This window comes from Streptomyces sp. LMG1-1-1.1, assembly GCF_040815545.1.
In the GTDB taxonomy this organism is placed as follows: domain Bacteria; phylum Actinomycetota; class Actinomycetes; order Streptomycetales; family Streptomycetaceae; genus Streptomyces.
This window is the reverse complement of the sequence record NZ_JBFPNH010000020.1, coordinates 1-115,343: the sequence shown is the minus strand read 5'-3', so window position 1 is coordinate 115,343 and position 115,343 is coordinate 1. Positions and strand designations below refer to the sequence as shown.

Here is a 115,343-nt window from a genome sequence, read left to right as displayed (position 1 = left end):
GCGGGCATGCGGAAGGTCATGAGGTGTCCTAAGGAGGGTCAGAGGAAGTAGAGGCGGTTGAGGGAGACGGAGTCGGCCGCGTCGGAGCGGATCGGGGAGCCGTCGAGCGAGACCAGGCCCGTGCGGCCGTCCACCTGGACGTCGCCGACCCGCGAGTTGAGCAGGAGGTCGGCGGGCCCGATGCCGCGGGTGCCGCGGACGGCGACGCGGCGGCGGCGGGTCGGCATGGCGTCGGAGCCGAGGTCGACGGCGGCCTGGGCGACAAACGCGACCGAGATGTCGGCGGGCGTGGCGCCGTGCGCGCCGAACAGCGGTCCGAGGACGAGCGGTTCGCAGGTGTCGGTGGCCGCGTTCGGATCGCCCGTGACCCCCCACGCGGGGAATCCGGACTTCAGCACCATCTGCGGCTTGGCGCCGAAGTACTGCGGCCGCCACAGCACGAGGTCGGCCATCTTCCCGATCTCGATCGACCCGATCTCGTGGGCGAGGCCGTGGGCGATGGCGGGGTTGATCGTGAGCTTGGCGATGTAGCGCAGCACGCGCGCGTTGTCGTCGTGCTCTCCGTCGCCCTCCATCGGGCCGAGTTCGGCCTTCATCTTCCCGGCCATGGCGAAGGTCCGGCGTACGGTCTCGCCGGCCCTTCCCATGCCCTGGGCGTCGGACGAGGTGATCCCGATCGCGCCCAGATCGTGCAGGACGTCCTCCGCGCCCATCGTCCCGGCCCTGATCCGGTCGCGCGCCATCGCGGCGTCGCCCGGCAGGTCGGTCTTCAGGTCGTGGACGGAGACGATCATCCCGTAGTGCTCGGCGACCGCGTCGCGGCCGAAGGGGAGCGTGGGGTTGGTGGAGGAGCCGATGACGTTCGGCACGCCCGCCATCTTCAGGACGTTGGGGACGTGCCCGCCGCCGCAGCCCTCGATGTGGAAGGCGTGGATCGTACGGCCTTCCAGGACGCGCAGGGTGTCCTCGACCGACAGGCACTCGTTCAGGCCGTCGCTGTGCAGGGCGACCTGCACGTCGTGCTCCTCGGCGACCCGCAGGGCGGTGTCGAGGGCCCGGGTGTGGGCGCCCATGTCCTCGTGGACCTTGAAGCCCGAGGCCCCGCCCTCGGCGAGGGCCTCGACGAGCGGCGCCGGGTCCGAGGAGGAACCCCGCGCGAGGAAGCCGATGTTCACCGGCCAGGCGTCGAAGGCGCCGAAGGCGTGCTTGAGCGCCCAGGGCGAGTTGACGCCGACGCCCCAGACGGGGCCGAACTCCTGGCCGATGATCGTGGTGACGCCGCTGGCGAGCGAGGCCTCCATGATCCGCGGCGACAGGAGGTGGACGTGGGTGTCGACGGCTCCGGCGGTGGCGATGAGGCCCTCGCCGGAGACGATCGAGGTGCCGGTGCCGACGACGACGTCGACGCCGTCGAGGGTGTCGGGGTTGCCGGCCCGTCCGATCGCGTGGATACGGCCCTCGCGGATGCCGACGGACACCTTGCGGATGCCGAGCACGGCGTCGATGACCAGGACGTTGCTGATCACGACGTCGCAGGTCTCGCGGACGGCCGCGGCCTTGAGGTGGAGCCCGTCGCGGGCGGTCTTGCCGAAGCCGGCGAGGAACTCGTCGCCCGGCTTCTGGGAGTCGGACTCGACCCGGACCACGAGCCCGGAGTCGCCCAGGACGACGCGGTCGCCGGCGCGGGGGCCGTGCACGGAGGCGTACTCGTACGGGTCCATCAGTCGTCCTCCTCGCCGGGCAGTACGCCCAGGTAGCCGCACGCCCGCGCTCTGCGCAGGGCCTCTTCCTTCGCGCCGGGCGCGTCCAGCGGGCCGTCGACCAGGCCCGCGAAGCCGATGGCGACGCGGTCGCCGCCGATCGGTACGAGTCCCACCTCGGCCTCGCCGCCCGGGTCGAAGCGGAAGGAGGCGCCGGCCGGGATGGCGAGCCGCAGGCCGTAGGCGGCGGCGCGGTCGAAGTCGAGGCGCGGGTTGGCCTCGAAGAAGTGGAAGTGCGAGGTCACGCTCACCGGGACCGTCGCCGTGTTCCGTACGGCCAGCCGGACGGCGGGCTCGGTCGCGGGGTGCCCGGGTCCCGGGAGCAGCGCGCCGGGCGCGCCCGCCCCCAGTGAGCCGCCGCCGATCGGGGCGGTGACGACCGCGAGCCGGGAGCCGTCGTCGAAGACGGCCTCGACGTGGACCTCGGTGACCACGTCGGCGACGCCGGGCAGGACGTCGTCGGGGCCGAGGACGGCGCGGGCCGCCTCGATCGCCTCGGCGAGTCGCTTGCCGTCGCGGGCCGCCTCGCAGACCGTGTCCGCGATGAGCGCGGTCGCTTCGGGCACGTTGAGCCGCAGTCCCCGGGCCCGGCGGGCACGGGCCAGCTCGGCGGCGCCGAAGAGCAGCAGCCGGTCGCGTTCCGTGGGGGTCAGTCGCACGTCCTACACCTCCTGTTTGAGCGACACTCTAAATGCTAAGACGCCTGCTTCCAAGCATTGACGTGGCCGCCAGACGTAGGTCACATTGAGCGGCACTCTAAAACAGCCCCGCCCCGCCCCCGCAGGGAGTCCTCATGCCGATAGAACAGCGCGGAGTCGACACCATCCCCGAGGCCGAACGCACCAGCGGCCCCCGCGACCTCGTCTCGATCCTGCTCGGATCCAACCTCTGCCTGGGGGTGATCGTCTTCGGCTGGCTCCCGGTCTCCTTCGGCCTCGGCTTCTGGGCCTCCGTGACCTCCGTCGTCGCCGGCACCGTCGCCGGAGTCGCCGTCACCGCCCCGCTCGCGCTCGTGTCCCTCCGCACCGCGACCAACCTCTCCACCTCGTCCGGCGCCTTCTTCGGCGTACGCGGCCGGCTCGTCGGTTCCGTGGTCGGGCTGCTGCTCTCGCTCGGCTACACCGCCCTGACGCTGTGGATCGGCGGCGACGTCATGGTGGGGACCCTCGCCCGGCTGACCGGCCTGCCGACCGGCGGGGCGGCGCACGCCGCCGTCTACGCGCTGCTCGCCGCCTGTACGGTGGTCGGCGCGGTGTACGGCTACCGGCTGCTGCTCCGACTCAGCAAGGCGCTCGCGGTGGGCATGACGGTGCTGCTCGCCGTCGGAATCGCCGCCTACGCCGGGGACTTCACGACGGCGCCGGTGGCGGACACCCCGTACCTGCTCGGCTCGTTCTGGCCGACCTGGCTGCTCTCCGCCGTCGCGGCGGGCCTCAGCGGACCCGTCGCCTTCATCACGCTGCTCGGCGACTACACCCGGTACGTCTCCCCCGAGCGCCACAGCCCGGGGAAGGTCTGGCGGGCCACCTGTCTCGGCCTGCTCGTCGGCCTGCTCGTCCCCCAGCTCTTCGGCACGTTCACCGCGCTCGCGTCCCGCGGCGGGCTCGACTACGCGGGCCCGCTCGTCGCCGCCTCGCCCGGCTGGTACCTGGTGCCGCTGCTGGTCGCGGCCACGGCCGGCTCCGTCGGCAACGCCGGTCTGATGCTGTACTCGATGGGGCTCGACCTGGACGCGATCCTGCCGAGGGCCACCCGCGCGCACGCCACGCTCGTGGTCGCCGCGGTGGCGACGGCCTTCGTCTTCCTCGGCCACTTCGCCTCGGACGCGCAGACCGCGATGACCTCGTTCGTCCTGCTCCTCACCGCGATCGGCACCCCGTGGGCGGTGATCACCCTGATCGGGCACGTCCGGTGCGGCGGGACGTACGACCCGGAGGCCCTCCAGGTCTTCAACAACCGCTCGCGCGGCGGGATCTACTGGTTCTCGGCGGGCTGGCACCCGCGCGCCACCGCCTCCTGGGCGATCGGCGCGGCCGTCGGCCTCGCCGGGGTGTCGACGCCCCTCTACGAGGGACCGCTGCTCGCCCTGACGGGCGGGATCGACTGCAGCTTCGTGCTCTCGGGGCTCGTCGGCGGCGCGCTGTACGCCGTACTGACGCCGAACAGGGCTCCCGGGACCGCGACGGCCCCGGAAGCCCTGGCTGCTGCCACCGAGTAGCGACTAGCCCAGCTCGTGCATCCAGCCGTGGACGTCCTCGGCCTTGCCCGTCTGGATGGCGAGCAGCGCCTCGCGCAGCTTCATCGTGACCTTGCCGGGCTCGCCGCCCGACTGCTGCCACTCGCCCCGCTCGGACTTCACCGTGCCGACCGGGGTGATCACGGCGGCGGTGCCGCACGCGAAGACCTCGGTCAGGGAGCCGTTCTCGCTGTCGGCCTGCCACTGGTCGATGGAGACGCGACCCTCCTCCGGCTCGAGGCCGAGGTCCGCGGCGAGCTTGAGCAGCGAGTCACGGGTGATGCCGGCGAGCAGCGAGCCGGTGAGGGTGGGCGTGACCAGCTTGTTCCCGTACACGAAGTACAGGTTCATGCCGCCGAGTTCCTCGACCCACTTGTGCTCCACCGCGTCGAGGTACGCGACCTGGTCGCAGCCCTTCGTGGCCGCCTCGGCCTGCGCGAGCAGGGAGGCCGCGTAGTTGCCGCCGGTCTTCGCGTCGCCGACGCCGCCGGGGACGGCCCGGACGCGGTTCTCGGAGAGCCAGATGGAGACGGGCTTCACGCCACCGGGGAAGTACGGGCCGGCCGGGGAGGCGATGACGACGAAGAGGTACTCGTTGGCCGGGCGGACGCCCAGGCCGACCTCGGTCGCGATCATGAACGGACGCAGGTAGAGCGAGGCCTCGCCGCCGTGCGCCGGAACCCATGCCTTGTCCTGCCGGACGAGCAGGTCGCAGGCCTCGACGAAGGTCTCGACGGGCAGCTCCGGCATGGCCAGGCGGCGGGCGGACGCCTGGAAGCGGCGCGCGTTGGCGTCGGGGCGGAAGCTGGCGACGGAGCCGTCGGGGCGGCGGTAGGCCTTCAGGCCCTCGAAGATCTCCTGCGCGTAGTGCAGGACGTTGGTGGCCGGGTCCAGGTGGAGCGGGCCGTAGGGCACGAGCTGACCGTCGTGCCAGCCGCGGCCCTCGGTCCAGCGGATGGTGACCATGTGGTCGGTGAAGTGGCGGCCGAACCCCGGGTTGGCCAGGATCGCCTCGCGCTCCGCGTCGGACAGCGGGCTGGAGGAGGGCTTGAGCTCGATGGTGGGCGTCGTCATGAGTGCGTGTCCTTCACCGGTTGTGTGGGTCGGACCGCGCTCACACCTCAGTCTGCGGCTGACGTCCTGAAGACACGGACGTCCGAGCATGCCCGCATGCCGCGGCCCCACGTTCGATTATCGCTCGTGGGGGCCGGTGCACGAAACGGGTGAACACGGTCCAGGGTTCGATGGTGGCACCCTGCGGCCGCACAGGTACAGCCGCCGGGCGCTGAGGCGACCCGGCGGCTGCTGTGGAACGTCAGTCGGCGCGGGTCAGCTCGCTACTCGCGCGGCGAGCGCGTCGCCGATCTCGTCCGTCGTGCGGACGGTGTCGCCACGCTCGGTGAGGTCGGCCGCGACGGCCTCCTCGACCCGGGCGGCCTCGGCCTCGTAGCCGAGGTGGCGGAGCAGGAGGGCGACGGAGAGGACGGTGGCCGTGGGGTCGGCCTTGCCCTGGCCCGCGATGTCCGGCGCGGAGCCGTGGACCGGCTCGAACATGGACGGGAACTCACCGCTCGGGTTGATGTTGCCCGAGGCGGCGACGCCGATGCCGCCGGAGACGGCCGCGGCGAGGTCGGTGATGATGTCGCCGAAGAGGTTGTCGGTGACGATCACGTCGAAGCGGGCCGGGTCGGTGACGAGGAAGATCGTCGCCGCGTCGACGTGCAGGTAGTCGGTGGTGACCTCGGGGAACTCGGCCGCGACCTTGGTGAAGATGTCCGTCCACAGGTGGCCGGCGAAGGTCAGCACGTTGTTCTTGTGGACCAGCGTCAGCTTCTTGCGCGGGCGGGCCTGGGCGCGGGCGAAGGCGTCCCTGACCACGCGCTCGACACCGAACGCGGTGTTGACCGAGACCTCGGTGGCGACCTCGTGCGGGGTGCCCTTGCGGATGGTGCCGCCGTTGCCCGTGTACGGACCCTCGGTGCCCTCGCGGACCACGACGAAGTCGATCGCGGGCTGACCGGCGAGCGGGGTGGCCACACCGGGGAGCAGCTTCGACGGACGCAGGTTCACGTGGTGGTCGAAGGCGAAGCGGAGCTTCAGGAGGAAACCGCGCTCCAGGACGCCGGACGGCACCGACGGGTCGCCGATGGCACCGAGCAGGATGGCGTCGTGCTTCTTGAGGGAGTCGAGGTCGGCGTCGGTGAGGGTCTCACCGGTGGCCTGGTAGCGCCGGGCGCCGAAGTCGTACTCCTCCGTCTCCAGCTTCACGTCCTGGGGAAGGACGGCCGAGAGGATCTTGAGGCCCTGGGCCACGACCTCCTGGCCGATGCCGTCGCCGGGGATGACTGCGAGATTGATGCTGTGAGACATGTCGGCACCCTACTCTTCGTCCCATCGTCTGACACGTTCCGTCCGCCATGTGGACGAACGGACAGTCGGAAACGGGCGCGCCGGAGCGCGTCAGTGACCGGTCGAGCCGCCGTTGTCACGGCGGTCGAGGGCACGCTGGAGGGCTGCCGCCGCGTTCTGGCGGGCCTCGTCGCTGGGACGGTTGGCGGAGTGGCGGACGCGGCGGGAGGTCTGAACGGCCATGAGGGATCGACTCCTTGAGATCAGTGGTGATCCGGGCGTGCGGAGATCAGTGGTGATCGAAGGCGCCGGAAGGGGCGGGGAGCGCCGCCGCAGGGGTTGCCTGCACAGGGGCGTCGCGCTCTCGGCCGCCATTCGCTGATGTAGCGAGACGTTCGGCTCCTACAACGCTAGGGCAGGCCACCGCATCTGTCTCCACAATTACTCGGACTTCCTACTATCTGAGACGGACGCCCGGGAGGCGGGTCCGCCATATAGATTGCATTCCTACCTAGGTAGTGCTGTGATACACCCATGGCCTCAGACCGCAGATCCAGCTGGCTCAAGGGAGTACTCGACCTGCTCGTCCTCTCCTGCCTGACCGACGGAGAGAGTTACGGGTACGAGATCGCCAAGGCGCTCGCCGAGGCGGGCCTCGGCGAGATCAAGGGCGGGACGCTCTACCCCGTACTGAACCGCCTGGAGCAGGCCGGCCTGGTCGAGGCCGAGTTCCGCGCCTCCGAGCGCGGACCCGGACGCCGCTACTACCGGCTCACCGACCCGGGCCGCATCCGGCTCGCGGACGAGGGCGCGGCCTGGACGGAGTTCCACCGGGCCGTACGGACGCAATTGCACGCAGGGGGAACCGCACCATGACCACCGACGCCTATTTCGCCGAGCTGACGGAGGCGCTGCGCGCCGCGGGCGTGCCCGAGGAGCAGATCGCGCGGACGACCGACGAGCTGCGCGGGCACCTCGCGGAGACCGGCTCCGCGCCGGAGGACGAGTTCGGGCCCGCCGCCCGGTTCGCCGAAGGGCTCGGCGGCCTCGCCCCGGCCCCCGGGGAGCCGGACGACTCGGCGGAGCACTGGACGTGGACCGCCGACGTCTTCAACGACCGCCGGATGCTCGCCGTCCACGGCGACCAGGGCTGGGAGGTCGAGTCCCTCGACGCGCTCGGCCGGTTCGTCTGCCGCCGGGCCCCCGGCGTCGCGCTCGCCTGGGAGTACCGCCGCGAGGTCGTCAAGGGCGGTCGGCGCGCCCGGGTCCTCGGCGAGCTGGAGCCGGAGGGCTGGGAGCTGTGCGGCGAGTGGCTCGTGTACGGCTACCTCAAGCGCCCCAAGGCGGCCACCGACGGCCCCGCCGGGGCGCGCCGCTCCGTCCCGGCGACCCCCGGGAAGTGGCTGTTCCTGAGCCGCCGCGGCAAGGCGCTCCTCGGCGCCTGGTTCGCGGTGGTCTCGCTCGCCTACTTCGCCCTCGGCCTGCCGGGCTACGCGGTGGCCTTCGTCGCCCTGGGCAGCGCGGTCACGGCCGCGCTCACCGCGAAGCTGGAGACGGACCGCGGCCGCGTGGAGGCGGGACGCCGGAGCTGATCGACCGGCAGGGGCGGGGTGGCATCCGAGCGCCACCCCTCCACGGACTAACCCCTTAAATCGCATTGACAGGTTAGAGAGCTCATGCTTAAGTCTTCTCGTAACCAGTGACACGCACTTAAGGGGTTAGAAGGATGTCCGTGCTGCCGACCCACCACCGCACCGTCACCGTCCGGGGCCACGAGATCGCCTACCGCGAGGCGGGCCCGGTCGACGCACCCGCGCTCCTCCTGCTGCACGGCTTCCCCACCAGCTCGCACATGTTCCGCGACCTGCTCCCGCTGCTCGCCGACAGGTACCGGCTGATCGCCCCCGACCACCTGGGCTTCGGCCGCAGCGCCGCCCCCTCGGCCGCCGAGTTCGACTACACCTTCGCCGAACTCGCCTCACTGACCGCCGAGTTCACCGAGACCATCGGCCTGGACCGGTACGCCCTCTACATCCAGGACTACGGCGCCCCGATCGGCCTGCGCCTCGCCCTCGCCCACCCGGAGCGCGTCACCGCGATCATCAGCCAGAACGGCAACGCGTACGAGGAGGGCCTCGGCGCCGAGGCCTGGGCCCCGGTGCTCGCCCTGATCGAGAACCGCACCCCCGAGACGGAGGAGCCGGTCCGCGCGATCCGCTCCCTCGACGGCATCAGGTGGCAGTACGAGACCGGTGTCCCGGAGGGCTACCGGGACCGACTGAGCCCCGACGCCTGGCACCACGACGCCGCGCTGATGGCCCGCGAGGGCCAGGACGACATCCAGCTCGGCCTCATCGCGGACTACGGCGCCAACTTCGCCCTCTACCCGGCCTTTCAGGAGTACTTCCGCACCAGCCGGGTGCCGCTCCTGGCCGTCTGGGGCGAGGGCGACCAGGTCTTCGTCCCGGCGGGCGCAGAGGCCTTCCGCCGCGACCTACCGGACGCCGAGGTCCACCTGCTCCCCACCGGCCACTTCGCCCTGGAGACCCACGCGCCCGCCGTCGCGGACCTGATCGGCGACTTCCTGGCCCGCCGGGTCGCGAAGGAGGCGTGAGGACCGCTCGCGTCGCCCGGCCTTCCGGCCCGGACCCCGTCAGCGGGTCCGGGCCGGCGGCGTCTGGTCGACGAGGACCGCCGTCGTGCGGTCGAGGAGATCGCAGAGGGCGGCGTGCTCGGCGGGGGTGAACGCGTCGGTGAGCGCCCGCTCGAGGACGATCACCTCCTCGTACGCCCGGTCCAGCACGGCCAGCCCCTCGGCCGTCGGCGTGACGATCTGCACCTTGGCGTGCACGGGCGACGGGTCGCGGCGGACGAGACCCTTGCCCTCCATGGTGGCGACGACGCTGGCCATGCTCTGCTGGGTCACTCCGCAGGCACGCGCCGCCTGGGCCGCGGACATCCCGCCCTCCCGCGAGAGGGTGAGCAGCACGGTGTACTGCGTCATGGTCAGCCCGTGCCCGCGCAGCACGGCCTCGTGGTGCGCCATCAGCGCCTGTTCCGCACGCCTGATCCGGCTGCAGAGGTACTCCTCGACGGGCATGTCCGCCATGCGCTCACTCCCTCGCTTCCGCGCCCGGGCACCCGCATTCACAGAATCCTGTGTTGACTCAGGTACCTGTCACACATACCGTTCCCGACGACGGCCTGTCACAGGATACTGAGTCAGCACAGGAGGCTGCTTCCATGAGGGCGATCGTTCTCGACGGCGACGACCGATACCGCATCACCGAGCTCGACACCCCCGCACCCGGACCCGGCGAGGTCGCGCTCCGCGTGGCCTACGCGGGCGTCCAGTGGGGCGACACGATGGTCAAGGACGGCCTCTTCCCGGTGCCCCGCCCCTTCGTCCCCGGCTTCGAGGCGTCCGGGCACATCGTCGCGGTCGGCCCGGGCGTCGACGAGAACCGCGTCGGGGAGGCCGTCACCGCGCTCACCGCCGGCGGCGCCCACGCCGAGGTGGTCGTCGTACCCGCGGTCCTCGCGCTCGCCGTCGGCGAGCTGCCGCTGCGGACGGCGGCGGCTTTCGGCTGGTCCACGCCGACCGCCTACGACCTCGTCCACACCGTCGCCCGTGTGCGCGCCGGCGACCGGGTCCTGATCCACGGCGCGGCCGGCGCCGTCGGCGGCCAGGCCGCGCAGTTCGCCCGGCTGGCCGGTGCCGGAAGGATCGTCGGCGTGGCCGGGAGCGCCGGCCGGGCCGCCTACGCGGCCGGATCCGGCTTCGACGAGGTCCTGCTGCGCGGGGACCTCCCGGCCGGACTCGGCGACGAACGGTTCGACGTCGTCCTCGACCCGGTCGGCGGCCCGACCCGGCTGGCCGGGCTGCGCGCGCTCGCGCCCCACGGACGCCTCGTCGCGTACGGCGCGCTCGGCGGCCACGCGCCCGTCCTCGCCGACACCGACGCGCTGCTCGGGGACGGCGGATCGCTGATGACCTACAACGGCGCCCTGCTGAGCCGGACGCACCCCGAACGCCTCGCCGACTCCGCCCGCCGCGCGCTCGGCCTGCTGGCCGAGGGACGGATCTCCGTCGACGTCACCGCGGAGTACGACCCGGCCGAGCTCGGCCTCGCGGTGCGCAGGCTGCGCGAGGGCGCCACGCACGGCAAGAGCGTGCTGCGCGTCGCCGGGGGGTTCGACACCCCGCCCGGCCCGGCCGGCGCATGAGAACCGCCCCCGTCCTCGATTGGGGGTAGAGGAGGGGGGCGGTGATCAGGGGCCGCTCACGCGGCGGGCGGGCGTCAGCCCATGTGCGGGTAGCCGTACTCGGTCGGCGGGACCAGCGTCTCCTTGATGGCGCGGGTCAGCGTCCAGCGCATCAGGTTCTGGGGGGCGCCGGCCTTGTCGTTGGTGCCCGAGGCGCGGCCGCCGCCGAAGGGCTGCTGGCCGACGACGGCGCCGGTCGACTTGTCGTTGATGTAGAAGTTGCCCGCGGCGAAGCGGAGCTTCTCCATCGTGTACGCGGCGGCGGCACGGTCGCCGGAGATGACCGAGCCGGTGAGGGCGTAGTCCGAGACCGACTCCATCTGGGTCAGCATCTCGTCGTACTTGTCGTCCTCGTAGACGTGGATCGCGAGGATCGGGCCGAAGTACTCGGCCTTGAAGACCTCGTTCTCCGGGTCGGTGCAGGCGATGACGGTCGGGCGGACGAAGTAGCCCACCGAGTCGTCGTAGGTGCCGCCGGCGACGATCGTGCAGGTCGGGTCGGCCGCGGCACGGTCGATCGCGGCCTTGTTCTTCGCGAAGGAGCGCTCGTCGATGACGGCGCCGATGAAGTTCGACAGGTCGGTGACGTCACCCATGGTGATGCCGTCGACCTCGGCCGCGAACTCCTCCTTGAAGCCGTCGTTCCAGATGGACGCCGGGACGTACGCACGCGAGGACGCGGAGCACTTCTGGCCCTGGAACTCGAAGGAGCCGCGGGTCAGCGCGGTCTTCAGGATCGCGCGGTCGGCGCTCGGGTGGGCGACGACGAAGTCCTTGCCGCCGGTCTCGCCGACGATCCGCGGGTACGAGCGGTACTTCTCGATGTTGGTGCCGACCGTCTTCCACAGGTGCTGGAAGGTCTTGGTCGAGCCGGTGAAGTGGATGCCGGCCAGGTCGGGGTGGTTCAGGGCCACCTCGGAGACGGCGATGCCGTCGCCGGTCACCAGGTTGATGACGCCCTTCGGCAGGCCGGCCTCCTCCAGCAGCTCCATGAGGAGCACCGCGGAGTGCGTCTGCGTCGGGGACGGCTTCCAGACCACCACGTTGCCCATCAGGGCCGGGGCGGTGGGCAGGTTGCCGGCGATGGCCGTGAAGTTGAACGGCGTGATCGCGTAGACGAAGCCCTCCAGCGGGCGGTGGTCCAGACGGTTCCACACACCCGGCGAGTTCGCCGGCGGCTGCTCGGCCAGGATCTGGCGGGCGTACGCCACGTTGAAGCGCCAGAAGTCCACGAGCTCGCACGGGGTGTCGATCTCGGCCTGCTGGGCGGTCTTCGACTGGCCGAGCATGGTGGACGCGGCCAGCGTCTCGCGCCACGGGCCGGCCAGCAGCTCGGCGGCGCGCAGGATGATCGCGGCGCGGTCGTCGAAGGCCATCGCGCGCCAGGCCGGGGCCGCGGCCAGGGCCGCGTCGACGGCGTCCTGGGCGTCCTGCGTGGTGGCACCGCGGAAGGTGCCGATGACGGCCTTGTGGTTGTGCGGCTGGACGACCTTGAACTCCTCGCCGCCGCCGAGGCGCTTCACGCCGCCGATGGTCATCGGCAGCTCGCGCGGGTTCTCGGCCAGCTCCTTGAGCTTGGTCTCGAGGCGGGAGCGCTCGGGGGAGCCGGGGGCGTAGCTGTGCACCGGCTCGTTGACCGGAGCGGGGACCTGGGTGACAGCGTCCATAAGTCTCGTGACTCCTTGTGAGAGGTGGGCTCAGCCCTTGGTGAGGATGGAGCGGACGAAGAAGAGGAGGTTGGCCGGCTTCTCCGCCAGGCGGCGCATGAAGTATCCGTACCAGTCGGTGCCGTACGCGGTGTAGACGCGCATGCGGTGGCCCTCGGCGGCGAGACGGTTCTGCTCCTCGCTCCGGATGCCGTACAGCATCTGGAACTCGTACTCGTCCAGCTTGCGCCCGGCGCGGCGGGCCAGCTCCTGGCCGATGGAGATCAGGCGCGGGTCGTGCGACCCGATCATCGGGTAGCCCTCGCCGTCCATCAGGATCTTCATGATCCGGACGTACGCCTTGTCGATCTCGGGCTTGTCCTGGATGGCGACGGAGGCGGGCTCCTTGTAGGCGCCCTTCACGATCCGGACGCGGGAGCCGTTCGCGGCGAGGCGGCGGGCGTCGTCCTCGGTGCGGAAGAGGTACGCCTGGATGACGCAGCCGGTCTGCGGGAAGGACTTCCGCAGCTCGTCGTGGATGGCGAACATCGAGTCGAGGGTGGTGTGGTCCTCGGCGTCCAGGGTGACCGTGGTGCCGATCTCGGCGGCGGCCTCGACGACCGGGCGGACGTTCGCGAGGGCCAGCTCGTGGCCGTTCTCCAGCGACTGGCCGAACATCGACAGCTTGACGGACATCTCGGCGCGGGGGCCGAGGCCCAGCTCCTTGAGGCGGCCGACCAGCTCCAGGTAGGCGTCGCGGGCGGCGTACGACTGCTCGACGGTGGTGATGTCCTCACCGACGACGTCGAGGGTGACCTCCAGGCCGCGGGCGCTCAGCTCGGAGACGATCGGGACGACGTCGTCGACCGTCTCGCCGGCGATGAAGCGGGCGACGACCTGCTTGGTCCCGGGGGCGGCCGACACGAGACGGCGCATCTTGTCGCTGCGCGACGCGGCGAGGATCACGGGACCCAGCACGGGGCACCTCCAGAAGGCAGAAGTAGAACGGGGCCATACCCGGACGAAGGGAACGAACCGGGAACAGCACGGAGAACCACCGTGAAACCTATGGATCGCTCCGATCCTCTGCCATCGACAGCTGTCACGCATCCGTGCCCGGCATCTCATACACATGTCTGAAGGGGTGCGAGAATGGCCCCGTGAAGGGCGATTACCAAGAACTGGTCGACGAGATCTCCGCGCTGCTCGGCGCCCCCGCCACGCTGGAGAACCGCGACTTCGGGCTGATCGCCTTCGGGGCGCACGACAGCGACGACGACACGGCGATGGACCCCGTCCGCACCCGATCGATCCTGACCCGGAAGTCCACGCCGGCGGTCCGCGCCTGGTTCGAGGGCTTCGGCATCACCCGGGCCACCGGCCCGGTCCGCATCCCGGCCGCCCCGGACGCGGGGGTGTTCCGGGACCGCATCTGCCTCCCCGTACGCCATCGGGGTGTGGTCCTCGGGTACGTGTGGCTGCTCGACGCGGAGCCCGGTCCCCCGCCCGAGCGGCTGACCGCCGCGATGGACGTCGCCGCCCGCATCGGCGACCTCCTGGCCGACGAGGAGCGCGCCGGCTCCGACCTCTCCCGCGAGTTCGTCGCGGTGCTGACCGCCGGGCGCGGCTGGCAGAGCGACATGGCCGTCGCGGCCCTCAGGGCGGCCCTCGGCCCCAGCGCGGACGGCCTGCACACCCTCGTCTGCGTGACCCCCTGGCACGGCGAGGCCCCCTCGATCCGCGCGGTCCCCGGTGCGGCGGCGGTCGCCACCCTGCCCGAGGGCGAGTCCCTCGCCGTCCTCGTACGGCTGCGCACGGCCGAGGACCTCGCCCCCGCCCGCACCGCCGCCGAGCGGCTGCGCGGCGCCGCGCCGGCCGGCATCGCGACCCCCCGCCGAGGCCTCGCGGACCTCCCGGCGGCCTGGCGCGAGGCCAACACGGCGGCCCGGGCCGCCACGGCGCAGCCGACGCTCGGACCGGTCGCCGCGTGGGCCGGGATCGGCCCGTACCGTCTGCTCGCGGCGCTCTACCACCCCGAGATCGACCCCGTCGTCGCCCCGCTCCTCGCCCCCGCCCACAGCGAACTGGCCCGCACCGCCGAGGCCTTCCTCGACAACGCCGGCCAGGCGGGCCGCACGGCGGCCGCCCTCGGCATCCACCGCCAGACCCTCTACTACCGGCTGTCCCGCGTCGAACAGCTCACCGGCCTGGACCTCGACGACGGCGAGGACCGCCTCCTGCTCCACATGTCCCTCAAGTCGGCCAAGCTCTAAGCCTCCGGGTTGACGGCCCCTCAGGGCCGCGTCGGGGTCGTCCCCGATGTACCGGCGCCGCCGGACGCCCTACCGTCGTAAGCGTCGCGGGCATCGGCCGGCGAGCAGCCGAGGGGGCGTCATGAAGGCGTGGGTGCAGGACCGGTACGGATCGGCGGACGTGCTGGAGTTCGCGGAGGTCGAGCGACCCGTGCCGGGCGAGCGGGAGGTGCTCGTCCGCGTCCACGCCGCCGCCGTGAACGCGGCGGACTGGCACCTGATGCGGGGCGACCCCTACGTGGCCCGGCTCGCCCTCGGCCTCCGAAGACCGAAGGAGCGGATCCGGGGCAGGGACTTCGCGGGCCGCGTCGAGGCCGTGGGCGCCGGGGTGACCGGGCTGCGCCCCGGCGACGAGGTCTTCGGGGAGACCCCCGGGACCTTCGCCGAATACGTGTGCGCCTCCGAGGAGGTGACGGAGCGCAAGCCCGCCGGCCTGACCTTCGAGCAGGCGGCGGCGCTGCCCCTGGCGGGCAACACCGCCCTGATGGGACTGCGGGACCTGGGGAAGGTGCGCCCGGGCGCGAAGGTGCTGACCAACGGGGCTTCGGGAGGCGTCGGGACCTTCGCCGTCCAGCTCGCGAAGGCCTTCGGCGCCGAGGTGACGGGGGTGTGCAGCACCCGGAACGCGGCGCTGGTCCTCGGACTCGGAGCGGACCGGGTCGTCGACTACACCCGCGAGGACTTCACCGCCGGGCAGGACCGCTACGACGTGGTGTTCGACCTGGTGGGCAACCGGTCGCTGTCCGAGCTCCGTCGGGTCCTCTCCCCCACGGGCGTGCTCGTCCTGTCCGGCGGCGGCGTCTTCGAGGGGGGCAGCACCTTCGGGCCGATGGGGCTGATCCTCAAGGGCCGGCTGCTCTCCTTGTTCTCCGGCGGCCGGCTGCACGTCCTCACGGCGGAGCCGCGCAGGGAGAACCTGGCGGCGCTGCGCGAACTCGCCGAGAGCGGCGGCATCGCCCCGGTGGTCGAGCGGACCTATCCGCTGGACCAGGCGGCACGGGCACTGCGGTACGTCGAGGAGGAGCACGCCCGCGCGAAGGTGGTCCTCAGCTGCCCTCCCCCATCAGCACCTTGAGGCCCGCGGTGAGGTCGTCCGCGGTCGGCGCCGTCTCCGGGTCGACCATCCACTGGATCATGACGCCGGTGGCGAGGGCCTGACAGAGCAGTCCCGCGACCCGGGCCTTCTCGGGGTCGGCGTCCGGGTCGATGCCCAGGAAGCCCTCGGCCATGCCCAGCCGGCCCTCGCGCTGCGGCTCCTTGATGGCGTCGCGCAGCTTCTCGTCGTCGTCGAGCCGGGTGACGATCTCGGTCTGGAGCTTCCAGACCGGCCGGCTCGCCTCGGCCGCGCCGATGACCTGCTCCCAGACGGCGTGGAAGCGCCGGTACGGGTCGGCCGGCAGCTCCCGCTTCTCCTCGCCGGAGCCGGCGGGACCGACCTGCTCGCCCCACTCCTCGGTGAGGGCGAGGAAGGCCTGCTGGAGCAGGGCGTCCTTGGAGCCGTAGTGGTAGCCGATGGAGGCCAGGTTGGTGCCGGACGCGGCGACGATGTCGCGCGCCGTGGTGCGTCCGTACCCCTTCTCCAGGAGGCAGCGCTTGGCACCGTCGAGCAGGTCTTCCTTGTGTCCCATGACAGCACTGTACCCGGCCGCTAGACAATCGTGTAAGACGAGCGTCTATCGACCGGGTACGGTCCGCGGACGAGCCGCGTCAGATCAGGTTGACCGAGCGGGCCGAGGTGGCGCCGATCTCCTGGGCGATCTCCGCCAGCACCGGCGCCGGCAGCGTGTCGTCCACGGTGAGCACGACGAGCGCCTCGCCGCCCTCCTCCGCGCGGGAGACCTGCATGCCCGCGATGTTCAGACCGGCCTCGCCGAGGATCCGGCCGACCGTGCCGACGACGCCCGGACGGTCCTCGTAGCGCAGCACGACCATGTGGTCGGCGAGCGCCAGGTCCACGTCGTAGTCGCCGACCGCGACGATCTTCTGGAGGTGCTTCGGGCCGGCCAGCGTGCCGGAGACCGCGACCTCCTCGCCGTTCGCCAGCGTGCCGCGCACGGTGACCACGTTGCGGTGGTCGGGCGACTCGGAGCTCGTCGTCAGGCGCACCTCGACACCGCGCTCCTGCGCGAACAGCGGGGCGTTGACGTAGGACACGGTCTCGTCGACCACGTCCTCGAACACGCCCTTGAGCGCGGAGAGTTCGAGCACCTTCACGTCGTGCTGGGTGATCTCGCCGTACACCTCGACGTCGAGACGGGCCGCGACCTCGCCCGCCAGCGCGGTGAAGATCCGGCCGAGCTTCTCGGCGAGCGGCAGCCCCGGCTTCACGTCCTCGGCGATGACACCGCCCTGGACGTTGACCGCGTCCGGGACCAGCTCGCCGGCGAGCGCGAGGCGCACCGAACGGGCGACCGCGATACCGGCCTTCTCCTGGGCCTCGTCCGTGGACGCGCCGAGGTGCGGGGTGCAGACGACCTGGTCGAGCTCGAAGAGCGGGGAGTCCGTGCAGGGCTCCTTCGCGTACACGTCGAGGCCCGCGCCGGCGACCCGGCCCTCCTTGAGGGCGGTGTAGAGCGCCGCCTCGTCCACGATCCCGCCGCGCGCGGCGTTCACGATCCGGACCGAGGGCTTGACCTTGTGCAGCGCCTCGTCGCCGATGAGACCGATGGTCTCCGGGGTCTTCGGCAGGTGGACGGTGATGAAGTCCGCGACCTCCAGGAGCTCGTCCAGGGCCAGCAGCTTCACCCCCATCTGGGCGGCGCGGGCGGGCTGCACGTAGGGGTCGTACGCGACGATCTTCATGCCGAAGGCCGACATGCGCTGGGCGACCAGGACGCCGATGCGGCCGAGGCCGACGACACCGAGGGTCTTCTCGCTCAGCTCGACGCCCGTGTACTTGTTGCGCTTCCACTCGCCGTTCTTCAGCGCGGTGTTGGCCTGCGGGATGTTACGCGCGGTGGCGACCAGCAGACCGCACGCGAGCTCGGCGGCGGTGACGATGTTCGAGGTCGGGGCGTTGACGACCATGACGCCGGCCTTGGTGGCGGCGGAGACGTCGACGTTGTCCAGACCGACACCGGCACGGGCGACGACCCGGAGCTTGTTCGCGGCGGCGAGGGCCTCCGCGTCGACCTTGGTCGCGGAGCGGACCAGGATCGCGTCCACATCGGCGATGGCGGGGATCAGCTCGGCGCGGTCGGCGCCGTTGCAGTGCCGGATCTCGAAGTCCGGGCCCAGCGCGTCGACGGTGGCGGGCGACAGCTCTTCAGCGATGAGTACGACAGGTTTCGAGCTCACGTGAGTCCTCACAGGTCCAGTGCGGACGGCCGTCCCGACGGCCGCAGGCGGTGGAGGGGGCTTGCCGCGTGAAAGCGCACGACGCTGTGGGCCTGACGCGTATGTTGTTGAGCAGTGTAGTGCCGTGTCGGCGCACTTCATGCGCCTCGTTGGAAGGATCACCCGTCCGTGGTTGGACGGGGTGTCCAACGATGTGGCGAGGGGCCGGACACTGTGTCCGGCCCCTCCCCCGAAGGCTTACGCCTCCTCGTCGTTCACCCAGCTCATGAGCTTCCGCAGCTCCTTGCCGGTGGTCTCCAGGAGGTGGTTCTCGTCCTGGGTCTTGTACTCGTTGTACTTCTTCAGACCGCCGTGGTACTCGGCCATCCACTCCTTGGCGAAGGTGCCGTCCTGGATCTCCGCGAGGACCTTCTTCATCTCCGCCTTGGTGGCGTCGGTGATGATCCGCGGGCCGGTGACGTAGTCGCCCCACTCGGCGGTCTCGGAGACCGACCAGCGCATCTTCTCCAGGCCGCCCTCGTACATGAGGTCGACGATGAGCTTCAGCTCGTGGAGGCACTCGAAGTACGCGATCTCCGGCTGGTAGCCGGCCTCGGTCAGGGTCTCGAAGCCCGCCTTGACCAGCGCCGCGGTGCCACCGCAGAGGACGGCCTGCTCACCGAACAGGTCGGTCTCGGTCTCTTCCTTGAAGGTCGTCTTGATGACGCCCGCACGGGTGCCGCCGATGCCCTTGGCGTACGAGAGGGCCAGCGCGAAGGCGTTGCCGGTCGCGTCCTGCTCGACGGCGGCGATGCACGGAACGCCGCGGCCCTCCTCGTACTGACGGCGGACCAGGTGACCCGGGCCCTTCGGGGCCACCAGGGCGACGTCGACGCCCTCGGGCACCTCGATGAAGCCGTAGCGGACGTTGAGGCCGTGACCGAAGAAGAGCGCGTCGCCCGCCTTCAGGTTGTCCTTGATGGACTCCTCGTAGACCTTGGCCTGGATCGGGTCCGGGGTCAGGATCATGATGAGGTCGGCCTCGGCCGCGGCCTCGGCGACGGACACGACGCGCAGACCCTGCTCCTCGGCCTTGGCCTTGGACTTCGAACCCTCCTGGAGACCGACGCGGACGTCGACACCGGAGTCACGGAGCGACAGCGCGTGGGCGTGCCCCTGGCTGCCGTAGCCGATCACCGCGACCTTGCGGCCCTGGATGATGGACAGGTCTGCGTCGGCGTCGTAGAACAGCTCGGCCACTGGGAATCTCCTTGAGGTGCTGGTGTTGCGTCCCACCGTACGGCGGGGAGCGGGAGGAAGGTTTTCGGGTCTCGTCAGTCGGACCGCCGGGTGGACCGGCGGTCGGCCTCCGATGACTCTCAGGCGCTGCGGTCGAGGGCCCGCAGGGACCGGTCCGTGATGGACCGGGAACCACGCCCTATGGCGATCGTGCCCGACTGGACGAGCTCCTTGACGCCGAACTGCTCCAGCATCTTGAGCATGGCGTCGAGCTTGTCACTCGAACCGGTGGCCTCGATGGTGACCGCCTCGGGCGAGACGTCCACGGTCTTGGCGCGGAACAGCTGCACGATCTCGACGATCTGGGAGCGGGTCTCGTTGTCGGCGCGGACCTTCACCAGGACGAGCTCGCGCTGGATCGCAGCGCTGGGCTCGAGTTCGACGATCTTCAGGACGTTGACCAGCTTGTTGAGCTGCTTGGTCACCTGCTCGAGGGGCAGGTCCTCGACATTGACCACGATGGTGATGCGGGAGATGTCGGGGTGCTCGGTGATGCCGACGGCGAGGGAGTCGATGTTGAAGCCGCGGCGGGAGAACAGCGCGGCGATCCGGGCGAGGATGCCGGGGGTGTTCTCGACGAGAACGGAGAGCGTGTGCTTGGTGGACATGTCTGGGTCTCTTCCTTTTCGCTCTGCTCGCTCAGTCGTCTTCGCCGTCGCCGAAGTCGGGGCGGACGCCCCGCGCGGCCATGACCTCGTCGTTCGAGGTGCCGGCGGCGACCATCGGCCAGACCTGGGCGTCCTCGTGGACGATGAAGTCGATCACGACCGGGCGGTCGTTGATGGCGTTGGCCTCGGCGATGACCTTGTCCAGGTCGGCCGGGTCCTCACAGCGCAGGGCGACACAGCCCATGGCCTCGGAGAGCTTGACGAAGTCGGGGACGCGGGTGCCCTTGTTCGCCTGGACGTCGTCCGGGCCGGAATGCAGGACGGTGTTGGAGTAGCGCTGGTTGTAGAACAGGGTCTGCCACTGGCGGACCATCCCGAGGGCGCCGTTGTTGATGATGGCGACCTTGATCGGGATGTTGTTCAGGGCGCAGGTGGTGAGCTCCTGATTGGTCATCTGGAAGCAGCCGTCGCCGTCGACCGCCCAGACCGTGCGGTCCGGCATGCCGGCCTTGGCGCCCATCGCGGCGGGGACCGCGTACCCCATCGTCCCGGCGCCGCCGGAGTTCAGCCAGGTGGCCGGCTTCTCGTAGTCGATGAAGTGGGCGGCCCACATCTGGTGCTGGCCGACGCCCGCGGCGAAGATCGTGCCCTCGGGGGCGAGCTGGCCGATGCGCTGGATGACCTGCTGCGGCGAGAGGCTGCCGTCCTCCGGCAGGTCGTAGCCGAGCGGGTACGTCTCGCGCCAGCGGTTCAGGTCGCTCCACCAGGCGGCGTAGTCGCCCTTGTTGCCCTCGCTGTGCTCGGCCTGGACGGCCTGGACCAGGTCGGCGATGACCTCGCGGGCGTCACCGACGATCGGGACGTCGGCGGCGCGGTTCTTGCCGATCTCGGCCGGGTCGATGTCCGCGTGGACGATCTTGGCGAACGGGGCGAAGCTGTCGAGCTTGCCGGTGACGCGGTCGTCGAAGCGGGCACCGAGGGCGACGATCAGGTCGGCCTTCTGCAGCGCGGTGACGGCGGTGACCGCACCGTGCATGCCCGGCATGCCCACGTGCAGCGGGTGGCTGTCGGGGAAGGCGCCCAGGGCCATCAGGGTGGTGGTGACCGGCGCGCCGGTGAGCTCCGCGAGGATCTTCAGCTCGGCGGTGGCACCGGCCTTGATGACGCCGCCTCCGACGTACAGGACGGGCCGCTTGGCGGCGGAGATCAGCTTGGCGGCCTCGCGGATCTGCTTGGCGTGCGGCTTGGTCACCGGGCGGTAGCCGGGCAGGTCGGTCTGCGGCGGCCAGCTGAAGGTGGTCTTCGCCTGGAGCGCGTCCTTGGCGATGTCGACCAGGACCGGGCCAGGGCGGCCGGTGGACGCGATGTGGAAGGCCTCGGCGATCGTCCGCGGGATGTCCTCGGCCTTGGTGACCAGGAAGTTGTGCTTGGTGATCGGCATCGTGATGCCGCAGATGTCCGCCTCCTGGAAGGCGTCCGTGCCGATCGCCTTCGAGGCGACCTGGCCGGTGATCGCGACGAGCGGGACCGAGTCCATGTGCGCGTCGGCGATCGGGGTGACCAGGTTGGTCGCGCCGGGACCCGAGGTCGCCATGCAGACCCCGACCTTGCCGGTCGCCTGGGCGTAGCCGGTGGCCGCGTGGCCCGCACCCTGCTCGTGCCGGACCAGGATGTGGCGCACCCGCTTCGAGTCCATCATCGGGTCGTAGGCGGGGAGGATCGCGCCGCCCGGAATGCCGAAGACGGTGTCGGCGCCCACTTCCTCGAGAGAACGGATGAGGGACTGCGCACCCGTGACGTGCTCGACGGCGGTGGCGGACTGCGCGCCGCCACGCGGCCGCGGCTGCGGATGGTGCCCGGTGGCCTGGTCGGTCATCAGCATCTCTTCTCGAAGCAGAGGGTTTTTGCGAGGTGTTTTACGGGGGTTTGCAGCGACTTCGGAAGGGGTCGATGCAACAAAAAACCCCTCGTGCCGTGAGGCAAGCGAGGGGAGCGCGTCGGGTGCGTTCTAAGCCGGGCCTGTCGATGGCCCTGCTTCAGCCGACGCGCTTTCCAAGTACGAGAATTCGGGTGCGCATGGCACTGACCCTCCCTCTCGGCCCTCACCACTGTCAAGTGGGTGGGACGGGCGTCTCAGTATTTGAGCGGATCGGGCGACGGTTTCCGGCCGGTACGGGGACCCCGCCGGGCAGTGGGTACTCGTCGCGGACCAGCGCCCTGCGCAGCCGGTACTCGTCGAGCGGGCCCGAGAAGGCCATGCCCTGGGCGTGGCCGCACCCCATCGCCCGCAGGGCGATGACCTGCTCCGGCACGTCGACCCCGTCGGCGACCGTCTGCATGCCGAGCTCGGCGGCGATCCGCAGCACACCACGCGTGATCTTGCGGAGCCGGGCCGACTCGACCACGCCCTCGACGAGGCTCCGGTCCAGCTTCAGTATGTCCACCGGAAGCCTCCGCAGGGCGTCGATCGCCACGTGTCCGCTGCCGAATCCGTCGAGCGCGATCCGCACCCCGAGACGGCGCAGGGCCACCAGACGCTGTTCGAGTTCGTCGAGCGGGGTCCTGGCGTCGCTGTCGGCCAGTTCGATGATCAGCGAGCCGGACGGCAGCCCGTGCCGGGTGAGCAGGGACTCGACCGAGCCCATCGGCAGCGAGCGGTCCAGGAGACGGCGGGCGGAGAGACGGATGGAGACCGGGGTGCGGTGGCCGATTCCCGCCCGCTCGGCGGCCTGCTCCACGGCCTCCTCGAGGAGCCAGCGGCCGAGCTCGGCGGTGCGCTCTCCGTCGTCGGTGACCCGGAGGTACTCCGCGGGGGTGAAGAGGATGCCCTGGGTCGACCGCCAGCGCGCCTGGGCGCTGACGGCGGTGATCCGGCCGGTGGAGAGGTCGACGACCGGCTGGTGGAGCAGGGCGAACTCGCCGTCGTGGAGGGCGGTGCGCAGCCGGGCGGCCAGCTCGGTGCGGCGCACCACCTCGGCCTGCATCTGCGGCTTGTAGAGCTCGACGCGGTCCTTGCCGCCGGCCTTGGCGCGGTACATGGCGAGGTCGGCGTTGCGCAGCAGGTCGCCGGCCTCGATGCCGGGCTCGGCGAAGGCGACGCCGATGGAGGCGGCGACCCGCACCTCGTTGCCGCCGTCGACGCGGTACGGCTGGGAGAGCGTGATCCGCAGGCGGTCGGCGATCTCCTGGACCTGGTTCTCACGGGCCGCCTGCTCGCGGCCGCCGTCGCCGAGGATGAGGGCGGCGAACTCGTCGCCGCCGAGCCGGGCGGCGGTGTCCCCGGCCCGCACGGAGTCGTGGAGGCGGCGGGCGGCCTGGACCAGGAGGTCGTCGCCGGCCTGGTGGCCGAGGCGGTCGTTGACCGCCTTGAAGCCGTCGAGGTCGATGAAGAGCACGGCGGTGCCGGGGTCGGAGGAGCGGCGGCCGCTCAGCGCCTGCCGGACGCGCCGGGTGAAGAGGGCCCGGTTGGGCAGGTCGGTGAGCGGGTCGTGCTCGGCGTTGTGCTGCAGCTGGGCCTGGAGCCGGACCCGCTCGGTCACGTCCCGGCTGTTGAAGATCAGGCCGCCCTGGTGCCGGTTGACCGTCGACTCCACGTGGAGCCAGTCGCCGCGGCCGGAGCGGAAGCGGCACTCGATCCGCGTCGTGGGCTCTTCGGCGGGCGAGACGGACAGGAAGCGCCGGACCTCGTGGACCACGGCGCCGAGGTCCTCGGGGTGGATCAGGGAGGCCAGCTCGGAGCCGATCAGCTCCTCGGCCTCGCGCCCGTAGACCCCGGTCGCGGCCGGGCTCACGTAGCGCAGTACCCCGGTCGGCGCGGCGATCATGATGACGTCGCTCGACCCCTGCACGAGCGACCTGAAGTGGTTCTCCTTCTGGGCCAGTTCGTGGGTGAGGGCGATGTTGTCGAGGAGCATGATGCCCTGCCGCACGACGAGGGCGAGCACCACCGCGCAGCCGGTGAGGACGACGACCCGGTCGACCCTGCGTCCCTCGACGACGTTGTACAGGATGCCGAGGGTGCAGACCGCGGCGGCGAGGTACGGGGTGAGGGCCGCGAGCGACCCGGCGACCGGACGGCTGTGGAGCAGCGGGCCGCGGGCGGCGACCGCGGTGTCCGGCGGCCGGCGCACGCCCCAGGGCGCGTAGGCGAGGAGCAGGGAGCCGGCGAACCAGCCGGCGTCGAGCAGCTGGCCCGAGGCGTAGTTCTCGCGGAGCAGCGGCGAGGTGAACAGGGCGTCGCACAGCACGGTCAGGGCGAGCGCGGCGATGGCGGTGTTGGTCGCCGACCGGTTCGCCTGCGAGCGCCGGAAGTGCAGGACCAGGACCATGCTGACGAGCACGATGTCGAGCAGCGGGTACGCGAGCGACAGCGCGGCCTGGGCGACGGACTCGCCCTCGAAGTGGGCCGTACGGGCGAGGGCCAGGCTCCACGACAGCGTGAGCAGCGACCCGCCGATGAGCCAGGCGTCGAGCCCGAGGCAGACCCAGCCGGCCCGGGTGACGGGCTTCTTGGCGAGGACGAGGAGGCCGACGATGGCGGGCGGCGCGAAGAGCAGGAAGAAGAGGTCGGCGACGGAGGAGTCCGGCACCTCCGTGCGGAGCACCACCTCGTACCAGCCCCAGACCGCGTTGCCCGAGGCGGCCATGAACGAGGAGAAGGCGAAGAGCAGCCAGGCGGGGCGTGCGCTGCCGCGGTGGGCGCGGCCGTAGAGGAAGCAGGAGACCGCCGCGGTGAGCGCGGCGGCGCTGAGCCCGAAGTCGCCCATGAAGAGCGCGAACCGCGGGGAGCCCCAGCCCAGCGAGGCTCCGGTCGTGTAACCCGCGCAGATCAGCCCCAGGACGATCTGGGCGAGGACCGCGCCGACGCCGGGGCGCCCGGGGTCCTGGTGCCCGGGGCCGCCGCCCGCGCCGACGGGGCGGCGGGTGATGACCGCCCCGGGCGCGCTCACCGGTCCCTCCGGCGTCGCACCACCGCACCCGGCCGGTTCGTGCGGGCGCGCCGCCGGCTCGCCGGAGCCCCCGGGGGCGTGCCCGTGGCAGTCACCGGGAGCCGCGTCACGAAGCGCGGCAGCGTGACTCTCGGCGCCGCCCCGCCCGGCTCGCGCGCGCGGTCCGGGGTCGGACGCGTGCGGTCCGATGTCGGACGTTTGCGGTCCGGGGTCGGACCCGCGTGGTCTGGGCTCCGACGCGTGCGGTCCGGGGTCCGATGCGCGCGGTCCGGGGTCGGACGCGCGTGGTCCGGTGTCCGACGTGTGCGGTCCGGTGTCGGACGGTCCGGCGGCGCGGGGCGCGCGGTGTTGCGCGGCCTGGTCCGGTACCGGTCGCGTGAGGCCGGTGGCGAGGCGTGGAAGGCTTGCCGACGGCGGCGTCGCCGCGTCGGATCGTCGGTCATCCGGCCGTGCTTCACCCGTCGCCCCCCTCGGAATCTGATGACCCGTCACTTCGCTCCCCAGCGTCAGCCCGTACTCGACGCAGTCCCCCGCTTCGGGACGATACACCAGGACCGTCACTCAGGGACAGGGTCGCAGTACTCTCAGTGACGACCAGGGGGCTTGCGCGCGGCGCGTGTCGGGGCGCGCTTCACCCGTCCGGCCCCCTCGGCACCCGTCCTGCCCGCCACCGCTCAGCCGGTGGTGAGCAGGACGTTGACCAGCTCCTCACCGGCCGCGAACCGCCGCAGCTGTCCGGCGATCAGCCGCTTCGCGCGCGGCATGAAGGCCGACGTGGAACCTCCCACATGGGGACTGATCAGGACACCGGGAGCGTGCCACAACGGGTGCCCGGCCGGCAGCGGTTCCGGGTCGGTGACATCCAGTGCCGCCGTGATCCTGCCGCTCTCCACCTCCTTGAGCAGCGCGGCCGTGTCGACGACCGGCCCCCGGGCGACGTTCACCAGGAGCGCGCCGTCCTTCATCCGCGCCAGGAAGCCGGCGTCGGCGAGGTGCGTGGTGGCGGGGGTGAGCGGCGTGGAGAGGACGACCACGTCCGCCTCAGGAAGGAGCGCGGGGAGATCGGTGAGCGCCTGGACCGGGCCACGCTCCGTGGTGCGCGCGGAGCGCGCGACGCGCGCCACCCGCGCGCACTCGAAGGGTGCGAGCCGGTCCTCGATGGCGGCGCCGATCGATCCGTACCCCACGATCAGGACGGACTTGTCGGCGAGCGCCGGGTAGAAGCCGGCCCGCCACTCCTCGGCGTCCTGGCCGCGCACGAAGCCGGGGATGCCGCGCAGCGAGGCCAGGATCAGCGCGAGCGTGAGCTCGGCCGTGCTGGCCTCGTGGACGCCCTTCGCGTTGCACAGGGCGACGCCCGGCGGCAGCAGGCCGATGCCGGGCGTGACGTGGTCGATGCCCGCGGACAGGGTCTGCACGGCCCGGAGCGAGGTCATCGCGGCCAGCGGCCGCACCGCGATCTCCTGCCCCTTCATGTACGGCACCACGTAGAAGGCGCAGCGCGCCGGATCGGCGGGGAACTCGGGCCCGCCGTCCCAGAAGCGGTAGTTCAGGCCCGACGCGCCCGGAGCGGGGAGTCCCTCGATCTCGTCCGCGGGAACCGGAAGCCACACGTCGGCGGCCGTGTCTTCGAATCTCATGACCGGGAGGCTATGCGAAGAATCCCGCGGGCCATTGGTTACTTTGGGGGACGGCACAGGGAGGGGTACCGGCAGGTGGAGCGCAGGACTATCGGGGCGACGGCGCTCGACGTGGGTGCGGTCGGCCTGGGGTGCATGCCGATGAGCTGGGCGTACAGCCGTTCGCAGCAGCGGGGGGACCTCTCACTGCGGGCCGTGCACGCGGCACTTGACGCCGGGGTGAGCCTGCTCGACACCGCCGACATGTACGGACCGTTCACCAACGAGCTCATGTTGGGGCGGGTGTTGAAGGAGCGACGGGCGGAGGCGTTCGTCTCGACGAAGTGCGGACTGCTCGTCGGCGACGGTCACGTCGTCGCCAACGGCAGGCCGGGATACGTGCGTCGGGCGTGCGACGCCTCGCTGCGGCGGCTCCAGACCGATGTGATCGACCTCTACCAGCTGCACCGCGCCGACCCCGAGGTGCCGGTCGAGGAGACCTGGGGCGCCATGGCCGAGCTGGTGTCGGCGGGCAAGGTGCGGGCGCTCGGACTGTGCGCGGTCGGCGCCCGGTCGGCCCGCCGCGGCGCCACCGGCGCGGGCCGTGACCGGTTCGAGGGAACGATCCGCCAACTGGAGCGGATCCAGCAGGTCTTCCCGGTGGCGGCGGTGCAGGCCGAGCTGTCGGTGTGGTCGCCCGAGGCGCTGGCGCGACTGCTGCCGTGGTGTGCGGCCCGGGGCGTCGGCTTCCTGGCGGCGATGCCCCTGGGGAACGGCTTCCTGACCGGGACCCTCACCCCCGGCGGCGGCTTCGAACCGGACGATCCGCGCGCCCGGCACCCCCGCTTCACCGCGGAGATGATGGCCGCGAACCAGCCGCTGGTCGCGGGGCTGCGGCGGGTGGCCGCGCGGCACGGGGCGGACGTCACCCCGGCGCAGGTGGCGCTGGCATGGGTGCTCGGCCGCGGCGCCCACGTCGTGCCGGTGCCGGGAGCGAAGCGGGAGCGGTGGGTGGTGGAGAACGCGCGGGCGGCCGGGCTGCGGCTGACGCCAGAGGACCTGGTGGAGATCGCGGCGCTACCGGCGCCACGGGGCTCCTGGGACTGAACGGGGCGGGGCGCGGCGGCGACCGGGGACCTGATCGGGGGGGAGCGCGGCGGCGAGCCGGGACCTGATCGGGCGGAGCGCGGCGGGGACCGGGACCTGATCGGGCGGAGCTCGGTTGCGACCGGGAACCTGATCGGGTCGAGCGGTGTATCAAGAGTGAAGGGATGCCGCTCGACTCGTCGAAGGGGACCGGACCATGAGCCGTCCTGCTGTTGTGAAGGCCCTGTGGGGCGCCGCCGTGCTGGTCCTCGTGGCCGGCTGCTCCTCGGGAGGTACCGAGGAGCGGCCGCGCGCGTCTCCGCCGACGTCGGCCTCGGTGTCGGCCTCCCCGTCCGTGTCGCCCTCGGGGTCGGGGGCCGCGCCCGCCGGCGGGCGGGTGTCGGTGGCGGGCACCCTCACCGAAGGGCTGAAGTCGCCCTGGGGGGTCGCCGAGCTGCCCGGCGGGGATCTGCTGGTGTCCTCGCGGGACGAGCGGACGATCACCCGGGTGGACGGCCGGACCGGCGCGAAGACCGTGCTCAGCGAGGTGCCGGGCGTCGTGCCGGGCGGGGAGGGCGGGCTCCTGGGCGTCGCGGTCCGGGACGGCTGGGTGTACGCGTATCTGACGGCCGCCTCGGACAACCGCATCGTGCGCATGCGGTACGGCGGCGGGGCCGGCGACGCACTCGGGCCGCCGCAGCCGGTCCTGACCGGCATCCCGAAGGGGTTCGTGCACGACGGCGGGCGGATCGCGTTCGGACCGGACGGCATGCTGTACGCGGGGACGGGCGAGACGGGCCGGACGGGGCTCGCCCAGGACCGTTCCTCGCTGGGCGGGAAGATCCTGCGCATGACCCCGGAGGGCAGACCGGCACCGGGCAATCCGTTCCCCGGGTCGGTGGTCTATTCGTACGGCCACCGCAATGTGCAGGGGATCGCCTGGGACGCGGAGGGTCGGCTCTGGGCGGCGGAGTTCGGGCAGAACACCTGGGACGAGCTGAACCTGATCGAGCCCGGGCGCAACTACGGCTGGCCGGAGGCAGAGGGGCGGGCCGGGCGGGCGGGGTTCGTGGACCCGGTGGCGCAGTGGCCGACCTCGGAGGCCTCCCCCAGCGGGATCGCGTACGCGCGGGGCGCGATCTGGATGGCCGGGCTCAGGGGCGAGCGGCTGTGGCGCGTGCCGCTCTCCGGAGCGGAACGTTCGGGGGACCCGGAGGCGTTCCTGTCAGGTGAGTACGGACGTCTGCGCACCGTGGTCGCGGCGGGCGGCGACCGGCTCTGGCTGGTCACGAGCGAGACCGACACCCGGGGGACGCCCGAGCCCGGGGACGACAGGATCCTCCGGCTGGAGGTGAGGTGAGGAGGCGGTGACCGTGTTCGGTGGACTGGACGAGTTCTTCGCGCCCGCGCGCAGGCACATCGAGGAGGAGCGCCGCAGGGAGGCCCTGACTCGGGAGGACCCGGGGGACGCCGACCCGGCGCGCGGCCCGATAGACCTGACCTCGGGCCGCGTGACGATACGGCTCCCCGGAGCCGGGGCGGTACCGGCTCCCCGCCCGGGGTCCGCGGTACCGGTTCCCCGCCCGGGGTCAGAGGGACGTGTCGAGGAGGTGGAGGCGGTGGGCGAGGGCGGCGGCCTCGCCGCGGCCGGCGACGCCGAGCTTGGCGAGGATGTTGGAGACGTGGACGCTGGCCGTCTTCGGTGAGATGAACAGCTCCTCGGCTATCTGCCGGTTGGTGCGGCCGACGGCGACCAGCCGCAGGACGTCCTGTTCGCGGGGCGTCAGGCCGAAGCTGTCGTCCCCGGTCTCCGCCGGGGCTGCCGGGGCCCGCTTCTCCGCGGCGAGGGAGAGGCGGGCGCGGGCGGCGAGGAGTTCCGTGTCCTCGCGGAGCGGGCGGGCGCCGAGCCGGACGGCGGTGGCGTGCGCCTCGCGGAGCAGGGCCGCGGCCTCCTCGCGGCGGCCGCCCTCGACGAGCAGGGCGTCGGCGAGGCGGTGGCGGGCGCGGGCCAGCTCGTGCGGACGTTCGAGCGGCTCGTAGGCGGCGACGACCTCGGCCCAGCGGTCGGCGGTCTCGCGGTTCTCGGCGCGGGCGAGCTCCTCGGACACCTGCAGGGAGTAGGCCTGCCAGATCGGGGCGGGGGCGGCGAGGACGCGGACGCAGCGGCGGACGAGGGCCAGGGCCTCGGCGCGGCCCTCGTCGGCGGCGGGCAGTCCGCGGCTGTCGGCCTCGGCGGTGACCGCGGTGAGGACGAGCGGCCAGCCGTAGCGGTGGGTGCCGGGCGGGAACCCGGCGGCGGCGGTGGTGGCGAGAAGGTCCCGTACGTCCGCGAGGCGTCCCTCCGCCGCGGCGGCGGCGATCTCGGCCTGCGCCACGGGCAGCGTGTACTGCGGGATGGGGTCGCGGGCGCCGTAGCGCGTGCGGGCCTCGGCGAGGTGCTCGGCGGCCTTGGCCGGCTCGCCGCGGAAGGTGGCGAGGTGGGCGAGCTGGAGCAGGGCCGTGCCGCCCGGCTTGGTGCTGCCGGCGGCGGAGCGGAGCAGCACCTCGGCCTCCTCCTTGCTGCGGTCCCACTCGCCGAGCGAGAGGAGCGACTCGGCGAGGTTGGCCCGGATCCAGCCCGCGCTGTCGACGAGGCCGCGGGAGCGGGCCATTTCGATGCCGGTGGTGGCCGTCTCCACGGCCTCGCGGGAGCGGCCGAGCGACTCCATGGAGGAGGAGAGGTTCACATGGGCGCGGGCGGCCTCGTGGAACTGGCCGAGGGCGGTGGTCCGTTCGAGCGCCTCGCCCATCGCGGCGAGTCCGCCCTCGGTGTCGCCGGCCGACACCATGATGGTGCCGAGGGTGATCCGGGCGTTCAGTTCGATCGCCTCGGCCTTGACGAACCGCGCGTACTCGACGGCGCGTTCGGCGGCGGCGAGGGCGTCGGGGCCCGGGTTGCGGAGCATGCCCCAGCCGGCCGCGCCGACCAGGACGGTGGCGTGGACGGCGGACGGCGGGAGGCCCTTGACGAGTTCCTGGGCGCGGGCGATCTCCGGCCAGCCGTCGCCCCGGCCGAGGTTGGACTGGAGCCGGGCCATCTCCGTCCAGAACCAGGCGGCGCGCAGCGGGTCGCTCTCGTCGCCGTCGAGGATCCGGAGCGCGGTCTTGCAGATCTTCGCGGCCCGCTCCCGCTCTCCGCTGAGCCGGGCGGCGACGGCGGCCTCGGCGAGGAGGTCGAGGTAGCGCAGCGAGGTGGTCTCGGGGTCGCAGCCGCAGGCGGGGTAGGCGTCGGCGTAGTCGATGGGGCGCAGGGAGTCGCGCGTCTCGGCGGGGACCTTGTCCCAGAGCTCCATGGCCCGTTCGAGGAGGCTGAGCTGCTCGGCGTAGGCGTGGCGCTTGCGGGTCTCGACGGAGGCCCGGAGGACGGCGGGGAGGGCCTTCTCCGGGACGTGCGCGTGGTACCAGTACGTGGCGAGCCGGGTGGCGCGCTCGTGGGAGCGGACGAGCGTGGGGCCGGCTTCCAGGACCTCGGCGTAGTGCCGGTTGATGCGGGAGCGCTCGCCGGGGAGCAGGTCGTCGCTGACGGCCTCGCGGACCAGGGAGTGGCGGAAGCGGTAGCCGTCGCCGTCGGGGACGGCGAGCAGGATGTTGGCGCCGACGCAGGCCCGCAGCGCTTCGATGAGTTCGTCCTCGGTGAGCCGGGCGACGGCGGCGAGCAGGTCGTACTCGACGGTGGAGCCGCCTTCGGCGACGATCCTGGCGACCCGCTGGGCGTCTTCGGGGAGCGTCTCGACCCGGACCAGCAGGAGGTCGCGCAGGGAGTCGCTGAGCTGGCCGACGGCGCAGCCGTTCTCGTGGGAGACGACGAGCTCCTCGACGAAGAAGGCGTTGCCGTCGGAGCGTTCGAAGACCTCTTCGACGAGGCCGGGGTCGGGTTCGGCGGCGAGGATGCCGGTGAGCTGGCGGCGCACCTCGGTGCGGGTGAAGCGGGCGAGTTCGATGCGGCGGATGGTGCGGAGCCGGTCGAGTTCGGCGAGGAGGGGGCGCAGCGGGTGGCGACGGTGGATGTCGTCGGCGCGGTAGCTGGCGACGACCACGATCCGGCCGCGGCGGAGGGTGCGGAGGAGGTAGGTGAACAGGTGCCGGGTGGAGGTGTCGGCCCAGTGCAGGTCCTCCAGGACGAGCACGATCGTACGGTCGGCGGCGAGCCGTTCCAGGAGCCGTACGGTCAGTTCGAAGAGGCGGGCGGTGGAGTCCTCCTCGGAGGGCTCGTGGCTGCCGGGGTCGCCCAGTTCGGGCAGCAGGCGGGCGAGTTCGCCCTCGTGGCCGTCGGCGGCGGCGGTCAGTTCGTCGGGGAGCTGGCGGCGGAGCGAGCGCAGGGCGGCGGCGAAGGGCGCGAAGGGCAGTCCGTCGGCGCCGAGTTCGACGCAGCCGCCGACGGCGACGACGGCGCCCCGGTCGCAGGCCGTGTCGAGGAACTCCTCGATGAGCCGGGTCTTCCCGACGCCCGCCTCGCCGCCGATGAGCAGGGCCTGGGGCTCTCCCGCGGTCGCGCGGGAGAGCGCCTCGGTGAGGGCGGTGAGTTCGCCGGCCCGGCCGACGAAGACGGGGCTGACTGACCTGGTCTCCACGGCGCCGAGCATCGCACAACCATCCGCGTTGTCGCTCATACGGGGGTCACGCGGCCCGGACGAAGCGGCCGCGTTCGCCGCCGTCCACCTGCCCCTCCGTGCCGTGGTTCCCGTGCCGGCGGCCGAAGAGGCGCAGGCCCCGGGTGGCGCCGGCGGCCTCGGCGGCCTCGTGCGACAGGCGCTCGGCGGCGGCCTGGCGGATGAGCTCGGCGTGGTTCATGCGCTGGAGTTCGTACTCGAACACGGGGTGCTCCCTGGTCTTCTCGGTTTCGGTATCGCTCCTTGCGATGCCTCTACTTTCGTTTCCCAGGGGGTGCGGCCACATCGGGCGAGTGCCGCATGTTCGGCGTACGGGGGTCCTTAGGCGGGGCCCAGGGGGGCCTTAGGCGGAGTGGGGACCCTCCTCAGGACCCTCCCGGGCCTCCTCAGGACCCTCCAGGACCGGCTCAAGGCCCCTGCCGCACCGGATCAAGGCCCCTCCTGGACCGGCTCAGGAGCCCGCGGTCGGGAGGCTCAGGAACAGGTCGAAGTAGGTACCGATCGACAGGAGCAGCCCCAGGCCGCCCAGGGCGGCGCCGGCGACGGCGACGGCGCGGACCCAGCCGGGGCGCCGGGGAAGGGTGAGCACGACGAGGGCGACGATCAGGGCGAGCAGGGCGAAGACGCCGTTCACCAGTGCGGTGCTGTGCCAGGCGTCGCCGTAGATCTCGGAGATCTGCTGGGCCGGGGAGCCGCTCTGGGAGGTGGTGATCTGCCCGATGAGCGTCTCGCGCTCGGAGACGACCTTGCCGGTCCAGGTGCCGGTGAGCGCGACGGCGCCGAGGGCGGCGGAGACGACGGCGCCGGCACCGGCGCCGATCCCGGTGGCCTCCGCGGCCGGCTCCGCCTCCGCGGCCTCGTCGTCGAGCCCGTCGTCGTCCGAGTCGGCGCTCGGGGCGGCCTTCCGGCCGCCGTCCGAAGCGTCGCGCGCTTCCTCGGCGGAGTCGGCCGCGGGGGCCTCCTTGGCTCCGGCCCCGGGGGTTGCGGCGCTCGCCTCCTCGGCCTCCGCCGGCGGCGTCTTCTCTTCGGTCTTCTCGGTCGTCTTGATGTCCATGCGGCGCACGCTAGGGGGCCCACATGAGAGCGGCCTTAAGAAGCGGCCGCCGCCTTCGCCGCACGCCATTCGGGGGCGAGGACGGCCCAGACCTCGGTGTCCGAGCGGGTGCCGCGGTAGAGGTAGTTCTCCCGCAGCACGCCGTCCTTCGTCATGCCGAGGCGGCGGGCGACGGCGATGCTCGGCCCGTTCTCCGAGGAGGCGAGCCATTCGACGCGGTGGATCCCGCGCTCCTCGATCGCCCAGTCGATGATGACCTTGCAGGCCCGGGTGATCAGGCCCTTCCCGGCGGCGGACGGCTCCAGCCAGCAGCCCGCCTCGGCGGTCCCGTTGGCGACGTCGAAGATCCGGAAGAGGACGCCGCCGACGAGGGTGCCCCCGGCCCAGATGCCGTAGAGGCGTCCGGTGTCCTTCGCGGCCTTCTCGGCGTACGAGGTGAGGTAGGCGCGGGCGGAGTCGAGGTCCGCGACGAAGTCGGGGAGGGCGATGTGCCGCCCGATGAACTCCCTGCCCCGGTCCATGTGGGCGAGGAGCTCCTCCGCCTGCCAGGGCTCCAGGGGCCGCAGCTCGGCGCCGTCGTCACCCAGCGATATCGCGAACATCGTCGTTCCTCTCCTCCGCGGCCGGAGCCGTCACACGCTGCCCTGGGATCTTCGCACGGGCGTCGGCGGCCACCCGGCACTCGGGCGGCTCGATGCTGATCCGGGGCAGGACGCGGTCGAGGCGCTTGGGCAGCCACCAGTTCGCCCCGCCGAGCAGGTGCATGAGCGCGGGGACGAGGAGCGTGCGCAGGACGAAGGCGTCGAGGGCGACGGCCGCCGCGAGCGCGATGCCGAACATCGCGATGACCCGGTCGCCGGAGAGCACGAAGGCGAGGAAGACCGAGATCATGATGACGGCGGCGGAGTTGATCACCCGGCTGGTCTCGGCGAGCCCGACCCGGACCGCCCGCCGGTTGTCTCCGGTCTCCAGCCACTCCTCGTACATCCGGCTGACCAGGAAGACCTGGTAGTCCATGGAGAGGCCGAAGAGCACCGAGACCATGATCACGGGGAGGAAGGGCTCGATGGGTCCGGCGCTGCCGAGGCCGAGGAGCTCGCTCCCCCAGCCCCACTGGAAGATCGCCACGACGATGCCGAAGGCGGCCGCGACGGCGGCGACGTTCATGGCGGCGGCCTTGAGCGGGATGCCGATCGAGCGGAAGGCGAGCAGGAGCAGCAGACAGCCCAGGGCGATGACGACGCCGACGAAGAGCGGGAGCTTGCCGACGATGATCTCGGCGAAGTCGTCGTACGAGGCGGTGACGCCGCCGACGTGCACCTGGAGGGAGGTGCCGGCCTCCGCCTCCGGGAGGACGTCCTGGCGGAGCAGGTCGACGAGCTCGCTGGTGGCCTTGGACTGCGGCGAGGAGTCGGGGACGACGGTGAGGACGGCCGTGTCGCCGGCGCTGTTGTAGGTGACCGGGGAGACGGAGGCGACCCCGCGGGTGGCGGAGAGCGCGGCGGGGAGCGCGTCGAGGGCGACCCGGTCGTCGGCGCCGTCGATCCCGGCGACGAGGGTGAGGGGCCCGTTGACGCCCGGTCCGAAGCCCTCGGCGAGCAGGTCGTACGCCTGCCGCGTGGTCGCTGTGGCCGGGTTGTTGCCCTGGTCGGAGGTGCCCAGGTGGAGCGAGAGGGTCGGCAGTGCCAGGACGCCCATGACGACGACGGCGACGGCCCCCAGGAGCTTGGGGTGGCGCTCGACGAAGGCGGACCAGCGGGCCGCGAAGCCGGTGGGGAGCTCGGGCTGCGGGCCGTGCTCGGCGAGCGTCCGCCGTTCGCGCCGCGACAGCGCCCGCGGGCCGATGAACGAGAGCAGCGCGGGCAGCAGGGTGACGGAGGCGGCGACCGTGAGGACGACGGTGAGGGAGGCGGCGATGGCGACGCCGTTGAGGAAGCCGAGCCGCAGGATCAGCATGCCGAGCAGCGCGATGCAGACGGTGGCGCCGGCGAAGACGACGGCGCGGCCGGTGGTGGCGACGGCGGTCTCGGCCGCGTCGGCGACCGAGCGGCCGCGTTTGAGGCCCTTGCGGTGCCGGGTGACGATGAAGAGCGCGTAGTCGATTCCGACGCCGAGGCCGACCAGCATGCCGAGCATGGGGGCGAAGTCGGCGACGGTCATCAGATGGCCGAGGAGCACGATCCCGGAGTACGCGATGCCGACGCTGACGAGCGCGGTGGCGATGGGGAGCGCGGAGGCGGCGAGGGAGCCGAAGGCGAGGAAGAGGACGACGGCCGCGACGGCGACGCCGACGACCTCGGCGATGTGCCCGCCGGGCGCCTCGGTGAGGGCGACGGCGCTGCCGCCCAGTTCGACCTGGAGCCCTTCGTCCGCGGCGGACTTCGCGGTGTCGACGAGGGCGCGGGCCTGGGCCTCGGGGATGTCGTCGGCCTGCTCGTCGAAGGTGACGGTGGCGTAGGCGGTGCGCCCGTCCTCGCTGATCTGGCCCGTCGTGGGCCCGTACGGGGAGGTGACGGCGGCGATGCCGGGGAGCGCGGCGGTCTTGTCGAGCATCGCGGTCATCCGCTGCTCGACGGCGTCGGCGCGGACGCTGCCGCGGTCGGTGTGCCAGACGATCGTGTCGCTGTCGCCGCCGAGGCCGTGGAAGCCCTGGTCGAGGAGGGCGGTGGCGCGGCCCGACTCGGTGCCGGGGACCTCGTAGTCGTTGGAGTACGCGCTGCCGGCGATGACCGCGCCCGTGCCGACCCCGCCGAGCGCGAGGAGCCACAGGAGGACGACGACGAGACGGTGCCGGATGCACCATCGGGCGATGGCTGCCAAAGGACGTGCTCCCTGGGTGGTTCGTGGATCTTGCACGGGAACAGCCCGAGAAGAACGCATGACCTACGTGCGCCCACTCTTACAGCCAAACGTGATCGTTTGTCCCTTTCGTGTCGATGCTCACAGGCGTGTGCGGGGGATAAGGGACCGAGGTCGCCGGCCCCCCGCACGCGCCGCGGGCGTCACCCCGAGACGCTCGGGCGGCCGTTCTCGATGTGCCCCATCAACCGGCGGCGGAAGCCGTCCGGCGCGGTCACCTCGACGTCGTACCAGCCGTGCGCGTCGGCGGCCGAGTGCACGACCGTACGGGTCTTCCCGGGCTTCACCGTGACGGTCCTGGTCCAGTCGACGAGGTCGTCCTCGTCCACGTATCCCAGCGGCCTGATCGTGAAGGTCAGCCGCTCGGCACCCGTGTTGCGCACGGTGATGTGCAGGTCACGGTCGTGGTGGTCGATGCGCGAGGCCACCTCGGCGCCGCCCGTCGCCGGGCCCTCGAACTCGCGGCGGAAGCCGTTGGGGCCGGTGATCGTGAAGCGGTAGCGCTCCCCCGGGACGGGGACGGTCCACTGCCCCGTCCCCCTGACGTCCCGGTGCTGCGGGACGGCGAACTCGCCCGCGTACGGGTAGAGGGCGAAGTGCGCGCTCGCCCTGCCCGTGTTGCCGAGCGTGACGGTCACGGAACCGGCACCGGTCGTGGCGGAGGCGTCCGGCTGGTACGGCAGGGGGCGGGCCGGGCGGACGCCGGGCTCCTGGAGCGGCATCCGCTGCACGGCCGGGGGCTGCGGCCGCCAGCGGCCGGTGAACGGCGGGATCGGCCCCGGCCGGTCCACGGGCGGCTGCCGGCGGCCCCGCTTGAAGTCGAAGGCCGAGGTGAGGTCGCCGGTGACGGCCCGGCGCCAGGGGGTGATCTGGGGCTCCCGGACGCCGGTGAGTCGCTCCAGGAATCGGATCACGGAGGTGTGGTCGAAGGTCTCGGAGCAGACGTAGCCGCCGACCGACCACGGCGAGACGACGAGCAGCGGCACCCGGATGCCGAGGCCGGTGGGCTGCCCCTTCCAGCGCTCGTCCGTGTTCTCGGCGGGTGGGACCGGCGGCGGCACGTGGTCGAAGAAGCCGTCGTTCTCGTCGTAGTTGATCAGGACGACGGTGTGGCGCCACACGTCCGGGTGCGAGCCGAGGGCGTCGAGCACCTTGTAGACGAGGCCGGCGGAGGCGACCGGCGAGGAGGAGCCGGGATGCTCGCTGTCGATCGCGGAGGGGACGAGGTACGAGACCTCGGGGAGCGTGCCGGCGGCGACGTCGGCGCGGAAGGCGTCGGCGAGGGTGCCGGACTCGACGCGCCGCAGTCCGCGCTCGAAGAGGGAGCGTTCGGCCTCGGTCAGGCCGGCGACGCCTTCCTCCAGGAGGCCGAGGAGCCTGGTCCGCTCGGCGGCGTCGTCGGTGTCGCGGACGGCGGCGTAGAACGACTCCATGAAGGCGTGCCCGCCGGTCCCGGCGAGCGCCTTGCGGGCGATGTCCTTGAAGGTGGTGAAGAACTCGATGTTGTTGTCGGTGAAGTTCTCCCACTCGGTGTACGTCTTCCAGCTCCGCCCGGCCGCTTCGAGCCGCTCCGCGTAGGTGGACCAGCCGTAGCCGGGGTGGGTGCCCTCGGCGTAGGCGGCGTTGGTGACGGCCCGGCTGCCGTCGGCCTCGAAGCCGGTCCAGCCGGACCACAGGTGGTTGCGGTTGGGGCTCGTCGAGGTGTGGATCGACGAGTGGTAGGCGTCGCAGACGGTGAAGGTGTCGGCGAGCTCGTAGTGCAGGGGGATGTCCTGCCGGTCGTAGTACGCCATGGTGGCGGCGGTCTTGGCCGAGACCCAGCCGTCCATCCAGCCGCCGCGCCAGGCCTTGGCGCCGCCGCCCCAGGAGTGGTCGAGGTCGCCGATGTACTGGAGGTCCTTGCGCTGCGCCTCGGCGGCGGCGCGGATCGGGAAGGGCAGCACGGTCCGGCCGAGCGCGGCCGGCTGCTCGAACACCGGTCGGCCTGAGGGCAGCTCGACGGCGTTGCGGTCGCCGAAACCCCGGACGCCGCGCAGGGTGCCGAAGTAGTGGTCGAAGGAACGGTTCTCCTGCATCAGGATCACCACGTGCCGGACCGCCCCCATCCCCCCGGCCGGGGGCTCCGCGGCCATCGCCTCCTGCAGCGACGGCGGCAGCAGCGATCCTGCCGCGGCCGCGCCGAGGGCGCCTCCGCCCAGCGCGAGCAGCCTTCTGCGGGACATCTCGGATGACAAGACCGACCTCCAGTCGACGGCCAACGGTTCGCCTTCGAGCCATTGGGTGGTACGCCGGGGACGGTAGTGAGACGCGGTGACGGCGAGAAGACTCCGCGGAGAAATGGCGATGAACGGCCACACACCGTCAATCCGGTTTACGCGCCGTCCATTCGGGAATGCGGGGGCGCACCAATTCACCAAGAATGCGCCCGCATTGCGCGTCCCGCGCTCCATTGCCCGAAAGGAGAATTCACCCCTACCCTCGACTCAGGCTGCTCGACGAATAGCTGGGGGTGGTAATGAGGCTTCGACTGATTTCTCTCCACTGCACGACGACCGAGGACGACCACGGCGAGGACGAACAGCGCCTGCTGGTCAACGGGGTTCAGGTGTGGGGCGCGGAATCTCCGGGCCTGAACAACGGGGACACGGCGGACCTGTCCGCCGTCCCGCTGATCGACTTCGGCACACGCGCCCGTGTCGAACTCTTCGACGACGATTCCCCGGACGACGACGACCTCCTCGGCCGCTTTTACGCGGGCCGCTCCCATGCCGGCCAAGGAGAACTGGAGTACAAGTTCACCGAGGACGACGCGGACTACACGCTCACCTACGAGGTGCTCGCCTAGCGCCCCGCACACGGGCAGAGGGCGGTACCGCCGTCTCGCGACAGCCGTACCGCCCTCCTACGAGGTCCCCAGGAGGGGATCAGCCCTCGGTGACGCCCAGCTTCTCCAGGATCAGGTCCTTGACCTTCGCCGCGTCCGCCTGGCCACGGGTGGCCTTCATGACCGCACCGACCAGGGCGCCGACCGCGGCGACCTTGCCGCCGCGGATCTTGTCGGCGATGGCCGCGTTGCCCGCGATGGCCTCGTCGACGGCCGTGCCGAGCGCGCCGTCGTCGGAGACGACCTTCAGACCGCGCTTCTCGACGACCTCGTCCGGAGTGCCCTCGCCGGCGAGAACGCCCTCGATGACCTGCCGGGCCAGCTTGTCGTTGAGGTCACCCGAGGCGACCAGGGCCGAGACCCGGGCCACGTCCGCCGGCGTGATCGCCAGCTCTTCGAGGGACACACCCTGCTCGTTGGCGTTCCGGGCGAGCTCGCCCATCCACCACTTGCGGGCCGAGGCCGCGTCCGCGCCCGCCTCGATCGTGGCGACGATCGCGTCGACCGCCCCCGCGTTGAGGATGGACTGCATGTCCAGCTCGGACACGCCCCACTCCTCGCGCAGCCGGTTGCGGCGCACCCGCGGCAGCTCGGGCAGCCCCTTGCGGAGCTCCTCGACCCACTCGCGGGCCGGGGCCACGGGGACGAGGTCGGGCTCCGGGAAGTACCGGTAGTCCTCGGCGTTGTCCTTGATGCGGCCGGAGGTCGTGGAGCCGTCGTCCTCGTGGAAGTGTCGGGTCTCCTGCACGATCGTCCCACCGGAGGTGAGCACGGCCGCGTGGCGCTGGATCTCGAAGCGCGCCGCACGCTCCACCGAACGGAGCGAGTTGACGTTCTTCGTCTCCGAACGGGTGCCGAACGTCTTGGTGCCGTTCGGACGCAGCGACAGGTTGACGTCGCAGCGCATCTGGCCCTTGTCCATGCGCGCGTCGGAGACGCCCAGGGCACGGATCAGCTCGCGCAGCTCGGCGACGTACGCCTTGGCGACCTCGGGGGCCCGCTCGCCCGCGCCCTCGATCGGCTTGGTGACGATCTCGATGAGCGGGATGCCGGCCCGGTTGTAGTCGAGCAGCGAGTGCGAGGCGCCGTGGATGCGGCCGGTCGCACCACCGATGTGGGTGGACTTGCCGGTGTCCTCCTCCATGTGGGCGCGCTCGATCTCCACGCGGAAGATCTCGCCGTCCTCCAGCTGGACGTCCAGGTAGCCGTTGAAGGCGATCGGCTCGTCGTACTGGGAGGTCTGGAAGTTCTTCGGCATGTCCGGATAGAAGTAGTTCTTCCGGGCGAAGCGGCACCACTCGGCGATCTCGCAGTTCAGCGCGAGGCCGATCTTGATCGCGGACTCGACGCCGATCGCGTTGACGACCGGCAGCGAGCCGGGCAGGCCGAGGCAGGTCGGGCACGTCTGCGAGTTCGGCTCCGCGCCCAGCTCGGTCGAGCAGCCGCAGAACATCTTCGTCTTGGTGCCGAGCTCGACATGGACCTCCAGGCCCATGACGGGGTCGAACGCCGCGAGGGCCGCGTCGTACGACAGCAGTTCAGTGACAGTCACGGTGAGACTTTCCCTCTCAGCCCAGCAGGACGTCGTCGTCGCCCAGGCGCTTGAGCTCCCGGTAGAGGATCGCCAGGCCGGTAACGATGGCGGCGGCGGACACGGCGGAATCGATCAGCCGCAGCATGTCGTTGTCGTTGCGGGCCATCTTGGCCTGCTTCGCCACGCTGATGGCACCGAACGCGGTGGTCGCCAGCGAGACGTAGACGCCGGTCTTCGACTTCTTGAAGTTCTTGGCCTTCTTTGCCATGGCACTCACAGCGACGGAGCCTCCTCAAGCAGCGGGTGCCCCCACCTTTCCACGAAGGCCGCCTCGACGGCGGCGCCGACCTTGTACAGACGGTCGTCCTTCATGGCGGGAGCGATGATCTGCAGGCCGACCGGCAGACCGTCCTCGGGCGCCAGGCCGCAGGGCAGCGACATGGCGGCGTTGCCGGCCAGGTTGGTCGGGATCGTGCACAGGTCCGCGAGGTACATCGCCATCGGGTCGTCGGCACGCTCGCCGATCGGGAACGCGGTGGTGGGGGTCGTCGGGGAGACGATCACGTCCACCTCCTCGAAGGCCTTCTCGAACTCGCGGGTGATGAGGGTGCGGACCTTCTGGGCCGAGCCGTAGTACGCGTCGTAGTAGCCGGAGCTCAGCGCGTACGTGCCCAGGATGATGCGGCGCTTGACCTCGTCGCCGAAACCGGCCTCACGGGTGAGGGCGGTGACGTCCTCGGCGGACCGCGTGCCGTCGTCGCCGACCCGCAGGCCGTAGCGCATGGCGTCGAAGCGGGCCAGGTTCGAGGAGCACTCGGACGGCGCGATCAGGTAGTACGCCGAAAGGGCGAGGTCGAACGTCGGGCAGTCCAGCTCGACGATCTCGGCACCCAGCTCCTTGAGCAGCTCGACGGACTCGTCGAAGCGCTGCACGACACCGGCCTGGTAGCCCTCGCCGCGGAACTGCTTGACGACGCCGACGCGCATGCCGGCGACCGAGCCGTTGCGCGCGGCCTCGACGACCTGCGGGACCTCGGCGTCGATGGAGGTCGAGTCGAGCGGGTCGTGCCCGGCGATGGCCTCGTGCAGGAGGGCCGCGTCCAGGACCGTACGGGCGCAGGGCCCGCCCTGGTCGAGGGAGGACGAGAAGGCCACCATGCCGAAGCGGGAGACCGCTCCGTAGGTCGGCTTCACGCCGACGGTGCCGGTGACGGCGGCGGGCTGGCGGATCGAACCGCCGGTGTCCGTGCCGATGGCGAGCGGGGCCTCGTACGCCGCGAGGGCGGCCGAGGAGCCGCCGCCGGAGCCGCCGGGGATCCGGGTCAGGTCCCACGGGTTGCCGGTCGGACCGTACGCGCTGTTCTCCGTGGAGGAGCCCATCGCGAACTCGTCCATGTTGGTCTTGCCGAGGATGACGACGTCGGCGGCCTTCAGGTTCTTGACCAGGGTCGCGTCGTACGGCGGGATCCAGCCCTCGAGGATCTTCGAGCCCACGGTGGTCGGCATGCCGAGCGTGGTGAAGATGTCCTTGAGCGCGAGCGGCACACCGGCCAGCGGGCCGAGCTTCTCGCCCCGGGCGCGCTTCTCGTCGACGGCGCGGGCCTGCGCGAGGGCGCCCTCGCGGTCGACGTACAGGAAGGCGTGGACCTTCTCGTCGACGGCCTCGATGCGGGCGAGGTGGGCCTCGGTGACCTCGACCGCGGTGAGCTCGCCCGCGGCGATCTTCCCGGCGATCTCGGCCGCGGTGAGCTTGATGATGTTGTCCGTCATGACTGTTAGTCCTCCCCCAGGATCTGCGGCACCTTGAAACGCTGCTGCTCCTGGGCCGGGGCGCCGGAGAGCGCCTGCTCGGGGGTGAGCGACGGACGGACCTCGTCCGCGCGCATGACATTCGTCAGCGGCAGCGGGTGGGAGGTCGGCGGTACGTCTTGGTCGGCGACCTCGGAGACGCGGGCGACCGCGCCGATGATGTCGTCGAGCTGGCCGGCGAAGTGGTCGAGTTCTTCGCCCTTCAGCTCCAGACGCGCCAGCCGAGCGAGGTGGGCGACCTCCTCGCGCGTGATGCCAGGCATGCGGATCCTCACGGGGTGAGCTTGATGGTGTTGGCCCAATCCTATGGGGCCCGCACCGCTGCCCGTGAAACGGTTTGCCCCCGGACGGGGTCGGTCACTGCACGACCTGGCCCGAAGGGTGGTCCAAGTCGACCTCGGCGGCGATGTCGGCGGGGCGGCGCCAGCCGTGTTCGCCGCGGGCGAGGAGCCAGGCGGTGGCTTCGACGGGCGGCATGGCGGCGGCGACGAGCCAGCCCTGGACGGCGTCGCAGCCGAGGTCGCGGAGGCGTTCCCAGGTCTCGTCGTCCTCGACGCCCTCGGCGACGACGAGGAGGCCGAGGGAGTGGGCGAGGTCGACGGTGCAGCGGACGATCTCGGCGTCCTCGGTGTCGACGGCGAGCCGGGCGACGAAGGAGCGGTCGATCTTCAGTTCGCTGACGGGCAGCCGGCGGAGGTGGACGAGGGAGGAGTAGCCGGTGCCGAAGTCGTCGAGGGACATCTTGACGCCGTGGCCGGTGAGGCCGTTGAGCGTGTCGGCGGCCCGCTGGGGGTCTTCGAGGAGGACGTGTTCCGTTATCTCCAGCTGGAGCGCGCCGGCCGGGACGCCGTGGCGGGCGAGCCGGGCGGCGACGGCGCCGGCGAAGCCGGGGGTGTGGACGTCGCGCGGCGAGACGTTGACGGCGACCGGGACGTTGAGGCCCTGGGCGCGCCAGCGGGCGACCTGGGCGAGCGCGGTCTCCAGGACGTACTCGGTGAGGTGCGGCATCAGGCCGGAGGACTCGGCGATGGCGATGAACTCGTCCGGCGGGACCTTGCCGCGCTCGGGGTGGACCCAGCGGACGAGCGCCTCCAGGCCGGCGACCTGGCCGTCGAAGCGGACCTTGGGCTGGTAGTGGAGTTCGACCTCGCCTGCGTCGAGGGCGCGGCGGAGGTCGCCGAGGAGGCCGAGCCGGTCGGGTGTGTTGGAGTCGCGCTTGGACTCGTAGACCTCGACGCCGGTGCGGTCCCGCTTGGCCTGGTACATGGCGACGTCGGCGCGGCGCAGCAGGCCCTCGGCGTCGAGGGCGTGGTCGGGGAAGACGGCGACGCCGGCGCTGGCCTCCAGGACGAGGGTGAGCCCGTCGAGGTCGAGCGGGGAGGAGAGCTCGGCGACGAGATGGCGGGCGACGCGCTGGGCGCTGGTGGTGGAGTCGGCGGTGGGCAGCAGGACGGCGAACTCGTCGCCGCCGAGGCGGGCGGCCTCGGCGCCGCGGGGCAGGGCGAGGCGGAGCCGTTCGGCGATCTGGAGGAGCAGCCGGTCGCCCGCGAGGTGCCCGAGGGTGTCGTTGACCGAGCGGAAGCGGTCGAGGTCGATCAGGACGAGTGCGGCGCGGGCCCCTTCGCCCTCGGCCTCCTCCAGGGCGGTCCAGGCCCGCTCCAGGAGCCATTGGCGGTTGGGGAGCCCGGTGAGCGGGTCGCGGAGCTGCTCCTCGGCGCGGGCGCGGGCGATCCACAGGGTGGAGTCGAGGGCGATGAGGGGGACGGCGAAGAGCGGCAGGAGGACCGGCCGGGTGGCGGCGACGACGCAGATGAGCGGGGCGATGCCGAGCAGGGCGACGGCGACGAGGCCCTGGCGGAGGAGGGCGCTGCGGGCGACGGTGGGCAGGCCCCGGCCCTGGGGCGCGAGCGTGTACCACAGCAGGAGCCGGGTCGCCACGAGGTAGGCGCCCGCGGCGAGGACGACTTCCGGGAGGTCCCCGATCGTCCAGTCGAGGGGCTGCCAGGGCGCTTCGACGGTCGGCACGTCTCCGAAGAGGCCGAGGACGACGGCGGCGGCGGCCACGCCGAGGACGTCGGCGGCGCCGTGCAGCACGCCCTGGCGCCAGCGGTGCCGGCGGGCGGCGCCGACCAGGGCGACGACGGTCAGCGAGACGAGGCCGGCGGGCACCCAGCCGTACAGGAGCAGGACGGCGAGGGTGAGGGCGGCGCCGGAGCCGGTGCCGCCCCACCAGCGGTCGCGGCCGAGGGCGACCAGGTGGCCGACGATCAGGCCGGCGAGGAGGGCGAGGGACCAGCCGGGGACCCCGCCGGGGAAGAGGCCGTGACCTGTGCTCAGGGCTTGCTGGAGCCCGACGACGAGCACGACGGCGGCGATGCCCACCACGGCTGCGGGCAGCCGGGAGGTGAAGCCCGGAGTGACCGCACGGCCGTGTGGCCGTGGGACCGGGGCGGCGCTCTCGGTCGGTTCCATTCCCGTCCCTCTCACAGGCGGCGGTGCCGTCGGGTGTGCGCGGGGCCGCGGTGCGGCCGTCCGTCGTCCGGCCGGCGCGCGGCGGGGCGGAGCCCCCGGCGGCCGTGCGGGACGAGACGCACGGTCACCACCCTAGGCCGCCGAGGGCTCCGACGGGCAGCGCTCTCCTTGTCTTGCCCGAATGCGACCCGGCCACCCGTAACGATCTGGTATGCGCCGAACGGGTGGCCTTCCGCGGGGTGGTGGGCGGCTAGCCGGTGACCGGGACCGCGGCCTCCCGAGCCGCCTCGGGCCCCTGTTCGAGCAGGACGGAGAAGCCTTCCTCGTCCAGAACCGGAACCTTCAGCTGCATCGCCTTGTCGTACTTCGAACCAGGGTTTTCACCGACCACCACGAAGTCGGTCTTCTTCGAAACGGAACCGGTCACCTTCGCTCCGAGGCCCTGGAGCGACTCTTTTGCGCCATCCCTGGTGAACCGCTCCAGGGTGCCGGTCACGACGACCGTGAGACCTTCCAGCGGACGCGGCCCCACCTCCTCCCCGGCCCCCTCGTCCTCCAGGGTGACCCCGGCGGCCCGCCACTTGCGCACGATCTCGCGGTGCCACTCCTCGGAGAACCACTGCTTCACCGCGGCCGCGATGATCCCGCCGACGCCGTCGACGGCCGCCAACTCCTCCTCGGTCGCCTGCTCGATCCGCTCCAGGGAGCGGAACTCGCGGGCCAGCGCCTCGGCCGCGACCGGCCCGACGTGCCGGATGGAGAGCCCGTTGATGAACCGGGCCAGCGGCCGGGTCTTCGCCGCCGCGATGTTCTCCAGCATCGCCAGGGCGTTCTTCTTCGGCTCGCCCTTCTGGTTGGCGAAGACCGTGACGATCTTCTCCTCACCGGTCTTCGGGTCCCGCTTGGGCAGTCCGCTGTCCGGGTCCAGGACGTACGCCTTGATCGGCAGCAGCTGCTCGATGGTCAGGTCGAAGAGGTCGCCCTCGTCCACGAGCGGCGGCTCGGCCGGCTCCAGCGGCCGGGTGAGCGCCGCCGCGGCCACCGAGCCGAAGTTCTCGATGTCCAGGCACTGCCGCCCGGCCAGGAAGAAGAGACGCTCGCGCAGCTGGGCCGGGCAGGTCCGGGCGTTCGGGCAGCGGAGGTCGATGTCGCCCTCCTTCATCGCCTTCAGCGGCGTCCCGCACTCCGGGCACTCGGCGGGCATCACGAACTCCCGCTCGGTGCCGTCCCGCAGGTCGGCGACCGGACCGAGGATCTCCGGGATGACGTCGCCGGCCTTGCGCAGCACGACCGTGTCGCCGATCAGCACGCCCTTGGCCTTCACCACCTCCTGGTTGTGGAGGGTGGCGAACTCGACCTCGGAACCGGCCACGGTCACCGGCTCCACCTGCGCGTACGGCGTCACGCGCCCGGTCCGGCCGACGCCGACCTTGATGTCGACCAGCCTGGTGTTGACCTCCTCCGGCGCGTACTTCCACGCGATGGCCCAGCGCGGGGCGCGGGCCGTGGAGCCGAGCCGGCCCTGGAGCGGGATCTCGTCGAGCTTGACGACGACCCCGTCGATCTCGTGCTCCACGGAGTGACGGTTCTCCCCGAAGTACGCGATGAACTCGCGCACCCCGTCGAGCGAGTCGACCACCCGGTTGTGCCGGGCCGTGGGCAGCCCCCACTCGTGCAGCAGCTCGTACGTCTCCGAGAGCCGGGAGATGTCGAAGCCCTCGCGCGCGCCGATGCCGTGGACGACCATGTGGAGCGGGCGGGAGGCGGTGACCTTCGGGTCCTTCTGGCGGAGCGAACCGGCCGCCGCGTTGCGCGGGTTGGCGAAGGGCTTGTCGCCGGCCTCCACCAGACGGGCGTTGAGCCCCTCGAAGGCCTCCATCGGGAAGTAGACCTCGCCGCGGATCTCCACGAGGTCCGGGACGCGGTCGCCGCGCAGCCGGTCCGGGATGTCGGCGATCGTCCGCACGTTCGGCGTGATGTCCTCGCCGGCGCGGCCGTCGCCGCGGGTGGCGGCGCGGGTCAGCCGCCCGTGCTCGTAGGTGAGGTTGACCGCCAGGCCGTCGACCTTGAGCTCGCACAGGTAGTGGAAGTCGGGGGTGCCGACGTCCCGCCCGACGCGCTCGGCCCAGGTGGCCAGCTCCTCGTCGTCGAAGGCGTTGTCCAGGGAGAGCATGCGCTCCCGGTGCTCGACGGAGGTGAACTCGGTCTCGTACTGCCCGGCGACCTTCTGGGTCGGCGAGTCCGGAGTCCGCAGTTCCGGGTACTCCTCCTCCAGCGCTTCGAGCGCGCGCAGGAGCTTGTCGAACTCGCCGTCGCTGACGACCGGCTGGTCCTTCACGTAGTACCGGAAGCGGTGCTCCTCGACCTGCTCGGCGAGGTCGGCGTGCTTCTCCCGTGCCTCGGCGGGCAGGGCCCCCTGTTCGACTGCCACCTTCGTCCGTCCTCCCGTACCTCGAAACCCGGTCACTCTGGGTTGTCCGCGAGCGATCTCGCCGCCCGGGCGCAGTGGGCGAGCGCCGCCCGGGCGTAGGCGGGCGAAGCGCCCGCGAGCCCGCACGTGGGGGTGACGACCACGGACTCGGCGAGAGTCCCCGGATTCAGCCCCAGCCTGCGCCACAGCGTCCTGACACCCATGACGCTACCGCCCGGGTCCGACAACGGGCCGTCAGTGGACGGCACCACACCGGCGAAGAGCTTCGTCCCGGCCTCCACCGCCTCGCCGATCGGCTCCTCGTCACGTTCGGTGAGGAGGCCGAAGTCGAACGAGACGCCGGCGACACCGGACCGCCGCAGCAGGGCGAAGGGGACGTCGGGGGCGCAGGAGTGGACGACGACCGGCCCGTCGTGGACGGCGATCACGTCCCGCAGGGCGCTCTCCACGACCTGGCGGTCGACGGCCCGGTAGGTGCGGTAGCCGCTGGCCGTGCGGACGTGGCCGCGCAGCACGGCGGTGAGCGAGGGCTCGTCGAGCTGGAGGACGAGCCTGGCCCCCGGGACCCGCTTGCGCAGCTCGGCGAGGTGGCCGTGGAGTCCCTCGGCGAGGGAGCCGACGAGGTCGCGGCAGGCGCCCGCGTCGCCGAGGGCCGCCTCGCCGCCGTGCAGTTCGAGGGCGGCGGCGAGCGTCCACGGGCCCACGGCCTGGACCTTGAGCGGGCCTTCGTAGCCCTGGGTGAACTCCTCCAGGGCGTCCAGGTCCTCGCCGAGCCAGGAGCGGGCGCGCTTGGTGTCGCGGCCGGGCCGGTCGCTGATGCGCCAACCGCTGGGCTCCACGTGCGCGTAGAGGTCGACGAGCATCCCGATGGTCCGGCCGATCATGTCGGCGCCGGGGCCGCGGGCGGGCAGCTCGGGGAGGAAGGGGAAGTCCTCGAAGGAGCCGGTGGCGGTCTTGGCGGCCTCGCGGGCGTCGCCGCCGGGCAGGGAGCCGACGCCGGTGGCCGGGCCCCAGTGCTTCGTGTCGCTCATGTCCGTCGTGTCGCCACCCGTCGTGTCGCGGCCTGCCGTCTCGCGGTCCGTCGCCCCACGGCCTGTCGTCTCGCGGCCTGTCGTGTCGCCCATGTCTAGCGTCCCGGCCGGACGGTGAGGTCGTTGATCTCGGCGTCGCGCGGCAGGTCGACGGCCGTGAGGATCGCCGTCGCGACGGACTCGGGGTCGATCCACTTCGACGGGTCGTACTCCTTGCCCTCCTGCTGGTGCACCTTCGCCTGCATGGGGCTTGCGGTGCGGCCCGGGTAGACCGAGGTGACCCGCACGCCGTTGGCGTGCTCCTCGTGGCGCAGGGCGTCCGCGAGGGCCTTGAGGCCGTGCTTGGAGGCGGCGTACGCGCCCCACTCGCCGTGTGCGGCGAGGCCGGCGCCGGAGTTCACGAAGACGACGTGGCCCTGGGAGACCCGCAGCTGGGGCAGGAGGTGGCGGGTCAGCTCGGCGGGGGCGACGAGGTTGACGTTGAGCTGGTGGTGCCAGGTCTTCGGGGTGAGGTCGCCGATCGGGCCGAGGTCGACGACACCGGCGATGTGCAGCAGGCTGTCGACCCGTTCGGGCATGGTCTGGTGCGAGAACGCCCAGGACAGCCGGTCCGGGTCGGCGAGGTCCCCGACCAGCGTCCGCGCGCCGGGGAACCGCGCGGCGAGCTCCTTGGCCCGCCCCGCGTCGCGCGCGTGCAGCACGAGGTCGTCCCCGCGCGCGTGCAGGCGGCGCGCGACGGCCGCGCCGATGCCGGAACCGGCTCCGGTGATCACATGAGTAGCCATGGTCACCATGCTCGCATCAGCGGGAGGCGATGTTCTCCTCCAGGTGGGCGAGGGCGGTCGGGCCGTCGTCCGCGAAGAAGACGAGGTCGGCGAGGGGAAGCGGGAGGAAGCCCTCGGCCTCCATGCGGTGGAACTGGGTCTTCAGGCCGTCGTAGAAACCCGCGGTGTTGAGGAGGACGACCGGCTTGCTGTGCTTGCCGTGCTTCTTCAGCTCAAGGATCTCGGTGGCCTCGTCGAGGGTGCCGGTACCGCCGACCATGACGACGATCGCGTCGGACTTGGCGAGGAGCAGGGCCTTGCGCGCGGCCAGGTCCGCGGCGACGACCATCTCGTCCGCGTCCGGGCGGGCCTTGTGGGCGAGGAAGTCGACGGAGACGCCGACGAGCCGGCCGCCGCCCTCCTGGACGCCGTCGGCGACGACCTTCATCAGCCCGGTGTCGGAGCCGCCCCAGACCAGGGTGTGGCCGGCCTTGCCGAGGAGGCGGGCGAAGTCGCGGGCGGGGGCCGTGTAGCGCTCGTCGAGGTCGGCGGCGGACAGGAAGACGCAGATGTTCATGCGCTCCACCGTAGGCCCTGACCAGCGCCTTCAATTTCTCTTCGACGAATACCGCCGGGCGGCGATGAGTTCCGGTGACGTCCTCGGTCTGCCCTGCCATGGACGAGGAGAGCACCACGCCGAGCAGGACCCGGGGGCGGGTCACGTCACGCGACGGGACGCCGATCGCGTACGAGCGGTACGGCGACGGGCCGCCGCTCGTCCTGGTGAGCGGCGCGCTGGGTACGGCCGCGGGCGAGCGGGTCCTCGGCGGTCTCCTGGCCGGGAACTTCTCGGTCGTGGCGTACGACCGGAGGGGCCGCGGCGCGAGCGGTGACACCGGGCCGTACGCGGTGGAGCGGGAGATCGAGGACCTGGCGGCGGTCGTCGGGGAGGCCGGGGCGGGCGCCGCCCTGCACGGGACGGGCACGGGGGGCGTACTGGCGCTCGCCGCGGTGGCCGCGGGGGTGCCGGCGGGGCCGGTATCCGTTTACGAGCCGCCGTACTCGGCGCGGGAGCGGGAGCGGTGGCGGCGGGTGGCCGCCCTGCTCGACCAGGGGCGGCGGGCGGCGGCGCTCGACCTGTTCCTGGCGGACTCGGCGGGGTCCCCGGGGCTGGCGCCCGGGGTGACGGCGCTGCGGCCGGGCGTCGCGGAGTCGGCCCGCACCCTCGCCTACGACCTCGCCGTCGTCGGCGACCTGCCCGAGCGGCGGCTCGCCCGCGTCCACGCGCGCGTGCTCGTGGTCGACGGCGGCGCGAGCCCCGCGGGGACCCGGCAGGCGGCGCGCGCCCTCACGGCGGCCCTCCCCCGGGCCCGGCACCGCACCCTGACGGGCCAGACCCACGAGGTCGCCCCGCACGTCCTGGCCCCGGTCGTCGAGGACTTCCTGACCGAGGACCGGGAGCCCGTGGGAGCGGCGTAGACCGCCCCCGGCGGGCCTGGGCGGCGCGGGTGTGGGCCGTCCCCGGCGGCCCGGGCGGCGCCGGGTGTAGGCCGTCACCCGGCGGGCCTGGGCGGCGCCGGGTGTGGGCCGTCCCCGGCGGCCCTACGCGGGGGTCGGGGTGCGGCGTACCGTCGTGGCGATGGTGGCGGAGCCGACCACGCGGGTGCCGTCGTAGAGGACGACGGCCTGGCCGGGCGCGACGCCGCGGACGGGCTCGGCGAAGGTGACGGTGAGTTCGCCGTCGGCGAGGGAGGCGGTGACCTCGGTCTCGCCGCCGTGGGCGCGGAGCTGGGCGGTGTAGCGGCCGGGGCCCTCCGGGGCGGTGCCGCACCAGCGGGGCTTGATCGCGGTGAGGGCCGTGACGTCCAGGGCCTCGGCCGGGCCGACCGTGACGGTGTTGTTCACGGGCGAGATGTCGAGGACGTAGCGGGGCTTGCCGTCCGCGGCCGGGTGGCCGATCCGCAGGCCCTTGCGCTGGCCGATGGTGAAGCCGTACGCGCCCTCGTGGCTGCCGATGCGGTTGCCGGCCTCGTCGACGATGTCGCCCTCCGCCTTGCCGAGGCGGGAGGCGAGGAAGCCCTGCGTGTCGCCGTCGGCGATGAAGCAGATGTCGTGGCTGTCGGGCTTCTTCGCGACGGCGAGCCCGCGCCGCTCGGCCTCCGCCCGGATCTCGTCCTTGGTGGTGAGGGTGTCGCCCAGCGGGAACATCGCGTGCGCCAGCTGCTTCTCGTCGAGCACGCCGAGGACGTACGACTGGTCCTTGGCCACGTCCGAGGCCCGGTGCAGTTCACGGGTGCCGTCCTCGTTCAGGACGACGGTGGCGTAGTGGCCGGTGCAGACCGCGTCGAAGCCGAGCGCGAGCGCCTTGTCGAGCAGCGCCGCGAACTTGATCTTCTCGTTGCAGCGCAGGCACGGGTTGGGCGTGCGGCCGGCCTCGTACTCCGCGACGAAGTCGTCGACGACGTCCTCGCGGAAGCGCTCGGCCAGGTCCCACACGTAGAACGGGATGCCGATGACGTCGGCCGCCCGGCGCGCGTCGCGCGAGTCCTCGATCGTGCAGCAGCCGCGGGCTCCGGTACGGAAGGACTGCGGGTTCGCGGAGAGGGCGAGGTGCACGCCGGTGACGTCGTGGCCCGCCTCGGCGGCACGGGCGGCGGCGACGGCGGAGTCCACTCCGCCCGACATGGCGGCGAGGACGCGGAGGGGGCGCGGGGGCGGAGTCTGAGTCATAGCCCTACCAGGGTACGGGGCGCCGGGAACCGGGGACGCGGGAGTAAGCGTTCTCGGTGTCATGGGGAGCAAGGGCAAGGGGTCGGACGCGTCCGACAGGCGGGTGGGGCGGCGCGCGGTGCTGCTCGGCGGCGGGGCGGCTGTGCTCGGCGTCGGCGCGCTGGCCAAGGACGAACTCGCGCGGTTCTGGTGGCGGCTGCCGGGCACGGAGAAGAAGCGGGTCGACGGTGAGCTCGACCACAAGGGCGCGGAGTGGACGGCGGCGGCGCGGGCCAACTGGCGCCGGGCCGACCGGCCGGACGACTACCGGATCGACCGGGTCGTGATCCACGTCGTCCAGGGCAGCTACGCGACGGCGCTGAAGGTCTTCAAGAACCCGGGGCACGGGGCCGCCGCCCACTACGTCGTCCGCGAGGACGGTCACGTGGCGCAGATGATCCGGGAGCTCGACGTCGCCTTCCACGCCGGCAACCGCGACATGAACGAGCGCAGCATCGGCATCGAGCACGAGGGCTTCGTCGACCGGCCGCAGGACTTCACCGCGGCGATGTACGCGGGGTCGGCGCGGCTGACGGCGGACATATGCGCCCGCTACGGGATACCCGTGGACCGGGAGCACATCATCGGCCACGTGGAGGTCGAGGGCACCGACCACACCGACCCGGGGCCGCACTGGGACTGGAACCGCTACCTGAAGCTCGTACGCGAGGCGTCGAAGAAGACCGCGTGAGACCGGCCCGCCGGGGACGCGCCGGCGGCGATCAGGTCGAGGCGGGGCGCGCCGGCAGCGACGGCGACCACGCCAGGCCGACCGAGGCAGGCGGCGACGACCGCGACCACGCCGGCCCGGGGGCGAGCCGGCGCTACGGCCGGGTGGGGCCCGCGCTTCGGGCCGGCCGTGGCGGTCAGCTGAGGCCGGCGGTTCGCGCGCGTTCCACGGCCGGGCCGATCGCCTCGGCGACCGCGGCGACGTCCTCCCGGGTGGAGGTGTGGCCGAGGGAGAAGCGCAGGGTGCCGCGGGCGAGGTCCGGGTCGGTGCCGGTGGCGAGGAGGACGTGGCTGGGCTGGGCGATGCCGGCGGTGCAGGCGGAGCCGGTGGAGCAGGCGATGCCGGCCGCGTCGAGCAGCAGGAGCAGGGAGTCGCCCTCGCAGCCGGGGAAGGTGAAGTGGGCGTTGGCGGGGAGCCGCTCGACGGGGTCGCCGCCGAGGATCGCGTCGGGGACGACCGCGCGGACGGCGGCGACGAGTTCGTCCCGCAGGGCGCCGACCTCCCGGGCGAACTCCTCGCGCCGCTCGGTCGCGAGCTCGGCTGCCACGGCGAACGCGGCGACCGCCGGCACGTCGAGGGTCCCCGAGCGGACGTGCCGTTCCTGGCCGCCGCCGTGCAGCACGGGTACGGGGGTGTGCTCGCGGCCCAGGAGCAGCGCGCCGATCCCGTAGGGGCCGCCGATCTTGTGGGCCGAGACGGTCATCGCGGCGAGGCCCGAGGCGGCGAAGTCGACCGGCACCTGGCCGACGGCCTGGACGGCGTCGGCGTGCAGTGGCACACCGAACTCGGCTGCCGCATCGGCGAGTTCGCGGACCGGCATGACGGTGCCGATCTCGTTGTTGGCCCACATGACGGTGGCCAGGGCGACGGACTCGGGATCGCGGGCGATGGCCTCGCGCAGCGCCTCGGGTCGCACCCGGCCGTGCCGGTCCACCGGCAGGTACTCCACGTCGGCGCCCTCGTGCGCGGCGAGCCAGTCGACGGCGTCGAGGACGGCGTGGTGCTCGACCGGGCTGGCGAGCACGCGGGTGCGGCGGGGGTCGGCGTCCCTGCGGGCCCAGAACAGGCCCTTCACCGCGAGGTTGTCGGCCTCCGTGCCTCCGGAGGTGAACACCACTTCGCTCGGCCGCGCGCCGAGCGCGGCGGCGAGCGTCTCGCGCCCCTCCTCGACGGTCCGCCTGGCCCGTCGGCCCGGGGCGTGCAGGGAGGAGGCGTTGCCCGTGACGGCGAGCTGGGCGGTCATCGCCTCGATCGCCTCGGGCAGCATGGGCGTGGTCGCGGCGTGGTCGAGGTATGCCATGGTGGGTCGATTCTACGAGCCCACCACGGCGCGGCCGTACGGGGCGCCCGGTACGGCACGGCCGTGCGGGGCGCCCGGCGTCCGGCGTCCCGCGTCCCGCGTTCAGTCGCGCGGGGCGCGGGCCAGCTGGCGGGACTGGGCGACGAGCCGGTCGGCGCTGTCCCAGACCTCGGCGTCCTCTTCGAGGAAGCCGCCGGCGAGGTTGCGGGTGGTGATGGAGACCCGCAGCGGACCGGGGGCCGGGCGGCAGCGGACGTGGGTGGTGAGTTCCACGGTCGGGGTCCAGCCCTTGAGGCCCAGCTCGAAGGAGGTCGGCGGCAGGGCGTCGACGGTGAGCAGCAGCGACAGCGCGTCGGGCTCGCGGCCGTCGGCGAGGCCGAACCACGCCCGCATCTCGCCCTTGCCGGAGGGGGCGCCGACCGCCCAGCCGACGCAGGCCGGGTCGAGGCGGAGGTCGAGGCGGTCGGCGATGGCGGACGAGCCGGGGATCCGCGGGGCCGGGCTGTCGGCGGCGCTGAAGCAGTTCTCGATCGCGGCCATCGCCGGGGGCGTAGCACTGGTGCGGACGTCGTCCGCGAGGGCGTCGAGGTCGCCGTACGAGGCGAGGACGCGGATCCGCTCGACCTCGGTGCCGTCCTCGGCGTACTGGAAGAGGGACGCCTGGCCCGTGGAGAGGGACCGGCCGGTGCGGACCGTCTCGGTCCGGATCACCGCGGGGCCCGGCACGGACGGCGTGAGGTAGTGCGCCGAGATCGTGAACGGGTCGGGGTGCGGGAGGTGGTCGCCGAGGGCGCGGCCGAGCAGGGCGAGGAGGTAGCCGCCGTTGACGGCGTGGATGATCGTCCAGCCGGCGGAGAGTTCCGCGTCGTAGACGCCGGGCTCCCTGCGGGTGACGGCGGTGTCGCGGTCGAACTCGCTGGTGGCGACGGCGCTCGCCCGGTGCTTCGTCTCGGTGCTCGTGCTCATGGTTTCGACGGTACCGCAGGTCATTACTGAGCGGTAGCTTTTTCCGGCTCCTCGCGCGCGGACGAACGGCGGTTCCAGGCGCGCGGCGCCCGCCAGTGGAAGCGCAGCGCCAGCAGACGGAGCACGAAGGCCGTGAGGACGGCGGTACCGCTGGTGAAGGCGTTCAGCATGTCGAAACGGATGCACAGCACCACCATCGTCGCCCCCACGATCGCCGGGACGGCGTACAGGTCCCGGTCCCAGCGGAGCAGCGACGGCACCTCGTTCGCCAGCACGTCGCGCAGCACACCGCCGCCGACGGCCGTCGCCAGGCCCAGCGCGGCGGAGGACGTCAGCCCGAGCCCGTAGTCGTACGCCTTCGTCGTCCCCGTCACGCAGAACAGCCCCAGGCCCGCCGCGTCGAAGACGTTCACCGCCGTCTGCGTCCGCTCGACCTCCGGGTGCAGGAAGAAGACCAGGACCGCCGCGATCAGCGGCATCAGGAAGTACCCGAGGTCGGTGAACGCGGCGGGCGGCACCGCGCCGATGATCAGGTCCCGGAAAAGACCGCCGCCGAGCGCGGTGACCTCGGCGAGGACGGCGATGCCGAAGACGTCGAAGTTCTTGCGCACGGCGAGGAGCGCGCCGGAGATGGCGAAGACGAAGATGCCGACGAGGTCCAGGGCGTGCTGGACATCCGGGCTGAACAGGTCGTGAAGCACGCGCCCATTGTCCCGGTTGTCCCTCTGACCCCACGCGCCCACCCCACCACGGGCCTGTGCCCGTCCGTCGCGGGCGGGTGGGCACGGGCACGGGCACCAGCACGGGCACGGGAACGGGCACGGCAGAGGCCCCCGGCGCCGTGGGGCACCGGGGGCCTCTGGGGGCCTCGGGAGGTCACGCCTTCGGCGCGTCGTCCTCGGCGGCGGGCTCGGAGGCCTCGGCGTCGGCGTCCGCGTCGGCGTCGGCCGCCACCGGCTCGGCACCTTCCGACTCCGGGCCTTCCGACTCCGGCTCCGCGTCCTTCGACACCGGCTCCTTCGACACCGGCTCCACCGGCTCCGGCTTCGGGGTGATCGCCACCTCGACCGACTCACGCGCGGCGGGCACGGTCAGGGAGTCCGCGTTCTCCGGGTGGTGGCAGGCGACACGCTGACCGGGACGGAGTTCGAGGAGCGGCGGCTCCTGGGTCCGGCAGAGGTCGGTGGCCTTCCAGCAGCGGGTGTGGAAGCGGCAGCCCGGGGGCGGGGCGATCGGCGAGGGCACGTCGCCGGTGAGGAGGATGCGCTCGTTCTTGGCGCCCCTGCGGCGGGGGTCCGGGATGGGGACCGCCGACATCAGGGCGCGGGTGTACGGGTGCATCGGGTTCTCGTACAGCGACTTGCGGTCCGCGAGCTCGACGACCTTGCCGAGGTACATGACGGCGATGCGGTCCGAGACGTGGCGGATGACCGAGAGGTCGTGCGCGATGATCACGTACGTGAGGCCGAGCTCCTGCTGGAGGTCGTCCAGGAGGTTGACCACCTGCGCCTGGATGGAGACGTCCAGGGCGGAGACGGGCTCGTCCGCGACGACGAGCTTCGGCTTGAGGGCGAGCGCGCGGGCGATGCCGATGCGCTGGCGCTGGCCGCCGGAGAACTCGTGCGGGTAGCGGTTGTAGTGCTCGGGGTTGAGGCCGACGAGGCCGAGGAGGCGCTGGACCTCCTTCTTCACGCCGCCCTCGGGCTCGACGCCCTGGAGCTTGAACGGCGCGGAGACGATCGTGCCGACCGTGTGGCGCGGGTTCAGCGAGCCGTACGGGTCCTGGAAGATCATCTGGATGTCCCGGCGGAGCGGCCGCATGCCCGCGACGCCGAGGTGGGAGATGTCCGTGCCCTGGAACTCGACGGTGCCGTCGGTGGGTTCGAGGAGCCGGGTGATGAGCCGGCCCATCGTGGACTTGCCGCAGCCGGACTCGCCGACGACGCCGAGGGTCTCACCGGGGTAGACCTCGAAGTCGATCCCGTCGACCGCCTTGACCGCGCCGGTCTGGCGCTGGAGAAGACCCTTCCTGATGGGGAAGTGCTTCTTCAGGCCGCTGACCCTGAGCAGGGGTTCCATGTTGTCGCTCACAGTTTCGGCGCAATCTCTTCGGTCCAGATGCGGGTGCGCTCCTCCTGCGACATGTGGCAGGCCGAGTAGTGGCGCTCTCCGGCCAGGGCCAGTTCGGGCCGCTGGGTGCGGGTGATGCCGCCCTTGGGAACGTCCGCGTAAGGGCAGCGTGGGTTGAAGGCGCAGCCGCTCGGGATGTTGATGAGGCTGGGCGGGTTGCCCTTGACCGGGATGAGCCGGTCGGTCTGGTCGCGGTCGATCCTCGGCATCGAGCCGAGCAGGCCCCAGGTGTAGGGGTGCTGCGGCTCGTAGAAGACGGACTCGGCCGGGCCGCGCTCGACGCAGCGCCCGCCGTACATGACGAGGATGTCGTCGGCGAGCTCGGCGACGACGCCGAGGTCGTGGGTGATGATGACGACCGCGGAGCCGAACTCCTTCTGGAGGTCCCGCATCAGGTCGAGGATCTGGGCCTGCACGGTGACGTCGAGCGCGGTGGTCGGCTCGTCGGCGATGAGCAGTTCCGGGTTGTTGACGAGCGCCATGGCGATCATCGCGCGCTGGCGCATGCCGCCGGAGAACTCGTGCGGGTAGTTGTCGAACCGCTTGGCGGGCTCGGGGATGCCGACCCGGTCGAGGAGTTCGACGGCCCGCTTCTTCGCCGTCTTCTTGTCGACGTTGTTGTGGACGCGGTACGCCTCCACGATCTGGTGGCCGACCGAGTAGTACGGGTGCATCGCGGACAGCGGGTCCTGGAAGATCATCGCCATCTCGCGGCCGCGCATCCGGCGGACCTCGTCCGGGTCCGCTGAGAGCAGCTCGCGGCCGTTGAGCCAGATCTCGCCGGAGATCCGCGCCTTCTGGCGGCCGTACTGGCCGACCGTGTGCAGGCCCATGATGCCGAGCGAGGTGACCGACTTGCCGGAGCCGGACTCGCCCACGATGCCGAGGGTCTTGCCCTTCTCCAGCTGGAAGCTGAGGCCGTCGACCGACTTGACCAGACCGTCGTCGGTCGGGAAGTGGATCTTCAGGTCGCGGACGTCGAGGAAGGCGTCGGAGGGGGCGGAGCCGGTGGCGACGGGTTCGCCCACCGCCGCGCCCGTCTTCGTCAGCTTGTCCGTCATGCGAGCCTCACTCGGGGGTCGATCACCGCGTACAGCAGGTCCACCACGAGGTTCGCGATGACGACGCACGCGGCGGTGATGAGGGTGACGGCCAGGATCAGCGGCAGGTCGCGCTCGCTCACGCCCTTGATGGCGAGGCCGCCGAGGCCGTGCAGGCTGAACGCGGTCTCCGTCAGGATCGCGCCGCCGACGAGGGCGCCGAGGTCCATGCCGAAGATGGTCAGGATCGGGGTCATGGTGGAGCGCATGGCGTGCTTGCCGAGCACGACGGACTCCGGCAGACCCTTGGCCCGGGCGGTGCGGATGTAGTCCTCGCCGAGGACCTCCAGCATGGTGGCGCGGGTGAGCCGCGCGTACATCGCCGCGTACAGGAAGGCGAGGGTGACCCAGGGCAGGAGCAGGCCGCCGAACCAGCCGCCGAAGGACTCGGTGATCGGTATGTACGTGGCGTTGAGCCAGCCCAGCTGGGTGCGGAAGACGAGCATCGCCAGCATGGCCGTGAAGAAGATGGGGAGCGAGACGCCGGCCAGCGCGGTGATCATCGCCGCGCGGTCGACGATCGTGCCCCGCTTGAGCGCGGAGACCACGCCCGTGGAGACGCCGAGAACCAGCCACAGCACGGCGGCGCCGATGACCATGGACAGGGTGACCGGGAAGGCGTCGACGAGCATCGCCGAGACGTCCTGCTCGGTGCGGAACGAGTAGCCGAAGCACGGCGCGGCGCAGTGGATCGTGTCGCCGCCGCCGGTGTAGTCCCGGCCGACGAAGATGCCGGAGACGAAGTGCCAGAACTGCACCAGGATCGGCTCGTCCAGGCCCAGCTTCTGCCGGACGGCCTCGATGGAAGCCGGATCCGCCTGCTTGCCGACGAACATCGCGGCAGGGTCGCTGCCGGTCATCTTGGGGATGAGGAAGAAGATGCTGAGCGTCACGAGCGTGACGACGAGCAGCATCGCGACGACTGCGAAGAGCCGTCGGACTATGTATGCAAGCATGCGGTCGGCCGGTCGGCGGCCGGGGAACCCGATCGGGGTCCCCGGCCGCCGCCCACGGCCATCACCTGCCCTTCGGACCTGGCGGCGGGTGGTGCGCCGGTGGAGCGGGTCGGATTACTTGACGACGCCGAGCGACGCGTAGTCGTAGCGGCCGTTGTAGGCGTCCGCCGTGTAGACGTTGGTCAGCCGGGAGCTGCGCCAGATGATGTTCTTCTCGTGGGTGAAGGGCAGGTAGACCGCGGCCTCCGACACCTTCGCGTTGATCTGCTTGTAGAGCTCGCCGGCCTTGTCGGGGTCGGTCTCCTTCAGCGCCTGGTCGAACAGGCCGTTGACGGCCGGGTCGTTCAGCTCGGAGAAGTTGTTGTTACCGCTCTGCAGGATGAAGCGGCCGTCCGTCAGCGGCTGGAGGAAGCCCTGGCCGGTCGGGAAGTCGGCGCCCCAGCCCATGATGATGATGCCGTAGCCCTTGTCCTTGACGACCTTCGGCGAACCGATGATGCCGGACGTCTGGGCGCCGTCGAACTGGTCGATCTCGGCCTCGATGCCGACGGCCTTCAGCGACTGCTGGAGGGACTCGGCGGTCGCGATCTCGATCTTCTTGTTGTTGCGGACCGCGATCGTGGTCTTGAAGCCGTTCGGCTTGCCGCACTTCGCGAGCGCTTCCTTGGCCTTGGCCAGGTCCGGCGCGCCACCGAGCTTGCCGTACGGGTCGGCCTTCGGGTCGGCACCCTTCAGCCCCGGCGGAAGCATGTTGGAGGCGATGTCGCCACCGGCCTGCGGGCCACCACGGGCGGTCTGGAGGGACTTCGAGTCGGCGGCGTAGATGATCGCCTTGCGGCACTCGATGTTCGGGATGACCGTCTGCGGGAAGACCGCGTAGCGGATGAAGCCCGTCTGCGGGTTGTCCGCGTTCTCCTTGTGCTGCTGGAGAACCTTCTGGCGGGCGGAGGCGCCGACACCGGTCGCGTTGATGTCGAGGTCGTACTCGCCCTCGATCAGGCGGTTGTCCATGTCGTCGGCGTTCGTGGTGAACGTGACGCTGATGGTGTCCGGAAGCGCCTTGCGGACGTTGTCCGTCTTCTGGTCCCACTTGTCGTTGCGGACCAGCTTCATGGACTTGTTCGGCGTGTACGACTGCCACTTGTACGGGCCGGAGGAGAAGACGTTCAGTCCGTACTTGGCCTTGGTGTCCTTGTCCTGGCGGACCGGGGAGGCGGCGGGCATGGCCAGCATCTGCAGGAAGTCGCCGTTGGCGACCGGCAGCTTGAAGATGATGGTCTTGTCGTCCGGGGTCTCGATGGCCTTCAGGCCGAGCTTGTCCGCGGAGGTGTCCTTGTAGGGACCCTTGTACTCGCTCTTGGGGTCGAGGACCTGCTGGAGGTAGATCGGGCCGCCGGAGATGACGTCCTGGGCCCAGACGCGCTCGATGCCGTACTTGATGTCCTTGGAGGTGATCGGCTTGCCGTCCTCCCAGGTCACCCCGTCCTTCAGCGTGAAGGTGTAGGTGAGGCCGTCCGCCGAGATCTTGCCGGCGTCGGTGGCGAGGTCCGGGACGAGCTCGGTCGAGGCGGAGCCCGGCTCGGCCTTGAAGGTGACGAGCTGGCGCGTGTAGTAGCGCTGGAAGTCCCACACGAAGCCGTAGTAACCGCGCTGCGGGTCCCACGAGTCGGCCTCCTGCGAGCCGATGAACTTCAGCTCGCCGCCCTTCTTGGTGGAGGGGCTGGCGACCTTGTTCACGGCGGCGTTGAAGCCGGCCGCGCTGGTCTTGCCGTTGCCGCCGTCACCGGACTTGGCACCGCCACCACAAGCCGTGGCGGCGACCATCGTGGCCGCGGCAAGCAGCGCGCCCGCGGCGATTCTGCGCTGGGAGCTCTTCAGCATGGGTCCAACAACCTCCGGGATAGTGGCGGCCGTTACGGCGGTCCGCCGAGTGGGGATGGGCCTCCTGTCGGCAGCGGCAGGGGCGGGTCTTGCGTGTCGTCGGCGAACGGTCAGCGGGAGCCCTTCGGGTCGAGCGCGTCACGCACGCCGTCGCCGAAGAGGTTGAACGCCAGGACGGTGATGAAGATCGCGAGGCCGGGGATCACCATGAAGAGGGGGTCCGCTTCGTAGGTCGTGATGGCCGTCGACAGCATCTGCCCCCAGGAAGCGGTGGGAGGCTTCACACCCGCGCCGAGGAAGCTGAGCGCCGCTTCGGTGAGGATGTTGGTGGGAATCATGAGGGTCGCGTAGACCGTGATCGGCGCGATCAGGTTGGGCAGCAGCTCGCGGCGCAGGATGTAGAAGCGGCCGGCGCCCAGGCTCTGGGCGGCCTCGACGTACTCGCGGTTGCGCAGCGAGAGGGTCTGGCCGCGGACGATGCGGCCCACGTACGGCCAGCCGAAGAAGCCGATCACGAGCACCAGGGCGGCGATGCGGACGCCCGAGCCGTCGAGTCCGAGGAACTGGTTCGGCAGCACCGAGACCAGGGCGATCGTGAAGAGCAGCTGCGGGAAGGCGAGCATGACGTCCATGACCCGGCTGAGGGCCGCGTCGATCCAGCCACCGAAGTAGCCGGCGATGATGCCGAGCACGGTGCCGAGGGCCACGGCGAAGACCGCCGCCAGGAAGGCGACGAGCAGCGAGATCCGGGCGCCGTAGACGATGCGGCTGAAGACGTCGCGGCCGTTGACGGGCTCGACGCCGAAGAGGAAGTCGGAGCTGGCGCCGCCCCAGGAGCCGATCGGGGTGCCGAAGAGCGGGTCGATCTGGTCCTCGTGGAACTCGTCCGGCGGGTGGCCGAGGAGGCTGACGATGACCGGGGCGAAGATCGCGACCAGGACGAGGAAGCCGACGACGAAGGCGCCGGCGAGGGCGAGCTTGTCGCGCTTGAGGCGGGTCCAGGCGATCTTCCAGGGCGAGCGGCCCTCGATCGCCTTGGCGGTGGTGCCGGGGGCGTCCGGGGTGCCGGGTGCGTCGGGCGCGCCGTCGACGGTGGCGGTCGCCTCGCCCGCACTCGTCTCGTGCAGTGGTGCCGTCATCGTGGTGAGGACCCCTCTCGGCCGCCGGTAGCCGGCCCTTGCCCGCCGCGGGTAGCGGCTCGGTGGAACAAAATGCTGGGCATCTGCTCGAAAGGAGCCGAACACCCGGTGTTCCGGGGAGTCTTCAGTGCGCTTGTGATCACCCGCCAGCCCTGACGAGGAATGTTTGCTCAAACGTGATGCGGTGCTGCGACTTCCGTTATCCGGACGTCGTGATCACGTGAGCGGACCATCTCGGGTCCTCTTCGCCACAATCGGGCATGTCGCCCAACGTGGCTTTTGAGCTCCTCAATTGGGGCGAAAGAAGGGCCCCGACGAGGTCCGGCGGGACCTCTGGGGCGTACGGAGGGAAATGAGGTGTCTCAGTATGCGGACGGCGCCGACGGCGGGTACCCGTACCCCGGAACGGCGGCGGAACCGCGACCGGCGTGCGCCTCGCGGTCGTAGAACGGGCGCGCGTTCGCCCGCAGCCAGAGCGCCACCGGGTCGTACGCGTCGGAGAGGGCGACCGTCGAGACGGGCAGCCCATCGGGTACGGAGCCGATCGACTGGCGCATCATCGAGCGGACCGTGTCGACGGCCGCCGCCGAGGTGTCGTACAGGTCGAGACCGATGGCGAGGTACGGGGAGCCGAGCGCGGGCTGCACCCAGCCGCGGCGCAGCGCCCGGACCGCCGGGGTGCGGTGCGCGTTCTGCGTGAGCAGGGCGTAGAACTGCGGGATCTCCAGGGTCGGCTCGGAGACGCGGAGCGGTCCGGCCGGCATGCGGTCGAGACCGGTGGCGATCCGGCGCAGGTCGGCCCAGGGGATGCCGACGCCGCCGCCGGGGGCGTGCGGATTCAGCCAGACGCCCCAGCGGTCGGGGTAGAGGGCGCGTGCGATGTCGCGGCCGGTGACGAGCTCGTGGGCGCGGTTCCAGCCGGAGGCGGCGAGTTCCTGGGGGGAGGTGACGCAGGGCGCGTAGCCGAAGCCGTCGACCTCCATGTTCCCGTACTGGGCGTCGGAGGAGCCGGGCGAACCGTGCCAGAGCAGCATCCAGAGTTCGCCGTCGGCGAGGGCGTGCAGCAACTGCTCGTACGCGTCGTAGCGTCCGGGTGCCACCTCGCGCAGCATGCGCTCGACCTCGCCGGCCGCAGCGGTGCCTGACGCGCTCACCATGGGTCCCCGCCCCTCATTCCGTCCACCATGTCCGCGCGGCTTCCGTGCCGCTGCCGAGTCGGTTCGGCTCACCGGTCAGTTCAGCTTAAACAGGGGGCCGCTCACACGGCGGCGCGCTGGTAGAACGGGCGCACCCGCTCCAGCATCCAGTCGCCGACCGGGTCCTGCGCCATGTCGAGCAGGATGAGGTTGACCGGCCAGGCGACCTCGACCCGGCCGAGCGCGCGGCCGAGGGCGTCCAGGGGCGCGTTGCGGTCGGCGCCCTCCCAGTGGGCGAGCTGGACGCCGATGAAGAGGGCGGGTTCGGTGCCCTCGACGCTGGCGAGCGCGCGGCGGGCGCTGGTGACGACGCCGGTGGCCTCGAACTCGGCGGAGGCCGCGGCGAGGAAGTCGACCGGGTCGTCCTGCCAGTCGGGCTCGAAGAGCCGGACGCGGCCGCCGGTGGCGGGGCCGTCGAGCGGGGTGCGGCCGGTGCGGCAGAGCTCGGCGACGGCGGGCGGGGGCAGCGGGACCCCGGCGGCGCCGCCCGGGTTCAGGGCGATGCCGAGCTGCGGGGGCAGGCCGCGGGCGAAGTCGCGGGCGGGGGCGACGGCGAACGACATGTGGTCACCGACACAGGCGAGGAACTGCTGTTCGGAGCTGAAGACGGGGACGTAGGCCGCGCCGTCGATCTCCATGGTGGCGAGGTCGAGGTCGGGGCTGTCGGGGCCGCCGCCGTTCGGCAGGGGCACCCAGACCTGGCTGCGGCCCAGCACCTCGACGAGCCGGCCTCCGGCCGCGGGGTTGCCGAGTGAGGCGGCAAGGACCTCTTCGAGCTCGTTGCCCGGCCACGTCACGTCCACGGTCGCGTTTCCCCTTCTCGCACGGCCTGCCGCACCGGCCGCCCGGCAGCACCCTAACGCCGCCCCGGCGCCGCCGTGGCCAAAAGGGAGGGTACGGGTCCCCCGCCGCGGTCAGGCGGCGTCGCGGAAGGAGATGCGGCGGAGGGTGTCGGCGGCGGCGCGGTCGAGGAGGGTGACGGAGGCGCAGCCGGGCGGGAGGCTGCCGGACTCGGCGGCCCGCAGCAGCCGGCCGACGGCCCGCCGGTGCCGGGCGAAGGCGTAGACGGATACGCCGCGGCCCCGGGCGTCCTGCCCGGCCCGCGCCGTGTCCGGGGTCACGTCGAGGAGGACCAGGTGCAGGGCGCTGCCCCGGCGGCGGGCCTCGCGGGCGAGCCAGCCGCGCACCCAGGACTGGGTGCCGCAGTCGTGGACGATCGCGCTCGCGCCGGAGCGCAGGACGCGGCGGAGCCCGGCGTAGTGCGCGAGGCGGACGAGGGGGCGGTAGACGGCGTACGGCAGGAGGCGGGGCATACGGAGCTCCCAGCGCTCGCGGGCGTCCTGGGAGTCGATGCCGTGGCCCTCGGCGGCCCGCTTCATGAGGGTGGACTTGCCGCTGCCGGGCAGCCCGGAGACGACGACGAGGTCGCCGGCGGCGAAGACGAGGGCGCGGGGGCCGCGGTCGCCGCGCTCGCGGAGGTCGCGCAGGATCCGTCCGCGGCGGCGGGTCCTGGCGCGGGCCCGCTGGGCCGGTATGCCGGTGCCGGTCGCGTACGCGCCGGTGTGCTCGATCCTCATCGCGCTCCCCCCTGTCGGGTCTCAGGAGACCTGAGGAGACCCTTGCCCACGAAGTGTAAAGAAACGGTAATGAGACACAAGCGATTTGCCCCGCCGACACCGCATGCAATGATGTGCGCGCCAGGCGCGCACAGTCGCCACACAATCGCATACCGGCCGCTCGAATCCGCGCGGGAGAGTTCCGGGCCGCCGACGGCGTCCGGACGCCGAAGGAGCAAGACCCTCCCTTGAATCTCTCAGGCCCCGTACCGCGCGGATGAGGCAGATCTGAAAAGCGGGACACCGTGCCGTGTCCCCACCCAAGGTGCAAGCCGATCTCTCGGTGACGAGATGCTCTCGGTGAACCTCTCAGGTTCCATGACAGATGGGGAGGACGTCCTCGCCCGTCATGTGTTTCGTCACCGATCACGCCCTTGGGACCCGGGAGCCACCCCATGAGCACTGCCCCCCGTCTGACCGCCCTCGATGCCCTGCATCGTTCGCTGGGCGCGACCATGACCGACTTCGCGGGCTGGGACATGCCGCTGCGGTACGCCAGCGAGCGCGACGAGCACAACGCCGTCCGCACGAAGGCCGGCCTCTTCGACCTCTCCCACATGGGCGAGATCACGGTCACCGGCCCGCAGGCCGCGGAACTGCTCGACTACGCCCTGGTCGGCAACATCTCCACGATCGGCGTCGGCCGCGCGCGCTACACGATGATCTGCCAGGAGGACGGCGGCATCCTCGACGACCTGATCGTCTACCGCCTCGCCGAGACCGAGGCCGGGTCCTCTCCCTACATGGTCGTCGCCAACGCCTCCAACGCGCAGATCGTCCTGGACGCGCTCGTGGCCCGCGCGGAGGGCTTCGACGCCGAGGTGCGCGACGACCGTGACGCGTACGCCCTGATCGCGGTCCAGGGCCCGGAGTCCCCCGGCATCCTGAAGTCGATCACGGACGCCGACCTGGACGGCCTGAAGTACTACGCCGGCCTGCCCGGCACGGTCGCGGGCGTGCCCGCGCTGATCGCCCGTACCGGCTACACCGGCGAGGACGGCTTCGAGCTGTTCCTGAAGCCGGAGCACGCGGAGGGCGTCTGGAAGGCGCTGACCGAGGCGGGCGCGGGCGTCGGCCTGATCCCCTGCGGCCTGTCCTGCCGTGACACGCTCCGCCTGGAGGCGGGCATGCCGCTGTACGGCCACGAGCTGACCACCGCCCTCACCCCCTTCGACGCGGGCCTCGGCCGGGTCGTGAAGTTCGAGAAGCCCGGCGACTTCGTCGGCCGCAAGGCGCTGGAGGCCGCCGCCGAGCGCGCCGAGACCGCGCCGCCGCGCAAGCTGGTCGGCCTGATCGCCGAGGGCCGCCGCGTCCCGCGCGCGGGCTTCTCGGTCGTCTCCGGCGGCGAGGTCGTCGGCGAGATCACCTCGGGCGCCCCGTCCCCGACCCTCGGCAAGCCGATCGCCATCGCGTACGTCGACGCGGCGCACGCGGCTCCCGGCACCGCGGGTGTAGGTGTGGACATCCGCGGTACCCACGAGCCCTACGAGGTCGTGGCTCTGCCGTTCTACAAGCGCCAGAAGTGACGCAGTCGTCTCACCCGGCGTCTCACCCCGCAAGACCCACGTACATCAGCACTCCCCCGATCCAGGAGAATCAGGCCATGAGCAACCCCCAGCAGCTCCGCTACAGCAAGGAGCACGAGTGGCTGACGGACGCCGTTGACGGCGTCGCCACCGTCGGCATCACCGAGCACGCGGCGAACGCGCTCGGCGACATCGTGTACGTGCAGCTTCCCGAGGTCGGCAGCACCGTGACCGCGGGCGAGGACTGCGGTGAGCTGGAGTCGACCAAGTCCGTCAGCGACCTGTACTCCCCGGTGACCGGCGAGGTCGTCGCGGTGAACCAGGACGTCGTCGACGACCCGGCGCTGGTGAACACCGCCCCGTTCGAGGGCGGCTGGCTGTTCAAGGTGCGCCTCGACGGTGAGCCGAAGGACCTGCTCTCCGCCGACGAGTACACCGCCTTCACCGCCGGCTAACCGAGACCCCCTAGGGATCGATTCATGTCGCTTCTGAACACTCCCCTCCACGAGCTGGACCCCGACGTCGCCGCCGCCGTCGACGCCGAGCTCCGCCGTCAGCAGTCCACCCTCGAGATGATCGCGTCGGAGAACTTCGCTCCGGTCGCCGTCATGGAGGCCCAGGGCTCCGTCCTCACCAACAAGTACGCCGAGGGCTACCCGGGCCGCCGCTACTACGGCGGCTGCGAGCACGTCGACGTGGCCGAGCAGATCGCGATCGACCGGATCAAGGACCTGTTCGGCGCCGAGTACGCCAACGTCCAGCCGCACTCCGGCGCCTCCGCGAACCAGGCCGCCCTCTTCGCCATCGCCCAGCCCGGCGACACGATCCTGGGTCTGGACCTGGCGCACGGCGGTCACCTGACCCACGGCATGCGCCTGAACTTCTCGGGCAAGCAGTTCAACGTGGTCGCGTACCACGTGGACGAGGCCGGTCTGGTCGACATGGCCGAGGTCGAGCGCCTCGCCAAGGAGCACCGCCCGAAGGTGATCATCGCGGGCTGGTCCGCCTACCCGCGCCAGCTGGATTTCGCGGAGTTCCGCCGGATCGCCGACGAGGTCGAGGCCTACCTGTGGGTCGACATGGCCCACTTCGCGGGCCTGGTCGCGGCCGGTCTGCACCCGAACCCGGTCGAGTACGCGGACGTGGTGACCTCCACCACGCACAAGACGCTCGGCGGCCCCCGCGGCGGCATCATCCTGGCGAAGAAGGAGTTCGCGAAGAAGCTGAACTCCTCGGTCTTCCCCGGCTTCCAGGGCGGCCCGCTGGAGCACGTGATCGCGGCCAAGGCCGTCTCCTTCAAGGTCGCGGCCTCGGAGGAGTTCAAGGAGCGCCAGCAGCGCACCCTGGACGGCGCCCGCATCATCGCCGAGCGCCTGGTCCAGGACGACGTCACCGCCCACGGTGTCTCGGTCCTGTCCGGCGGCACGGACGTGCACCTGCTCCTCGTCGACCTGCGCGACAGCGAGCTGGACGGCCAGCAGGCCGAGGACCGTCTCCACGAGGTCGGCATCACGGTCAACCGGAACGCCGTTCCGAACGACCCGCGCCCGCCGATGGTCACCTCCGGTCTGCGCATCGGTACGCCGGCGCTCGCGACCCGCGGTTTCCAGGCGGACGACTTCACCGAGGTCGGCGACATCATCGCGGAGACCCTGAAGCCGGGCTTCGACGCCGACAAGGCCGAGGCGCTCAAGGCCCGGGTGACCGCCCTGGCGGACAAGCACCCGCTGTACCCCGGCCTGAAGTAATTTCGTACGCTTTTGTTCGTACGAAAGCTCCGGGGCACCGCGCACACTGGACAGTGAGCGCGGTGCCCCGTTCCATGCTCAGCCTTTCTGCTCCACCCCGGCAGACAACGGCGTCTAGCCCCCCACAAGGAGTCCTACCGTGGCCATCTCGGTCTTCGACCTGTTCTCGATCGGCATCGGCCCGTCGAGCTCCCACACGGTGGGGCCCATGCGTGCGGCGCGGATGTTCGCGCGCCGGCTGAAGAACGAGGGGCTGCTCGCCCACACGGCGACCATACGAGCGGAGCTGTACGGCTCGCTCGGCGCGACCGGCCACGGCCACGGCACCCCCAAGGCGGTGCTCCTCGGCCTGGAGGGCAACTCGCCCCGCACCGTGAACGTCGAGACCGCCGACGCGGAGTTCGAGCGGATCAAGGAGAGCGGCCGGATCAACCTGCTCGGCGCCCACGAGATCCCCTTCGACTTCGACGCCGACCTGATCCTGCACCGACGCAAGGCGCTCCCGTACCACGCCAACGGCATGACGGTCTTCGCGTACGACGCGGAGGGCGGGCTCGTCCTGGAGAAGACGTACTACTCGGTCGGCGGCGGCTTCGTCGTGGACGAGGACGCCGTGCAGGGCGAGAACCCGATCGTCCCCGACGACACCGTCCTGAAGTACCCCTTCCGGACCGGTGACGAGCTGCTGCGCCTCGCGAAGGAGACCGGGCTCTCGATCTCCTCGATGATGCTGGAGAACGAGAAGGCCTGGCGCACCGAGGACGAGATCCGCGAGGGCCTCCTGGAGATCTGGCGGGTCATGCAGGCCTGCGTCTCGCGCGGCATGTCCCGCGAGGGCATCCTGCCCGGCGGCCTGAAGGTCCGCCGCCGCGCCTCCACCCTGGCCCGCAAGCTGCGCTCCGAGGGCGACCCGACCGCGCACGCGATGGAGTGGATCACCCTCTACGCGATGGCCGTGAACGAGGAGAACGCGGCGGGCGGCCGGGTGGTCACCGCCCCGACGAACGGCGCGGCCGGCATCATCCCCGCCGTCCTGCACTACTACATGAACTTCGTCCCCGGCGCCGACGAGGACGGGATCGTCCGCTTCCTGCTCGCGGCCGGCGCGGTCGGCATGCTCTTCAAGGAGAACGCCTCCATCTCCGGCGCCGAGGTCGGCTGCCAGGGCGAGGTCGGCTCGGCCTGCTCGATGGCGGCCGGCGCCCTCGCCGAGGTCCTCGGCGGCTCCCCGGAGCAGGTGGAGAACGCGGCCGAGATCGGCATGGAGCACAACCTGGGCCTGACCTGCGACCCGGTCGGCGGTCTCGTCCAGATCCCGTGCATCGAGCGGAACGGCATGGCGTCGGTCAAGGCGGTCACCGCGGCGAAGATGTCGATGCGCGGCGACGGCAGCCACCTGGTCTCCCTCGACAAGGTCATCAAGACCATGAAGGAGACGGGTGCCGACATGAGCGTGAAGTACAAGGAGACCGCGCGCGGCGGTCTCGCGGTGAACATCATCGAGTGCTGAACCGTTCACCCCGCACGGCCGGCCCCGGGGGTTCCCCGGGGCCGGCCGTGCGGGGTCGGGCGGGGCTGACGCTCCACGGGTCCGCCTCAGTACCCGAGTCCGCGGGGGTCCGGCACCACGGTGAGCAGCGCCGAGACGACCAGGATCGCCGCGAGCACGGACGCCTCGACGCGCGCGGGTGTCTGGGCGTTCCCGCCGGACAGCATCCGGCCCCGGGCGGCGAGGGCGAGCAGGCTCGCGCCGCCGAAGAACACCAGCTTCACCAGGAGGAGCCGGCCGTAGGCGGTGCTCAGGACGGCGTCCAGCGGCAGCCTGCGGAGCGTGGAGGCGGTCCCGGTGACCACCAGCGCGGCGTACGTCCAGGCGGCCATCCGGGCGTAGCGGGCCAGGACCTCCCGTCCGCCGCCGCGCAGCCGCATGGTGCGGAGCACGTACAGGAGGGTGCCCGCCCAGAGCGAGGCGGCCGTGAGGTGGACGACGGTCAGACAGGTCCCGAGGGCCTGCTGGTGCGCCTCGGGGTGGGCGCGCAGCGCCTCGGCGCCGACGGCGACGGCGAGCGGCAGGACGGCGAGGCCGGGGCGCCGGGAGGCGGCGCAGAAGGCGGCGAGGGCGAAGGCGTTCGCGGTGACGAGGAGCAGGCGGCCCTCGCGGAGCCCGTACACGACGGCGGGGCTCAGGCCGCTGACGGCCGTGAAGAGCAGCAGGAGTCCGGCGGAGGCGGCCGCGGCGACCAGCGCGGCGGGCGCGGAGCGGCTCCGCGGCAGGGGGCCCGCTCCGGCGATCCGGCGCCCGGCGAGTTCGCCGATCTGCACGGCGAGGCCGGCGAGGACGAGGAGGCGCAGCAGCGAGGTGGTGCCGGCGGCCGGTATCCGCAGTTCGCCGGTGCCCGTCTGCGCGAGACCGGCGCCGAGCAGGGCGGCGGCGAGGAGGGCGACCGCGGCGACGACCGCCGCCGTCAGACGGCTCGGGGTACCGAAGGGTCCGGGAAGCGTCACCGGACGATCGTCACCGAGCCCCGGGCGGGCGGCAACTCAGCGTTGCGCCGCCCACCCGGGCGGGCGGGTCACGCCTTGCTGTAGTGCGCCCAGAACTCGTCCCAGGACAGGACGCCGTCGCCGTTGTCGTCACGCTGCTTGATGAGGACCTCGGCGACCGTCTCGGTGACGTTGAAGTCGCCGTGGCGCGCCATGAGGCTCTTGTACTCCGCGGCGGTGATGAAGCCGTCGCCGTCCGCGTCGAACTGGTTGAATGCCGTACGTGCCGACTCGATGTCCGCCACTGCTTCCGCCCCTTCTCGGTGCTTATCTGACGGGGGTCAGAGTAGCTGGCCCGCCCCTGCCGGATGATGGGGGTATGAGTGACGTGGCACGGATACTGGCGGATGCGGCACGCGGGCGGTTCCCGGCCCCGGACGGTACGACGACGGTGGTGCGGCAGCCGAACCCCCGGGACGCCGGGGTGCTGGCCTTCACGGCCCACTCGGTGGTCTTCACGGACGCCGACCCGGCGTGGGTACGGGCCGAGCTGGCGGCCACGTCGAGCGACCCGCTCGCGGCGAGCATGAACCCCGGCTTCCTGGTCGCCCTGATGGCCCGCACGGGCCTGCACATGAACACGATCGACCTGCTGACGGTGGCCGACCGCCTGCCGGGCGCTCCCCCGCTGGAGCTCCGCGAGCTCGACGACCCGGACCACCCCCGGGTGGCGCGGGCCCTGAAGTTCCGCGACGACGTCCGGGTGTGGGCGGCCGACGGCGGGGTGCTGGTCCTGGGCCGGGGCGTCGCGGGCCGCTGGGAGGCGGCGATCGAGGTGGACGAGGAGGTGCGCCACCGGGGCCTGGGCCGCGCGCTGGCGACGGCGGCCCGCCACCTCACGCCCGGCGACGTGGTGTGGGCCCAGCAGTCCCCCGGCAACGCCCGCAGCGTCCGGACCTTCCAGGCGGCCGGCTACCGCCCGGTGGCGTCGGAGGCCCTGCTCGTCGCGGGCTGACCGTCCCGACCGGCGGGGCGCCCGCAGGCCCTAGCGGAAGACGCCGGTGTGGCCGAGGGAGTAGCGGCCGGGCTGGGGGTAGACGGCGAGGCCGTGGGGGCCGCCGCCGACCGGGATGCGGGCGAGCTGCCGGCCGGTGGCGGTGTCGATGGCGTAGACCTCGGAGTCGTACCGGCCGGAGAGCCAGAGGACCTTGCCGTCGGCGGAGACGCCGCCCATGTCGGGCGAACCGCCGTCGGGGAGCCACCACTTCTTGGTGAGCTTGTTCCGCGCGAAGTCGAAGACGGAGACGGAGCCCTCGCCGCGGTTGGGGACGTACATCTCGCGCGAGTCCCGGCTGATGTAGAGGCCGTGGGCCCCCTTGCCGGTGGGGAGCAGCGTGGGGACGGTGAACTTCTCGCCGTCGAGCACCCACATGCCGTGAGCCATCATGTCGGCGACGTAGAAGGTCTTCCCGTCCGGGGAGAGCTTCACGTCCTGGGGCATGGCGCCCTGGAAGGGCAGTTTCAGCTGCCCGACGACCTCCATCTTCTCGGTGTCGACCTTGAGGAGTTCGCCGGAGAACTCGCAGGAGACCACGAAGTAGCGTCCGTCGGCGGAGAAGTCGGCGTGGTTGACGCCGTAGCAGCTCACCGGGACGGACTTCCTCCGTTCCATGGTGTGCGGGTCGCGGAAGACGAGTTCGCGGTCGAGGGAGGCCATGACGACGGCGTACTTGCCGTCGGGCGTGAAGTAGAGGTTGTACGGGTCGTGGACCTCGACGGGCTTGCCGGCGATGCCGGTGGCGGGGTCGATGGGCGTGAGGGTGTGGCCCCGGTTGTTGTTGACCCAGAGGGTCTTCAGGTCCCAGGACGGGACGACGTGCTGGGGCTGGACGCCGACCGGGATGGTCTCGACGACCTTGTAGGTGGCGGGGTCGATGACCGAGACGGTGTTGGAGTTGGTGTTGGGGACGTAGACCCGGGAGGGGAAGTTCCGTACCACCGGGGAGAGTCGGTTCGGCCGGTCGGCGGCGTAGACGTCGTTCGGGTCGAGCACGGGCGGCATGCCGGGCAGTCCGGCGGGGGCGGCGGCCGGTTTGGGCACGGCGGGGGCGGCGGCCTTCTTCACCGCCGCGGCGCCGTCGCCGGGGTCCCCGGTGCCGCAGCCCGCCAGGGCGGCGAGGAGCGCGGCGGCGAGGAGGGTCCTGGTTCTCTTCGTGTGGTGGGCCATCAGGTCAGCAGCTCCGTGGTGGTGACCGCGCGCAGTCCGCGGCGGTCGAGGTCGGCGAGGAGGAGGGGCAGCGCGGCGGCGGTGACCGGGTAGCCGAAGTGCAGGCTGACGACGGATCCGGCCCGGACGGCTCCGGTGACGTCGCGGACGACGGTGGCGGCGTCGGGCGCGGTGAAGTCGAGGGAGTCGACGTCGTACGAGAGGACGTGCGGGTATCCGGCGCGGCGGGCCGCGCGCAGGACGGCGGGGGCGGCGTGCTGGGTGCGGGAGGGCCGGAACCAGCTGCCGATGGAGCCGGTGAGGCGGCGCAGCCGGGTGGCGCAGGCCTCGATCTCGGCGTGGGCCTCGGCTTCGGTCATGGCGTTGACGTCGACGTGGTGCTGGGTGTGGTTGCCGAGGTCGTGTCCGCCGTCGAGGACGCGGCGGGCGAGGTCGGGGTGGTCGTCGAGCCAGCTGCCGACGGCGAGGACGGTGACGCGGGCGCCCGCCTGCTCGGCCTGGCCGAGGAGGGTGCGGGCGAGCGCGGGGTCGCCCTGGCCGTGGAAGGTGAGGGCGACCCGGGGCCGGTCGCGGGGGCCGTGTGCGATCTCGTCGGGCCGGCCGGGGAAGCGGCGGGGGGCGGGGGCGACGGCGGGCGCGGCAGCGGGGCGCCGCGCGGTGGCGGGGGTGGGCGCGGTGGCGGAGGGGGGCGCGGGGCGGGGTTCCGTACCGCAGGCGGTGGCGAGGGTTCCCGCGACGGCGACGGCGGCGGCCGCGCCCGCGCGGAGCGCTCCTCGGCGGTCGGTCGGCTTCACGCGACCATTTAATGGGGATCAGGACCGTTTTATTACGATTAGGCCATTTCAGGACGTTTGCAGCCCTCGCGAGGGCGTCCACCATGCGGACGAGCCGGGCAAACAAGCGATGAACCGCATAGTCATTCACTATTTACAAGGCGAGTGCTGCACGTCACCAACGATTCACTATTAAACTGTCCGGTTTTGACCTGCCTTGCCCCACTAAGGACTTTTGGCGGTAGGGCCACCCGTCTGACATAGTCGGAGTCACCGACCCCCATTGACCCGGGCCAGGTCGACATAGCTGCCGTGGATACACCCCCCCCGTCCACGGCGCATCACACGGAAGCCCCCACGCGCCCCACCACGGCACACGGGGGCTTCCGTGCGTGCGGGGGCAGGTCGGGGCGGGCTCAGGGGCGGTCGGCGACGCGCATCTCGAACCACGTCGTCTTGCCGCGCGGCGCCAGGTCCACGCCCCAGCGGTCCGAGAGCTTGTCGACGAGGAAGAGCCCGCGCCCGCTCGTGTCGAGCTCGTGCACCGGCATCAGACAGGGCAGTCCGCGCGAGGGGTCGCGGACCTCGATCCGGATCCAGCCGCGGCGCCGCTGGAGCCTCAGCGCGAAGACCCGGGCGCCGGTGTGCCGGACCGCGTTCCCGACGAGCTCCGAGACGAGGAGCACCGCGTGCTCGGCGATCTGCGGGCCGAGGCCCCACTGACGCAGGATCACGTGCTGGGTGAGCCTGCGGGCCACCCACGCCGATTCGGGACGGGACGGCAGCCGGACATCCTCCTCGGCCGGATTGCCGTACAACTCCACTGTGACGGCGGCCTGTTCGTCATCCGCGGCCAATGACCAGCGCGCGGCGGCGGCGCTGCCGCGCTGCCAAGGTTGTTCCCTACCCTCCAGGCCCGCCATGCCCCCCATCATGGCCGTACGAAGCCCCTCGCGGGGGCCGTTCCGGTGGAATCGACCCCCGCCGGATCACCTGCCGGGTGACGCCGGGGCACATGTCAGGCGAACTTCGCCTTGCCCGGGCCCTCCTCGACGAAGCTGCGCATGCCGCGCTCGCGGTCCTCGGTCGCGAACAGGCCCGCGAACCAGGTGCGCTCGATGGCAAGACCGGTGTCGATGTCGGCCTCCAGACCCTGGTCAATCGCCTCCTTGGCGGCCCGCAGGGCGACCGCCGGGCCCTGCGCCAGCTTGGCGGCCCAGGCGTGCGCCTGCTCGTACACCTCGGCGGCCGGGACGACCCGGTCGACCAGACCGAGCGTCAGCGCCTCCTCGGCCTTCACCATCCGGCCGGTGAAGATGAGGTCCTTGGCCCGGGAGGGGCCGATCAGCCGCGACAGGCGCTGGGTGCCGCCCGCGCCCGGGATCAGGCCGAGCAGGATCTCCGGCTGGCCCAGCTTCGCGTTGTCGGCGGCGATCCGGTAGTCGGCGCAGAGCGCGAGCTCGCAGCCGCCGCCGAGCGCGTAACCGGTGATCGCGGCCACGACGGGCTTGGGGATGCGGGCGATGGCGGTGAAGGAGTCCTGGAGGGCGCGCGACCGCTTGACCATGGCCACGTGGTCCATGACCTGCATCTCCTTGATGTCCGCGCCGGCCGCGAACACCTTCTCGCCGCCGTAGAGCACCACGGCCCGCACGTCGTCGCGATCGGTCAGCTCCTGGGCCAGCTCGCGCAGCCGGTCCTGGGTCGCGATGTCCAGGGCGTTCATCGGGGGGCGGTCGAGGCGGATCGTGCCGACGCCTTCGGCGACTTCGAGGTTCACAGTCATGGGGGAAGGTTAGTCGGCGTTAACGCGGAGGGACCCGGTGCTGTTGCTCACAGCACCGGGTCCCTCATCGGTCGCTCGGGACGGGATCGCCTAGGCGATCCACTCCGACCAGTCCATGTTCCAGCCGTTCAGGCCGTTCTCCGGCTTGATCTGCTTGTCCTTGGAGTTCTTCACGATGACGACGTCGCCGATGAGCGAGCGGTCGAAGAACCAGGCCGCCGGGGTCGAGCTGTCACCGGCGCCGCGGGCGTCCTGCAGGCCGACGCAGCCGTGGCTGACGTTCGTGGAGCCGAAGGTGGACGAGGAGGCCCAGTAGTTGCCGTGCACGAACGTGCCCGAGTTGGACAGGCGCATGGCGTGCGGCACGTCCTTGATGTCGTACTCGCCGCCGAAGCCGACGGTGGCGCCGTTCATGCGCGTCACCTTGTACTTCTCGCTGATGACCATCTGACCGTTGTACGTGGTCGTGGACGGGGCGCCCGCGGTGATCGGCAGCGTCTTGATGATGGCGCCGTCGCGCTCGACCTTCATCGTCTTGGCGCTCGCGTCGACGGTGGACACCTGACGGCGGCCGATGGTGAAGGTGATCGTCTTCTTCTGCTTGCCGTAGACGCCCGGGCGGCCCTCGACGCCGTCCAGGTTGAGGTGCACGGTCACCTTGGTGCCGGCGGCCCAGTACTTCTCCGGGCGGAAGTCGAGGCGGTCGTTGCCGAACCAGTGGCCCTCGATCTGCACGGCCGGCTCGGCCGTGACCTTGATGGCCTTCTCGACGGCCTCCGGGTCGGTGATGCCCCGGGTGAAGTTGATGGAGACCGGCATGCCGACGCCGACGGTCGAACCGTCCTCCGGCGTGTAGTGGCCGATGAAGGTGTTCTTCGGGACGAGCGTGGTGAAGGTGGTGTCCTTCGCCGACTCGCGGCCCTCGCCGTCCTTCGCGATGGCGTGCACCTTGTACTGGGTGCCCGCGGCCAGGTGGGCGGTGGGCGACCAGCTGGCGCCGTCCGCCGCGATCTTGCCCTCGACCTCGGTGCCCTTGGAGTCGGCGACCGTGACCGTGGTCAGCTTGCCCTGCTCCGCGGTGACCTTGAGGGCGCCGCTGGTGGCGACCGCGTCGGCGCCGTCCTTCGGAAGGATCGTCACGACCGCCTGGGAGGCCGCGTTGTCCTGCCCGCCGCCCTGCGCCGCCGGTCCCTGCCCGCCGCCCGTACCGCCGCCGGCGGTCCCGCCGCCGCCGCAGGCGGTGAGCACGAGGAGCAGCGCTCCCGCCGCCACGGCCTGGAGGCGGACGCCCCCGCGCCGCCGGCCGCGACGTGCCGTCGCCCCTACCGATGCCCCCGATATCGGCTGCCCGTTCACTGTGGTCGTCTCCCCTCGCACGGCCTGGCAACCGCCACGGCCCCACCCCCGTGTGCATCCAACCGCGCACACAGCGCTAGATAATCACACCGCAGGACACGAAAGTTCCTCGTAAATGTCACCGTTCAGTCCCAGTCGACGTGCTAGTGGGTCGGCGCGGGGGAAGCGGCCGGTCAGCCGAGCGCGGAGCCCGCCCGCCACTGCTTCCAGTCCAGGTTCCAGCCCCCGAGACCGTTGTCGGGAGCGACCTCCTCGTCACGGGAGTTGACCACCTCGACCACGTCGCCGATGAGCGTGCGGTCGAAGAACCAGCCCGCGGGCGACTCGGCGCTGCCGCCCTTGTCGTCGCGCAGCCCCACGCAGCCGTGGCTGACGTTCGCGGAGCCGAAGGTGGAGGCCGAGGCCCAGTAGTTGCCGTGCAGGAAGGTGCCCGAGTCGGTGAGGCGCATCGCGTGCGGCACGTCCTTGATGTCGTACTCGCCGCCGAAGCCGACGGTCCGGCCGTCCATCCGCGTCACGTCGTACAGCTCCGTGACGACCATCTTGCCGTTGTACGTGGTCGTCTTCGGCGCCCCCGCGGTGATCGGCACGGTGGCCAGGACCTCGCCGTCCCGCCGGACCACCATGGTGTGCTCGGCGGCGTCGACCAGGGAGACCTGGGAGCGGCCGATGGTGAAGCCGACCTTCTTGCGCTGGACGCCGTACACGCCGGGCGCCCCCTCGACGTCGCGCAGGCCGAGTTCGACGGTGACCTTCGTGCCGGGCCGCCAGTACGCGGCGGGGCGGAAGTCGAGCCGCTCCTTGCCGAACCAGTGGCCGACCACCTCCACCGGCGGCACCGAGGTGACGCGGATGGCCCGCTCGACCTCGGCCCGGTTCTCGATGGGCCGGTTGAAGCCGAAGGAGACGATCATGCCGGTGCCGACCGTGGAACGGTTCTCCGGCTTGAAGTAGCCGATGAAGCGGCTCTCCGGCACCACGGTGGTGAAGGTGGTGTGGCGGGCCGAGCGGCGCCCGTGCGCGTCGAGCGCGACCGCGTCCACGCTGTACTTCGCGGACAGTTCGAGCCGGGTGTCCGCCTTCGGCCGCCAGCGCAGCCCGTCCGCGGAGATCTCCCCGGCGACCCGGGTCCGCTGGGCGTCCTCGACCTGGACGACCGTCACCCGCTCCAGCCGGCCGCTGTCGATCCTCACCTCGACCGGGCCCTCCGCCGGCACCGCCTTGCTGCCGTCCTCCGGGCTCACCCGGATGACGTCGCCGGGGGCCCGCGCCTTGCCCGGCAGGGAAACGTCGATGCCCCCTCCGCCGTCCACGCCTGTGCAGCCCGCAAGGCCGGCGACCAGTCCCGCGACCGCCAGGGCGTACCTCGTCCGCTTCCATACTCGATTCACGCTCGGCCCAACGACGGCCACCCTCCAGGGGAAACGTGCGTGCGGGGCATGTTGGGAGCACGGCCGTCCGGGCAGAACAGGGGGAGGACAACGCGCGGGAGCGGCGGCCGGGACGCCGCCGCTCCCGCGGGTGCGGGCCCGACGAGCCGCGGGAGGCCGGGACGGTGGCGAGTGCAGCCGAGCAGCAGGCGGTATCCGAACATGCCCCGGAGCGGGCCGCGCCACCCGTATGGCCGGGTGCGCCGACGCCGCTCGGCGCCCGCTGCCGGGTCGGCCCCGGCGGGACGGCGGGCACCAACTTCGCCCTGTGGGCGGGCGGCGCGGAGGCCGTCGAACTGTGCCTCTTCGACGCGGACGGGACGGAGACGCGGCTGCCGCTGACGGAGCTGACCCATGAGATCTGGCACGGCTTCGTGCCGGGCGTCGGAGCGGGGCAGCGGTACGGCTACCGGGTGCACGGCCGCTGGGACCCGTGGACGGGCGCCCGCTGGAACCCGGCGAAGCTGCTCCTCGACCCGTACGCGCGGGCCGTCGACGGCGACTTCGGCTCGCTGCCCCCGGAGGCGTACGGGCACGTCAGGGACTGGCCGCAGCAGCACGTGGCCGACACCGTCCGCGACGAGCGGGACTCCGCGCCGCACGTGCCGAAGGGGGTCGTCGTCCACGACGACGACGACTGGTCGGACGACCGCAGGCCCAAGACGCCCTGGCAGGACTCCGTCATCTACGAGGTGCACGTCAAGGGCTTCACCAAGCTCCACCCGGGCATCCCCGAGCACCTGCGGGGCACGTACGCGGGGCTCGCGCACCCGGCGGCGATCGAGCACCTCACCGGGCTCGGGGTGACGGCGGTCGAACTCCTGCCGGTCCACCAGTTCGCGCACGAGGACCACCTGCTGCGGCGCGGCCTGCGCAACTACTGGGGCTACAACTCGCTCGGCTACTTCGCCCCGCACGCCGGCTACTCCTCGTCCGGGACGGCGGGGCAGCAGGTCGGCGAGTTCAAGCGGATGGTGCGGGCGCTGCACGCGGCCGGGATCGAGGTCATCCTCGACGTCGTCTACAACCACACCGCGGAGGCGGGCGAGCTCGGCCCCACCCTCTCCCTGAAGGGCATCGACAACCGCGGCTACTACCGGCTCCAGTCCGACGCCCGCCGGTACGCGGACTACACGGGCTGCGGCAACACCCTGCACGTCGTGCAGCCCCAGGTGCTGCGGCTCATCACCGACTCGCTGCGGTACTGGGTGACGGAGATGGGCGTCGACGGCTTCCGCTTCGACCTCGCCGCGGCCCTCGCCCGCTCGATGCACGACGTCGACATGCTGTCGCCGTTCCTCGCCGTGATCGCCCAGGACCCGGTGCTGCGCCGGGTCAAGCTCATCGCCGAACCGTGGGACGTCGGCAACGGCGGCTACCAGGTCGGCGCGTTCCCGCCGCTCTGGACCGAGTGGAACGACCGCTACCGGGACGCCGTACGGGACTTCTGGCGGGGCGCGCTGCCCGACGTGCGGGACCTCGGCTACCGGCTCTCCGGCTCCAGCGACCTGTACGCCTGGGGCGGGCGGCGGCCCTACGCCTCCGTCAACTTCGTCACCGCGCACGACGGCTTCACCCTCCGCGACCTCGTCACGTACGAGCGCAAGCACAACGAGGCCAACGGCGAGGGCAACCGGGACGGCACCCACGACAACCGCTCCTGGAACTGCGGCACCGAGGGCGAGACCGACGACCCCGCCATCGGCGCGCTGCGGCTGCGCCAGCAGCGCAACCTGCTCACCACCCTCCTGCTGTCCACCGGGGTGCCGATGCTCGTCGCCGGTGACGAGACGGGCCGCACCCAGGGCGGCAACAACAACGCGTACTGCCAGGACAACGAGATCGGCTGGCTCGACTGGTCCCTGCCGGACGACCCGGGCCGGGGCCAGCTCCTCGCCCTGACCCGCCGGCTCCTCGACCTGCGCCACCGCCACCCGGTGCTGCGCCGCAGGGCCTTCTTCTCGGGCCGCCCGCAGCGCGCGGACGGACTGCGGGACCTGGCCTGGTTCACCGCCGAGGGCACCGAGATGACCGAGCGGGACTGGTACGCGCCCACCGCCACCCTCGGCCTCTTCCTGTCGGGCCGCGACATCCCGGGCCGCGACGAGCGCGGCGAGCGGATCACCGACGACAGCTTCCTCGCCGTCCTCCACGCGGGCCCGCGCCCGCTCGAGTTCCGCCTCCCGGGACCGCCCTGGGCGGCGACGTACGAGCTCGTCGTGGACACCGCCCGTACGGACCAGTCCCGCGCCCCGGGCACCTTCCACGAGGGCGGGGGGACGATCACGGTCGGCGCCCGCTCGACGGTCCTGCTGCGGGTCGGGGCCTGACGGACACTCCCGGCCCGGCCACCACGGCGCGACGGCGGTGGCCGGGCGGAGCGAGGGCGCTCGTCGCCCGCGGACCGGGGCGCGGCCCGCGGAAGCACCCGTACGGCGGGCCGTCCTTCGAGCCCCCGTGCGACGGCCCGCGCGTCCGATCAGTGTCGGGGCGCGTCCTCACCCCTGTCTTTGGCCATCGGCGCACGGCTCGTTGACCCTGCGCGCACGCGCGGGTGCTCGGAGCGTCTCGCGAGCGGTGGGCTTCGCCCGGAGGGGTTGGTACGGCCGGAAAACCGGATGAGCCGTGTCAGTGGTGAACCGTAAGGTCGGACCTGATGCCCGAGAAACCTGTGAACCCAGCGAATCCCCCGCACTCCGCCGACCGTTCGGCGGTGCGCGTCCTGCTCCGGCTGTGGCCGTACGTACGCCCCGTGCGGGGGCGGTGGTTCACGGCGGCCGCCGTGGCGGTCGTCGCGTCGTGCCTGTCGCTCGTGATCCCGCTCGTGCTGAAGTGGATGGTGGACGGGCCGGTCGCGGACGGGGACCCGGGCGGGGTGTGGTGGGGGGCGCTCGGCCTGCTGCTCCTGGGCATCGCGGAGGCGGTGCTGTTCGGCTTCCGGCGGTGGCTGGTGGCACGGCCCCTGTCGGGCGTCGAGGCGGGGATGCGGGCCGATCTGTACCGGAAGCTCCAGCGGCTCCCGATCGCCTTCCACGACCGCTGGGCGTCGGGTCAGCTGCTCTCCCGCGGGACGACCGACCTGATGCTGGTGCGGATGTTCCTGGCGTTCCCGCTGACGTTCCTGCTGGTCAACGGCGTCACCATCCTCGCGGGTTATGTGCTCCTCCTCGCCCAGGACTGGTCGCTCGGCCTGGTGCTGCTCACGCCCGTGCTGCCGCTGGTGATCGTCTGCTCGCTGTTCGAGAGCCGCTACGGGGTGGTGGCGCGGCGGGCGCAGGACCAGGTCGGCGATCTGACGACGGTCGTGGAGGAGAGCGTCCTCGGCATCCGGATCGTCAAGGGCTTCGGCCGGCACCGCAGCCAGGCGGAGGCCTTCCGGGCGCTCTCGGTGCGGCTGCGCGGCACCGAGCTCGCCAAGGCGCGGCTGCTCGCGATGATCTGGGCGGTCATCACCGTCGTACCCGAGCTGGCCATCGGGGCGGCGCTCGTCCTCGGCACCGTGCAGGTCGCCGACGGCGACCTGTCGGCGGGCACGCTCGTCGCGTTCCTGTCGACGGCGCTCGCGCTGCGCTGGCCGGTGGAGTCGATCGGCTTCCTGCTGGCGATGAGCCAGGAGGCGGCGACCGCCACCGAGCGGTACTTCGAGGTGATGGACGCGGAGGAGGAGCCGGACACCGCCTCCGCGACGGCGTCCGCGGACGGCGGTCCGGGCGGTGTGCGGTTCGAGGGAGTGACGTTCCGCTACCCCGACGCGCCCGACGACACCCCGCCCGTCCTCGACGGCGTCGACCTCCACATCCGGCCCGGCGAGACCCTCGCCCTGGTCGGCGGCACCGGTTCCGGCAAGACGACGCTCACCGCGCTCGTCCCCCGCCTGCACGAGACGACCGGCGGCCGGATCCTGCTGGACGGCGAGGACATCGCCCTGATGGACCGCGCGCGACTGCGGTCCCTGGTGTCGATGGCCTTCGAGGAACCCACCCTCTTCTCGGCGAGCGTCGGCGACAACGTCCTGATGGGCGCCGACGAGACCGCCGGCGAGCCGGAGCTGAGGCGAGCCCTGGGCGTGGCGCAGGCGAACTCCTTCGTCGACCGGCTGCCCGAGGGCGTCGCCACCGAGGTCGGCGAGCAGGGCCTGAGCCTCTCGGGCGGCCAGCGGCAGCGGCTCGCCCTGGCGCGGGCGGTCGTCGGCCGTCCCCGGTTCCTGATCCTGGACGACCCGCTGTCGGCGCTCGACGTGCACACCGAGGCCCGGGTGGAGGCCGCCCTGCGGGAGGTCCTGCGGGAGACGACGGCCCTGGTCGTGGCGCACCGCCCGTCGACGGTCATGCTCGCCGACCGGGTCGCGCTGCTGTCCCGGGGCCGCATCGCGGCGGTCGGCACCCACCAGGAACTGCTGCGGAGCAGCGAGGAGTACGCCTGGCTGATGTCCGGCGAGACCCAGGAGAAGCGATGACGGACACCACCCTCGACAAGAAGCCCGCGCAGGGGTCGGCCCCGCCGTCCGACCCCTTCGACCAGGACGACCTGCCCGCCCCGAGCGGCGCGACGGGCGCGCTCCTGCGCTCCCTGCTCGTCGCCCACCGGGCGCGGGTCGCGGTCGCCGCGCTCGTCCTCCTGGTGAAGGAGGGCGCCGTCCAGGCGGGCCCGCTGCTCGTCGCGTACGCCATCGACCGCGGCGTCCCGGCCTTCCGGGCCGGCGACCACGGCCCCGTCGTCGCGGTGGCGCTCGGCTATCTGCTCTGCGCGGCCCTGTCCGGACTCCTCCAGTACGTCTTCGTCCGGGGCGCCGCCCGCATCAACCAGGACGTCCTGCTCGACCTGCGGGGCCGGATCTTCCGCCACGCGCAGGTGCTGAGCGTCGACTTCCACGAGCGCTACACCTCGGGGCGGCTGATCTCGCGCTCCACCACCGACGTCGAGTCCCTGCGCGAGCTCCTGTCCGAGGGGCTCCAGGAGCTCGTCGGCGTGGTCCTCTCCTTCGTCTCCATCTCCGTCGTCCTCCTCTGGCTCGACCTGGGCATCGGCGCGGTGGCCGTCCTCTCCTTCGCACCGCTGTACCTGCTGGTCGGCAGCTACCGCCGGCGGGTCGGCGAGGTCTACACCCGGCGCTCCACGGCCATCGCGGGCGTCATCGTGAAGTTCGCGGAGACGATGAACGGCATCCGCCCGGTCCGCGCGTTCCGCCGCGAGGCGGTCAACGACGCCGAGTTCGCCGTCCTCAACCACCGCCACGAGCTCAGCAACGGCGACGCCCTCCTGGAGATGGCCCGCTACGTCGTCGGCTCCCGCCTGGTCGCGAACACGGCGGTCGCCGGCATGTGCCTCTGGGGGGCGTACCGCGTCGCCGACGGCTCCCTCGCGCTGGGCGTCCTGGCGGCGGCCGTGCTCTACATGCGGCGCCTGTACGACCCCATCGACCGGCTCGGCATGTTCCTCAACTCCTACGAGTCGGCGGCCGCGTCCCTCGCCAAGATCGCCGGTCTCCTCGCCCAGGAGCCGGGCGTGCCCGAGACGACCGCCCCCCGCGCCCTCCCCGGGCGTACGGGGACGCCGGGCCGCCAGGTGGTGTTCGACGGGGTCCGTTTCGCCTACCGCACGGGCGGCGAGGTCCTCCCCCGCTTCGACCTGACGATCCCCGCGGGCCAGACGGTGGCCGTCGTCGGCGCCACCGGCGCCGGCAAGTCGACGCTCGCCAAGCTCCTCGCCCGCTTCTACGACCCCACCGAGGGCCGGGTCCTCCTGGACGGCGTCGACCTGCGCGACCTCACCACGCCGGACCTCCGGCGCGGAGTGGTCATGGTCACCCAGGAGGCCTTCCTCTTCTCGGGGACGGTCGCCGAGAACATCGCGATCGGCCGCCCGGACGCGAGCCGCGACGAGATCGAGGCGGCGGCCAAGGCCATCGGCGCCCACGACTTCATCGCCGCCCTCCCCGACGGCTACGACACGGACGTCCGCAAGCGCGGCGGGCGCATCTCGGCCGGCCAGCGCCAGCTGGTCGCCTTCGCCCGCGCCCTCCTCGCGGACCCGGCCGTCCTCATCCTCGACGAGGCCACCAGCTCCCTGGACGTACCGGGCGAGCGGGCCGTCCAGCAGGCGATGGACACCGTCCTGGCCGGCCGCACCGCCGTCGTCATCGCCCACCGGCTCTCCACCGTCGAGGTGGCCGACCGGGTCCTCGTCATGGACTCGGGCCGCATCGTCGAGGACGGCACCCCGCAGAGCCTGGTCACCGCCGACGGCCACTACGCCGGACTCCACCAGGCCTGGCGCGACAGCCTGGTGGGCTGACGGACGCGGCGGGCCGGCCGGGCGCCCGGTGAGTCGGGCCCGACAGCCTGGTGGGGGCGGCCCGGGTCGGCCCACCGCCCGCCTCACGTCCGCCGCCGGAGCACCCGGACCGCCGCCCCCGCCGCGATCAGCATCAGGAGGGCGGCTCCCGCGGCCGCGGCGCCCATGGAGTCGACGAACGCCGTGCGCGCCGTGTCGAGCAGGGCCGGCGAACCGTCCAGCGCGCCGCCGAGGGTCTCCCGGGCGGCGGCGGACGCGGACGTGGGCATGGCCGCCGTGTAGACGGCCGCGCCCAGGGAGCCGAGCAGCGCCATGCCGAGCGCGCCGCCGAGTTCCTGCCCCGCCTCCATGACGGCGGCGGCGGATCCCGCGCGCTCGGGCGGTGCGGCGCCGAGGGCGAGTTCGTTGGCGAGGGTCATGGCGGACACGAGCCCGGAGGCGTACACGGCGCTGCCGACGAGGACCACCCAGAACGGCGTGGCGCGGTCGACGGCGGCCAGCCACCCGAATCCGGCGGCGGAGACGAGGAGTCCGCCGCCCATCACGTATGCCCGGTCCATGCGTCCGGCGAGCACCGCGGCGACCGGCGCGGCGAGCATGACGCCGCCGGTGGGGACGAGGCTCCACAGGGCGGCTTCGAGGGGGCTCTGGCCGAGGACGGACTGGAGGTACTGGGTGAGGAAGACGGCGTAGCCGACGGTCGCGGCCATGGCGAGCAGGTTGACGAGGAGGGACCCGCCGTAGGCGGGGGTCCTGAGGAGCCCGAGGTCGACCATGGGGTGGGCGAGCCGCGACTGGCGGCGCACGAAGACGACGGCGAGGAGCAGCCCGACGGTCACGCCGAGCGCGGGCACGGGTGCCCAGCCGTCCTTGGCGAGCTCCTTGACGCCGTAGATCAGCGGCAGCAGGGCGACGAGGGACAGCCCGGCGCTGACGACGTCGAACCGCCCGCCGCCCGCGGCCGACTTGGACTCGGACAGCAGCAGGGGCGCGAGAACGAGCAGCAGCAGCATCGCGGGCAGGTTGATCAGGAACACCGAGCCCCACCAGAAGTGTTCGAGGAGCGCGCCGCTGACGACCGGCCCGAGGGAGATGCCGCTCGCCATGACGGTGGTCCACAGGGTGACGGCCTTGGCGCGCTGGGCCGCGTCCCGGAAGAGGGTGCGGATCAGGGCGAGGGTGGACGGCATGAGGCAGGCGCCGGCGACGCCGAGGAGCGCGCGGGCGGCGATGAGGGCGCCGGGGCTGTGGGCGTAGGCGGCGGCGCCCGAGGCGACGCCGAAGAGGGCGGCGCCGCCGAGGAGGAGCCTGCGGCGTCCGACGCGGTCGCCGAGGGCTCCCATGGTGACGAGGAGTCCGGCGAGCACGAAGCCGTACATGTCGAGGATCCACAGCTGCTGGGTCGCCCCGGGGCGGAGGTCGGAGGCGATGGCGGGGATCGCGAAGTAGAGGACGGAGACGTCCATGGAGACGAGGAGCAGCGGCAGCATGAGCACGCCGAGTGCGGTCCATTCACGCCGGCCGGCACGGTCGGGTCCTGTGGTGGGTCCGGGGCTCGCGGTGAGTGTCATACGGGGAAGGAAGCAGCCGGGCGTGTACGGCGCCACTCCCGCCCTAGTGCACCTCGGATACCGCCCGGGAAGCCGCAGGTCGAACCCGCGTACACCGTCCCGACCGCACTAGTACACTCCCCGCCGTGCCGACCTCTCCGCCCTACCTCGCCATCGCCGCCGAGCTCCGCCGCCGCATCCGCACCGGCGAGTTGCTCCCCGGTGCGCTGGTGCCGTCGACGCGGGCCATCACCCGCGAGTGGGGCGTGGCGATGGCCACGGCGACGAAGGCGCTGGGGGTGCTGCGCCAGGAGGGTCTCGTACGGGCGGAGCCGGGCGTGGGCACGGTGGTCGTCGCCCTCGCGGATCCGGACGCGGCGCCCCTCTCGCGGGAGCGGCTCGTCGCCGCCGCGCTCGAACTCGCCGACGCCGAGGGCCTGAACGCGCTGACGATGCGGCGGGTGGCGACGGTCCTCGGGGTGTCGACGATGACGCTGTACCGCCATGTGCCGGGCAAGGCCGAGCTGGTGCGGCTGATGGCGGACGCGGCGTGCGGGGAGGTGCCGCTGGGGCCGGTGCCGGAGGACTGGCGGATCGGGCTGGAGGCGGGGGCGCGCTGGCTGCGGGCGGTGTACACCCGGCACCGGTGGATGGCGCACGCGATGGCCTCGTTCACGCGGCCGGTCGCGACGGCGAACGCGATGGCGTACACGGAGTGGGTGCTGCGGGCGCTGCGGGGCACTCCGCTGTCGCCGTCGGACAAGCTCCACGCCCATCTGCTGATCTTCGCCTACGTCCAGGGCCTGTCGATGGCGGACGATCTGGAGGAGCAGGCGCGCCAGGACACGGGGATCTCCGACGGCGAGTGGATGGAACAGAATGAGCCACGGTTCGACGCGATCCAGGCGGGCGGCTCGTACCCGGAGCTGACGGCGGTGACCAGCGCCGGAGGTTTCGGTCTGGACCTGGATTCGCTCTTCGAATTCGGGTTGCGCCGAACGTTGGACGGCATCGGGGCCATGATCGGCGAAACGTCCGGTTAACGAACACCGACGTACGGGCAGCGGACGATTTCAGGCCAACTTGTCGATGCACTCCTGACAGGTCCCCGTCATTCCTGTCACTCTCTCCCCGGCTCTTCGCATCAATGTTCAGCGCTTCACCCGTACGTGCTCCACAGCTCTCCTTGCTCCGCCCGGACGGGCTCACCCAAGTCCGCCGGTACCCCCCTCGCATAAGGAGTCTGCGTGAGATCCACGCCCAGCCGTCGCGCCACCGCGACCGGCGCTCTGATCGCTGCCGCGGCCATGATCGCCGTCGGCGTCCAGACGGGTTCCGCCACCGCGGCGAACACCCCCTGGAGCATCGCCCCCCAGGCCCAGCAGGGCACCTCGGCGAACCCCGGCAAGCTCCCGGCCGACCTCACTCCCGCCGAGCGCATCGCGCTCATCAAGGCGGCCGACGCCGACAAGGCCGCCACGGCCAAGTCCCTCGGCCTCGGCGCCCAGGAGAAGCTGGTCGTCCGCGACGTCGTGCAGGACCGCGACGGCACGACCCACACGCGCTACGAGCGCACCTTCGCCGGACTGCCCGTCCTGGGCGGCGACCTGATCGTCGAGGAGTCGAAGGCCGGCGCGCGCCAGAGCGTCTCCAAGGCCTCCCGCGCGGAGCTGAAGAACGTCGACACCACCGCGACCGTCACCCCGGCCGCCGCGTCGAAGCAGGCCCTGGGCGCCGCGAAGGCGGAGGGCTCCGACAAGGCCGAGACCAACCGCGCCCCGCGCAAGGTCGTCTGGATGGCCAAGGGCGCGCCCGTCCTCGCGTACGAGACCGTCGTCGGCGGCCTCCAGCACGACGGCACCCCGAACGAGCTGCACGTCGTCACCGACGCCAAGACCGGCCAGAAGCTCTACGAGTGGCAGGCCATCGAGACCGGCACCGGCAACACGATGTACAGCGGCCAGGTGACGCTCGGCACCGCGCCCTCGTACACGCTGACCGACACCGGCCGCGGCAACCACAAGACGTACAACCTCAACGGCGGTACGTCGGGCACCGGGACGCTGTTCAGCAACACCACCGACGTGTGGGGCAACGGCAGCCCGTCCAACAAGGAGACGGCCGGCGCCGACGCGCACTACGGTGCCGCGCTCACCTGGGACTACTACAAGAACGTGCACGGCCGCACCGGCATCCGCGGTGACGGCGTCGGCGCGTACTCCCGGGTCCACTACGGCAACGCGTACGTCAACGCGTTCTGGTCGGACTCCTGCTTCTGCATGACGTACGGCGACGGCTCCGGCAACACCAAGCCGCTGACGTCCATCGACGTGGCCGCGCACGAGATGACGCACGGCGTCACCTCCAACACGGCCGGCCTCCAGTACAGCGGCGAGTCCGGCGGCCTCAACGAGGCCACCTCGGACATCTTCGCGGCGGCCGTCGAGTTCTACGCCAACAACCCGTCCGACCCGGGCGACTACCTCGTCGGCGAGAAGATCGACATCCGCGGCAACGGCACCCCGCTGCGCTACATGGACAAGCCGAGCAAGGACGGCTCGTCCAAGGACGCCTGGTACTCGGGCCTCGGCGGCATCGACGTCCACTACTCCTCGGGCCCGGCGAACCACTTCTTCTACCTGCTCTCCGAGGGCAGCGGCGTCAAGACCGTCAACGGCGTCACCTACGACTCGCCGACCTCCGACGGCCTGCCCGTCACCGGCATCGGCCGCGCCAAGGCCGAGCTGATCTGGTTCAAGGCGCTCACCACCAAGTGGAACACCACCACTGACTACGCCGGTGCCCGCACCGGCACGGTCGACGTCGCCAAGGCCCTCTACGGCGCCACCAGCCCCGAGGTCGCGGCCGTCGAGGACGCCTGGGCCGCCATCAACGTGGGTCCGCGCTCCGGCGGCGGCACCCCGCCCACCGGCAAGGTCTTCGAGAACTCGGCCGACGTCGCCATCCCGGACTCCCCCGGCGCCGCGGTCACCTCGACGGTCAACGTCACCGGCGTCACCGGCAACGCCCCGAGCAACCTCGCCGTCGGCGTGGACATCATCCACACCTACCGCGGTGACCTCGTCGTCGACCTCATCGCCCCCGACGGCTCGGTCTACAGCCTCTCCAACCGCTCCGGCGGCAGCGCCGACAACATCCAGCAGACGTTCACCGTGAACGCCTCCACCGAGGTCGCCAACGGCGCCTGGAAGCTCCGCGTCCAGGACAAGGCCGCCATCGACACCGGCTACATCAACAACTTCAAGCTGACCTTCCCGTAAACGGGACGGCCCGCAAGGCCTGAAGTGACCCGGCGGACGCCCGGAGGGAACCCTCCCTCCGGGCGTCCGCGCGTCTGCATACCCTGGACCGCATGATCAGGGTGCTGCTGGCCGACGACGAGACGATGATCAGGGCCGGGGTGCGGGCCATCCTGGCCGCCGACGCCGGGATCGAGGTGGTCGCGGAGGCCGGGGACGGCCGTGAGGCCGTCGAACTCGCCCGGGAGCACCGGCCGGACGTGGTCCTGCTCGACATCCGGATGCCCCGGCTCGACGGGCTCGGCGCGGCGGAGGAGTTGCGTGCGGTGGTGCCCGGGGCGGCGGTGGTGATGCTGACGACGTTCTCGGAGGACGCGTACATCGCGCGGGCGCTCGGGAGCGGGGTGAGTGGGTTCCTGCTGAAGTCGGGGGATCCGCGGGAACTGATCGCGGGGGTGCGGGCGGTGGCCGGGGGTGGTGCTGCGCTGTCGCCCGGGGTGGCGCGGCGGGTGATCGACACGCTCGGCGGCGAGCGGTTCACGCGGGCCGCCGAGGCGCGGGCGCGGCTCGAACCGCTGACCGGGCGGGAGCGGGAGGTCGTCGCCCTGCTCGGGGCAGGGCTCTCCAACCAGGAGATCGCCGACCGGATGTACGTCGTCGAGGGCACCGTGAAGGCCCATGTGAGCGCGGTCCTGGGCCGGCTCGGGCTGCGCAACCGCGTCCAGCTCGCCGTGCTCGCGTACGAGGCGGGGGTGGTTCCGGGGGATGCCGGTGCGTGAGCGTCTCTTCGACCTGGGGCTCTGGGCGCTGCTCTGCGTGCCCGTCCTGCTGAAGTCCGACCCGAACGACGGCGGGAGCTGGGGTCTGGTCGCCGTCGGCGTCGCCGTCCTGGCCGGCTGCGTCGCAGTGAGCCGGAAGTGGCCGCTGGTGCCGCTCGCGGTCACGGTCGCGGCGAGCCTGCCCGCGTCCCTGGAGCTGTTCACCCCCTCGTACAGCCTGGCCCTGATCGCCTTCGGCTTCCTGGCCGGACGGCGGCAGGAGCACACCGCGGCGGCGCTGTGGCTGTTCGGGGCGGTGGCGGCGGTGGGACTGCTCCTGACGAGGCTCACCCACACGTCGCTGGGCCAGTGGTTCACGCTGCTGCTCGCACTGGCGCTCGCCGTCGTCGCGCCCTGGCTGATCGGCCGTTACGTACGCCAGTACGACCGGCTGGTGCGCAGCGGCTGGGAGCTGGCGGACCGGATGGAACGCGAACAGGCCGCCGTCGCCGACCGGGAGCGGCTGCGGGAACGGTCCCGGATCGCGGGCGACATGCACGACTCCCTCGGCCACGACCTGGCCCTCATCGCGGTCCGCGCCGGCGCCCTGGAGGTCGATTCGGAGCTCGGACCCGCCCAGCAGCACGCCGCCGGCGAGCTGCGCCGCGCGGCGGCGGACGCGACCGCACGGCTGCGGGACATCATCGGCGTCCTCCGCGAGGACGGCGCCGCCGCCCCGACCAGCCCGCCGGGCGAGACCGTCGAGGACCTCGTCGCCCGCGCCCGCTCCTCCGGCCTCGCGGTCGCCCTCACGACGACACCGGTCCCCGCCCTCCCGGGCATGCCCGGCCTCGCGCTCCACCGCGTGGTCCAGGAGGGCCTCACCAACGCGGCCAAGCACGCGCCCGGCGCCGCCGTCACGGTCACCGTCGCCGAGGACACCAGGACCGTCCGGGTCCGGGTGGCCAGCGGGCCGCCCGGCGGGAGCGGGCCGGCCCTGCCCGCCTCCGGCGGGACCGGGCTCGTCGGGCTCGACGAGCGGGTGCGGCTCGCCGGCGGGACGCTGGCCCACCGGGTCGGCGGGAACGGCGGGTTCACCCTGGAGGCCGTACTGCCGCGGAACCCGCCGCCGGCGACGGCGCCCGTCGCGCACACCTCGGCGCGGGAGCTCGACCGGGCCCGCCGGCAGGTGCGCAAGGGCCTGGCGCAGGCGATCTGGATCCCGCTCGCGCTGCTCGTGGCGCTGGGGGCGCTGATGGCGGGGGTCGCGCTGTGGACCCAGCACCAGTCGTACCTGGAGCCGGAGGACTACGCCGGGATGCGGGTCGGGCAGTCCCTCGCGGAGCTCGCGGAGGACCTGCCCGACCGGCCGCTCGACGGCCCTCCGGCACGGGCGCCCGCCGAGCCTCCGGGCAGGGACGAATGCCGGTACTACCGGTCCGCGATGCTCGCCGCGATCCCGGTGTACCGGCTGTGCTTCGTCGACGGGCACCTCGCCGACAAGGCCGAGGTGCCGTAAGCCGAGCGGCCGGCAGGTCGGGGGGCCGGGCGGGCCGCCGGCCGGTCGGCGGGCCAGCCGGCCGGAGGGCCAGCCGGCCGGGCCGCCGACCGAACGGCCAGGCCGCCGGTCAGGCCGCCGGACACCCCCGGTCGCGCTACCTGAGGAGCACGCCCGCGCCCGCGCCCTTCGTCTCCTCCGGGAGGGCGACGAGGCCGGGTTCGGCGGGGTGGGCGAGGAGCGGGTGGGCGGGGAGGACGCGGACCGTACAGCCGAAGGAACCGGTGCGGTCGAGTTCCAGCGTGCCCGCGTAGGGCAGTCGGCCCTCCAGGTCGGGGCCGCCCGCGGGCTTGAGGGTGACCGTACGGGTGGCGGCGAGGGTGTCGTCGGCGTCGACCCGGCCGGTGACGGCCTGGACCTCGACGTCGTCGGGGCCGAGCGCGCCGAGGGCCACCCGGACCCGGACGACGGGCGTGGCGCCGAGCTCCGCGTCCGCGAGGTCGTCGGCGAGGCCGTCGCCGACTTCGACGTGGTCGACGGTCACCCGCGGCCAGGCCTCCCGGACGCGGGCCTTCCAGGCGGCGAGGTCCCGCGCCCGGTCCGGGGTGAGGGCGCGGCGGGCGGCGGCGGCGGGGACGTAGAGCCGCTCGACGTACTCGCGGACCATCCGGTCGGCGAGGACCTTCGGGCCGAGGTCGGCGAGCGTCCGCCGGACCATGGCCGTCCAGGCGGTCGGCACGCCGTCGGCGCCCCGGTCGTAGAAGCGGGGCGCGACCCGGCGCTCGATGAGCTCGTAGAGCGCGGCGGCCTCCAGGTCGTCGCGGCGGTCCTCGTCGGCGGCGGCGGCGCCGTCCGCGGTGGGGATCGCCCAGCCGAAGTCGGGCTCGAACCACTCGTCCCACCAGCCGTCGAGGACGGACAGGTTGAGGCAGCCGTTCAGGGCGGCCTTCATGCCGCTGGTGCCGCAGGCCTCAAGGGGGCGGAGGGGGTTGTTGAGCCAGACGTCGCAGCCCGGGTAGAGGCCGCGGGCCATCTCCATGCCGTAGTCGGGCAGGAAGACGATCCGGTGCCGCACCCGGGGGTCGTCGGCGAACCGGACGAGTTCCTGGACGAGCCGCTTCCCGCCGTCGTCGGCGGGGTGCGCCTTGCCGGCCACGACGAGCTGCACGGGCCGTTCGGGATGCAGCAGCAGCGCCCGGAGCCGGTCCTTGTCCCGCAGCATGAGGGTGAGCCGCTTGTACGAGGGGACGCGGCGGGCGAAGCCGATGGTGAGGACGTCGGGGTCGAGGACGGAGTCGGTCCAGCCGAGTTCGGCGGCGGCGGCGCCGCGCTGCAGCCAGGAGGCCCGCAGCCGCTCCCGTACGTCGGTCACGAGCCGTTCCCGCAGGGTGCGGCGCAGCTCCCAGAGGTCCCGGTCGGCGGGGTCGGGGCCGAGTCCGCCGACCTCGGGGGCGACCCAGGTGGGGGCGTGGACGCCGTTGGTGATCGAGCCGATCGGCACCTCGTCGGTGTCGAAGCCCGGCCAGAGCCCGGCGAACATGTCCCGGCTGACGGCCCCGTGCAGGGTGGAGACGCCGTTGGCGCGCTGGGCGAGCCGCAGGCCCATCGCGGCCATGTTGAAGACGCCGGGCTCGCCGCCGAGCGGCGTCTCGTCGCCGAGGGCGAGGACGCGTCCGGTGTCGACGCCGGGGAGCGCGCCGTCCTCGCCGAGGTGGCGGGCGATCAGGCTCCGGTCGAAGCGGTCGATGCCGGCCGGGACGGGCGTGTGGGTGGTGAAGACGGTCCCGGCCCTGACCGTCTCCAGGGCGCTGTCGAAGTCCAGTCCCTCGCCCTGGAGTTCGCGGATGCGTTCGAGGCCGAGGAAGCCGGCGTGGCCTTCGTTGCTGTGGAAGACCTCGGGGGCGGGGGTGCCGGTGAGCCGGGTGTACGTGCGGACGGCGCGGACGCCGCCGATGCCGAGCAGCATCTCCTGGAGGAGCCGGTGCTCGCTGCCGCCGCCGTACAGCCGGTCGGTGACGCTCCGTTCGCCGGGGGCGTTCTCCTCGACGTCGGAGTCGAGCATCAGCAGCGGGACGCGGCCGACCCGCGCGATCCACAGGTGGGCGTGCAGGTTGCGGCCGCCGGGCAGTGCCAGGGTGATCCGGGCGGGTTCGCCGTCGGCCTCCCTGAGCAGTTGCACCGGCAGTTCGCCGGGGTCGAGGACCGGGTACTGCTCCTGCTGCCAGCCGTCGCGGTCGAGGGACTGGCGGAAGTAGCCGTGCCGGTAGAGCAGGCCGACGCCGATCAGCGGGACGCCGAGGTCGCTCGCCGCCTTGAGATGGTCGCCGGCGAGGATGCCGAGGCCGCCGGAGTACTGGGGCAGGGCGGCGGCGACGCCGAACTCGGGCGAGAAGTAGGCGACGGCGGCCGGCGCGGGACCTGACCGGCCCTGGTACCAGCGGGGCGCGTGCAGATAGCCGTCGAGGTCCTCGGCCGCGGCGCGCAGCCGGTCCAGGAACTCCCGGTCGGCGGCGAGCGCGGCGAGCCGGGGGGCTTCGAGGGCGCCGAGGATCCGGACGGGGTCGATGCCGGTCCGCGTCGCCGCGGGGCCGGGTTCGAGGGACGCGAAGAGCGCCCGGGTGGGCTCGTGCCAGGACCAGCGCAGGTTGTGCGCGAGGTCGGCGAGGGGTCGAAGGGTGTCGGGGAGGACGGGACGCACGGTGAATCGACGGATTGCCTTCACGTTGTCCACCTTCGCAGGCGAGTACGGAGCGGTGCGGTCGCACCACGCTGTGCGACCGGCGTGCCGCCCCGACGTTAGGCGCACCGCGACCGGCGGCGCCACGGCGCACGGGGTCACACGGCGGGCACGGCCACCTCGTACGGGGAGCCCTGGTTCACGGTCGCCGGGTCGAAGCCGCCGGTGGCCGCGTACCGGCCTGCGACGGCGGCGAGTTCCTCGGCGGAGATGACGTCGTGGATGTCGGTGAAGCCGTGCGGGGCGCGCGCGTGGGCGAGGTCGATGACGACCTCGGGGCCGAGCTCCCGGTTGGCCCGCTGGAGCGCGGTGGTGACGGGCCGGCGTTCGCGCTCGTAGGCGGCGAGGCCCTCGGCGGGGTCGGCGTGTCGGGCCAGGGCGTGGGCGAGGGCCCGGGCGTCGACGATCGACTGGGTCGCCCCGTTGGACCCGATCGGGTACATGGCGTGGGCGGCGTCGCCGATGAGGGTGGTGCGGCCGTGGGTCCAGCGGTCGAGGGGCGCGCGGTCGACCATCGGGTACTCGTGCGCGGAGTCGGCGGCGCGCAGGATGTCGGGGACGTTGACGCCGTCGAACTCCCAGTCCTCGTAGAAGGGGAGGAACGTCTCCACCGGGACGGGCCGGTTCCAGTCGCCCCGCAGCCGCTCCGCCGCCGACGCGCAGCTGGCGTCGGCCGGGCGGGCCAGTGCCCAGTTCACGAGGACCTCCCGGCGTCGTCCCGTCGGCCGGCCCAACGGGTAGACCACGGCCTTCTGCCGGTCGTCGCCGGCGATCAGCATGAACGGGCCGACCGCCCGCGCCGGCATCCGGGACACCCCGCGCCACACGAGCATCCCGTTCCACTGCGGCCCGCCCTCGCCCGGGTGCAGTGCGGCGCGGACCGCCGACCGGATGCCGTCCGCGCCGACCAGCACGTCCGGTTCGAGCGAGGCCCGGCCGCACACGGCGCCCTCGCGGTGTTCGAGGAGCAGCCGTGTCCGGCCGTGCGGCAGCGGCTCCACGCCGCGCACCCGGACCCCGGTGACCAGCGCGCCCGGCCCGAGCCTGGCCCGTACCGCGCCGGCGAGCACCTGCTGGAGGTGGCCGCGGTGGACCGAGAGCTGCGGCCAGCGGTAGCCCGCGCCGAGACCGCGCGGCTCGCGCGATATGAGGCCGCCGGACCGGTGGTAGTAGCGCAGTTCGCGGGTGCGCAGGGCGCCCGCCTCCACTGCGTCGAGCAGGCCGAGGGCGTCGAGTTCGCGGACCGCGTTCGGCATCAGGTTGAGCCCGGCGCCCAGCGGGCGGACCGCGAGCGCCGCCTCGACGACCGTCACCCGCTCGAACCCCGCGGCGTGCAGCGCGAGCGCGGCGGTAAGCCCGGCGACACCCCCGCCGGCGATCACGACGTGCGGACTCTGCCCGTACGGGTACGCGTACGGGTGCGGGGCGGGGGACGGGACGGGGGACGGCATCTCGGCTGCTCCTAGGCGGCGGTCGGACCGACGGGGGCCCCGGCGGGACGGCGTCGCACGGTCGCGCGGCGCACCATGGTCTCGTTCTCCCTGGTCAGGTCCAGGATCGTGCGCAGCAGCGCGACCGGGGCCCCGCCGCTGCCCTCCTCGTACAGGCGCACGTCGTCGTCGTACGCCTTGCGGGCGATGCCGATGTGGCGGGCCCGGAAGGTCTTGAGGATCCGCAGCACCCGGCCGAGGGCCTCCGCGGAGGCGGCGAGCGGCGGCGGGAGCCGGTCGGCGCCCTCCCAGCTGACGGCCGCCGACAGTTTGCTGACGGCCGACACCCCGCCCCGGTGGCGGGCGTGGAACTCCCGCCAGGCCGGCAGCGCGTACGGCACCGAGTCGGCGAGGAAGGCGTCGTACGCCGGGTCCGGGCGGTCGCACTGCCACAGCGTGAGGTCGATCGGCCAGAGCGGCACCTGCGCGGCGGCCGGGCCCAGGTAGGCGCGGCCCCCGATCTCGACCTCCTCGAAGTACGGGCGCAGTGTCAGCGCGAAGTACTCCGGTGACACCTCGGCGACCGTCAGGTCGATGGAGTCGACCAGGGCCCGCACCCGGCGGGCGATCCGGTCGAGGACGGCGGGGAACGCGGGGTCGTACGGTTCGAGCCCGGTGAGGCGGGCGCAGTCGTCGAGGGCCCCGGCCAGGCCGGGGAACACCATCCGTACCGCCTCCTGGAGCAGGGCCTCCGCCGGATGGCCGGTGTACGAGCGGCGGCGCGGGCCCACCGGGTTCCAGGTCGTGTAGTGGTGGACGGTGTCCCTGGGCACCATGTCCGTGCGGCGGCCCAGGAGTTCGAGCACGGGCAGCGCCTCGGGCACCGCGGCCAGCGGCTGCACGCCGTGCCGTTTCAGCGATCCGAGGAGGATGCCGAGGTCGCGCATGGCCGCCGCCGCGCAGCCCACGCTCCACAGCGCCGCCCGGTCGGGGTCCGGCAGCAGGGCGCGCAGCGCGACCGTGAGCGCGGCGGCGTCGCCCCGCTCGTTCATGGCGGGCACGGCGGCGAGCAGGGCGTCGGCGCCCAGCGGGTCGGCGGCGCGTATGTCCTCGGTGCGGTGACGCGGATCGCCGAGCACGTCCCGGCTCCTCTCTTCTTCGGCTCACTCGCCGGTGGTGGTGGACGACGGGACGGGCTTCGGGGAGCGCTCCGGCCGGTGGAGCCGGACGGAGAGCAGGGCGGCCAGGGCCGCGAAGGCGGCGCCGGTGAGGAGCGCGACGCGGAAGCCCGCGGTCTCGGCGGCGGCGCGTGCGGTGTCCTGGGCCTCGGTACGGGCGGTGGCGACGCCGACGAGGACGGCGAGGCCGAGGACGGAGCCGAACTGCTGGGCGGTGTTGACGAGTCCGGAGGCGAGCCCGGTCTCCTCGGGTGCGGCGTCGGCGGTGGCCGCCACGTTGGTGGCGACCGTGACGAGCGGGAGGGCGGCGCCGAGGAGCAGGCTCGGCGCGAGGACCGTGGTCGTGAAGGTCCCGTCGGCGGTGAGCGCGAGGCCGAGCCAGAGGGTGCCGGCGCAGAGCAGGACGAAGCCCAGGGTCGTGGTGCGGTGGAGGCCGATCCGGAAGATGATCCGGCCGGTTTGCGGGGCGACCGCGACGACGGCGAGAGAGAGCGGGAGGAGGCCGAGGCCGCCGCCGAGCGGCGGGTACCCGAGGACGCTCTGCAGATAGAGGCTGACCAGGAAGAACATCGGGAACAGGGTCGTCTGGGCGAGCGCGGCGAGGACGTTGGCCAGGCGGAGCGCGGGGCGGGCGAGGACCGGGGGCGGCACGAGCGGTGCGCCGGCCCGGCGCTCGACGGCGGCGAAGGCGAGGAGCAGCGCCAGGCCGGCTCCCCCGGCGCCGAGGGTGCGGGGCGAGAGCCATCCGGCGCCGGCGCCGCCGACCAGCGCGTAGGCGGTGAGGCCGAGTCCGGCGGTCGCGGTGAGCGCACCGGCGATGTCGAAGCCGCCGCGCGACGCCCGTGCGGCGCGGGGTTCGAGGACGCGGAGGGCGAGGGCGGCGAGCACCGCGGCGAGGAGGACGTTCAGCCAGAACGTGGCGCGCCAGCCGAGGAGTCCGGTGAGGACGCCGCCGAGGACCGTGCCGAGCACTCCGCCGAGGCCGCCCATGGCGGCGAACGCGCCGAGTGCCCTGTGCCGGTCGGGCCCGTCGGGGAAGAGCAGGAGCAGCAGGGCGAAGGCGGCGGCCGCGGCGAGGGCGGCGCCGGCGCCCTGGACGGCGCGGGCGGCGACGAGGACGCCCGCGTCGGGGGCGAGCGCGCCGAGGGCGGAGGCGGCGGCGAGCAGGGTGAGGCCGCCGAGGAAGACGCGTCGGTGGCCGAGGAGGTCGGCGACGCGTCCGCCGAGCAGGAGGAGCCCCCCGAAGGCGATCAGGTAGGCGTTGGCCACCCAGGACAGGCCGGTGGAGCCGGAGCCGAGGTCCGCGCCGACGGAGGGCAGGGCGACGTTGACGATCGCCGTGTCGGTGACGAGGAGGAGCTGGGTGGAGGCGAGCAGCGCGAGCGCCCCGCGCCGTGGCCCGGGTGGTGGTGGCGTCACCGGGTGGTCCCGAGGCCGTAGCCGTCGAGGCAGGACTGGGCGAGGCTCTCGCACTCCCCCGCCGACCCGGCCCAGGTCTGCATGGTCAGGTAGACGTGCGGGGCGCCGTGGTAGAAGCGCTCGTACTGTTCGTGGCGGCCGGCGAACTCCGAACCGAGCGCGTCCCACGCCAGTTTGAGGAGTTTCACGCGGTCCTCTGCGGCATGGCCGGGGACGGCGAAGTAGCGGCGGACCAGCGGGCCGAGTTCGGGGTGGAGGAGGTCGCGGCCGCTCGCGGGCAGTTGCACGAGGGCCCCGCCGGCGAGGAGTTTGATGTCCTGGATGGCCCGCGGGTACAGCTCGCCGGCCATGATCCGCTGCGCGAAGGAGATCTCCCGGCCGGGGCTGACGCCGCCGCGCCCGCCGTCGACCTCCTCGTACGAGGCCTCCGCGGCCAGGACGAACGCCTTGGCCTGGGCGACCATGCCGAGGAGCCGGCCGAGGGACTGGGTGACGGGCGGCAGCTTCTCGGTGCCGTGGGAGCGGGCGACGAGGATCGCGAGGCCGGTGAGGAACGCGAGCTTGGTCCAGAAGCGGGTGGCGGACTGGTGGACGAGGTTCGGGTAGGCGGGGGTCTGCCACCAGATCGCCGCGGTGGTGGCCGGGTCCCGGTAGGTGAGGACCCGTTCCCAGGGCACGAGGACGTCCTCGCAGACCAGCATCGCGTCGTTCTCGTCGTACCGGGAGGAGAGCGGGTGGTCGAAGACGGACCGGGACCGCTGCTCGTAGGAGGTGCGGGAGATCAGCTTGAGGCCGGGGGTGTCGAGCGGTACGGAGAAGGTCACGGCGTGGTCGGTGTCGTCGTCGGCGAGCGGTTCGATGGTGCCGACGAGGAGTTCGTCGGCGAAGACCGCTCCGGTACCGATCGTCTTCGCGCCGCGGACGACGATCCCGCCGTCGCGTTCCCCGACGACCCGGAGGGTGCGGTCGTCGTCGCCGCGCCCCTGCGACGGGTTGGTGAGGGTGAACGCGGTGTGCAGGTCGCCGTCCGCGAGCCGCCGGTGGAACGCGAGGACGTTGTCGGCGCCGTCGAAGGCCGCGCCGGTGAACACGCCGGGCGCGGCCGCGAACCCGGCGACCCCCGCGGCCATGTAGTCCGGGGTGCGGCCGAGGAAGCCGTAACTGGCCTCGGCCGTCGTGCGGAAGGCCCTGCGGCGGGCGACGAGGTCCTCGTAGGAGCGCGGCACGGCGCCGGCGCGGCGCACCCCGCCGTGGACGAGGACGGGGTGGTGGACGGGGTCGTCGGCGAGGTCGTACAGGCCGGCGAAGGAGGCCGCGGTGGTCCGGAAGGCGGGATGCGCGGTGACGTCCGCGACCCGCTCCCCGTCGAGCCAGATCGCCCGCCCGTCGCGCAGCCCCTCCAGATACTCCTGCCCGGACCTCGTCACCGGCGCCTCGCCTCTCCTCGGGTGTCACGGCACTGCCGGTCCCGAGCCTGGACCGGTGCGGCCGGTCCGGACAATGAGCGTCCGTCCAGGGCTCCTTAAGAACCGTCCAGGGGCGCCCGAAGATGTCAGGTCGGGGGCGTCAGGCGGCGCTGGCCTCTCCCGCCCGGTACTCGCCGGGGGTCACGCCGAACCACTTGCGGAAGGCGAGGTGGAAGCCGACGGCGCTCTGGTAGCCGACGCGGGAGGGCACGGCCGACTGCGGGAGCGAGGTCTCGGCGAGCAGCCGGCCCGCCTCCTGCATGCGCCGCGCGGCGAGGTAGCGGGCGGGGGACTCGCCGACCAGGTCGCGGAAGGCGGCGGTGAACGCGGACCGTGACATGCCGACCTCGCGGGCCACGGAGTCGATGGTCCAGGGTTCGGCGAACCGGGTCGCCATGATGACGACGGCCCGGCTGATCCCGGGGTGGCGCAGCAGCGGCAGGGAGGCCGGGCTGTCGGCGAGTTCGCGCAGCAGGGGGCGGAGCGCGAGGACGAGCGCCATCTCGAAGGCGCGGAGGGTGATGAGCCGGTCGCCGGGTCCGACGGGCCGGTCCGGTGCGGCGAGCAGCCTGAGGGTGTCGCGGAGCAGCGGTTCCCGGTCGACCTGGGCGCCGTCGAGGACGAGGGCCCAGGGCAGTGAGGTGTAGAGGCCGGTGGCGGCGCTGGCGTCGTAGTGGAGTCCGGCGCACAGGAGTCGGCTCTCGGGTCCGGTGCCGTCGATGACGATCTCTCCGGAGGTGCCGGGCCGCCGTTCGGGCAGGACGGCCTTGAGCGGGAGGCCCTGGCGGTCGGGCCGGTCGGAGAGGCGGTGCGCGGTGCCGGTGGGGAAGACGACGAGGTCGCCGGCGTGCAGGGCGACGGGGGGTTCGTCGTCGGTGGTGATCCAGCAGTCGCCCTCGACGACGTAGTGGAGGACTGCGCAGCTGCTCTCGGCGTCGCCTTCGATGGCCCAGGGGGCCCGGACGTGCCAGCGGCTGTCGAAGACCCCGGTGAGCCTGAGGGGTTTCAGCAGTTCGCTGAGGAGGTCCTCGCGCTGCTCGTGACGGTCGGTTCCCACGGTTTCCATGGACGATCCTTCAACTTCCGCCCCGGTTTGTTAATTGAACGGCCGAAGCCGTCGCGGCGAGCCTGGAACGACGCCGACACGACAGCGGTGACAGCCTATCGAAGGGCCTTCCACACACATGTCCAGTGAGATTCCGATGCGGGTGGCGGTCGTGGGCGCGACCGGGTTCCAGGGTGCCGCGGTGGCCCGTCTGCTCGCCGAGCGGACGCACCGGGTGCGGGCGCTGACCCGGCGCGCCGAGGCCGACCGGCCGCCGCTGCCGGGCGCCGTCTTCGCCGCGGGCGATCTGGGGCGGCCGGCGGAGGTGCGGCGGTTCTTCGAGGGGACGACGCACGCGTTCGTGACGATGCCGCTGGTGTACGAGGCGGAGCGGGTGGAGGCGTACGCGCGGAACGTCGCGGAGGCGGCGCTGGCGGCGGGGACGCTCCGGCTGGTGTTCAACGCCAACACCCGCATCCCGCCGGGCCCGACGGACGTGGCCGCGTTCGAGACGCGGCGGCTGGCGGAGCGGGTGCTGCGGGACAGCGGGGTGCCGCTGGTGGTGATCCGGCCGCCGGTGTACCTGGACAACCTGTTCTCGCCGTGGAACGGTCCCGCTCTCGTCGACGACGGCGTGCTCGCCTATCCGCTGCCGGAGTCGGCGCGGACGGCGTGGCTCTCCCACCGGGGCCTGGCGGAGGCGGCGTTCGCCGCGCTGACCCGCGAGGGCCTGGAGGGCCGGACGTTCGACATCGGCGGCGAGCGGTCCCTGACCGGCGGCGAGCTGGCGGCCGCTTTCGGCCGCGGTCTCGGCCGCGGGGTGCGGTACGAGGAGCTGGATCCGGTCGCCTTCGAGCACGGCCTCGCACAGCTCCTGGGCCCGGCGACGGCCGCCGGAGTGGCCGGGATCTACCACTACATGGCGAGCGGCGCCGATCCGCTCCTGATGGCCGGCGACGACGGCGTCTCGACCGAGGTGCTGGACCTCGCCCCTTCCCCGGTGGAGGAGTGGGTGGCCCGCCAGCCCTGGCAGGTCTGGTCGACGGACCCGGACGGACCCGACGCGCCGCCGCGGAACTGACGCCCGGCCGGAAACAGAGCCCCGCCCCACAGAAGGCGGGGCTCTTTTCTGTCCGGACCACGTGCTTGCCGAGACGACTACGCCCGAGTAGTTAACAAAGCGCCGGATTGCCCACCCGACGACCGTGGAAGGCTCCTCCGGTACGCCTCCCGAAACCGTCCCTCCGTGACCCCGTACTTCCCGTGGACCCCCGTACTCCCTGTGGACCCGCCATTCGAGTGAACGCGGACAGGAGCGGCCATGCCCGCAACCCGCCGGCCGTCGGCGGAGCTAGAAAGAGCGCACCACCACCCGCACCCCCGTAACCCGTCAGGTGATGCTGTGAATCCGCTCATGGGACGCATTCCCGTACTGGACGTTCGCCCGTTGGTCGACTGCGGCCGCCGACCCGCGAAAGCGGTCGCCGGAGAGACCTTCGAGGTGACGGCGACCGTGTTCCGCGAGGGCCACGACGCGGTCGCCGCAAATGTCGTGCTGCGCGGCCCGTCCGGCCGCCCCGGCCCGTGGACCCCGATGCGCGAACTGGCCCCCGGCACCGACCGGTGGGGCGCCGAGGTCACCCCGGACGCCGAGGGCCGATGGACGTACACCGTCGAGGCGTGGAGCGACCCGGTGGCCACCTGGCGCCACACGGCGAGGATCAAGATCCCGGCCGGGATCGACTCCGAACTGGTCCTCGCCGAGGGGGCCGAACTGCACGAGCGCGCCGCGAAGGGCGTCCCGAAGAAGGGCGGCGGCCGGGAGGCGGTGCTCGCGGCCGCGGACGCGCTGCGCGACGTGTCCCGGCCGGCCGCCGTCCGGCTCGCGGCCTCGCTCGCGCCCCGCGTGGTCGAGGCCCTCGACCGCTACCCGCTGCGCGAACTCCTCTCCTCCTCGCCCGCGTTGCCCCTCCAGGTGGAGCGCGAGCGGGCCCTCTTCGGCTCCTGGTACGAGTTCTTCCCGCGCTCGGAGGGCGTACGGAAGGTCAGGGGCCGTACGGTCCCGGGGAACTTCCGCACCGCGGCCGAACGCCTCCCTGCGGTCGCGGCGATGGGCTTCGACGTGGTGTACCTGCCGCCGGTGCACCCGATCGGCGAGACCCACCGCAAGGGCCCGAACAACTCGCTGTCGGCGTCGCCGAACGACGTCGGCGTGCCGTGGGCGATCGGCTCGCCGGAGGGCGGGCACGACGCGCTCCACCCGGACCTCGGCACCTTCGAGGACTTCGACGCGTTCGTGGCGCGGGCCCGGGAGCTGCGGCTGGAGATCGCGCTCGACTTCGCGCTCCAGTGCTCCCCGGACCACCCGTGGGTGGAGAAGCACCCGGAGTGGTTCCACCACCGCCCGGACGGCTCGATCGCGTACGCGGAGAACCCGCCGAAGAAGTACCAGGACATCTACCCCATCGCGTTCGACCGGGACATGGACGGGATCGTCGCCGAGACCGTGCGGGTGCTGCGGTTCTGGATGGACCACGGGATCCGGATCTTCCGCGTCGACAACCCGCACACCAAGCCGGTGGTGTTCTGGGAGCGGGTGATCGGCGAGATCAACCGGGCCGACCCGGACGTGATCTTCCTGGCCGAGGCGTTCACCCGGCCGGCGATGATGCGGACGCTCGGCGCGATCGGCTTCCAGCAGTCGTACACGTACTTCACCTGGCGGAACACCAAGGAGGAGCTGACGGAGTACCTCACCGAGCTGTCCGGGGAGACGGCCGCGCAGATGCGGCCGAACCTCTTCGTGAACACCCCCGACATCCTGCACGCCTACCTCCAGGAGGGCGGTCGGCCCGCGTTCGAGGCGCGCGCGGTGCTCGCCGCGACGCTGTCGCCGTCCTGGGGCATGTACGCCGGGTACGAGCTGTGCGAGAACACCGCGCTGCGGGACGGCAGCGAGGAGTACCTCGACTCGGAGAAGTACGAACTGCGGCCGAGGGACTGGGAGTCGGCGGAACGGGCCGGGGCGACGATCACCCCGCTGATCACCGCCCTGAACCGGGCCAGGCGCCGTCACCCGGCGCTCCGCCGGCTGCGGAACCTGACCTTCCACGACACCGACAACCCCCAGGTGATCGCGTACTCGAAGCGCTCGGGTTCGAACATCGTTCTGGTGGTCGTCAACCTCGACCCGCACCACACCCAGGAGGCTTCACTCTCGTTGAACATGCCGGAACTCGGCCTCGACTGGCACGAGACCGTGCCGGTGCGCGACGAGCTCACCGGCGAGACCTATCACTGGGGCAGGACCAGTTACGTGCGCCTGGAACCGGGTGTCACACCCGCGCACGTCCTCGTCCTGCGACCGTCCCCGCAGACCGGAGGGTCACCCACATCATGACCGTCAACGAGCCCGTCCCCGACACCTTCGAGGACACCCCCGCCAAGGACCGCGACCCCGACTGGTTCAAGCGGGCCGTCTTCTACGAGGTCCTCGTCCGCTCCTTCCAGGACAGCAACGGCGACGGCGTCGGCGACCTGAAGGGCATCACGTCCAAGCTGGACTACCTCCAGTGGCTGGGCGTCGACTGCCTCTGGCTGCCGCCGTTCTTCAAGTCGCCGCTGCGGGACGGCGGCTACGACGTCGCCGACTACACCTCGGTGCTCCCCGAGTTCGGCGACCTGGCCGACTTCGTCGAGTTCGTGGACTCGGCCCACCAGCGCGGGATGCGCGTGGTCATCGACTTCGTCATGAACCACACGAGCGACCAGCACCCGTGGTTCCAGGAGTCCCGGCGCGACCCGGAGGGCCCGTACGGCGACTACTACGTCTGGGCCGACGACGACAAGCAGTACGCGGACGCCCGGATCATCTTCGTCGACACCGAGACCTCCAACTGGACCTTCGACCCGGTCAGGAAGCAGTACTACTGGCACCGGTTCTTCTCGCACCAGCCGGACCTGAACTACGAGAACCCGGCGGTCCAGGAGGAGATCCTCTCCTCGCTGAAGTTCTGGCTCGACCTGGGGATCGACGGGTTCCGGCTCGACGCGGTGCCGTACCTGTACCAGGAGGAGGGCACCAACTGCGAGAACCTCCCCGCCACCCACGGCTTCCTCAAGCGGGTCCGCAAGGAGATCGACGACCACTACCCGGACACGGTGCTGCTCGCCGAGGCGAACCAGTGGCCCGAGGACGTCGTCGACTACTTCGGCGACTTCCGCTCCGGCGGCGACGAATGCCACATGGCCTTCCACTTCCCGGTCATGCCGCGGATCTTCATGGCCGTCCGGCGCGAGTCCCGCTACCCGGTCTCGGAGATCCTGGCGAAGACCCCGGAGATCCCCTCCGGCTGCCAGTGGGGCATCTTCCTGCGCAACCACGACGAGCTCACCCTCGAGATGGTCACCGACGAAGAGCGCGACTACATGTACGCCGAGTACGCCAAGGACCCGCGGATGCGGGCCAACATCGGCATCCGGCGCCGCCTCGCCCCGCTCCTCGACAACGACCGCAAGCAGATGGAGCTGTTCACCGCGCTGCTCTTCTCGCTGCCCGGCTCGCCGGTGCTGTACTACGGCGACGAGATCGGCATGGGCGACAACATCTGGCTCGGCGACCGCGACGGGGTCAGGACCCCGATGCAGTGGACACCCGACCGGAACGCGGGCTTCTCCTCCTGCGACCCCGGACGGCTCTACCTGCCGGCCATCATGGACCCCGTCCACGGCTACCAGGTGACCAACGTCGAGGCGGGCATGGCCTCGCCGTCCTCGCTGCTGCACTGGACGAAACGGATGATCGAGATCCGTAAGCAGAACCGGGCCTTCGGCACGGGGACGTACACGGAACTCCCGGCGTCCAACCCCGCGGTGCTCGCCTTCCTCCGCGAGGACGGCGAGGACCTGGTGCTCTGCGTGAACAACTTCTCGCGGCACGCCCAGCCCACCGAGCTCGACCTGCGGCGCTTCGACGGGATCCGACCGGTCGAACTGATCGGCGGGGTGCAGTTCCCGGCCATCGGCCAGCTGCCCTACCTCCTGACCCTTGCGGGACACGGCTTCTACTGGTTCCGTCTCAAGAAGGCCTGAGCGAGAGCAAGTTCTCGCTCGCACGGGGTGGGACGGTTTCCACCGTCCCGCTCTGGGCACTGTGAACGACACACGATTCAGGTCCATCCGGGCCCACTTGGCGGACCCATACGGATCTTCCCTTTCCGACACGTCCCGCACATCCGGACAGTCACAGCCGCCATCCGGGACACTCTGCGCATTTGAACGCATACGAAAGCCAACTGCGCGCCCCGGGGAAAGGACGCGATGCCATGCCGGAGACCGCATCCACCACCCGGGCCCCGGACGCCCTCCTACCGTCCCTCGCCCCCCTGCTCCACGAATGGCTGCCACGGCAGCGCTGGTTCGCGGGCAAGGGCCGCCGGGTCACCGGATTCACCCTGGACGCGGCCACCGAGCTGCTCCCCCTGGACGGCGCGGGACCCGGCCTCCTCCACCTCCTCGTACGGGTCGAACAACCCGGCCGCCCGGCCGGCACGCCCGCCGACTGCTACCAACTCCTCCTGGGCGTACGCACCCAGCTCCCGCCCCGCCTCGCCCCCGCCCTCATCGGGCGGATCCGGCAGGGCCCCCTCGCCGGACGAGCCGTGTACGAAGGGCTGCGCGACCCGCGGCTCGCCGGACTCCTCTACGAGCGGCTGCGCAGCCCGGGCCGGACCGGCCCCCTGCGCTTCCACGCCACCACCGCACTGCCCCCCGCCCTCGCCCCCCGCATGCTCGACGCCGAACAGTCCAACTCGTCCCTGATCTACGGAGATTCGTTCATCCTCAAGATCTTCCGACGGGTCAGCCCCGGCGCCAACCCCGACCTCGAACTCCCGCTCGCCCTCAGCCAGGCTGGCTGCGAACGGGTCCCCGCACCGGTCGCCTGGTTCGAGTCCGGCGCCTCCACCCTCGGCGTCCTCCAGCCGTACCTGCGCGACTCCCGCGACGGCTGGCGGCTCGCGCTCGACGCGCTCGCCGACGGGCGCGAGTTCACCACCGAGGCCCGCGCCCTCGGCCGCGCCACCGCCGAGGTCCACCTCGCCCTCGCCGAAGCCCTCCCCACCCGGCGGCTCCGGAAAGCCGAGGCCGAGGAGGTCGCCGACGCCATGGACCGGCGCCTCCACGCGGCGGCCCAGGCCGTACCCGCCCTCCTGCCCTACGTCCCCGGCCTGCGGGCCGTCTTCGCCGCGGCCGGCGCCGGCACGGGCGCGCTCCAGCGCATCCACGGCGACCTCCACCTCGGACAGACCCTCCGCGGGTCCGACGGCGCCTGGGCCGTCATCGACTTCGAGGGCGAACCCGCCAAGTCCCTCGACGAACGGCGCAGCCCCCAGCCCACCGTCCGCGACGTCGCCGGCATGCTCCGCTCGTTCGACTACGCCGCCCGCACCCACCGCCCCTGGAACGCCGACTGGGCCGCCCGCTGCCGGGCCGCCTACTGCACCGGCTACGCCGAGGCCGCCGGAACCGACCCCCGGGCCGATCCCGCGCTCCTCCGCGCCTACGAGACCGACAAAGCCGTCTACGAAGTCGTCTACGAAGCCCGCCACCGCCCCGACTGGCTCCCCGTCCCCATGTCCGCCATCCACCGCCTCTCCACCCCCCAATGACCCCCACCCCCACCCACGTACCGCCCGCGCCCACCCCCACGCGCGCCGGCGCCCCGCCGCCCACCCCCGCCCGGGCCGGCATTCCCATGCCCGCGCGGGTTGGCACCCCTACGCCGACGCCCACCCCCGTGTGGGCCGGGCCCCCCATGCCCGCACCCACCCCCGCGTGGGCTGGCACCCCCACCCCGTCGCCCACCCCCGCGCGGGTTGGCGCCCCTACCCCGTCGCCCACCCCCGTGTGGGCAATCGTCCCGCTGGGGCGGGACGGGTGGGCACACGGGACGGCGCCCCCTGCCGGGCCAAGGCTTCCGCGCCTGAGCCCGCACCCCGTGTGCGGCGCCGTCGTGGGTTGTGCCCACCCGTTCCGCCCCAGCGGAACAGCTGCCCACAACCCAGGTAGCGGCCGAGAAGGGCGAAGCCCACAACCCAAAGGCGGCCGAGAACCCGCGGCCCCCAACCGACGTGGCGGGGGCGCAGCTCACGACACGGGGGGCGGCCGGGTGGGCGCGGCACGCGGACCGGGAGGTGTGGGCGGAGGTCCGGCGGGCCGGCGCGGGGGCGGGTGGGACCCGTTTGGAGCAGGTGGGGGGTGGGGGCTGCCTGCGGGAATGCGGAGGGGCCCCGTTCGGCCGAGTTTCCAGTCATGGCGTGAAGACGTTGCGCATCTGTACCCCCGTTCCCCCCGTCCTTCAGGAGGCCCCCGGTGACCGCCCGATCCGCAGGCAAGACGTCCCGTACCAAGAAGACGGCCACGCCGGACCGGAACGCGGTAAGGAAGGCGCCACCCCTCGACCCGGGAGAGCGGGCCCGCCTGCTGGCGGGTGAGCACCACGATCCGCACGGCGTGCTGGGCGCGCACCCGGTGAGGGGCGGTATCGCCGTCCGGGTGCTGCGCCCGTGGGCGAAGGAGGTCGCCGTCGTCGCGAAGGACCGGCGCGTGGTGCTGCACGACGACGGTGACGGCTTGTTCTCGGCGGTGATCCCGCTGCTGCGCAAGGTCCCGGCGTACGAGCTGCGGGTCCGGTACGAGGACGGCGCGGAGGAGCTCGCGGTGCGGGACCCGTACCGCTTCCTGCCGTCGCTCGGGGAGCTGGACCTTCATCTGATCGGGGAGGGCCGGCACGAGGAGCTGTGGACGGCGCTCGGCTCGCGGGTGATGACCCATGAGGGCGTCGCCGGGACCCGTTTCGCCGTGTGGGCGCCGAACGCCCGCGGCGTGCGGGTCACGGGCGACTTCACGTGCTGGGACGGCACGGGGCTGCCGATGCGGTCGCTGGGCTCGACGGGCGTGTGGGAGCTGTTCGTGCCGGGGGTCGGCGAGGGCGCCGTCTACAAGTACGACATCGCCCGCCCGGACGGTTCGCACACCGTCCGGGCGGATCCGATGGCCCGCCGTACGGAGTGCCCGCCGAACACGGCGTCGATCGTCACGGAGTCGCACTACGTGTGGGACGACGCGGAGTGGATGGAGCGGCGGGGTGCGCGTCCGCACCACGAGGCTCCGCTGTCGGTGTACGAGGTGCACCTGCCGTCGTGGCGGCCGGGCCTGACGTACCGGCAGTTGGCGGAGCAGCTGCCGGACTACGTGCGGGACCTGGGCTTCACGCACGTGGAGTTCATGGCGGTCGCCGAGCATCCGTTCAGCGGTTCGTGGGGCTACCAGGTGACGGGGTTCTACGCGCCGACGGCCCGCATGGGCACGCCGGACGACTTCAGGTTCCTGGTGGACGCGCTGCACGCGGCGGGCGTCGGGGTCCTGATGGACTGGGTGCCGGCGCACTTCCCGAAGGACGACTGGGCGCTGGCGGAGTTCGACGGGCGGCCGCTGTACGAGCACGAGGACCCGCGCCGCTCACACCATCCCGACTGGGGGACCCTGGAGTTCGACTACGGCCGCAAGGAGGTGCGGAACTTCCTGGTGGCGAACGCGGTGTACTGGTGCCAGGAGTTCCACATCGACGGGCTGCGGGTGGACGCGGTGGCGTCGATGCTCTACCTCGACTACTCGCGGGAGCACGGCGAGTGGCTGCCGAACGAGTTCGGCGGCCGGGAGAACCTGGACGCGGTCGCGTTCCTCCAGGAGATGAACGCGACGGTGTACCGGCGCTGCCCCGGCATCGTGACGTTCGCCGAGGAGTCGACGGCCTGGGACGGCGTGACGCGGGCGACCGACCAGGTGGGGCCGGGCGGCTTCGGCGGTCTGGGCTTCGGCATGAAGTGGAACATGGGCTGGATGCACGACTCGCTCGGCTACGTCGGGAAGGAGCCGGTGCACCGCAAGTACCACCACCACGAGATGACGTTCTCGATGGTCTACGCGTACAGCGAGAACTACATCCTGCCGATCTCCCACGACGAGGTCGTGCACGGCAAGCGGTCCCTGGTGTCGAAGATGCCCGGCGACTGGTGGCAGCAGCGGGCGAACCACCGGGCCTACCTGGGGTTCATGTGGGCCCATCCCGGCAAGCAGCTCCTCTACATGGGGCAGGAGTTCGCCCAGGGCGCGGAGTGGTCGGCCGAGCACGGCCCGGACTGGTGGCTGCTCGACCCGTCGTACGGTGCCGAGGCCGACCACCGGGGCGTGCGGGACCTGGTGCGCGACCTCAACACGGTGTACGCGGCGAGCCCCTCGCTCTGGGAGCGGGACACGGCCCCGGAGGGGTTCCAGTGGGTGGTGGGGGACGCGGCCGAGGACAACGTCTTCGCGTTCCTGCGCTTCGACGCGTACGGCTCGCCCCTGCTCGCCGTGTGCAACTTCTCGCCCGTCGTCCGGCACGACTACCGGCTGGGCGTGCCGGACGCCTTCGCGGCCTGGGCGGAGGTCCTCAACACGGACGCCGCCCGCTACGGCGGCGGCGACGTCGTCGGCACCGACCCGGTGAAGACCGAGTCGGTGCCGTGGCACGGCCGCGCGGCGAGCCTGCGCATGACCCTGCCGCCGCTGGCGACGGTCTGGCTCAGGCCGGCGTGACGGCCGGTTCCGTGACGGCCGGTTCCGCGGCCGCCGGTTCCGCGGCCGCCGGCCGGATGATGCCGAGGCGCTGAGTGGCCCGGGTCAGTGCCACGTACAGGTCGTTGACACCGTGCGTGGCACCGGCCCGGATGCCGTCCGGGTCGACGACGAGGACGGTGTCGAACTCCAGGCCCTTGGCCTGCCGGGGGTCGAGGAGGACGACCGGCCGGGTGAGGTCGGGCTTCGGGCCGTACGAGGCGTCGGGGAGGGCGGCGACGAGTCCGGGGTGGAGGGCGGGCGGGGCGATGACGGCGAGCCGGCCCTCCGCGCGGGCTTCGGCGGCGACCGCGTCGGCGGCCTCCTTCACCGGGTCCTCGACGGTCAGGTCCCAGGGTTCCACGCCGGTGGAGCGCACCGAGCTCGGCGGCTCGAAGCCGGGGTCGTCGGCCCGCCGCACCTCGGCGGCGACGGCCATGATCTCGGCGGGCGTGCGGTAGTTGACGCCGAGGCGCACGTGGTCCCAGCGGTCCTCCACGTACGGGGCGAGGATGCTCTGCCAGGCGCCGACGCCGGCCGGGTCGCCGGTCTGCGCCGGGTCGCCGACGAGCGTCATGGACCGGTTGGGGCTGCGGCGCATGAGGAGCCGCCAGGTCATCGCGGAGAGTTCCTGGGCCTCGTCGACGATGATGTGCCCGAAGGCCCAGGTGCGGTCGGCGGCGGCCCGTTCGGCGGCGGTCCGGTGGTCGGCCTCCTCGTGGCGTTCGGCGAAGCGTTCGGCGTCGATGATGTCGTGGGCGGAGAGGACCTCGGAGGCGTCCTTGTCGAGTTCCTCCTTGTCCTCGAACTCGTAGGTGCGCGAGGCGAAGGACACGTCAAGGACGCCCTGCGCGTACTGGATCTGCTTCTGCCGTTCGGCCTCCTCGGCGGCGCGCGCGGCGGAGTCGTCCTCTCCGAGGAGTTCGGCGGCCTCGTCGAGGAGCGGGACGTCGCCGGGGGCCCAGGGGCCGCCGTCGCGCCGGATCGCCGCGGCGTCCTCCTCGGGAAGGTGGGTGGGCTCGGCGAGGTAGTCGGCGAGGAAGTCCTGCGGGGTGAGCGCGGGCCAGAGCGTGCCGATCGCCGCGTACACCTCCGGGTTGGCGGCGATGCCCTTGGCCAGCAGCGCGATGTCGTCGGGGCCGAGGAAGTTGGGACCGCCGTAGGGGTCGGCGCCGATCCGGTCGGCGAGCTGTTCGGCGAGCGCGTCGAGGATCCGGAAGACGAAGTACGGGCGGGCGAGGTTGTGCGGGAGGGCGGTCTCGCGGGCCTTGTGGCGGGCCTCCAGGGCCATGTCCCAGTCGATGACCAGGTCGCCGTCGTCGTGCGGGACGATCAGCGGCTCGCCGCGTTCGGGGACCTGCTGGCGGTCGCGTACGGCCGCGGCGAGGGCGGTGGCCATGGCGGCGGAGCCCTTGACCGCGGCGGCTTCCGGGGTGTCGGTGCCGGTGGCGCGGACGCCGGGGAAGAGTTCGGCGGGGGTGGCGAGGAGGACGCCGGTCTCGCCGAGGGAGGGCAGGACGTTGCCGATGTAGCCGAGGAACGCCGGGTTGGGGCCGACGATGAGGACGGCCCGCTTGGCGAGCTGCTCGCGGTGGGCGTAGAGCAGGTACGCGGCCCGGTGCAGGGCGACGGCGGTCTTGCCGGTGCCGGGGCCGCCCTCGACGACGAGGACCCCGCGGTGCGGCGAGCGGATGATGGCGTCCTGCTCGGCCTGGATGGTCTGCACGATGTCGTGCATCCGGCCGGTGCGGGCGGCGTCGAGCGCGGCGAGCAGCACCTCGTCGGCGTCCCGGCTCTCGTGGCCGGTGCGGGTGGCGTCGGCGAGGTCGAGGACCTCGTCGTGGAGGGCGGTCACGGTGCGGCCGAGGGTGGTGATGTGCCGGCGGCGGGTGAGCCCCATCGGCTCGTACCCGGTGGCGAGGTAGAAGGGGCGGGCGACCTCGGCGCGCCAGTCGACGACGAGCGGGGTGCGGTTCGGGTCGTCCTCGCGGATGCCGAGCCGGCCGATGTGGTGGTCGCGGCCGTCCTGGAACACGAGCCGGCCGAAGCACAGCCCGCTCTCCCCCGCGTTCAGCGCGGCGAGCAGGCCGGACTGCTCGGCGACCAGCACGTCCCGTTCGAGCCGTCCCTGGTTGCCGCCGACCCCCGGGGTGCGCAGGGCCTGCTCGACGGCGGCCTCGGCCTGGTCCCTGAGGTCGTCGAGTCGTGCGTACAGATCGGTGATGAATTGCTGTTCTTTCCGAAATTCCTCGGTTGACAATTCGACTCCCGGCGCGATACAGTGCGTTTATTGAACTTCTCCGCGTCTCTCGTATGCCCAGACACGGAATCCATGAATATACGCGACGCAATACCCCGACTGTCAATTCTAGTCGGGGTATTTCTGTATGCGCCTGTCAGCCGACGGTCACCCGGACAGCACGTCCGCCAGCTCCTCCAGCAGCCTCCGCTTCGGCCGCGCGCCGACCAGGGACTTCACCGGCTCGCCCGCATGGAACACCATGAGCGTCGGAGTCCCCAGGACCCCGTACCTCAGTGCCGTCTCCGGGTTGCGGTCCACGTCCATCTCGACGATCCGCAGCCGCCCCGCCTCCTCCACCGCGATCGCTCCCAGCACCGGCTTCATCTGCCGGCAGGGCCCGCACCACTCCGCCGTGAACTTCACCAGGACCGGGCCTCCCGCCCCGAGCACCTCCGCACCGAAGTCCGCGTCCGTGACCTCGCCCACGGCCTCGCCGTACGTCGTCGTCATTCCCGTCACTCCTTCGCTTCCGTCTCCGTCACCGCGCCGAGCTCGCATCGGGGCTCCGGGCCGTACGGCAGCTCCGCCTCGGCCCGCAGCAGCTGGGCGCCCACCTGCGCACGTACCGCCCTGAGCTGGTCGATCAGCCCGTCCAGCTCGGCGACCTTCCGCCGGTAGACGGCGATCGACGCCGGACAGGCGTCCCCCGCCGGATGCCCGGCCCGCAGGCAGTCGACGAACGGCCGCGTCTCCTCCAGCTCGAACCCGAAGTCCTGCAGGGTCCTGATCTGCTGGAGCAACCGCAGGTCGTCCTCGTCGTACGTGCGGTACCCCTGCTCCGTACGCCGGGCGGTCAGCAGGCCCCGGGACTCGTAGTACCGCAGAGTCCGCGTGGTGGTTCCTGCCCGCTCGGCCAGCTCTCCGATGCGCATGTCCCGACCGTAGGCCTTGACGCCGACGTCAAGGCAAGGCGAGGTGGGGCGGGGCATGGCGGGGCGAGGTGGCACGGGGCAAGGCAAGAACAAGGCAGGACGGGCGGGGCAGGAACGGCATCGGGGCGGCGGGGGCCGCTTCACGCCGGCGGCAGCAGGGGCTTCCGCTCGACCGGGGACGACAGGACGATCGACGTCGTGGTGCGGCCGAGCGCCGAGGTCTGCTCCAGGACCTCTTCGAGATGGATCGTGTCGGTGACGGCGACCTTGAGGATCCAGCAGTCCTCTCCGACCACGTGGTGCACCTCCAGGACCTCCGGGCGCGCGGTGAGCTCCAGGGTGCGGGGGTGCTTCAGGGTGTAGCCGCCGTGCGGGTTCACGCGGATGAACGCCTGGATGCCGTAGCCGAGCCGCGCCGGGGACACGTGCGCGCCGTACCCCGTGACCGCCCCGCCCGCCTCCAGGCGCCGCACCCGCTCGGTGACCGCCGCGGGGCTGAGCCGGACCCGCCGGCCGAGCTCGCTGAGCTTGATCCGTCCGTCGGTCTGCAGGAGGTCCAGGATCTGCCGGTCGATGGGGTCGAAAGCGACCGCCGACGTTTCGTCGGCGCCGGCGCGCGAATGCCGTGGTTCCTTCGGTGCGGCGGCCGCGAGTCCCATGTTTCCCCCTTCAATCAGCGAGCGCACAACGTAACACTTGACCCCGGAAACAAGGGAGTTGGGATTCATGGACATTCTGGTCATCGGCGGTAATCGCTATTTCGGAAAGCGGCTCATCGCCCTCCTTCGGGAATCCGGACACCACATCACCGTGCTCAATCGGGGCTCTTCCCCCGCCCCCGCCGGAATCGAGCAGATCGTCGCCGACCGCGACGACGAATCCGCCCTCGAATCCGCCCTCGCGGGCCGCTCCTTCGACGTCGTCGTCGACCAGGTCTGCTACACCCCCCGCCAGGCCGACATCGCCCTCCGCGTCTTCGGCCCCCGCACCGGGCGCTACGTCATGACGTCGACGGTCGAGGTGTACGAGTACGAGGACTCCCCCGCACCCGTCACCGAATCCGCCCTCGACCTGGGAACGGTCACCGTCGACACGACCCTCCCCTGGGACGACCCCGAGTTCCTCGACACCCACTACGGCGAGGGCAAGCGCCAAGCCGAAGCCGTCTTCTCCGCCGGCTCCCCCTTCGCCTGGACCTCGGTGCGCGTGGCACACGTACTCGGCGGCGCGGACGACTTCACCGGCCGCCTCGACCACTACGCCCAGCGCGTCCGCGCCGGCGAGCCGATCGCCGTACCCGTCGTGAACCACCCCGCGACCTACATATACGTCGAGGAAATCGCCTCCTTCCTCGCCTGGGCCGTCGCCTCCGAATTCACCGGCCCCGTCAACGCGCACTCCCACGGCCCCCTCACCACCGCCGACATCTGCGCCGCGATCGAGCAGCTCACCGGCGGCCGAACCCTCTTCCACCCCGTAGAGGTCGGCGAAGTCTCCCCCTTCTCCTTCACCCGCTCGTACGGCATGGACAACTCCCGCGCGACCTCGCTCGGTTACTCCTTCACACATTCCACGGAGTGGCTCGCGAGGGCTGTGGAGGAGACGGTCGGGGGTGCCGGCGGGGGTGGCGGCGGGGATGCCAGCGGGGGTGCTGCTGGGGGCGGGGGTGGGGATGCTGCCGGGGGCAGGGCAGGGAATGCCGGCGGGGGCAGGGCAGGGAATGCCGGCGGGGGCACGGCGGGGGATGGTGCCGGAGGCACGGCCGGGGATGGTGCCGGGGACGCTGCCGGAGGCACGGCCGGGGATGGTGCCGGGGACGCTGCCGGAGGCACGGCCGGGGATGGTGCCGGGGACGCTGCCGGAGGCACGGC

92 protein-coding genes, 1 pseudogene and 2 riboswitches (1 of these 95 running past the window's edge) are annotated in these 115,343 nt (G+C 72.4%); of the genes and pseudogenes, 31 read left to right on the top strand and 62 right to left on the bottom strand.

Annotated features, from left to right (window positions below; genetic code table 11):
- The 3 genes in view from MRBLMG1_RS10560 to ureA are tightly spaced (at most 18 nt apart) and all read right to left on the bottom strand, a layout consistent with a single transcriptional unit that may run on beyond the window.
- Positions 1-20, bottom strand: partial view of an agmatine deiminase family protein gene (locus MRBLMG1_RS10560; protein WP_367823027.1) — the start only. It extends 997 nt beyond the left edge of the window; the window shows 20 of its 1,017 coding nt (coding positions 1-20); the start codon lies at positions 18-20; its stop codon lies off the left edge, out of view.
- A gap of 18 nt (positions 21-38) precedes the next feature.
- A complete protein-coding gene (locus tag MRBLMG1_RS10555; RefSeq protein ID WP_367823025.1) occupies positions 39-1,721 on the bottom strand; it encodes an urease subunit alpha in 1,683 nt (560 codons plus the stop codon).
- A complete protein-coding gene (gene ureA, locus MRBLMG1_RS10550) occupies positions 1,721-2,419 on the bottom strand; it encodes an urease subunit gamma (protein ID WP_367823023.1) in 699 nt (232 codons plus the stop codon). Before ureA ends, MRBLMG1_RS10555 begins: the two co-directional genes overlap by 1 nt.
- A gap of 134 nt (positions 2,420-2,553) precedes the next feature.
- Between ureA and MRBLMG1_RS10545 the strand changes: the two genes are divergently transcribed.
- Positions 2,554-3,978 (top strand): cytosine permease, encoded by a 1,425-nt coding sequence (locus MRBLMG1_RS10545; protein ID WP_367823022.1) that lies wholly within the window; start codon positions 2,554-2,556, stop codon positions 3,976-3,978.
- A gap of 3 nt (positions 3,979-3,981) precedes the next feature.
- Here MRBLMG1_RS10545 and MRBLMG1_RS10540 read toward each other — a convergent pair whose 3' ends face one another.
- The 3 genes from MRBLMG1_RS10540 to MRBLMG1_RS10530 form a co-directional block, all read right to left on the bottom strand.
- On the bottom strand, positions 3,982-5,070 hold the full coding sequence (locus MRBLMG1_RS10540; protein WP_367823020.1) for a branched-chain amino acid aminotransferase: 1,089 nt from the start codon (positions 5,068-5,070) through the stop codon (positions 3,982-3,984).
- Between the two features lie 255 nt (positions 5,071-5,325).
- The gene (locus MRBLMG1_RS10535; RefSeq protein WP_367823019.1) at positions 5,326-6,366 is read right to left on the bottom strand and encodes a 3-isopropylmalate dehydrogenase; all 1,041 of its coding nucleotides are present in this window, start codon (positions 6,364-6,366) and stop codon (positions 5,326-5,328) included.
- Positions 6,367-6,456: 90 nt separating this feature from the next.
- Positions 6,457-6,588, bottom strand: coding sequence for a hypothetical protein (locus MRBLMG1_RS10530; RefSeq protein ID WP_367823017.1), 132 nt, complete (start codon positions 6,586-6,588; stop codon positions 6,457-6,459).
- A 291-nt stretch (positions 6,589-6,879) separates the two neighbouring features.
- On the opposite strand from MRBLMG1_RS10530, the gene MRBLMG1_RS10525 reads away from it, so the two are divergent.
- The 3 genes from MRBLMG1_RS10525 (at position 6,880) to MRBLMG1_RS10515 (ending at position 8,959) form a co-directional block, all read left to right on the top strand.
- Entirely contained in the window at positions 6,880-7,221 is a 342-nt protein-coding gene (locus MRBLMG1_RS10525) for a PadR family transcriptional regulator (protein WP_367823016.1), read from the top strand.
- The gene (locus tag MRBLMG1_RS10520; RefSeq protein ID WP_367823014.1) at positions 7,218-7,937 is read left to right on the top strand and encodes a hypothetical protein; all 720 of its coding nucleotides are present in this window, start codon (positions 7,218-7,220) and stop codon (positions 7,935-7,937) included. The genes MRBLMG1_RS10525 and MRBLMG1_RS10520 overlap by 4 nt, the downstream gene beginning before the upstream one ends.
- 134 nt (positions 7,938-8,071) lie before the next feature.
- Positions 8,072-8,959 carry an alpha/beta fold hydrolase gene (locus tag MRBLMG1_RS10515; RefSeq protein WP_367823013.1) on the top strand — a complete coding sequence of 296 codons (888 nt, stop codon included), beginning with the start codon at positions 8,072-8,074 and terminating at the stop codon, positions 8,957-8,959.
- 39 nt (positions 8,960-8,998) lie between these two features.
- Here MRBLMG1_RS10515 and MRBLMG1_RS10510 read toward each other — a convergent pair whose 3' ends face one another.
- Positions 8,999-9,454, bottom strand: a complete 456-nt coding sequence (locus tag MRBLMG1_RS10510) for a MarR family winged helix-turn-helix transcriptional regulator (RefSeq protein WP_367823011.1) — start codon at positions 9,452-9,454, stop codon at positions 8,999-9,001.
- Between the two features lie 134 nt (positions 9,455-9,588).
- On the opposite strand from MRBLMG1_RS10510, the gene MRBLMG1_RS10505 reads away from it, so the two are divergent.
- On the top strand, positions 9,589-10,572 hold the full coding sequence (locus MRBLMG1_RS10505; RefSeq protein ID WP_367823009.1) for a quinone oxidoreductase family protein: 984 nt from the start codon (positions 9,589-9,591) through the stop codon (positions 10,570-10,572).
- A gap of 74 nt (positions 10,573-10,646) precedes the next feature.
- On the opposite strand, the gene pruA is transcribed toward MRBLMG1_RS10505, so the two are convergent.
- Together pruA and MRBLMG1_RS10495 are read right to left on the bottom strand one after the other, a co-directional pair.
- Positions 10,647-12,278, bottom strand: coding sequence for an L-glutamate gamma-semialdehyde dehydrogenase (gene pruA, locus MRBLMG1_RS10500; protein WP_367823007.1), 1,632 nt, complete (start codon positions 12,276-12,278; stop codon positions 10,647-10,649).
- Between the two features lie 30 nt (positions 12,279-12,308).
- Positions 12,309-13,235, bottom strand: coding sequence for a proline dehydrogenase family protein (locus tag MRBLMG1_RS10495; protein WP_367823005.1), 927 nt, complete (start codon positions 13,233-13,235; stop codon positions 12,309-12,311).
- A gap of 182 nt (positions 13,236-13,417) precedes the next feature.
- On the opposite strand from MRBLMG1_RS10495, the gene MRBLMG1_RS10490 reads away from it, so the two are divergent.
- The gene (locus MRBLMG1_RS10490; RefSeq protein ID WP_367823003.1) at positions 13,418-14,530 is read left to right on the top strand and encodes a PucR family transcriptional regulator; all 1,113 of its coding nucleotides are present in this window, start codon (positions 13,418-13,420) and stop codon (positions 14,528-14,530) included.
- Positions 14,531-14,651: 121 nt separating this feature from the next.
- Complete coding sequence (locus MRBLMG1_RS10485; protein ID WP_367823002.1) at positions 14,652-15,644, top strand: NAD(P)-dependent alcohol dehydrogenase; 993 nt, start codon at positions 14,652-14,654, stop codon at positions 15,642-15,644.
- Here the strand turns inward: MRBLMG1_RS10485 and MRBLMG1_RS10480 are convergent.
- The 7 genes from MRBLMG1_RS10480 to MRBLMG1_RS10450 all read right to left on the bottom strand — a co-directional run bounded on the left by MRBLMG1_RS10480 (position 15,616) and on the right by MRBLMG1_RS10450 (position 26,341).
- The gene (locus MRBLMG1_RS10480; protein ID WP_367823000.1) at positions 15,616-16,197 is read right to left on the bottom strand and encodes a TetR/AcrR family transcriptional regulator; all 582 of its coding nucleotides are present in this window, start codon (positions 16,195-16,197) and stop codon (positions 15,616-15,618) included. The two genes, MRBLMG1_RS10485 and MRBLMG1_RS10480, sit on opposite strands and share 29 nt — an antisense overlap.
- A gap of 79 nt (positions 16,198-16,276) precedes the next feature.
- On the bottom strand, positions 16,277-17,866 hold the full coding sequence (gene serA, locus MRBLMG1_RS10475) for a phosphoglycerate dehydrogenase (protein WP_367822998.1): 1,590 nt from the start codon (positions 17,864-17,866) through the stop codon (positions 16,277-16,279).
- 237 nt (positions 17,867-18,103) lie between these two features.
- Positions 18,104-19,105 (bottom strand): ketol-acid reductoisomerase, encoded by a 1,002-nt coding sequence (ilvC, locus tag MRBLMG1_RS10470; protein WP_017236010.1) that lies wholly within the window; start codon positions 19,103-19,105, stop codon positions 18,104-18,106.
- Positions 19,106-19,224: 119 nt separating this feature from the next.
- Positions 19,225-19,752 carry an acetolactate synthase small subunit gene (ilvN, locus tag MRBLMG1_RS10465; protein WP_030216183.1) on the bottom strand — a complete coding sequence of 176 codons (528 nt, stop codon included), beginning with the start codon at positions 19,750-19,752 and terminating at the stop codon, positions 19,225-19,227.
- 31 nt (positions 19,753-19,783) lie between these two features.
- Complete coding sequence (locus tag MRBLMG1_RS10460) at positions 19,784-21,634, bottom strand: acetolactate synthase large subunit (RefSeq protein ID WP_367822995.1); 1,851 nt, start codon at positions 21,632-21,634, stop codon at positions 19,784-19,786.
- Between the two features lie 229 nt (positions 21,635-21,863).
- On the bottom strand, positions 21,864-24,701 hold the full coding sequence (locus MRBLMG1_RS10455; RefSeq protein ID WP_414721522.1) for a putative bifunctional diguanylate cyclase/phosphodiesterase: 2,838 nt from the start codon (positions 24,699-24,701) through the stop codon (positions 21,864-21,866).
- Positions 24,702-25,375: 674 nt separating this feature from the next.
- The gene (locus tag MRBLMG1_RS10450) at positions 25,376-26,341 is read right to left on the bottom strand and encodes a 2-hydroxyacid dehydrogenase (RefSeq protein ID WP_367822993.1); all 966 of its coding nucleotides are present in this window, start codon (positions 26,339-26,341) and stop codon (positions 25,376-25,378) included.
- Positions 26,342-26,416: 75 nt separating this feature from the next.
- Here MRBLMG1_RS10450 and MRBLMG1_RS10445 point away from each other — a divergent pair, with 75 nt between their 5' ends.
- The 3 genes from MRBLMG1_RS10445 to MRBLMG1_RS10435 all read left to right on the top strand — a co-directional run bounded on the left by MRBLMG1_RS10445 (position 26,417) and on the right by MRBLMG1_RS10435 (position 29,112).
- Positions 26,417-27,427, top strand: a complete 1,011-nt coding sequence (locus MRBLMG1_RS10445; RefSeq protein ID WP_367822991.1) for an aldo/keto reductase — start codon at positions 26,417-26,419, stop codon at positions 27,425-27,427.
- Between the two features lie 196 nt (positions 27,428-27,623).
- Positions 27,624-28,766 (top strand): PQQ-dependent sugar dehydrogenase, encoded by a 1,143-nt coding sequence (locus MRBLMG1_RS10440; RefSeq protein ID WP_367822989.1) that lies wholly within the window; start codon positions 27,624-27,626, stop codon positions 28,764-28,766.
- Between the two features lie 7 nt (positions 28,767-28,773).
- Complete coding sequence (locus MRBLMG1_RS10435; protein WP_367822988.1) at positions 28,774-29,112, top strand: DUF6191 domain-containing protein; 339 nt, start codon at positions 28,774-28,776, stop codon at positions 29,110-29,112.
- Here the strand turns inward: MRBLMG1_RS10435 and MRBLMG1_RS10430 are convergent.
- From MRBLMG1_RS10430 to MRBLMG1_RS10405, 6 genes are all read right to left on the bottom strand, one after another.
- The gene (locus tag MRBLMG1_RS10430) at positions 28,996-32,055 is read right to left on the bottom strand and encodes a helix-turn-helix transcriptional regulator (RefSeq protein ID WP_367822987.1); all 3,060 of its coding nucleotides are present in this window, start codon (positions 32,053-32,055) and stop codon (positions 28,996-28,998) included. The two genes, MRBLMG1_RS10435 and MRBLMG1_RS10430, sit on opposite strands and share 117 nt — an antisense overlap.
- A 7-nt stretch (positions 32,056-32,062) precedes the next feature.
- Positions 32,063-32,260: a hypothetical protein gene (locus MRBLMG1_RS10425; protein WP_367822986.1), complete on the bottom strand. Its 198-nt coding sequence runs from the start codon at positions 32,258-32,260 to the stop codon at positions 32,063-32,065.
- Between the two features lie 246 nt (positions 32,261-32,506).
- Complete coding sequence (locus tag MRBLMG1_RS10420) at positions 32,507-33,109, bottom strand: hypothetical protein (protein ID WP_367822984.1); 603 nt, start codon at positions 33,107-33,109, stop codon at positions 32,507-32,509.
- Between the two features lie 35 nt (positions 33,110-33,144).
- Positions 33,145-33,711 carry a GNAT family N-acetyltransferase gene (locus tag MRBLMG1_RS10415; RefSeq protein WP_367822982.1) on the bottom strand — a complete coding sequence of 189 codons (567 nt, stop codon included), beginning with the start codon at positions 33,709-33,711 and terminating at the stop codon, positions 33,145-33,147.
- The gene (locus MRBLMG1_RS10410) at positions 33,689-35,929 is read right to left on the bottom strand and encodes an MMPL family transporter (protein WP_367822980.1); all 2,241 of its coding nucleotides are present in this window, start codon (positions 35,927-35,929) and stop codon (positions 33,689-33,691) included. The genes MRBLMG1_RS10415 and MRBLMG1_RS10410 overlap by 23 nt, the downstream gene beginning before the upstream one ends.
- A gap of 182 nt (positions 35,930-36,111) precedes the next feature.
- Positions 36,112-38,202, bottom strand: coding sequence for a phosphocholine-specific phospholipase C (locus MRBLMG1_RS10405; protein WP_367822978.1), 2,091 nt, complete (start codon positions 38,200-38,202; stop codon positions 36,112-36,114).
- A 281-nt stretch (positions 38,203-38,483) separates the two neighbouring features.
- Here MRBLMG1_RS10405 and MRBLMG1_RS10400 point away from each other — a divergent pair, with 281 nt between their 5' ends.
- Entirely contained in the window at positions 38,484-38,813 is a 330-nt protein-coding gene (locus tag MRBLMG1_RS10400; protein WP_367822976.1) for a hypothetical protein, read from the top strand.
- 79 nt (positions 38,814-38,892) lie between these two features.
- Here MRBLMG1_RS10400 and gatB read toward each other — a convergent pair whose 3' ends face one another.
- The 9 genes from gatB to MRBLMG1_RS10355 all read right to left on the bottom strand — a co-directional run bounded on the left by gatB (position 38,893) and on the right by MRBLMG1_RS10355 (position 49,470).
- Complete coding sequence (gatB, locus tag MRBLMG1_RS10395) at positions 38,893-40,404, bottom strand: Asp-tRNA(Asn)/Glu-tRNA(Gln) amidotransferase subunit GatB (RefSeq protein ID WP_367822974.1); 1,512 nt, start codon at positions 40,402-40,404, stop codon at positions 38,893-38,895.
- Between the two features lie 16 nt (positions 40,405-40,420).
- The gene (locus MRBLMG1_RS10390; protein WP_189513203.1) at positions 40,421-40,654 is read right to left on the bottom strand and encodes a hypothetical protein; all 234 of its coding nucleotides are present in this window, start codon (positions 40,652-40,654) and stop codon (positions 40,421-40,423) included.
- 5 nt (positions 40,655-40,659) lie between these two features.
- Positions 40,660-42,156, bottom strand: coding sequence for an Asp-tRNA(Asn)/Glu-tRNA(Gln) amidotransferase subunit GatA (gatA, locus tag MRBLMG1_RS10385; RefSeq protein WP_367822972.1), 1,497 nt, complete (start codon positions 42,154-42,156; stop codon positions 40,660-40,662).
- Positions 42,157-42,161: 5 nt separating this feature from the next.
- Positions 42,162-42,458 (bottom strand): Asp-tRNA(Asn)/Glu-tRNA(Gln) amidotransferase subunit GatC, encoded by a 297-nt coding sequence (gene gatC / locus MRBLMG1_RS10380; protein WP_015036350.1) that lies wholly within the window; start codon positions 42,456-42,458, stop codon positions 42,162-42,164.
- A gap of 94 nt (positions 42,459-42,552) precedes the next feature.
- Positions 42,553-44,667: a putative bifunctional diguanylate cyclase/phosphodiesterase gene (locus tag MRBLMG1_RS10375; RefSeq protein WP_367822970.1), complete on the bottom strand. Its 2,115-nt coding sequence runs from the start codon at positions 44,665-44,667 to the stop codon at positions 42,553-42,555.
- Between the two features lie 250 nt (positions 44,668-44,917).
- A complete protein-coding gene (gene ligA, locus MRBLMG1_RS10370; protein WP_367822968.1) occupies positions 44,918-47,098 on the bottom strand; it encodes an NAD-dependent DNA ligase LigA in 2,181 nt (726 codons plus the stop codon).
- A gap of 32 nt (positions 47,099-47,130) precedes the next feature.
- Positions 47,131-48,129 (bottom strand): methionine synthase, encoded by a 999-nt coding sequence (locus MRBLMG1_RS10365; RefSeq protein WP_367822967.1) that lies wholly within the window; start codon positions 48,127-48,129, stop codon positions 47,131-47,133.
- A 95-nt stretch (positions 48,130-48,224) separates the two neighbouring features.
- A complete protein-coding gene (locus MRBLMG1_RS10360) occupies positions 48,225-48,923 on the bottom strand; it encodes an SDR family oxidoreductase (RefSeq protein WP_367822965.1) in 699 nt (232 codons plus the stop codon).
- 7 nt (positions 48,924-48,930) lie between these two features.
- Positions 48,931-49,470 (bottom strand): TIGR00730 family Rossman fold protein, encoded by a 540-nt coding sequence (locus MRBLMG1_RS10355; RefSeq protein WP_367822963.1) that lies wholly within the window; start codon positions 49,468-49,470, stop codon positions 48,931-48,933.
- Between the two features lie 98 nt (positions 49,471-49,568).
- Between MRBLMG1_RS10355 and MRBLMG1_RS10350 the strand changes: the two genes are divergently transcribed.
- Entirely contained in the window at positions 49,569-50,372 is an 804-nt protein-coding gene (locus MRBLMG1_RS10350) for an alpha/beta fold hydrolase (RefSeq protein WP_367823053.1), read from the top strand.
- 123 nt (positions 50,373-50,495) lie between these two features.
- Here the strand turns inward: MRBLMG1_RS10350 and mnmA are convergent, their stop codons facing one another.
- Positions 50,496-51,623, bottom strand: a complete 1,128-nt coding sequence (mnmA, locus tag MRBLMG1_RS10345) for a tRNA 2-thiouridine(34) synthase MnmA (RefSeq protein WP_367822961.1) — start codon at positions 51,621-51,623, stop codon at positions 50,496-50,498.
- Between the two features lie 61 nt (positions 51,624-51,684).
- On the opposite strand from mnmA, the gene MRBLMG1_RS10340 reads away from it, so the two are divergent.
- On the top strand, positions 51,685-52,353 hold the full coding sequence (locus MRBLMG1_RS10340; RefSeq protein WP_367822959.1) for an N-acetylmuramoyl-L-alanine amidase: 669 nt from the start codon (positions 51,685-51,687) through the stop codon (positions 52,351-52,353).
- 175 nt (positions 52,354-52,528) lie between these two features.
- On the opposite strand, the gene MRBLMG1_RS10335 is transcribed toward MRBLMG1_RS10340, so the two are convergent.
- From MRBLMG1_RS10335 to MRBLMG1_RS10285, 11 genes are all read right to left on the bottom strand, one after another.
- Entirely contained in the window at positions 52,529-53,692 is a 1,164-nt protein-coding gene (locus MRBLMG1_RS10335) for a cysteine desulfurase family protein (RefSeq protein WP_367822958.1), read from the bottom strand.
- A 102-nt stretch (positions 53,693-53,794) separates the two neighbouring features.
- Positions 53,795-54,658, bottom strand: coding sequence for a thioesterase family protein (locus tag MRBLMG1_RS10330; RefSeq protein ID WP_367822956.1), 864 nt, complete (start codon positions 54,656-54,658; stop codon positions 53,795-53,797).
- 23 nt (positions 54,659-54,681) lie between these two features.
- Complete coding sequence (locus MRBLMG1_RS10325; RefSeq protein WP_367822954.1) at positions 54,682-55,359, bottom strand: trimeric intracellular cation channel family protein; 678 nt, start codon at positions 55,357-55,359, stop codon at positions 54,682-54,684.
- A 175-nt stretch (positions 55,360-55,534) separates the two neighbouring features.
- Positions 55,535-56,737 (bottom strand): ABC transporter ATP-binding protein, encoded by a 1,203-nt coding sequence (locus MRBLMG1_RS10320; protein WP_367823051.1) that lies wholly within the window; start codon positions 56,735-56,737, stop codon positions 55,535-55,537.
- A gap of 8 nt (positions 56,738-56,745) precedes the next feature.
- Positions 56,746-57,849 (bottom strand): ABC transporter ATP-binding protein, encoded by a 1,104-nt coding sequence (locus tag MRBLMG1_RS10315; protein WP_367822952.1) that lies wholly within the window; start codon positions 57,847-57,849, stop codon positions 56,746-56,748.
- Complete coding sequence (locus tag MRBLMG1_RS10310) at positions 57,846-58,844, bottom strand: ABC transporter permease (RefSeq protein ID WP_367822950.1); 999 nt, start codon at positions 58,842-58,844, stop codon at positions 57,846-57,848. Before MRBLMG1_RS10310 ends, MRBLMG1_RS10315 begins: the two co-directional genes overlap by 4 nt.
- Positions 58,845-58,958: 114 nt before the next feature.
- Complete coding sequence (locus MRBLMG1_RS10305; protein WP_367822948.1) at positions 58,959-60,725, bottom strand: ABC transporter substrate-binding protein; 1,767 nt, start codon at positions 60,723-60,725, stop codon at positions 58,959-58,961.
- Positions 60,726-60,835: 110 nt separating this feature from the next.
- Complete coding sequence (locus MRBLMG1_RS10300; RefSeq protein WP_367822946.1) at positions 60,836-61,864, bottom strand: ABC transporter permease; 1,029 nt, start codon at positions 61,862-61,864, stop codon at positions 60,836-60,838.
- Between the two features lie 362 nt (positions 61,865-62,226).
- The gene (locus MRBLMG1_RS10295) at positions 62,227-63,018 is read right to left on the bottom strand and encodes an enhanced serine sensitivity protein SseB C-terminal domain-containing protein (protein ID WP_367823050.1); all 792 of its coding nucleotides are present in this window, start codon (positions 63,016-63,018) and stop codon (positions 62,227-62,229) included.
- A gap of 104 nt (positions 63,019-63,122) precedes the next feature.
- Positions 63,123-63,863: an enhanced serine sensitivity protein SseB gene (locus tag MRBLMG1_RS10290; protein ID WP_367822944.1), complete on the bottom strand. Its 741-nt coding sequence runs from the start codon at positions 63,861-63,863 to the stop codon at positions 63,123-63,125.
- Between the two features lie 111 nt (positions 63,864-63,974).
- Positions 63,975-64,637, bottom strand: a complete 663-nt coding sequence (locus MRBLMG1_RS10285) for an AAA family ATPase (RefSeq protein WP_367822942.1) — start codon at positions 64,635-64,637, stop codon at positions 63,975-63,977.
- A gap of 161 nt (positions 64,638-64,798) precedes the next feature.
- Positions 64,799-64,898, top strand: a riboswitch (glycine riboswitch).
- Position 64,899: 1 nt separating this feature from the next.
- Positions 64,900-65,011: riboswitch (glycine riboswitch) on the top strand.
- Between the two features lie 60 nt (positions 65,012-65,071).
- On the opposite strand from MRBLMG1_RS10285, the gene gcvT reads away from it, so the two are divergent.
- From gcvT to MRBLMG1_RS10265, 4 genes are all read left to right on the top strand, one after another.
- Positions 65,072-66,202 (top strand): glycine cleavage system aminomethyltransferase GcvT, encoded by a 1,131-nt coding sequence (gene gcvT / locus MRBLMG1_RS10280; RefSeq protein WP_367822940.1) that lies wholly within the window; start codon positions 65,072-65,074, stop codon positions 66,200-66,202.
- A 77-nt stretch (positions 66,203-66,279) separates the two neighbouring features.
- Complete coding sequence (gene gcvH / locus MRBLMG1_RS10275; protein ID WP_367822939.1) at positions 66,280-66,657, top strand: glycine cleavage system protein GcvH; 378 nt, start codon at positions 66,280-66,282, stop codon at positions 66,655-66,657.
- Positions 66,658-66,681: 24 nt separating this feature from the next.
- The gene (gene glyA / locus MRBLMG1_RS10270; RefSeq protein WP_367822937.1) at positions 66,682-67,950 is read left to right on the top strand and encodes a serine hydroxymethyltransferase; all 1,269 of its coding nucleotides are present in this window, start codon (positions 66,682-66,684) and stop codon (positions 67,948-67,950) included.
- A gap of 139 nt (positions 67,951-68,089) precedes the next feature.
- Positions 68,090-69,460, top strand: a complete 1,371-nt coding sequence (locus MRBLMG1_RS10265; RefSeq protein ID WP_367822935.1) for an L-serine ammonia-lyase — start codon at positions 68,090-68,092, stop codon at positions 69,458-69,460.
- An 86-nt stretch (positions 69,461-69,546) separates the two neighbouring features.
- On the opposite strand, the gene MRBLMG1_RS10260 is transcribed toward MRBLMG1_RS10265, so the two are convergent.
- Together MRBLMG1_RS10260 and MRBLMG1_RS10255 are read right to left on the bottom strand one after the other, a co-directional pair.
- Positions 69,547-70,455 (bottom strand): CopD family protein, encoded by a 909-nt coding sequence (locus MRBLMG1_RS10260; RefSeq protein ID WP_367822933.1) that lies wholly within the window; start codon positions 70,453-70,455, stop codon positions 69,547-69,549.
- Between the two features lie 68 nt (positions 70,456-70,523).
- Positions 70,524-70,739, bottom strand: a complete 216-nt coding sequence (locus tag MRBLMG1_RS10255) for an EF-hand domain-containing protein (protein WP_017236050.1) — start codon at positions 70,737-70,739, stop codon at positions 70,524-70,526.
- Between the two features lie 74 nt (positions 70,740-70,813).
- Between MRBLMG1_RS10255 and MRBLMG1_RS10250 the strand changes: the two genes are divergently transcribed.
- A complete protein-coding gene (locus tag MRBLMG1_RS10250) occupies positions 70,814-71,449 on the top strand; it encodes a GNAT family N-acetyltransferase (protein ID WP_367822931.1) in 636 nt (211 codons plus the stop codon).
- Between the two features lie 30 nt (positions 71,450-71,479).
- Here the strand turns inward: MRBLMG1_RS10250 and MRBLMG1_RS10245 are convergent, their stop codons facing one another.
- From MRBLMG1_RS10245 to MRBLMG1_RS10220, 6 genes are all read right to left on the bottom strand, one after another.
- Positions 71,480-72,661 (bottom strand): hypothetical protein, encoded by a 1,182-nt coding sequence (locus MRBLMG1_RS10245; RefSeq protein WP_367822930.1) that lies wholly within the window; start codon positions 72,659-72,661, stop codon positions 71,480-71,482.
- Positions 72,661-73,455 carry a polysaccharide deacetylase family protein gene (locus tag MRBLMG1_RS10240; RefSeq protein ID WP_367822928.1) on the bottom strand — a complete coding sequence of 265 codons (795 nt, stop codon included), beginning with the start codon at positions 73,453-73,455 and terminating at the stop codon, positions 72,661-72,663. Before MRBLMG1_RS10240 ends, MRBLMG1_RS10245 begins: the two co-directional genes overlap by 1 nt.
- Positions 73,456-73,850: 395 nt before the next feature.
- Entirely contained in the window at positions 73,851-74,357 is a 507-nt protein-coding gene (locus MRBLMG1_RS10235; protein WP_367822926.1) for an ATP-binding protein, read from the bottom strand.
- 95 nt (positions 74,358-74,452) lie between these two features.
- The gene (locus tag MRBLMG1_RS10230) at positions 74,453-75,220 is read right to left on the bottom strand and encodes an enoyl-CoA hydratase/isomerase family protein (RefSeq protein ID WP_367822925.1); all 768 of its coding nucleotides are present in this window, start codon (positions 75,218-75,220) and stop codon (positions 74,453-74,455) included.
- 90 nt (positions 75,221-75,310) lie between these two features.
- Positions 75,311-76,576, bottom strand: coding sequence for a L,D-transpeptidase (locus tag MRBLMG1_RS10225; protein WP_367822923.1), 1,266 nt, complete (start codon positions 76,574-76,576; stop codon positions 75,311-75,313).
- A 173-nt stretch (positions 76,577-76,749) separates the two neighbouring features.
- Complete coding sequence (locus MRBLMG1_RS10220; protein WP_414721521.1) at positions 76,750-77,988, bottom strand: L,D-transpeptidase; 1,239 nt, start codon at positions 77,986-77,988, stop codon at positions 76,750-76,752.
- Between the two features lie 143 nt (positions 77,989-78,131).
- Here MRBLMG1_RS10220 and glgX point away from each other — a divergent pair, with 143 nt between their 5' ends.
- The 3 genes from glgX (at position 78,132) to MRBLMG1_RS10205 (ending at position 84,300) form a co-directional block, all read left to right on the top strand.
- Positions 78,132-80,336 carry a glycogen debranching protein GlgX gene (gene glgX / locus MRBLMG1_RS10215; RefSeq protein ID WP_367822920.1) on the top strand — a complete coding sequence of 735 codons (2,205 nt, stop codon included), beginning with the start codon at positions 78,132-78,134 and terminating at the stop codon, positions 80,334-80,336.
- 326 nt (positions 80,337-80,662) lie between these two features.
- Positions 80,663-82,462 carry an ABC transporter ATP-binding protein gene (locus MRBLMG1_RS10210; RefSeq protein ID WP_367822918.1) on the top strand — a complete coding sequence of 600 codons (1,800 nt, stop codon included), beginning with the start codon at positions 80,663-80,665 and terminating at the stop codon, positions 82,460-82,462.
- Positions 82,459-84,300 (top strand): ABC transporter ATP-binding protein, encoded by a 1,842-nt coding sequence (locus tag MRBLMG1_RS10205; RefSeq protein ID WP_367822916.1) that lies wholly within the window; start codon positions 82,459-82,461, stop codon positions 84,298-84,300. Before MRBLMG1_RS10210 ends, MRBLMG1_RS10205 begins: the two co-directional genes overlap by 4 nt.
- A gap of 83 nt (positions 84,301-84,383) precedes the next feature.
- Here MRBLMG1_RS10205 and MRBLMG1_RS10200 read toward each other — a convergent pair whose 3' ends face one another.
- On the bottom strand, positions 84,384-85,871 hold the full coding sequence (locus tag MRBLMG1_RS10200) for an MFS transporter (RefSeq protein ID WP_367822915.1): 1,488 nt from the start codon (positions 85,869-85,871) through the stop codon (positions 84,384-84,386).
- A gap of 125 nt (positions 85,872-85,996) precedes the next feature.
- On the opposite strand from MRBLMG1_RS10200, the gene MRBLMG1_RS10195 reads away from it, so the two are divergent.
- From MRBLMG1_RS10195 to MRBLMG1_RS10180, 4 genes are all read left to right on the top strand, one after another.
- A complete protein-coding gene (locus MRBLMG1_RS10195) occupies positions 85,997-86,893 on the top strand; it encodes a TetR/AcrR family transcriptional regulator C-terminal domain-containing protein (protein WP_367822913.1) in 897 nt (298 codons plus the stop codon).
- Between the two features lie 204 nt (positions 86,894-87,097).
- Positions 87,098-89,131 carry a M4 family metallopeptidase gene (locus tag MRBLMG1_RS10190; RefSeq protein WP_367822911.1) on the top strand — a complete coding sequence of 678 codons (2,034 nt, stop codon included), beginning with the start codon at positions 87,098-87,100 and terminating at the stop codon, positions 89,129-89,131.
- 92 nt (positions 89,132-89,223) lie between these two features.
- Positions 89,224-89,889, top strand: a complete 666-nt coding sequence (locus MRBLMG1_RS10185) for a response regulator (protein WP_367822910.1) — start codon at positions 89,224-89,226, stop codon at positions 89,887-89,889.
- Positions 89,876-91,387 (top strand): sensor histidine kinase, encoded by a 1,512-nt coding sequence (locus tag MRBLMG1_RS10180; protein ID WP_367822909.1) that lies wholly within the window; start codon positions 89,876-89,878, stop codon positions 91,385-91,387. The genes MRBLMG1_RS10185 and MRBLMG1_RS10180 overlap by 14 nt, the downstream gene beginning before the upstream one ends.
- Positions 91,388-91,523: 136 nt before the next feature.
- Here the strand turns inward: MRBLMG1_RS10180 and glgP are convergent, their stop codons facing one another.
- The 6 genes from glgP to MRBLMG1_RS10150 all read right to left on the bottom strand — a co-directional run bounded on the left by glgP (position 91,524) and on the right by MRBLMG1_RS10150 (position 100,662).
- Complete coding sequence (glgP, locus tag MRBLMG1_RS10175; RefSeq protein ID WP_367822907.1) at positions 91,524-94,088, bottom strand: alpha-glucan family phosphorylase; 2,565 nt, start codon at positions 94,086-94,088, stop codon at positions 91,524-91,526.
- A gap of 113 nt (positions 94,089-94,201) precedes the next feature.
- Positions 94,202-95,554 carry an FAD-dependent monooxygenase gene (locus tag MRBLMG1_RS10170; RefSeq protein WP_367822905.1) on the bottom strand — a complete coding sequence of 451 codons (1,353 nt, stop codon included), beginning with the start codon at positions 95,552-95,554 and terminating at the stop codon, positions 94,202-94,204.
- An 11-nt stretch (positions 95,555-95,565) separates the two neighbouring features.
- Complete coding sequence (locus tag MRBLMG1_RS10165; protein WP_367822903.1) at positions 95,566-96,672, bottom strand: monodechloroaminopyrrolnitrin synthase PrnB family protein; 1,107 nt, start codon at positions 96,670-96,672, stop codon at positions 95,566-95,568.
- Between the two features lie 24 nt (positions 96,673-96,696).
- Positions 96,697-98,130 (bottom strand): MFS transporter, encoded by a 1,434-nt coding sequence (locus tag MRBLMG1_RS10160; RefSeq protein ID WP_367822901.1) that lies wholly within the window; start codon positions 98,128-98,130, stop codon positions 96,697-96,699.
- A complete protein-coding gene (locus MRBLMG1_RS10155; RefSeq protein WP_367822899.1) occupies positions 98,127-99,557 on the bottom strand; it encodes a 4-hydroxyphenylacetate 3-hydroxylase family protein in 1,431 nt (476 codons plus the stop codon). The genes MRBLMG1_RS10160 and MRBLMG1_RS10155 overlap by 4 nt, the downstream gene beginning before the upstream one ends.
- Positions 99,558-99,696: 139 nt before the next feature.
- On the bottom strand, positions 99,697-100,662 hold the full coding sequence (locus MRBLMG1_RS10150; protein ID WP_367822897.1) for an AraC family transcriptional regulator: 966 nt from the start codon (positions 100,660-100,662) through the stop codon (positions 99,697-99,699).
- 118 nt (positions 100,663-100,780) lie between these two features.
- Here MRBLMG1_RS10150 and MRBLMG1_RS10145 point away from each other — a divergent pair, with 118 nt between their 5' ends.
- From MRBLMG1_RS10145 to glgB, 5 genes are all read left to right on the top strand, one after another.
- Complete coding sequence (locus MRBLMG1_RS10145; RefSeq protein ID WP_367822895.1) at positions 100,781-101,722, top strand: SDR family oxidoreductase; 942 nt, start codon at positions 100,781-100,783, stop codon at positions 101,720-101,722.
- Positions 101,723-102,055: 333 nt separating this feature from the next.
- Complete coding sequence (locus MRBLMG1_RS10140) at positions 102,056-104,041, top strand: alpha-1,4-glucan--maltose-1-phosphate maltosyltransferase (protein WP_367822893.1); 1,986 nt, start codon at positions 102,056-102,058, stop codon at positions 104,039-104,041.
- The gene (treS, locus tag MRBLMG1_RS10135; protein WP_367822891.1) at positions 104,038-105,732 is read left to right on the top strand and encodes a maltose alpha-D-glucosyltransferase; all 1,695 of its coding nucleotides are present in this window, start codon (positions 104,038-104,040) and stop codon (positions 105,730-105,732) included. Before MRBLMG1_RS10140 ends, treS begins: the two co-directional genes overlap by 4 nt.
- A gap of 233 nt (positions 105,733-105,965) precedes the next feature.
- Entirely contained in the window at positions 105,966-107,309 is a 1,344-nt protein-coding gene (locus MRBLMG1_RS10130) for a maltokinase N-terminal cap-like domain-containing protein (RefSeq protein ID WP_367822889.1), read from the top strand.
- Positions 107,310-108,012: 703 nt separating this feature from the next.
- Positions 108,013-110,280, top strand: a complete 2,268-nt coding sequence (glgB, locus tag MRBLMG1_RS10125; RefSeq protein ID WP_367822887.1) for a 1,4-alpha-glucan branching enzyme — start codon at positions 108,013-108,015, stop codon at positions 110,278-110,280.
- Here the strand turns inward: glgB and MRBLMG1_RS10120 are convergent.
- The 4 genes from MRBLMG1_RS10120 to MRBLMG1_RS10105 all read right to left on the bottom strand — a co-directional run bounded on the left by MRBLMG1_RS10120 (position 110,267) and on the right by MRBLMG1_RS10105 (position 114,131).
- A complete protein-coding gene (locus tag MRBLMG1_RS10120; RefSeq protein ID WP_367822885.1) occupies positions 110,267-112,558 on the bottom strand; it encodes a HelD family protein in 2,292 nt (763 codons plus the stop codon). The two genes, glgB and MRBLMG1_RS10120, sit on opposite strands and share 14 nt — an antisense overlap.
- 147 nt (positions 112,559-112,705) lie before the next feature.
- A complete protein-coding gene (locus MRBLMG1_RS10115) occupies positions 112,706-113,050 on the bottom strand; it encodes a thioredoxin family protein (protein WP_367822883.1) in 345 nt (114 codons plus the stop codon).
- Between the two features lie 5 nt (positions 113,051-113,055).
- On the bottom strand, positions 113,056-113,472 hold the full coding sequence (locus MRBLMG1_RS10110; RefSeq protein ID WP_367822882.1) for a MerR family transcriptional regulator: 417 nt from the start codon (positions 113,470-113,472) through the stop codon (positions 113,056-113,058).
- A gap of 140 nt (positions 113,473-113,612) precedes the next feature.
- Complete coding sequence (locus MRBLMG1_RS10105; protein WP_367822881.1) at positions 113,613-114,131, bottom strand: Lrp/AsnC family transcriptional regulator; 519 nt, start codon at positions 114,129-114,131, stop codon at positions 113,613-113,615.
- Between the two features lie 67 nt (positions 114,132-114,198).
- On the opposite strand from MRBLMG1_RS10105, the pseudogene MRBLMG1_RS10100 reads away from it, so the two are divergent.
- Positions 114,199-115,083: pseudogene (locus MRBLMG1_RS10100) on the top strand (NAD-dependent epimerase/dehydratase family protein); the annotation flags it as partial.
- Positions 115,084-115,343: the final 260 nt, after the last annotated feature.

Coding starts and splice junctions, on each gene's coding strand:
- MRBLMG1_RS10555 (WP_367823025.1), bottom strand. CDS start 1,721: ATGGACCCGTACGAGTACGCCTCCGTGCACGGCCCCCGCGCCGGCGAC.
- MRBLMG1_RS10545 (WP_367823022.1), top strand. CDS start 2,554: ATGCCGATAGAACAGCGCGGAGTCGACACCATCCCCGAGGCCGAACGC.
- MRBLMG1_RS10540 (WP_367823020.1), bottom strand. CDS start 5,070: ATGACGACGCCCACCATCGAGCTCAAGCCCTCCTCCAGCCCGCTGTCC.
- MRBLMG1_RS10535 (WP_367823019.1), bottom strand. CDS start 6,366: ATGTCTCACAGCATCAATCTCGCAGTCATCCCCGGCGACGGCATCGGC.
- MRBLMG1_RS10530 (WP_367823017.1), bottom strand. CDS start 6,588: ATGGCCGTTCAGACCTCCCGCCGCGTCCGCCACTCCGCCAACCGTCCC.
- MRBLMG1_RS10525 (WP_367823016.1), top strand. CDS start 6,880: ATGGCCTCAGACCGCAGATCCAGCTGGCTCAAGGGAGTACTCGACCTG.
- MRBLMG1_RS10520 (WP_367823014.1), top strand. CDS start 7,218: ATGACCACCGACGCCTATTTCGCCGAGCTGACGGAGGCGCTGCGCGCC.
- MRBLMG1_RS10515 (WP_367823013.1), top strand. CDS start 8,072: ATGTCCGTGCTGCCGACCCACCACCGCACCGTCACCGTCCGGGGCCAC.
- MRBLMG1_RS10510 (WP_367823011.1), bottom strand. CDS start 9,454: ATGGCGGACATGCCCGTCGAGGAGTACCTCTGCAGCCGGATCAGGCGT.
- MRBLMG1_RS10505 (WP_367823009.1), top strand. CDS start 9,589: ATGAGGGCGATCGTTCTCGACGGCGACGACCGATACCGCATCACCGAG.
- pruA (WP_367823007.1), bottom strand. CDS start 12,278: ATGGACGCTGTCACCCAGGTCCCCGCTCCGGTCAACGAGCCGGTGCAC.
- MRBLMG1_RS10485 (WP_367823002.1), top strand. CDS start 14,652: ATGAAGGCGTGGGTGCAGGACCGGTACGGATCGGCGGACGTGCTGGAG.
- MRBLMG1_RS10480 (WP_367823000.1), bottom strand. CDS start 16,197: ATGGGACACAAGGAAGACCTGCTCGACGGTGCCAAGCGCTGCCTCCTG.
- ilvN (WP_030216183.1), bottom strand. CDS start 19,752: ATGTCCACCAAGCACACGCTCTCCGTTCTCGTCGAGAACACCCCCGGC.
- MRBLMG1_RS10460 (WP_367822995.1), bottom strand. CDS start 21,634: ATGCTGATGACCGACCAGGCCACCGGGCACCATCCGCAGCCGCGGCCG.
- MRBLMG1_RS10450 (WP_367822993.1), bottom strand. CDS start 26,341: ATGAGATTCGAAGACACGGCCGCCGACGTGTGGCTTCCGGTTCCCGCG.
- MRBLMG1_RS10440 (WP_367822989.1), top strand. CDS start 27,624: ATGAGCCGTCCTGCTGTTGTGAAGGCCCTGTGGGGCGCCGCCGTGCTG.
- MRBLMG1_RS10430 (WP_367822987.1), bottom strand. CDS start 32,055: ATGAGCGACAACGCGGATGGTTGTGCGATGCTCGGCGCCGTGGAGACC.
- MRBLMG1_RS10420 (WP_367822984.1), bottom strand. CDS start 33,109: ATGGACATCAAGACGACCGAGAAGACCGAAGAGAAGACGCCGCCGGCG.
- MRBLMG1_RS10415 (WP_367822982.1), bottom strand. CDS start 33,711: ATGTTCGCGATATCGCTGGGTGACGACGGCGCCGAGCTGCGGCCCCTG.
- MRBLMG1_RS10400 (WP_367822976.1), top strand. CDS start 38,484: ATGAGGCTTCGACTGATTTCTCTCCACTGCACGACGACCGAGGACGAC.
- MRBLMG1_RS10390 (WP_189513203.1), bottom strand. CDS start 40,654: ATGGCAAAGAAGGCCAAGAACTTCAAGAAGTCGAAGACCGGCGTCTAC.
- gatA (WP_367822972.1), bottom strand. CDS start 42,156: ATGACGGACAACATCATCAAGCTCACCGCGGCCGAGATCGCCGGGAAG.
- gatC (WP_015036350.1), bottom strand. CDS start 42,458: ATGCCTGGCATCACGCGCGAGGAGGTCGCCCACCTCGCTCGGCTGGCG.
- MRBLMG1_RS10375 (WP_367822970.1), bottom strand. CDS start 44,667: ATGGAACCGACCGAGAGCGCCGCCCCGGTCCCACGGCCACACGGCCGT.
- MRBLMG1_RS10365 (WP_367822967.1), bottom strand. CDS start 48,129: ATGAGCGACACGAAGCACTGGGGCCCGGCCACCGGCGTCGGCTCCCTG.
- MRBLMG1_RS10360 (WP_367822965.1), bottom strand. CDS start 48,923: ATGGTGACCATGGCTACTCATGTGATCACCGGAGCCGGTTCCGGCATC.
- MRBLMG1_RS10355 (WP_367822963.1), bottom strand. CDS start 49,470: ATGAACATCTGCGTCTTCCTGTCCGCCGCCGACCTCGACGAGCGCTAC.
- MRBLMG1_RS10350 (WP_367823053.1), top strand. CDS start 49,569: ATGGACGAGGAGAGCACCACGCCGAGCAGGACCCGGGGGCGGGTCACG.
- mnmA (WP_367822961.1), bottom strand. CDS start 51,623: ATGACTCAGACTCCGCCCCCGCGCCCCCTCCGCGTCCTCGCCGCCATG.
- MRBLMG1_RS10340 (WP_367822959.1), top strand. CDS start 51,685: ATGGGGAGCAAGGGCAAGGGGTCGGACGCGTCCGACAGGCGGGTGGGG.
- MRBLMG1_RS10335 (WP_367822958.1), bottom strand. CDS start 53,692: ATGGCATACCTCGACCACGCCGCGACCACGCCCATGCTGCCCGAGGCG.
- MRBLMG1_RS10330 (WP_367822956.1), bottom strand. CDS start 54,658: ATGAGCACGAGCACCGAGACGAAGCACCGGGCGAGCGCCGTCGCCACC.
- MRBLMG1_RS10320 (WP_367823051.1), bottom strand. CDS start 56,737: ATGGAACCCCTGCTCAGGGTCAGCGGCCTGAAGAAGCACTTCCCCATC.
- MRBLMG1_RS10315 (WP_367822952.1), bottom strand. CDS start 57,849: ATGACGGACAAGCTGACGAAGACGGGCGCGGCGGTGGGCGAACCCGTC.
- MRBLMG1_RS10310 (WP_367822950.1), bottom strand. CDS start 58,844: ATGCTTGCATACATAGTCCGACGGCTCTTCGCAGTCGTCGCGATGCTG.
- MRBLMG1_RS10305 (WP_367822948.1), bottom strand. CDS start 60,725: ATGCTGAAGAGCTCCCAGCGCAGAATCGCCGCGGGCGCGCTGCTTGCC.
- MRBLMG1_RS10300 (WP_367822946.1), bottom strand. CDS start 61,864: ATGACGGCACCACTGCACGAGACGAGTGCGGGCGAGGCGACCGCCACC.
- MRBLMG1_RS10285 (WP_367822942.1), bottom strand. CDS start 64,637: ATGAGGATCGAGCACACCGGCGCGTACGCGACCGGCACCGGCATACCG.
- gcvT (WP_367822940.1), top strand. CDS start 65,072: ATGAGCACTGCCCCCCGTCTGACCGCCCTCGATGCCCTGCATCGTTCG.
- gcvH (WP_367822939.1), top strand. CDS start 66,280: ATGAGCAACCCCCAGCAGCTCCGCTACAGCAAGGAGCACGAGTGGCTG.
- glyA (WP_367822937.1), top strand. CDS start 66,682: ATGTCGCTTCTGAACACTCCCCTCCACGAGCTGGACCCCGACGTCGCC.
- MRBLMG1_RS10250 (WP_367822931.1), top strand. CDS start 70,814: ATGAGTGACGTGGCACGGATACTGGCGGATGCGGCACGCGGGCGGTTC.
- MRBLMG1_RS10245 (WP_367822930.1), bottom strand. CDS start 72,661: ATGGCCCACCACACGAAGAGAACCAGGACCCTCCTCGCCGCCGCGCTC.
- MRBLMG1_RS10235 (WP_367822926.1), bottom strand. CDS start 74,357: ATGGCGGGCCTGGAGGGTAGGGAACAACCTTGGCAGCGCGGCAGCGCC.
- MRBLMG1_RS10230 (WP_367822925.1), bottom strand. CDS start 75,220: ATGACTGTGAACCTCGAAGTCGCCGAAGGCGTCGGCACGATCCGCCTC.
- MRBLMG1_RS10210 (WP_367822918.1), top strand. CDS start 80,663: ATGCCCGAGAAACCTGTGAACCCAGCGAATCCCCCGCACTCCGCCGAC.
- MRBLMG1_RS10205 (WP_367822916.1), top strand. CDS start 82,459: ATGACGGACACCACCCTCGACAAGAAGCCCGCGCAGGGGTCGGCCCCG.
- MRBLMG1_RS10200 (WP_367822915.1), bottom strand. CDS start 85,871: ATGACACTCACCGCGAGCCCCGGACCCACCACAGGACCCGACCGTGCC.
- MRBLMG1_RS10185 (WP_367822910.1), top strand. CDS start 89,224: ATGATCAGGGTGCTGCTGGCCGACGACGAGACGATGATCAGGGCCGGG.
- MRBLMG1_RS10180 (WP_367822909.1), top strand. CDS start 89,876: ATGCCGGTGCGTGAGCGTCTCTTCGACCTGGGGCTCTGGGCGCTGCTC.
- MRBLMG1_RS10170 (WP_367822905.1), bottom strand. CDS start 95,554: ATGCCGTCCCCCGTCCCGTCCCCCGCCCCGCACCCGTACGCGTACCCG.
- MRBLMG1_RS10150 (WP_367822897.1), bottom strand. CDS start 100,662: ATGGAAACCGTGGGAACCGACCGTCACGAGCAGCGCGAGGACCTCCTC.
- MRBLMG1_RS10145 (WP_367822895.1), top strand. CDS start 100,781: ATGTCCAGTGAGATTCCGATGCGGGTGGCGGTCGTGGGCGCGACCGGG.
- MRBLMG1_RS10140 (WP_367822893.1), top strand. CDS start 102,056: ATGGGACGCATTCCCGTACTGGACGTTCGCCCGTTGGTCGACTGCGGC.
- treS (WP_367822891.1), top strand. CDS start 104,038: ATGACCGTCAACGAGCCCGTCCCCGACACCTTCGAGGACACCCCCGCC.
- MRBLMG1_RS10130 (WP_367822889.1), top strand. CDS start 105,966: ATGCCGGAGACCGCATCCACCACCCGGGCCCCGGACGCCCTCCTACCG.
- MRBLMG1_RS10115 (WP_367822883.1), bottom strand. CDS start 113,050: ATGACGACGACGTACGGCGAGGCCGTGGGCGAGGTCACGGACGCGGAC.
- MRBLMG1_RS10110 (WP_367822882.1), bottom strand. CDS start 113,472: ATGCGCATCGGAGAGCTGGCCGAGCGGGCAGGAACCACCACGCGGACT.
- MRBLMG1_RS10105 (WP_367822881.1), bottom strand. CDS start 114,131: ATGGGACTCGCGGCCGCCGCACCGAAGGAACCACGGCATTCGCGCGCC.